Consider the following 112,041-nt stretch of genomic DNA (forward strand, 5'->3'; position numbering starts at 1 on the left):
CGCACCCCTTCCCGCCCTCCCCCTACGTCCACGCCTACAACGCGGACGGCAAGGAGATCTACAACCAGAAGACCCAGCCCAACGTCAAGGGCACCGCCCAACGGTAGGCGTTGCTCCAGGCGCTCGGGGCCGGGCGGTCGCCCTACCGGACGGCTCGCCGGCCCCGGGTGGCCACGACCTCGCTCAGGGCACCCCGGTTCGATCTCCCCCCTGACCGGCTCCCCGGCGGCCCGGTTGCCCGAACGTGGGCGACCGGGCCCGTCACGGCCGGAGTTGATGGTCCGTCAGATCCGACCGGGGTTCACCCTCAGAGGAGGCAGAGGTTCTGGTGGGTACAGGTGCTCCCGCTCACGGTGGACAGGATCGACCAGCCGACCGGGACGGGGCAGCCGATGACGCGTCCGCCCGGCGTCACGCAGGCCGCGTCGGCGACGGCCCCGGCGGGGCGGCCCCGGCGCGCCCGGCTACTCGGCCGGGGCCAGTTCCGCCGCCAGCTGCCGCAGCTCGTCCCCGAACTCCGGGTTGGCGAGCGCCGCCGCGAACTGAGCGCGCAGGTAGGCGGCGGGGTTGCCGGTGTCGTACCAGGTGCCGGCGATGACCTGCCCGTAGACGGCGCGGCGGGCCGCGTAGGCGTTGATGGCGTCGGTCAGGTAGACCTCGTCCTCGGGCTTCTCGTGCCAGCGGCGGGTGAGTTCACGCAGCTCGTCGACGATGCCGGGGGTGATCACGTACCCTCCGATGGCGGCGTAGCCGGAGGGGGCGTCGACCGGCTTGGGCTTCTCGACCAGGCCGGTGATCCGCAGCGACCCGCCGCCGAGGTCCTCCTTCACCACCGGTACGCCGTAGCGGTAGGAGTCCTCGGGGGCCATCGGCATCAGCGCGAGCACCGGCGCGTTGGTCTGCTCGAACGCCCGGATCAGCTGCTGCGCGCGGGGCACCTCGGCGACGAACACGTCGTCCGGCCAGAGCACCAGGCAGGGCTCGTCCCCGAAGTGCCGGGCGGCGTTGAGCACCGGGGTGCCGTTGCCGTACGGCCCGTGCTGGTACAGGTAGCTGATGTGCCCCTTGCGGGACAGCTCCCCGACCTCCTCGACGGCGTCCGCGAACGCCGCCTTGCCGTCCCGGCGCAGCTGGTCGACCAGCACCGGGTTGGGGCGGAAGTGCTCCTGGATCAGGCTCTTGTCGCCGTTGACGACGATGGTGATGTCGGTGATGCCGCTCTCGATCAGCTCGCGCACGGTGTGCTCGATCACCGGCTTGTCGCCGACCGGAAGCATCTCCTTCGGGGTGGCCTTGGTCAGCGGCAGCAGGCGGGAGCCGAGTCCGGCGGCGGGGATGACGGCTCGACGGATGGTCCTGGGGGCCATGTGATGCTCTCTCATGTCGACGGTGCTGCGCCGCAGTTGAGCGGCACCGCCATCGACGCTACCAAGGATGGCTTCATGATCATTACCAGCCGGCGGGGGGCGGTGGTCGCCGCCCCCGCCCCCCGCACCGGCCGTTCACTCAGGCCGTGTAACCGCCGTCCACCGCGAGGGCGGTGCCGGTGACGTAGCGTCCGCCGGGGCCCGCCAGGAAGGCGACGGCGGCGGCGATGTCCTCGGCCTCGCCGAAGCGGTCCAGGGCGGTGAGCGAGCGCTGGAAGTCGGCGGAGTCGCCGTCGGCCGGGTTCATGTCGGTGTCGATCGGGCCCGGGTCGACGACGGTGACGGTGATCCCGCGCGGACCGAGCTCCCGGGCCAGGCCCCTGGTCAGCCCGGTGAGCGCGGTCTTGGCCGTCGCCTGGAGGACGAAGTTCGCCCCCGGGACCCGCCCGTTGAAGCAGGAGCCGATGCTGATGATCCGCCCGCCCCCGCCCATGTGCCGGGCGGCGGCCTGGGCGGCCAGGAACACCGACCGGACGTCGACGGCGAGCACCCGGTCGACCTCCTCGACCGTCACCTCGTCGAGCGGGCCGTAGGTGAGGAAGCCCGCGTTGTTCACCAGGACGTCGAGCCCGCCCAACTGCCGGACCGTCTCCTCCACCGCGTGCGCGGCGGCGTCCGCCTGGACCAGGTCGGCGCGGATCGCCACCGCCCGGCCGCCCGCCTCCTCGATCTCCTTGACGACCGTCCGGGCCTGCTCCTCCGCCCGGACGTAGGTCAGCGCCACCGCCGCCCCCTCGGCCGCCAGCCGCTTGGCCACCGCCGCGCCGATGCCCCGGCTGCCGCCGGTCACCAGGGCCACCTTGCCGGTCAGGTCGCTGCTCATCGTCGTTCCCCCTGTCAGTCGTCGCCTCGTTCGTGGCACCCCGACGGTAGAGCCTCACACTGGTGTCAGATTCAAGCCCCTTCGTACGTCCCGTGCGCGGACGCCTCCTCCACCTCCGGCGCCGCAGCCTCCCCACCGGCTACAGCCCTAGCGTCCCAGCTCCGCCCGGTACCAGCCCGCCGCCCCGGCGAGCCGGGCCAGCGGCCCCGGGCCGGGCGGGCAGGCGGCCAGGCGCCAGATGTCGTCGCTGCGGTACCAGTGGTCGCGGGCGATCATGACGAACTGCCGCTCGGAGACCCGTCCAGGCGTGGCGGCGAGCAGCCGGAGGCACTCCTCCCAGGACAGCGCCGGGCCGTCCGGGGCGGGCAGCAGGCCGAGCCGGGCGAGGGCGTCCAGCAGTTCGGCGCTGCGGACCGGCTCCGGGTGGGCGGCGTGGTGGACGCCCCGCACCGGGGCCGGGGCGTCCAGCGCCAGCGCGGTGATCAGCCGGGCCAGGTCGGTCCGGTCCACCAGGGAGAGCCGGGAGTCGCCGCCCGCCCAGCGGCCCGGGACCCTGCGGGCCAGCTCGGCCAGGGCGGGCACCACCCAGCGGTCGCCGGCTCCGGTGACCAGCGCGGGGCGCAGCACCACGGCGCCGGCCGCCAGGGCGTGGCCCTCGCCCAGCAGCCGGGTGCGGCTGGCCTCGGACTTCGGCGCGGCGGGCACCTCGTCGACGCCGATGCCCGGGTGCGGGCCCTCGCCGTACACCGCCGTGGTCGACAGGTGGACGATCCGCCCGATCCCGGCCCGGGTGGCCGCCGCCATCACCGCGGCCGTGCCCCGGTCGTTGACGGCCGCGCAGTCCTCGGCGCCGCCGTCGACCAGGGAGGCGAGGTGCAGCAGTACCCCGGTGCCCGCGCACAGCCCGTCCAGCGCGGCCCGGTCGGCGAGGTCGCCGGGCACCCAGGTGGTGTGCCCGTCCGCGACGGGCTCCCCGCGCACCAGCGCCCGCACGGGGACGCCGCGGGCCTGGAGCGCCGCCCGTACGGCGGAGCCGATGAAGCCGGTCGCCCCGGTGAGCGCGACCGCCGCGGGCCGCGCCGCGGGCCGCTGTGACGCCGCCATGGCTGCTTCCTCCCTGCTGACCGGCCGGTCAGTCTAATCAGACACGCCCCAGCGCGCCGCCCGCCCGGAGCCACCCCTACGGAGGGGGCGCCGGTACGGCCGGGGTAAGGCCCACCTAGGCTGTATGCCAAGCAAAACGGGCGAACCGGACCCCACCGGGGACCACCAGGACGGAAAGCGGGACCCGCCGATGGGCGACGGAATGTCAGGAATGCACCACCACGGCGGGATGACCCCACTAGGGCCGTTCACCCTCTCCAACGTGTGGACCTGGTCCCCGGACTGGGTGTTCCTGCTCGCCGGCCTGGTCGCGCTGGCGCTCTACCTGACCGGCGTGGTCCGGCTGTACCGGCGCGGGGACCGCTGGCCGGTCGGCCGGGTCGTCGGCTGGGTCGCGGGCGTCGCCAGCATGCTGCTGGTCACCTGCAGCGGGCTGAACGACTACGGCATGGTGCTGTTCAGCGCGCACATGATCCAGCACATGGTGCTGTCCATGCTGACGCCGATCCTGCTGCTGCTCGGCGCCCCGATCACGCTGGCGCTGCGCGCCCTGCGCCCGACGGGCAAGGGCCGGCCGCGCGGTCCGCGCGAACTGCTGGTGGCGCTGCTGCACAGCCGGTACGTCCGGGTGATCTCGCACCCGGCGTTCACCATCCCGATGTTCATCGCGAGCCTGTACGGGGTCTACTTCACCCCGGCGTTCGACTTCCTGATGCAGTACCGCCTCGGGCACATCTTCATGATGGTCCACTTCCTCATGACCGGTCTGACCTTCTTCTGGCCGATCATGGGCGTGGACCCGGGCCCGCACCGCCCCGGCCACGTGATGCGGATCATCGAGCTGTTCATGGGGATGCCCTTCCACGCCTTCTTCGGCGTGGCGGTGATGATGGCCGGCCACCCGCTGGTCACCACCTTCACCGTCCAGGGCTCGCCACCCGGGACGGACCTGCTGGAGGACCAGAAGCTGGCCGGCGGCATCACCTGGGCGTTCGGCGAGATCCCGACCGCGATCGTGCTGATCGCGCTGGTCTACCAGTGGATGGGCTCCGAGCGGCGGCAGGCCCGCCGCCGGGACCGCGCCGAGGAGCGCAGCGGCGACGCCGAGCTGGAGGCGTACAACGCCTACCTGGCCTCGCTGCACAAGAAGGGCCAGCGCCCGGCCGCCGCCCCGGCCGCACCAGCGGCCGACGCCGGCTGAGCCCCGCCCCGCAGCACCCCGGAGCCCACGTCCTCCCCGGCGGACGTGGGCTCCGTCATGTTCCGGAACGGCGCTCCCGCCGGAGGCGTTCGAGGGGGTATGCACGCCCTGTTCCTCCCCGCCGCCCTGCTCGGCGGGTACGTCCTGCTCTGGCTGCTCGGCTTCCTCGGCTGGGCGCTGGTCCAGCGCCACCGGCCGGTGCCCGCCGGGGCCGACTACCTGGTGGTGCTGGGCGCCGCGCTGGACGGCTGCGAGCCCGCTCCCACCCTCGCGGCCCGGCTGGACACCGCGCTGGAACGTTTCGCCGCCGAGGAGGCCGCCGGGCACGCGCCCCTGCTGCTGGTGACCGGCGGCAAGGGCCCGCACGAGGAGTGCACCGAGGCCGGCGCGATGGCCCGCTACCTGCTCGCCCGGGGCGTCCCGGCCGAGCGGATCCGGCGCGAGGAGCAGGCCGTGAACACCGCCGAGAACCTGCGGTTCAGCGCCGCCCTGATGGCCGCCGAGCACCCCGGCTACCGCTGCACCGTCGTCACCAGCGGCTTCCACACCGTCCGCTCCGCCCTGGCCGCCCGCCGGGCCGGCGCCCCGGCCCGGGTGCTCGGCGCGGACGGACCGCTCGCCCACGGCCCGTACCAGCTGCTGCGCGAGGCGGTCGGCACGGCGCTCGCGCTGCCGCGCGCCAACGGCGCCGCCCTGCTGCTGCTCGCCGGTACCGGCGTGGTGCTCGGGCTGGCCTGACCGGCACGCGGAGAGGCCCCCGGGTCCGCGGCTGCGGACCCGGGGGCCTCCCGGTGCTTCGACCCGATCGGCGTCAGCCGAGGTTGGCGATCGCCTCGTTGAAGGACTTCGACGGGCGCATCACGGCCGCGGCCTTGGCCGGGTCCGGCTGGTAGTAGCCACCGAGGTCGACGGCCGAGCCCTGGACGGCGATCAGCTCGTCCACGATGGCCTTCTCCTGCTCGGTCAGCGCCTTGGCCAGCGCGTCGAAGGCCTGGGCCAGCTCGGCGTCGACGGTCTGCTTGGCCAGCTCCTGGGCCCAGTACATGGCCAGGTAGAAGTGGCTGCCGCGGTTGTCGATGCCACCGAGGCGGCGGCTCGGCGACTTGTCCTCGTTGAGGAAGGTGCCGGTGGCGCGGTCCAGGGTGTCGGCCAGCACCTGGGCGCGGGCGTTGCCGGTGCTGGTGGCCAGGTGCTCGAAGCTGGCGGCCAGCGCGAAGAACTCGCCCAGGCTGTCCCAGCGCAGGTAGTTCTCCTTGACCAGCTGCTGGACGTGCTTCGGGGCGGAGCCGCCGGCGCCGGTCTCGAACAGGCCGCCGCCGGCCATCAGCGGGACGACCGAGAGCATCTTGGCGCTGGTGCCCAGCTCCAGGATCGGGAACAGGTCGGTCAGGTAGTCGCGCAGCACGTTGCCGGTGACCGAGATGGTGTTCTCGCCGCGGCGGATGCGCTCCAGCGAGAACTTGGTGGCCTCGACCGGGGACATGATCTCGATCTGCAGACCGGTGGTGTCGTGCTGCGGGAGGTAGGCCTTGACCTTCTCGATCAGCACGGCGTCGTGGGCGCGCTCGGCGTCCAGCCAGAACACGGCCGGGTCGCCGGTGGCGCGGGCGCGGGTGACGGCCAGCTTGACCCAGTCCTGGATCGGCAGGTCCTTGGTCTGGCAGGCGCGGAAGATGTCGCCCGACTGGACGGCCTGCTCCAGCACCACGTTGCCCTCGGCGTCGACCAGGCGGACGGTGCCGGCGGCCTCGATCTCGAAGGTCTTGTCGTGGGAGCCGTACTCCTCGGCCTTCTGCGCCATCAGGCCGACGTTCGGGACGGAACCGATGGTGGCCGGGTCCAGGGCGCCGTGGGCGCGGCAGTCGTCGATGACGGCCTGGTACACGCCGGCGTAGCTGCTGTCCGGCAGCACGGCGAGGGTGTCGGCCTCCTGGCCGTCCGGGCCCCACATGTGGCCGGAGGTGCGGATCATGGCCGGCATCGAGGCGTCGACGATGACGTCGCTCGGCACGTGCAGGTTGGTGATGCCCTTGTCGGAGTCGACCATGGCCAGGGCCGGGCCCTCCGCCAGCTCGGCCTCGAAGGAGGCCTTGATCTCGGCGCCCAGGTGCGGCACGCCGTCCAGGCCGGCCAGGATGCCGCCGAGGCCGTTGTTCGGGTTGAGACCGGCGGCGACCAGCGCCTGGCCGTACTTCGCGAAGGTCTTCGGGAAGAAGGTGCGGACCACGTGGCCGAAGATGATCGGGTCGGAGACCTTCATCATGGTGGCCTTGAGGTGCACCGAGAACAGCACGCCCTCGGCCTTGGCCCGGGCGACCTGGGCGGCCAGGAAGTCGTTCAGGGCGGCGGCGCGCATCACCGAGGCGTCGACGACCTCGCCGGCCAGCACCGGGACCTTCTCGCGCAGGACGGTGGTGGTGCCGTCCTGGCCGACCAGCTCGATGCACAGGGTGCCGTCGGCGGCGATCACGGCGGACTTCTCGGTCGAGCGGAAGTCGTTCTCGCCCATGGTGGCGACGTTGGTCTTGGACTCGGCGGTCCAGGCGCCCATGCGGTGCGGGTGGTTCTTGGCGTAGTTCTTGACCGACTGCGGGGCGCGGCGGTCCGAGTTGCCCTCGCGCAGGACCGGGTTGACGGCGCTGCCCTTGACCTTGTCGTAGCGGGCGCGGACGTCCTTGTCCTCGTCGGTCTGCGGGTCGTCCGGGTAGTCCGGCAGGGCGTAGCCCTGGGCCTGCAGCTCGGCGACGGCGGCCTTCAGCTGCGGCACGGAGGCCGAGATGTTCGGCAGCTTGATGATGTTGGCGCTCGGGTCCTTGGCTAGCTCGCCGAGCTCGGCCAGGGCGTCGCCGATCCGCTGGGCCTCGGTCAGACGCTCCGGGAAGCTGGCGATGATCCGCCCGGCCAGGGAGATGTCACGGGTCTCCACCCGTACACCCGCCGTCGAGGCGTACGCCTGGACCACCGGCAGGAACGAGTAGGTCGCCAGGGCCGGAGCCTCGTCGGTGTGCGTATAGATGATGGTCGAGTCAGTCATCGGTACTCCGCTTCACGTCTCCAACGTCTTGACGTCAAGATATCTCGTCCGGGGCCCCTCGCTCCACCGCCCCCCGCCCCGGAGCGTGCGCCGGTCGGATCCGGAGGCCCGCGCGGGGCGCACCGGCGACCGGATCCACCGTGGTCCCGGGCGCGCCGGACGGCAAGCGGAGCGCTCCCGGGCCGTACCGGACGGGCGGGGTTGGGGCGGTCGTACGGCCCCGTTCCGGCGGAGTTCGGGCCGGCGCGGGACTGGTGTAGTCCAATCGGGTGAGCCGGGCGTCAGGAGTGCGTCAACGCACCACCCCATTCGGTCAACGCTGCGTCAGGACCGGCGACGTGCGGCACGGCCCGGCCTAGCGTCGAGCCAAGCAGTTCCGGCAGCAACCACCACCCCACTCGGGAGCATCCGCATGGCCTGCGTCGTCTGGCACGTTCCGGTCACCACCACCGGCACCGGAAGCACCGCCGCCCTCCGCCTCTTCCGCATGCGCGACGGCCGCCGCTGCGCGGTCGGATTCTCCAGCCCCGAGGCCCTCGCCGCCCTCCTGGGGCCCGCACAGGCCTACACCGAACTCGGCGAGGCCGCCCTGCGCAACCTCACCGGGCCGCTCGGCGTCGACACCCTGGTCCTCGACCCGGGCCTGGTCGCCCCGCCCGTCGCCACCGCCGTCGCACCCGGTGCCAGCCCGGGCGCGGCCCCCGCCCCGGCCCCGACGGTCCACCTCCAGCACCGGTGACGGCCCCGCTCCATCTCGTCCCGGGCGGGTTCGACCCCGCTCCGGGACGCCCCGAGCAGGCCCGGGAGCTGCACGCGATCGCCCGGATCAGCCACGGGCCGGTCCCGCTGGACTTCGACCGGCTGGCGGCGGAGTTCCCGGCCGTGCGGAGCGGCCTCGCGCTGGCCGGGGACGCCGACCTGGAGCTGCGGCTCGTCTGCACCGGCCCGGAGGAACTGCGGGCGGTCGCCGCCGCGCTGCAGCGGGCGGGCGCCGCCAAGGTCCGGATCGACCTGGTGCTGCGGACGCTGACCCCGGCACCGGTGACGCTGCGGCCGGTGCCGTGAGCCGCCCGGATCACTCGAACCCGGGGCGCGGGTCCGGATTGACCGCCTGGCCGTCGATCTCCGCGCCCCAGGCGTCCTCACCGCTCGCGTCCACGCAGTAGCCGCTGCCCTCGACGTGCCCGCCCGCGGCCCGGCAGGTGGCGGCGGTGACGTCGCGCCGGGTGGCCCCCGCCGCCGACGCGGGGGCCGCGGCACCGGCGGCGAGGAGGACGGCGGTCGCGGTCGTGACGGCCACCCGGGCCGCGCGTGAGGTCTTCATGCAGGCCACGACAGCACGGCGGCGTGCACCCGGCGACCACGGCTGGCCCGCCCGGGTGCACGCCGCTGTTCTACGCCCGGGCCAGGGCCGCGATCGCGGCCAGCAGCAGCGCCGAACCGGCCACCAGCCCGGCTGTGAAGGGCTCGCCGAGGAACAGCACGCCGATCACCGCCGCCGTGGCCGGCTCCAGCAGCACCAGCACCGAGGCGGTGGTGCCCGGCACGGCGGTCAGCCCGCTGAAGTACCACCGGTAGGCGAGCAGGGTCGGCACCGTCCCGAGGAACAGCAGTGCTCCCCCGGTCAGCGTCGGCTGCCCGCCGCTGGGCAGCACGCCCTGGAGCACGGCGAAGGGCAGCAGGCAGAGCAGTCCGGTCGCGAAGGCGCCGGTACTGGCCCGGGCCGACCCGCCGCCCCGGGCCCACAGGGTCAGCCCGCTCTGGCCGGCGCCCGCGAGCAGCGCCAGGGCGATGCCCAGGGCCGGACGCGGCCCGGCGGCCGGCGCCGCCACCAGCAGGGCCAGCCCGCCGAGGGCGAGTGCCACGGCGGCCACCGCCCGCCGGGTGAGGCGCTCGTCGAGCAGCAGGTGCCCGCCGAGGCTGGTGAGCACCGGCCCGGCGCCGATGGTGATCAGGGTGCCCAGCCCCAGGCCCGCGTAGTGCACGGAGCCGAAGTAGGCGCACTGGCTGACGGCCAGCCCGAGGCCGGTGAGCACGGCGGCGCCGCGCCTGCCGCCGGAAGCCGCGGCAGCGCCCGAGGGCAGCAGCGCCAGGCAGAGCGCCGCGACGCCGAAGCGCCAGCAGGAGACGGCCACCGGGCCGAGTCCGCTGGTGCGCATCAGCAGTGCGGCCACGGCTCCGCCCACCCCCCAGGCGACGGCGGCGGCGGAAATGGACAACAGGCCGCGCCGGAACGGCACGGCGGCGTGCGAGGTCATGCGTCAGTACTCCACAATGGTTCGCCGGTTCGGGTCCACGGGGGCACGCGGGCGGCAACCATCACCCCGACGGCGGGCATCCCCGCTCGGCCGGGTTCGTCGGAGTCCGCCGCCCGCTACCGGACCGGCGGCGGGAGGATCACGAAACGCACGGGGTCCAGGCTACGCCCGCCCGTCGGCGACCTTTCCGGCCTCCCGGGCCGGCTGCGGTCGGACGGCAGTTCCCGCACCACACCGCACCTGTCGAGCCACCGCCCTCGCCATGCGCACGGCCGGGCACGGGCGCGTCCGCTCGGCACTGAGGTCCGACGGCGCCGTCGCCCGGGCCTGGCGGAGGCCGTGGGACGACCGCCGGATCGCCGTCGAGCACGCCGTCTCCACCGCCCTGGCTGCTCGGGACCAGGTGCACGGCGAGAGCGTCGCCGTGCACCCGTACGGCGCCGGTGCGATCCCGTCGGAACTGGCCCAACCAGTCCGAAAGAACAGTCAACACCCCCTGGTACCAATGGAATTCGCTTCCCGAGGGCTGCTGGGTCGGCGAGCATCGCACCGAGCGCGGACGGGGTGGCCGACAGACCCCCGAGCGCCTGAAGGGCTGCGGCGAGCCTCGCGACCGCAGCGGCAGCCGCACCGCCCGGCGCGTACGCGCGCCCCCGGTCTGCCGGGGGCGCACCCAAGGAGGTCGGCCCCCACTGGCACGGAGCCCGCCAGGCCCGCTGCGACCGCCCGGCCCTCGGGACGTCCGGCCGATCCAGCAATCTGGCCAGCCGTCATTCCGGCCCGACATCCGCCGACGAGGGCCGGGATCGGGCCAAATGAGCGAGGGGGGGTCACACATTACTCGAATGGCCCCATCCACTCCGTCAACTCCGGAGCAAATCAAGTGACTTGAGAAAACCCTGCCAGCTCTCCGACATCGTCTCAGGCAGCGTTTCGGCGACCAACTGACACTCGATTAGACGTATGCCCGTCAGTCGTTTGGCGCGGAAATATGACAGTCATTTAGTCAGTCCGTAAGTTCGTTCATGTCGGCACCGAGCCGATCAAGTCCAGAAACAGGAGAAGGTCCATGAACAAAATGACCACCGCCATTGTCCTCGCGGCGTCGGCGGCCGTGGCCGTGACCGGTATCACCTACGCGTCGGCCGCTTCCGAGCCCGTGACGAAGGCGGCCCCGGTCGTTCAGAAGGCCGCCCCGGCGGCCGCTCCCGCCGTGGCTCCGCTCGACGGCGGCACGAAGGGCATCGAGGTCCACGAGCGCCGGGGCGTCGTCCACGTCAACGAGCGGACGTACTCCGCCGACGACTTCGGCTGCATCACCGTGGTCAGCGGCCTGGGCGCCAAGTCGCTCAACGTCCGCAACGACAGCCACCGGACTGTCGAGGTCTTCAGCGGCGCGGTCTGCGACAGCGGCGCCCCCATCGCCACCGTCGGGCCGCACAGCGCCAGCGACGGCCTGCACCCGCGCCGCCACTTCGACGGCCTCGAGATCGAGGACGGCGTGGTCGGCAGCTTCCGGGTCGTGCACCACGGCCTCGGCTTCGGCGAGTTCGGCGACAAGTAGAACTGATCCGACGGCATAATCTGGAGCCCCGGCCCGCCGCAATCGGGCCGGGGCACCGACACCAGCATCCTTCCACAGGTCCCTGCAGCCTGCCCCGCAACGATGTCCGCCAGGACAGCGCAGCAGCGACCACTCCATGATCCGACTTCGAGCAACGCACACCCGATCACCCACTGGCGAGCCGAGCTCGCCACACCACCCCCAACACATCCATCTCGCCAAGACTGCGCAGAGGTCCCGCGATCCGATCGACCGGATCGCGGGACCTCTGCGCAGTTGTCGGCATGACGCGGCCGCACTCCGTCCGGCAGACCCCGGCGCTCCTGCGCCCACGGCCACCCGCGGCCACCCGGGGCCACCCGGGGCCACCGCACGGCGCTTGCTGGCCCACGACGGCATGACTATGCGGAATCTGTCAATTCTATGAACGGACGAGTGCTCCATATTGTCAGAGATCGAAGCGAGGCTCAATTCACGCTCAAATACTGAACCTACTCGCGAGTCACGTAACACGCCCATGAACAGGCGACCCCCTACCTGCACGGATAATCGGCAAAGAAAGTAAACATTCAGTAATGAAATCTGTGCAGAGGTCTATGAATAGCCCTACTGTGTGGCAACTCTCCGCGCTCCGCCCATCCCGGAGCCCCCACACACAGAGAGATCACCCATGGCTTCCCTCAACCAGATCTCGCCGCCCGGCCAGAGCTCCGGCACCACCGGGACCACCCACCGGTCACTCAAGCGCCACGTCGGACTCGTCGGCCTCATGTGGGCCTCGGTCGGCTCGATCATCGGCTCCGGCTGGCTCTTCGGCGCGAAGAGCGCCGTCACCGCCGCCGGACCGGCGGCCGTCATCTCCTGGGGCATCGGCGCCGTCGCGATCGTGCTGCTCGCGCTCGTGCACGCCGAGCTCGGCGGACTCTTCCCGGTCTCGGGCGGCACCGCGCGCTACCCGCACTACGCCTTCGGCGGCCTGGCCGGTATGTCCTTCGGCTGGTTCTCCTGGCTCCAGGCGGCCACCGTGGCACCGATCGAGGTCGAGGCCATGATCAATTACGCCAAGGACTCGCCCTGGGCCGGCGGACTGCTGAACGCCGACAAGACCCTGACCACCAGCGGGTTCATCGTCGCGACCGTGCTGATGGCGGTATTCGTCGCGGTCAATTTCCTCGGCGTGAAGATCCTCGCCCGGACCAACAGCATCGCCACCTGGCTGAAGATCTTCGTTCCTCTGCTCACGATCTTCCTGCTGGCGATCACCAGTTTCCACGGCTCCAACTTCACCTCGCACGGCTTCGCCCCGTTCGGTGCCAAGGGCGTGCTGGCCGCGATCAGCACCAGCGGCATCATCTTCGCGCTGCTGGGCTTCGAGCAGGCCATCCAGATCGCCGGCGAGAGCCGCAACCCCAAGCGCGACATCCCGCGCGCGGTGCTCGGCTCGGTGGCCATCGGCACCCTGATCTACACCCTGCTGCAGGTCGTCTTCATCGGCGCGCTGCCGGTCAGCGCCTTCGCCAACGGCTGGGCGAAGCTCGACTTCCCCGGCATCGACGGCCCCTTCGCCGGTCTGGCCACCCTGGTCGGCCTCGGCTGGCTGTCCTACGTGCTGAAGGTCGACGCGGTGATCTCCCCCGGCGGCACCGGCCTGATCTACACCACCTCCACCTCGCGGATCTCCTACGGCCTGAGCCGCAACGGCTACGCCCCGCAGAAGTTCGAGCAGCTGGACAAGAACGGCGTGCCGTGGTTCGGCCTGATCATCTCCTTCGTGACCGGCGTGATCTGCTTCCTGCCCTTCCCCAGCTGGCAGGAGCTGGTCGGCTTCATCACCTCCGCCAGCGTGCTGATGTACGCCGGCGCCCCGCTGGCCTTCGGCGCCCTGCGCCGCCGGCTGCCCGACCGGGAGCGCTCCTACCGGCTGCCGCTGGGCGCCGTGATCTCCCCGGCCGCCTTCGTGGTCTCCAGCCTGATCATCTACTGGGCCGGCTGGCAGACCCTGTCCCGCCTGGGCATCGCCATCGTGCTCGGCTACGCCCTGCTCGGCAGCTACGCGGCGTACGCGATCAAGAAGGGCCTGCCGAACGCGCCGCGGCTGAACTGGAAGGCCGCCCAGTGGCTGCCGGTCTACCTGCTGGGCCTCGGCCTGATCTCCTGGCAGGGCGGCTTCGGTGACGGCACCGGCCGGATCCCGATGTGGTACGACATGGCGCTCGTCTCGGTGTTCTCGCTGGTCATCTACTACTGGGCGATCCGGGTCGCCCTGCCCGCCGAGGAGATCGAGCGGGAGGTCGCCGACGTCGAGGTGGTCGACGCGGGCGGCCACTGATCCCTCCGAACACGCGGCAGGGCCCGCCGGACACCCGTCCGGCGGGCCCTGCCGCGTTCCGCTACAGGTCCAACACCGCCCGCAGCGCGGCCTCGACCTCGGCCTCCGGGTCGGCCACCGGGCCCGGCGAGCGCCAGGCCACGAAGCCGTCCGGGCGCACCAGCAGCGCGCCGCCCGGGCCGATGCCGTGCAGGGCGGCGAAGTCCGTACCCGGCTCCGGGGCCAGGTCGTCCTCGGCCCCGTCGCCGATGCGGTAGGCGTCCAGCGGGACGGCCAGCCGGTCGGCCGCCCGCCGGGCGCCCTGCTGCCAGGCCGTGCCCTCCGGGTCGGTGAGCAGCACCATCGCCTGCTCGTAGAGGTCCAGCGTCGACAGCCGCACCCCCGCGCACAGCAGCCACTGGTGCGGCGCCCGGCTGCCCGGTTCGCCCGCCGACTCGAACGCCTCCGGGACGACCGGTCCGTGCCGGTCCGTGCCGAGCACCGCGCCCCGCGGGTAGCGGTAGCCGAGCGCCACCGCGAGCACCCCGGCCTGCCGGCCGACACCCGGGACCACCGCGTAGCCGGGGTGGCTGTGCTCGGCGGAGCGGGCCGAGGCCCGCTCGCCGGTGACCTCGGCGACCGGGCGGCGCTCCTGCCCGTACGTCTCCAGCAGGCCGGGACCGGCCCAGCCGCAGAGCACGGCGGCCAGCTTCCAGGCCAGGTTGTGGGCGTCCTGGATGCCGGTGTTGGAGCCGAACGCGCCGGTCGGGGACATCTCGTGGGCGGAGTCCCCGGCGAGGAAGACCCGCCCGGCGCCGTACCGCTCGGCGACCCGTTCCGCGGCGTGCCAGGGCGCCTTGCCGGTCACCTCGACGTCCAGTTCGGGCAGGCCGACGGCGGTGCGGATGTGCCGCTCGCAGCGCTCGTCGGTGAACGCCTCCAGCGGCTCGCCGTGCTCGGGGTGCCAGGGCGCGTGGAAGACCCACTCGGACTGGTTGTCCACCGGCAGCAGCGCGCCGTCCGCCTCCGGGTCGGTCAGGTAGCAGGCGATGAAGTGCCGGTCGCCCACCACCTCGGCCAGCCGCTTGCTGCGGAAGGTGATGCTGACGTTGTGGAACAGCTCGCCCTTGCCGGTCTGGCCGATGCCGAGCCGGGCCCGGGCCGGGCTGCGCGGGCCGTCCGCGGCGATCAGGTACTCCGAGCGCACCACCCGCTCCTCGCCGGTCTCCCGGCTGCGCAGCAGGGAGGTGACGCCGTCGGCGTCCTGCTCGAAGGAGACCAGTTCGGTGCTGAACCGCAGGTCGCCGCCGAGTTCGCGGGCCGCGCGCAGCAGCACCGGCTCCAGGTCGTTCTGGCTGCACAGGCACCAGGCGCTGGGGCTGAACCGGGCCAGCCGGCCGCCCGGGTCGATCTCCCGGAACAGCCACTCCTGTTCCTCGCCGGTCAGCGAGGGCGCCTGGAGGATGCCGTGGTTCGGGGCCAGCACCGAGGCCGCCTCACGGATCGCCGGCTCGATGCCGGCCACCCGGTACAGCTCCATCGTGCGGACGTTGTTGCCGCGACCGCGCGGGTGATGCGAGGTGTCGGCGTGCTTCTCGACCAGCAGGTGCCGGACACCCAGCCGACCGAGGAACAGCGCGGCCGACAGCCCGACCAGGGAGCCGCCCACGATCAGGACCGGCACCCGCTCGTCAACCTTCGGATTCATCAATTGCTCCACCCTGTACGGGAATTCCGCGGCCCGGCGACTGGGCTCGGCGCCGCCCTCGACGGGCCCGCTCAGCCGGGGGCCCCGCTCTTCCATCCCCCGCCCGAGGGGGGCTGTGCCGCCCCTTCGCCCGGATGGCCCGCAAATCTCGCGCCGCGCCCGGTCGGCCGCTCACGATCGACCTCAGGCCTGGCGCCGAGTGCCCGGGCCGACCGCCACCGCACCTGCCTCCCCCGGCCGGGAGCACCCGCCGGACGCGGCCGTCACGGCCCGCCGCGTGCGTCCAAGAGCAGAAAGTGGATCATGACAACTCTGTCCGAACCGCAGCTGAAGCAGCACAAAGACTCCGACACCCGGCTGAGGGTGGTGCTGATGCTGGAGATCCAGGACGGCGCCCAGCAGCGTTTCCTCGACGTCTACGAGCAGCTGCGCCACCAGGTCGCCTCGGTCCCCGGCCATGTCAGCGACCAGCTGTGCCAATCCATCAACGACCCCCGCCAGTGGCTGATCACCAGCGAGTGGGAGGACCAGGAGACCTTCCTGCAGTGGGTGGACAGCCCCGCCCACCGCGAGATGGTCAAGCCGATGCACGGCTGCGTCAGCGACAACTTCCGTTCGCTGCGCTACGCCGTGCTGCGCGAGACCTCGGCGGCCGGCTCCACCGGCACCCGGGCCCCGATGGAGGTCCCGCCCGGCCTGCCGCGCAGCGAGCCCGCCGGGCACGTCGGCCCGCCGCGGGCCGACCCGGGCCCGGACGGTGTGGTGCGCCACGCGCTGACCTTCACCGTCAAGCCCGGCAGCGAGGCCGAGGTGGCCCGCATCCTGTCCGCCTACACCTCCCCCCGGGCCGAGGTGGACGACCACACCCGGCTGCGCCGCACCTCACTGTTCATGCACGGCAACCGGGTGGTGCGGGCCGTCGAGGTGATCGGCAACCTCGGCGACGCGCTGCGCCACGTGGCGATGCAGCCCGAGGTCCGCGCGGTCGAGGAGGAGCTCAACCCGTACCTGGAGGAGGCCCGTCAGCTGGGCGACCCGCAGTCCGCCCGCGCCTTCTTCGCCAAGGCGGCGCTGCCCGCCCGGCACCAGGCGATCGCCAGCTCCCCCGCCTCCGGGCGGCTGCACCGGCACGCCGTGCTCTACCCCGTGCGCCCGGGCCGGGGGCAGGCCGTCGCCGAGCTGCTCTTCGACCACGACAACCTCGCCACCGCCGACCCGACCGGCCCGGTCGCGGCGGCCACCGTGTTCCAGCGCGAGGACACCGTGGTGCGCCTGGTCGACCTGCGGGTACCGGCCGAGGCCGAACCGGCCGCCGCGCTCGGCGTGGCCGGAGGCCAGGAGGCGGCCGAACTCGCCCGGCTGCTCGACCTCGGCCCGGCCGGCGACCTGCGCACCGTCGCGGGCCTGAGCGCGTTCCTCGCCGCCCGCGCCATGAGCCCGGTCACCGACCGCAGCTCCCAGAACGCCTGACGTCCGGCCACCCGTCCCGAAGGAAAGCCATCATGACCACGCAGTACCCGCGGATCATCAACCTCGACGAGGCCCCGGAGAACCGCCGCCACGGCGCCGAGCTGCGCACCATGCTCACCCCGCCCAGCTGCGGGGCGACCAGCGGCTTCATGGGCCTGGCCATCATCAAGCCCGGGGAGCGGATCAACGAGCACTACCACCCGTACTCCGAGGAGTTCGTGTTCGTCGTCTCCGGCGACCTGGAGGTGGACCTGGACGGGGAGACCCGGCCGCTCAAGCCCGACCAGGGCCTGATGATCCCGATCAACATGCGCCACCGCTTCCGCAACGTCGGCGACACCGAGGCCCGGATGGTCTTCCACTGCGGCCCGCTCGCCCCGCGCCCCGACCTCGGCCACGTGAGCACCGAGGAGTCCGCCGCCTCCGGCCCGCCGGAACACGCCAAGGTGGTCTCGTGACGCGGCGCGTCGCCGTCACGGGGATCGGCGTGGTCGCGCCCGGAGGGATCGGCATCCCGGCGTTCTGGGATCTCCTGACCGCCGGTCGCACCGCCACCCGGGGCATCACGCTCTTCGACCCGGCCGGGTTCCGCTCCCGGATCGCGGCCGAGTGCGACTTCGACCCGGCGGCCCACGGGCTCACCCCCGAGGACGTCCAACGGGCGGACCGCTACGTGCAGTTCGCGATGGTCGCGGCCGACGAGGCGGTCGCCGACGCCGGCCTCGACCTGGCCGCCGAGGACCCGTGGCGGATCGCCGTCTCACTCGGCACCGCCGTCGGCGGCACCACCCGGCTGGAACACGACTACGCCCTGGTCAGCTCCACCGGAGCGCGCTGGGACGTGGACCACCGGCACGCCGAACCCCAGCTGCACCGGGCCTTCGCGCCCAGCACGCTGGCCTCCGCGGTGGCCGAACGGGTCGGCGCCCACGGCCCGGTGCAGACCGTCTCCACCGGCTGCACCTCCGGACTGGACGCGATCGGCTACGGCTTCCAGGCCGTCGAGGAAGGGCGCGCCGACATCTGCGTCGCCGGCGCCTCCGACTCCCCGATCTCGCCGATCACCGTCGCCTGCTTCGACGCCATCAAGGCCACCAGCGAACGCAACGACGACCCGGCGCACGCCTCCCGCCCCTTCGACGCCCACCGGGACGGCTTCGTCCTCGGCGAGGGCGGCGCCGTCCTGGTGCTGGAGGAGCTGGAGCACGCCCGCCGCCGCGGCGCCCGGATCTACGGCGAGATCGGCGGCTTCGCCACCTTCGGCAACGCCTACCACATGACCGGCCTCACCAAGGAGGGGCTGGAGATGTCCCGGGCGATCGACCACGCCCTCGACCACGCCCGGGTGAACCGCGCCGACGTCGACTACGTCAACGCGCACGGCTCGGGCACCAAGCAGAACGACCGGCACGAGACCGCCGCGGTCAAGCGCTCGCTGGGCGGCCACGCCTTCGAGACGCCGATGAGCTCGATCAAGTCGATGGTCGGGCACTCGCTCGGCGCGATCGGCGCGATCGAGGTGGTCGCCTGCACCCTGGCGCTGGCCCACGGCGTGGTGCCGCCCACCGCCAACTACGAGACGCCGGACCCGGAATGCGACCTCGACTACGTGCCGCGCACCGCGCGTGAGCTGCCGCTGAGCCACATCCTCTCGGTCGGCAGCGGATTCGGCGGCTTCCAGTCCGCCGTCGTGCTCAACAGAACGGGGTGAGATCCATGACGTCACGTCAGCAGGGCCGCCGGGCGGTGGTCACCGGCCTCGGCGTGGTGGCTCCGAACGGTGTCGGTGCCGACGCCTTCTGGAAGGCCACCAGGCAGGGCGTGAGCGTCCTCGACCGGATATCCCGCGAGGGCTGCACCGAGCTGCCGCTCAAAGTCGCGGGCGAGGTAAGGGACTTCGATCCCCGGTCGGTGATCGACAGCCGCTACCTCGTACAGACCGACCGGTTCACGCACTACGCGATGGCCGCCGCCGACCTGGCGGTGGCCGACGCCGGGTTCCGGCCCGACCCCGAAGAGCCGTTCGCGGTCGGCGTGGTGACCGCGGCCGGCTCCGGCGGCGGCGAGTTCGGCCAGCGCGAGCTCCAGCAACTCTGGGGCCAGGGGCCGAGGTTCGTCGGGCCGTACCAGTCCATCGCCTGGTTCTACGCGGCCAGCACCGGCCAGATCTCGATCCGGGGCGGCTACAAGGGCCCGTGCGGGGTGGTCGCCAGCGACGAGGCCGGCGGTCTGGACGCCCTCGCGCACGCCGCCCGCTCGGTCGAGCGCGGTACCGACGCCGTGGTGGTCGGCGCCGCCGAGGCCCCGCTGGCGCCGTACTCCATGGTCTGCCAGCTCGGCTACCCCGAGCTGAGCCTGGCCGACCGGCCCGACGCGGCCTACCTGCCGTTCACCGCGCAGGCCTGCGGCTTCGCGCCCGCCGAGGGCGGCGCGATGCTGCTGCTGGAGGACGAGCAGGCGGCCCGGCGGCGCGGCGCCAACGTCCGGGCGCACCTGGCCGGGCACGGCGCCACCTTCACCGGGCCCTCCCGCTGGGAGCGGTCCCGGGAGGGGCTGGCCGCCGCGATCCGGATCGCGCTGGACGAGGCCCGGATCGCGCCCGAGGAGATCGACGTGGTCTTCGCGGACGCGCTCGGCGTCCCCGCCGCCGACCAGGCCGAGGCCCTGGCGCTGGCCGACGCGCTCGGCCCGGCCGCCGAGAGGGTCCCGGTCACCGCGCCCAAGTCCGGTACGGGGCGGGCCTACTGCGGCGCCCCGATGCTGGACGTGACGGCCGCCGTACTGGCCATGGAGGACGGCGTGCTGCCGCCCACCCCCAACGTCACCGAGGTCTGCCACGACCTCGCCCTGGTGACCGGCCGCGCCCGCCCGGCCGAACTGCGCACCGCGCTGGTGCTCAGCCGCGGGCTGATGGGCTCCAACTCCGCGCTGGTGCTCCGGCGCGGAGAACGGTCCTGATCCGCACACCTTCCACCGCTTCGAAGGGAAACCCGTGAGCAACACCCTCAGCTATCCCGAACTGGCCGAGCTGCTCCAGACCCGGGCCGGCGTCACCGTCGACCCCGGCGACCTGGAGCAGCCGGGCGCTCAGTTCGACGACTTCGGCATCGACTCGCTCGGACTGCTCGGCATCGTGGGCGAGTTGGAGAACCTGCACAACCTCAAGGTCACCTCCGGCGCCGAGTCCGCCAAGACCCCGGCCGAGTTCCTGGAGCTGGTCAACAGCTCCCCGTCCGCGAAGGCAGGTGCCTGAGATGCCCGGACACACCGACAACGAGATCGTCATCAACGCCCCGCTCGACCTGGTCTGGGAGATCACCAACGACCTGGAGAACTGGCCGGAGCTGTTCAGCGAGTACGCCTCGGTCGAGGTGCTGGAGCGCGAGGGCGACCGGGTGCGGTTCCGGCTCACCATGCACCCGGACGAGAACGGCATGGTCTGGAGCTGGGTCTCCGAGCGCACCACCGACCGGTCCTCGCTCGCGGTCAAGGCCCGCCGGGTCGAGCCCGGCCCGTTCGAGTTCATGGAGATCCGCTGGGAGTACGCGGAGGTCCCGGCCGGCACCAGGATGCGCTGGATCCAGGACTTCGCGATGAAGCCCACCGCGCCGGTGGACGACGACGGCATGGTCAACCACATCAACAGGAACTCCCGGATCCAGATGCAGCTGATCCGCGAGAAGGTCGAGAAGCGGGCGGCCGAACGGTGACCGGGACCCACCGGGCCCTGATCGTCGCCCGGATGAAGCCCGAGGCCGCCCCGGACATCGCCGAGGTGTTCGCCGACTCCGACCGCGGCGAACTGCCGCACCTGATCGGCGTCACCGGCCGCAGCCTCTTCCAGTTCGGCGACGTCTACCTGCACCTGATCGAGGCCGACCGCCCGCCGGGCCCGGCCGTCGCCAAGGTCCTCGGCCATCCGGAGTTCCGGACCGTCAGCGACCGCCTCACCGCCTACGTCCAGGCCTACGACCCGGCCACCTGGCGCGAGCCGAAGGACGCCATGGCGCGCGAGTTCTACCGCTGGGACCGCTGACCGCTGACCGCTCGCCGCCGACCGCTGTCGGCTGTCCGCTGTCCCTCTGGGCCCGCCCCCGGCCGTATGCCGGGGGCGGGCCCATGCGCGTGCCCATACCACCCGATGGCGGCGCGGAGCGCCGGTACCCCCGGCGCCGCACCGGGTTCACCCGGATCGCCCGGGCACCCGGGTGAACACGCCCCGGACTCCACCCGAAGGGCGCACAGAGCGTACCGGTGCCGCCACGCTCCGGTGGCAGGCGGCCGCAGCGTGGTTGACGGTGGATCAGGCGCTACTTTTCCGCGAGTCCCCTTGACCGGCATCGTGCCGGCGGTCGCGGTCCGCGCGCCGGAAGGATCATTCTCATGCGTTCTGCACGCACGCTGCTCGCCGGAGCCGCTGTCGCCGCCGTCCTCACCGTCGGCACCCCCATGGCCTTCGCCGACGGCTCCTCCTCCGACCAGGGCAAGAACCTCACCTGGCAGGAGAAGCAGTCCGACAACAGGGGCGGCTCCGACAACTCGAAGGGCTACGACGACAGGAAGTCCGGCGGCTCCGACGAGCACAAGGGTTCGGACGAGCACAAGGGCAACGACGAGCACAAGGGCAACGACGACCACAAGGGCAACGACGACCACAAGGGTTCGGGCGAGCACAAGGGCTCGGACGGCCGCGACGAGGAGTACGCCTCCCCGCACGGCGGCGTGCACACCGGCGGCGGCGGCCTGGCGCTGTCCGGCGGCGGCCTCGCCTCCGGCGCGGTGCTGCTGCTCGGCGGCCTCGGGGCCGGCGCGTACGCGCTGCGCCGCGGCCGCCGCTCGGCCGGCGCGGTCGCCTGACCCCTGCCCCGGCTGATGCCTGACGCCTGATGCCGCCTCTGGGCGCCTCCCCCGGCCGGGGTGGGGCGCACGGGGGCGGCGAGCCGTTGCGGCACCCCTGACGAAGGACTTCGAGCGGAGGACAGGAATGACGGGCGGTCCCCGGTCCGGAATGCCCCGGCTGCTGCGCGGCGGCATGGGCGCGGCAGCGGTCGGCCTGCTGCTGATCTACAACTCGGTGGACACCGGGCCGAGCAAGAACACGGCGGCCGGCCAGGCCGCTCCCCCGGCGGCCGTCGCCCCCGCCGTCCCGGGAGCGGTGGCGGCCGCCGCCACCGCGAACGCCTCGCCCGCGGCGCCGGGCTCACCGGTGCTCAAGCGGGCCAAGCCGACCCGGCTGCGGATCCCGCAGATCGCGGTGGACGCGCCGTTCACCGAGCTCACCCTCAACCCGGCCGGACAGCTCAACGCGCCGCCGCCGGACGACAAGAACCTGGTCGGCTGGTACCGCGACGGCGTCACCCCGGGCGAGCGCGGCAGCGCCGTCGTCGCCGGGCACGTGGACACCACCAAGGGACCGGCGGTCTTCCTGCTGCTGAGCCTGCTGCTGCCCGGCAACAAGGTCGAGGTGAGCCGCGCCGACGGCACCGTCGCGGTCTTCACCGTCGACGCGGTGGAGACCTTCGCCAAGAACGCCTTCCCGGACCAGAAGGTGTACGGCAAGACCCCGGACGCCCAGCTCCGGCTGATCACCTGCGGCGGCACCTACGACAAGAAGCAGCGGGACTACCTGGACAACGTGGTGGTCTTCGCCCACCTGGAGTCCTCGCACAAGGCCTGACGCACACGACGGCCGCTGCTCCCCGGTGGGTCGGGGAGCAGCGGCCGTCGCGTACCGGCCCGCGGGTCAGCCGCGGACGGTGGCTTCGAAGGCGTGGAGGTAGGGGTTGACCGGGCGGACGGCGACGACGTCGAGGCCGGCCTCCTGCATCAGGTGGACCATGCTGCCCTCGGAGTGCTTGGCGCCGCCGACGTTGAGCATCAGCATCAGGTCCATGGCGGTGGTGAAGCGCATCGAGGGGCTGTTGTCGACGAGGTTCTCGACCACGACGACGCGGGCGCCGGGGCGGGCCACGGCGACCACGTTGGCGAGGGTGCGGCGGGTGCTGTCGTCGTCCCACTCCAGGATGTTCTTGATGATGTAGAGGTCGGCGCGCACCGGGATCTCCACCCGGCAGTCGCCCGGCACCAGGCGAGCGCGGGCGGAGAAGGTGCCGCCGTCCTGCAGCCGGGGGTCGGCGCCGGCGACGACCTTGGGCAGGTCGAGCAGGGTGCCGTGGAGGGCCGGGTGCTTCTCCAGCAGGCTGGCCAGCACGTGGCCCTGGCCGCCGCCGATGTCCGCGACCGAGTCGATGCCGGTGAGGTCCAGGTAGGCGGCGAAGTCCTTGGCGGACTGCCGGCTGGAGGTGGTCATCGCCTTGTCGAAGACCTTCGCCGAGTCACCGGCGTCGCTGTGCAGGTAGTCGAAGAACTCCTTGCCGAACAGGTCGGGGAAGACGTTGCGCCCGGAGCGGACCGCCTCGTCCAGCTTCGGCCAGGCCTCCCAGGTCCACGGCTCGGTGCACCAGAGGGCGATGTGGCGCAGGGAGTTGGGGGCGTCCTCGCGCAGCAGCCGGGACATCTCGGTGTGCTCGAAGTGGTCGTCGCCGGTCTCGGCGAAGAGCCCGTAGCAGGTGAGGGCGCGCAGCAGCCGGCGCAGTTGGCGGGGTTCGGTGTCGAGCTGTGCGGCGAGTTCGGTGACTCCGGTCGGGGTGTCGCCGAGGACGTCGGCGACACCGAGCCGGGCGGCGGCACGGACGGCGGCGGCACAGGCGGCGCCGAAGACGAGCTCGCGCAGGCGCATCGCCGGCTGGGCGGTGGGGTTGACGGGTGCGGTGGTCATGGGCTGGTCCTTCTCGATCGGGGGCGTCAGCAACGGCCGGACGGCTCGGAGAGCGAGCAGGTGTTGCGGGCGAAGGAGTTGTCGGAGCCGGTGTCGCGGTCGGCGAGGTCGGCCGGGCCGTTGCCGCTCAGGTGGTTGTCGGCGACGGTCGCCCGGGTGTTGGGGATGCCGACGGCGCTCTTGACGAGGACGATGCCGCCGGAGAAGTCCGAGGCGCCGACGTTGTCGTGGACCTCGTTGTCGGTGACCCGGGTGTCCTCGGTGCCGGTGAGGACGATGCCGGCACCCTGGATGGCGCCGAGGCGCGGGTTGGCCGGGCAGAACTTGTTGTTGGCGACCACCCGGTTGTGCCGGACGTCGAGGTCCCCGGCGCGGGGCACGCCCTCGTCGCCGACCACGAAGACGCCGCTGCAGTTGCCGCTGATCCGGTTGCCCTGGACGGTCAGCACGCGCAGTCGGCGCACGGTGACGCCGACCCGGTTGCCGGTGAGCTCGTTGCCCTCGACGACGGTGCCCCCCGTGTCGGGCGCGCCGCCCTCGCGGTAGGCGTAGTTGGCGAGGAAGACGCCGGACTGGCCGTTGTCCACCGAGCGGTTGCCGAGGATGGCGGCCTTGGTGGAGATCTCCTGGCTGATGCCCTGCTGGGCGTTGTCGTGGACGTAGGTGGCGCGGACGGTCAGGCCGGTGGTGCCGCTGGCGTCGATGCCGTTCTTGCGGAAGCCGGTGACGGCCAGGGCCTCGACGGTGACGCCGGGCAGCGGGGCCGCCTCGGTGCCGACCACGCAGACGCCGTGCCCGGCGGTGGCGCAGGCGTTCTCGGTGCCGTCCCCGGGGGTGATCACGCTGGCCGGTCCGGAGCCGCGCAGGGTGAGGTCGGGGGTGGCGATGCGGACGCTGCCGCGGTAGGTGCCGGCGAGGAGCTGGACGGTGTCGCCGGGCCGGGCGGCATCGACGGCCTGCTGGATCGATTCTCCCGGCTGGACGAGGTGCACGGTGCCACCGGCGGCGTGTGCCGCGGGTGCGGCGGCCAGGGTGGCGAGGACGGTGGTCAGGGCGGTGGTCATTGCGGTGGCGGCGGCGGTGGCCGCGGCGAGGTGGTGGACCCGACGCGTGGGCATGAGTGGTGACCTGTCTTTCGGCGCGCTCGGTGAGGCGGTGGGACGGTGCGGGGGTACGGCGGCGCGGGGGTGCGGGGGTGCGGGGGTGCAGGGGTGGGACGGTGCAGGGGTGGGACGGTGCGGCGGTGGGGCGTGGTGCTCGGGGAGGCGCTCCGACCCGCCGTGTGCGGGTGGTGACGTTCGGTGAGTACGGCCGAGTCGACGGTACGGTCGCCTCCCGGGGGCCGCCACCAGGGCTGGGCTGCCGGACTGACGGGGCGTCGGCCACTGGTGGGACGGCCCGGCGTGGCGTGCGTACCCGGCGCGAGCCCGGGCCCGCGCGCCGTCGCCCGCCGGGACCGTGGCATGCTCGGGGCCATGAGCACCGCGCCCGAACCGACCGCCGCCGCCCGCCGTAACCCGATCGGCGCCCACGTCCCGGTGGCCGGCCGCGGCCTGGCCGGGACGGGACTGGCGTACGCGCGCAAGGTCGGCGCCGAGACGGTGCAGGTGTTCGTGGCCAACCCGCGCGGCTGGGCCACTCCCGCGGGCAACCCGGCCCAGGACGAGGAGTTCCGTACGGCCTGCGCCGAGCAGGGCGTCCCGGCCTGGGTGCACGCGCCGTACCTGATCAACTTCGGCTCGGACAACCAGGCCACCCGGGAGCGCTCGGCCGACTCGCTCCGGCACTCGCTGCACCGCGGGCACGCGATCGGCGCGCTCGGCGTCGTGCTGCACACCGGCTCGGCGGTCGGGACGGCGCCCGGCGGCGGCTCGCGCCGGGCCGAGGCGATGGCGCAGGTGCGCGCCGACGTCCGGCCGCTGCTGGACGAACTGGACGCGCTCGGCGACGACGCTCCCTGGCTGCTGCTGGAGCCGACCGCCGGCCAGGGCAGCTCGCTCTGCTCGCGGCTGGAGCAGCTGGCCGAGTACGTGGAGGCCCTGGACGGGCACCCCAAGGTGGGCGTCTGCCTGGACACCTGCCACGCCTTCGCCGCCGGGCACGACCTGGCCGCGCCCGGCGGGGTGACGGCCGCGCTGGACGCCCTGTCCTCGGCGGCCGGCCCGGGCCGGCTGCGGCTGATCCACGCCAACGACTCGGAGGACGTGGTCGGCGCCCGCAAGGACCGGCACGCCAACATCGGTGCCGGGATGATCGGCGCGGAGCCGTTCCGCGAGCTGTTCGAGCACCCGGAGACGGCCGGGGTGCCGCTGCTGGTGGAGACCCCGGATCGCAAGCACGGCGGGGACGGCACCGGGCACGCGATGGACATCGCGGTGCTGCGGGAGCTGCGCGAGCGGGCGGCCGTCCCGGTCTGAGGTCCGCCGAGGCAGCCGGACTGCCGGAGCTGCCGGTCGGGCGGGGCGGTGGGAGGCTGGAACGAGTCACGCCGCCGGGGCGGACAGCCCGGCCGCCAAGGCGACCGTGGACCGGGTGCGCGCCACCGTGCACGCCGTACCGGGCGCGGACGCCAAGGTCGGCGGGAACACCGCCGTGATCCTGGACGCCGGGCGGGCCGCCGGGAACGACAACCGGGCGATCATCCCGCTGGTGCTCGGGGTGGTGCTGGTGATCCTCGCCGTGCTGCTGCGAGCCGTCACCGCGCCACTGGTGCTGATCGCGACGGTGGTGCTGCCGTACGCGGCGGCGCTCGTGATCAGTGCGCTGTTCTGCGCGCACGTCGTCCACTTCCAGGGCGAGGACAACGCGTTCCCGCTGTTCGTCTTCGTCTTCCTGGTCGCGCTGGGGATCGACTACAACATCTTCCTGATGACCCGGATACGGGAGGAGTCCACCCGGCACGGCACCCGGCAGGGCGCGCTGGTCGGGCTGTCCGCGACCGGCGGGGTGATCACCTCGGCCGGGCTGATCCTGGCCGGCACCTTCGCCGTGCTGGGGACACTGCCGCTGGTGGGCCTGGCCGAGATCGGCTTCGCGGTGGCGCTGGGCGTGCTGCTGGACACCCTGGTGGTGCGTTCGGTGCTGGTCACCGCGCCGACCATGGACCTGGACCGGCACATGTGGTGGCCGGGGCGGCTCTCCCGGCGGCCGGACGTGGTGGCGGCGGAGCCGGGCGGCCCCGGGGGCGGCGGACAGGCGTGAGCCCGGGAACCGCTGCGGCGGTCCCCGGGCTCACGTGCGGATCAGCCGGATCAGCAGTCGCCGATACAGGCGTCCTCCATGTCCGAGTGGACGTTCAACCACTGGGCGTGCGGGCCGAACAGGCCGACACCGGCCGAACCCGACTCCAGGCTCGCGCTGGACGAGGAGTCCGACGCGTGCCACGCCGCCATCGCCGGCGCCGGCGCCGCGAGGGCGGCGGCACCCGTCACCACGGTGATCACGGCGAACTTGCGGATGTTCCCACGAAGCGACATCTGATGTCCCTTTGGCTTGTCTCTGGTCCTCAACCCACGTCCACGAACGGCCAGTTCGAGCCGATTCGACGGGCCGGGAGACGCCCCACCGGGAGGCGCCGGGCCAAGGTTGGCACACGAACCCGCACCGGCGGGCGCGCGCCGCAACCGCGCTGGGACATTCGGGTGACACATCTCCCCCTGCCGGACGAACGCGGTCGTACGCCTGCATTCCGGGTCGAACGGCCTCGCGGGGCGCGCCGGACGAGTGCCCGTCCGAAGGGCGTACGGCCGTAAGTCTTGCGGTGATCCGCCGAGCGGAATGAACAAATCCCATCGATTTGGTGCAAGATGCCGCCCGGTCCGAGCATGAACGGTCGCTCCACCGAGCGCGAGCAGGACCACGAAAGGCGCACCACCCTCATGCAGACCAGCCCCGCCGCACCCCGGCAGGCGACCCGACCGAGCAGCCCGGCCGACCCTGATCCGGCCGACCCTGGTCCGGCCGGCCCGGGGCAGGTCACCCCCGCTCCCCCGAAGAACGGCCGCCGCTTCGGGCTGCCGACCGCCACCGCCCTGGTGATGGGCAACATCATCGGCGGCGGCATCTTCATGATCCCGGCCGCGGTGGCGCCGTTCGGGACGGTCAGCCTGCTCGCCTTCGTCGTCCTCACCGTGGGCGCGATCGCGCTGGCGCTGGTCTTCGGGCAGCTGGCCCGGCGCAACCCGCGCACCGGCGGGCCGTACGTCTACGCCCGGGAGGCCTTCGGGGACTTCGCCGGCTTCCTGTCGGCCTGGTCCTACTGGATCACCACCTGGGTCAGCAACGCCGCGCTCGCGGTGGCCGCCGTCGGCTACCTGGACGTACTGGTGCCGCTCCACCACAGCGTCCCGCTGGAGATCACCGCCGCGCTGGCCTTCCAGTGGCTGCCCGCGCTGGCCAACCTGGCCGGCACCCGGTTCGTCGGCGCCGTCCAACTCGTCTCCACCGTACTGAAGTTCATCCCGCTGCTGCTGGTCTCGGTGGGCGGGCTGTTCTTCTTCGACCCGAAGAACATCGGGCCGTTCGACGCCAGCGGCCAGGGCTGGATGGGCGGCATGACGGCCGCCGCGGCGATCCTGCTGTTCAGCTACCTGGGCGTGGAGTCGGCCGCGATGAGCGCCGGGCAGGTCCGCGACCCGGAGCGCAACGTCGGCCGGGCCAGCGTGCTCGGCACCAGCGGCGCCGCCGTGGTCTACCTGCTGGGCACCCTCGCGGTGTTCGGCACCGTCGCGCACCAGCAGCTGGTCAGCTCCAGCGCGCCGTTCTCCGACGCCATGAACGGCATGTTCGGCGGCACCTGGGGCGGCACGGTGATCGCCGTCGCCGCGCTGATCTCGATGACCGGCGCACTCAACGGCTGGACCCTGCTCGCCGCCCAGGCCCCGTACGCGGCCGCCAAGGACGGGCTGTTCCCGGCCGCCTTCGGCAAGGAGAAGCGCGGCGTGCCGACCTTCGGCGTGATCGCCAGCGTCGCCCTCGCCTCGGTGCTGACCATCGCCAACTTCGCCAGCGGCGCCAAGGGCGCGTTCGACATGCTGGTGCTGGTCACCACCTTCACCGCGGTGGTGCCCTACCTGCTCTCCACCGCCGCCCAGCTGTACTGGCTGGTACGCGGCGCCACCGAGAAGGTCAACGGCCCCCACCTGGTGCGCGACGCCGTGCTCGGCCTCGGCGCCTTCGCCTTCTCGCTCTGGCTCCTGGCCGGCGCCGGCTACGCCGCCGTCTACCAGGGCGTGCTGTTCCTGTTCGCCGGGATCCTGGTCTACGTCTGGATGGCCGGGCGTCGGCGGGTCCGGCCCGCCGAGGGCGACGCTGGCTGACGTCCCGTTGGCCCCCGGCCGGCCCGCCGACCTCCCACCGCCCCGCCCGCTGACCCGAACGCCCCGGTCGGCGGGCGGGTCGGCGGGGCGGGGCCTAGGTTGCGGTGCCAGGGGGCCATCGAGCGAAAGGCTGTTACTGGCATGGCTGGCAAGTTCGAGCTGTACACGGACGAGAGCGGGATGCACCGGTTCCGGCTCAAGGCGAGCAACGGGTCCGTCGTGGTCACCGGCGACCCGCACGAGAGCAAGGACGACTGCCTGAGGAGCATCGAGTCGATCCGCAAGCTCGCGCCGTACGCGGAGCTCAAGGAGACGGCCGGCTCGGCCTGAGGCGACACCGGACGGAACACGCGGGTCGGCGGTGCAAATCGCCGACCCGCGTTCGCTTGTACGACAGATCCCTTTGGCCGGGTGCACGCCGGGCGCGGACACAACTCAGGCATGCGCGTCGCCATCGTCACCGAATCCTTTCCTCCAGAGGTCAACGGAGTCGCCCACAGCGTGCTGCGGACGGCCGAGCACCTGCTCCGCCGGGGCCACCGGCCCCTCGTCGTCACCCCCGCGCCGGCGCGGGGCGCCCAGTGTCCGCCGCAGACCTTCGGCACCGGGGCCGAGGCGGAGCGGATCCCCGTGGTGCACATCCCGTCGATGCCGCTGCCCGGGTACCCCCAGGTGCGGATCGCACTGCCCAGCCGGCAGCTGGCGGCCGCGCTCACCGGGCACCGGCCCGACATCGTCCACCTGGCCAGCCCGTTCGTCCTGGGCGCGCGCGGGATGCAGGTCGCGACCCGGCTCGGGGTGCCCGCGGTGGCCGTCTACCAGACCGATCTCGCCGGGTACGCCCACGCCTACCGGGCCGGGCGGGGGGTCGGGGAGGCCGCGGCCTGGCGCCGGATCCGAGCGGTGCACCGGGCCGCCGCCCGCACCCTGGCGCCGTCCACCCCCGCCGCGCAGGACCTGACCGCGCACGGGGTACCCCGGGTCCAGCTGTGGCCGCGCGGGGTGGACTCGGTGCGCTTCCACCCCCGGCACCGGGACGAGGCCCTGCACCGGGCGCTCGCCCCCGGCGGGGAGGTCCTGGTCGGGTACGTCGGGCGGCTGGCGCCGGAGAAGCGGGTCGACCTGCTGGCCGCCGCCTCCGCCCTGCCCGGGGTGCGGGTGGTGGTGGTCGGGGACGGCCCGTCGGCGCCCGGACTCAAGGCCTCGATGCCCGGTGCGGTGTTCCTCGGGCGCCGCACCGGCGAGGAACTGGCGCGATGTTTCGCGACCCTGGACGTGTTCGTCCACACCGGCCCGCTGGAGACCTTCTGCCAGACCATCCAGGAGGCGATGGCCAGCGGCGTCCCCGTGATCGGCCCGGCCGCCGGCGGCCCGCTCGACCTGGTCGCCCACCACCGCACCGGGCTGCTGGTACCGCCCCGGGACGGCGCGGCGGTCGCCCGGGCGGTCGCCGAGCTGGCCGCCGACCCGGCCCGGCGGGCCGCGTACGGGCAGGCCGGGCGGGCCGAGGTGACCGCCCGGACCTGGGAGGCGGTCGGGGACCTGCTGCTGCGGCACTACGCCGAGGTGCTGGCGGAGCACCGGGGGTCGGCGGTGACAGCGGTGTCGACGGTGGCGGGGTCGACGGTGGCGGGGTCGACGGTGACGGGGTCGGCGGTGACGGGGTCGGCGGTGGCGCCGGGCGTCGCCCAGGCAGCTTCCGCCATGCCGGTCCTGCCGGAGGAGCTGCCGGCATGACGCCCCTGCCCCACGACGGGCCGCTGACGATCGTGCGGCTCGCCAACTTCGTCACCCCGGTCTCCGGCGGTCTGCGCACCGCGCTGCGCCATCTGGGCGCCGGGTACCGGGCGGCCGGGCACCGGCCGGTGCTGATCGTGCCCGGTGAGCGGCGCTCCGAGGAGGACACCGAGCAGGGCCTGGTCATCACCCTCCCCGGCCCCGTCCTGCCGGCCAGCGGCGGCTACCGGCTGCTCACCGACCGACGGGCGGTGGCCGCCGAACTGACCCGGCTCAGCCCCGACCGGCTGGAGGTCTCCGACCGTACGACCCTGCGCTGGACCGGCGGTTGGGCCCGCCGGCACGGCGTCCGCTCGGTGGTGGTCTCGCACGAGAGCGCCACCGGGCTGCTGGGCACCTGGGGCATGCCCGGCCCGCTGGCCGTCGCGGCCGCCGACCGGCTCAACGCGGCGACCGCCCGCGCCTACGACTCGGTGCTCTGCACCACCGACTGGGCGGCGGCCGAGTTCCGCCGGATCGGCGTGCCCAACCTGGTCCGGGCACCGCTCGGGGTGGACCTGACGGCGATGCGCCCGCTGCCGACGGACGTACGGGCCGTGCGGCGGGCCCGGTACGCGGCGCCCGGTGACGTCCTGCTGGTGCTCTGCTCCCGGCTCTCGGCCGAGAAGCGGCCCGAACGGGCGATCGAGGCACTGGCCCGGCTGCGGGCGCGGGGGCTGCCCGCCGTCCTGACGGTGGCCGGGACCGGCCCGCTGCGGGAGCGGCTGGCCGCCCGGGCCGCGCGGCTGCGACTGCCGGTGCGCTTCCTCGGCCACCTGAACGGGCGCGCGGAACTGGCCGGACTGCTGGGCAGTGCCGACGTGGTGCTGGCCCCCGGGCCGGTGGAGACCTTCGGGCTGGCCGCGCTCGAGGCGCTGGCCTGCGGCACGCCGGTCGCGGTCAGCCGCTCCTCCGCGCTGCCCGGACTGGTCGGGCTCGCCGGGGTGGCCGCCGTCGACTCCGGGGCCGGATTCGCCGCCGCTGTCAGGGAGTTGCTGGGGCGACCGGAGTCGGTACGGCGGGCGGCCGCCCGGGCGCAGGCCGAACGGTACGGCTGGCCGGCGGCGGTGGCGGCCTTCCTGGCGGCGCACGGGGTGCGGGAGTCCGGCGCGGCGGGCGGGGTGCGGGAGTCCGGCGCGGCGCGGGGGTTCGGCGAGGACGGGCGTCTTGGCGGGGAGGAGCGGAACTCCGGTGCACGGCAGAGGGGTCGGGATGAGCGTGCTGGACGCCGGGCCTGACCGGGCGGCGGAGGACCGGCCGACCGCGGGCGAGCTGCTGCGCTTCGTCGCGCTCGGGGACTCGCTGACCGAGGGGATCGGGGACCAGGTCGGCGAGCGGTGGCGCGGCTGGGCCGCCGTCCTCGCCGAGTCGCTGGCCCCCGAGGGGCGGACCGTCGAGTTCACCAACCTGGCCTACAGCGGCGCCCAGACGGCAGATCTGACGATTCGTCAACTACCGGTGGCGCTGTCCCGGCGCCCCCAGCTGGCAGCCGTACTGGTCGGCGGGAACGACACCCTGCGGGGCGGCTTCGACATCCGGCGCACCACCCTGGAGCTGGACGCCACCCTGGGCGAACTGTCCGGCCACGGCGCCGTGTTGCTCACCGCCTGCCTGCCCGACCCCGGCACCCTGCTCCGCCTCCCGGCACCGCTCGCCCGCCCGCTGGCCCGACGGATGCGCGCGGTCAACACCGTGGTGCACGCCCTCACCGCGCGGCACCGGGCCGTACACCTGCACATCGCCCGACTGCCCTGGTGCGACCAGCGGCGACTGCTGAGCGTGGACCGCCTCCACCCCAGCGCCGAGGGACACCACCTGATCGCCCGCCGGTTCCACGAACTGCTCGGCACGGCCGGGCACCCGCTCGGCCCGCCACCCGCCGTCGAACCCGCCGAACCCCCGCCTGGCCGGACCGCCGACCTCTGGTGGATGGCCACCCGGGGCACCCGCTGGGTCGCCGCCCGCAGCACCGACCTGCTGCCGGGCCTGCTCGCCCTGGCGGCGGTGGAGGGCGCCGCCCGGCTGCGCGGGTCGAGCGGGCGGCACGACGAACAGATGGCCCGGGCGGCGGCCCAGGCGCTGGCCTCGCTGGGGTGAGGACGCGGGCGGGTCCGGTCGGTCCGGTCGGTTCGAGGGTGCGGGGACGAGGCGCGGGGACGAGGCGTGAGGCCGAGGCGAGTGCATCGCGAGCGATCCGCGCAGGAGTTCGGCGGGAACCATGAGCTCCGACGGGGGTGTCGTCCCCGGGGAACGATGTGGCGGAGGGAGCCGGGGTGGAAGCGTCGGGCATGACGGGACGGGGGATCCTGGCCGCGGCCGGGGTGCTGTTCCCGGACGGGCAGGGGCGGGTGCTGGTGGTGCGACTGCCGTACGACCGGAAGCACCCGGTGGCGATCCCCGGCGGCGGGTGGGAGCCGGCCGACCACTCGCCGCGGGAGACGGCGGAGCGGGAGATCGCCGAGGAGCTGGGGTTCACGCCCCGGCTGGGGTCGCTGGCCTGCGTCGACTGGGCGATGTCTCGGACCCGTCCGCCGATCGTGGCGTACCTGTACTGGGCCGAGCCGCTGACGGTGGAACAGGTGGCGGCGATCCGGCCGGACGCCGCAGAGGTCGGCGGTTGGGTGTGGCTGACCGCGGAGGAGGCGGGGCACGCCCTGCCGCCACGGCTGTCCCGGCGGGTGACGGCCTGTCTGCGGGCACCGCGGACGGCCGGGCCGCTGGAACTGGAGGACAGCCGGCCGGCCGGGCACACCCTGCGGTCGCTGCCCGCCGACGGGCCGGCACCCGAGTACACCGGGCTGGCCGCGGCGCCCGGGCTGGCCGCGGGCTCGGAGTCGGGAACAGGAACGGGAACAGGAACAGGGTCGGAGCTGGCGTCGGGGTCGGACCTGGCTCCAGGGTCGGCGGGGGTGGCGGCGGCGGAGCCACCGATGGACCGGGACACCTACTACGCCACCCGGCCACGGATCCGGGCGAAGGCGCGGGCGCTGTTCACCGACGGTGACGGCCGGGTGCTGCTGGTGCGGCTGCGTCCGTGGGACGGGCCGCGCGGGCGGGTGCCGTACTGGACGCTGCCGGGCGGCGGGGTCGAAGCGGACCGGGAGACGCCCCGGATGGCGGCGCGCCGGGAGATCCGCGAGGAACTGGGCTGGGAGGTCGAGCCGGGGCCGCTGCTGGCGCTGGACTGGCAGCCCGGGGTGGCAGCCGACCCGGGGGCCGACCCGGCGACCGGCCGGGACACCGCCGTCCTGGTGTACGTGTACGACGGCGGCCCGGTGACGGCGGAACAGCTCTCCTCGATCACGCTGCAGGAGCAGGAGCTGGTGGAGTGGCGGCTGTGCGGTTCGGACGAGGCGCGGGCGCTGCTGTCCGGGCCGTCCTGGAGCCGGGTCGCCGCCGCGTTGGCGGCCCGGGCGCGGTCGGGCGGGCCGGTCGAGCTGGTGCGCGGGCGGGCCGCCGCTCCGGGGGTTGGGAACCCTCCGGCGGGTGAACACTGGGGGCATGCAGAACGCGATCACTGAGGTGCTGACCGGTCGGCGGGTCGAGGCGGTCAGCGGCGGAGTCCGGCTCGACCTACGGCTCGACGGGCCGGTGACGGTACGGGTGGCGCACGAGTTCCGCTTCGCGGCGCCGTCCTTCGCCGCGCCGGAGGAGGTCGAGCACTTCTTTCCGGCGCTCACCTTCCGGCCGACCCCGCCCCTGCTGGCGCTGGTCGGCCGAACCGTCGACGCCGCCCGGATCACCCTGGCCGGCGGCCTGGAGCTGGGTTTCGCTGAGGGCGGTGCGCTGTCCGTCCCGCCGCACGCGCTGCTCGCACCGTGGAGCGTGCTGACCGCCGCCGGCGCGGTGTGCGCGGGGCTCGCGGGCGGCGAGGTCCGGTGGACGGAGCCCGGCGGGGCGTGAGCCGCCGCCGGGGCCTCCTCCGCGGCTCGGTCCCGTCGTCGGACCGGGCCCCGTACCCGGTCAGACCTCCAGGTCGGCCTCGATCCGGGTGAGCTGGTGGCGGGCCATCGCCAGGTTGGCGCGGCCCTTGTCCAGCGCCAGGTAGAGGAACAGGCCCTTGCCGGTGCGGCCGGAGAGCGGCCGGATCAGGTGGTACTGGCTGCTCAGCGTGATCAGGATGTCCTCGATGCCGTCCTGCAGGCCGAGCATGTCCATGGTGCGCATCTTGGCGCGCACCACGTCGGTGTTCCCGGCCGCGGCCACGTTGAGGTCCGGGCCGCCAGGGCCGTCGAGGGTGGCGAGCGCCATGCCGCTGTTGTAGTCCACCAGGGCCGCGCCGATGGCGCCTTCGATGGTGGTCATGGCCTGCTTGAGCGCGGCGGATGCGTCGGTCATTCTGGTCAACTCCTGTTGGTCGGTGGGCTGGTAGGTCAGGGGGTGGACTGTTGGGTCAGGTGGGCGGCGAGTCCGAAGGGTCTTCGACCGGGGCGGGTCAGCCCGCGTCGCGCGGGTCCTTCGGCACCAGGGCGTCGTTGAGCAGCTCGGCGATGCGCCGGGCGCAGCGGCGGGCCTCCAGGTGGAGCCGGCCGACGTTGACGTCCGGAAGCGCCAGCAGGGTCAGCACGCAGCTGCCGCCGGCCGCGTAGGTGGCGACGTAGCCGTGCTCGCCACGCACCAGCGACTCGCGGAACTCGCCCTGGCCGGTGGTGTCCGCCAGCCGCTGGGCCAGCGAGAGCGAGGCCGCCGTCATCGCGGCCAGCCCGGAGGGTTCGGTCCCGTGGGTGTCGTGCGCGACCAGCAGGCCGTCCACGCTGGCCACCAGGCCGCCCGCGAGGTGCGGGACACGGCGTTTGACGGCGCGGAGTTCGGCGAGCAGCTCGGTCTCCAAGGCGATCAGTTGTCTCCTTCCGACACGCTGCTTGAGCGCCCGCCTCATGGCCGGGACGGCGGGGTCGCGGGCGGAGAGTGGCTCAAAGTCGGGCCTCCAAAAGGTCTCGGACCCGGGTCAGCAGCGCGATGTCCGGGTCGGGGACGGTCAGCGGGTGGGCCGCTGCCGTGGTGGGCGGTCGATCGGAGCGCGTGGGGGCGGGCGCGGGGGCTGCGGGGCCGGGGCCGGGGGCTGCGGCGCCAGGGGGCGGGGTGCTGGTGGCCGGGAGGCTGCGGAGGGTGGCGCCGGGAACCCGGCGGTGCAGGCCGCCGCCGGGGCGGGCGGGTACGGCGGCCGGCCGGCCCCGCACTTCGGCCGGTCGGGCGGAGGCGGCTCCGGGTTGCCCGGGTGCGGGTCCGGACTGTCCGGCGGCAGGCTGTCCGGCGGCGGGGTGCCCGGGTGCGGGGTGCCGGGGTGCGGGGTGCCCGGGTGCGGCGACCGGGGGCTGACCGGTCGGCGCGGCGTGCCGCGGGGCGTCGAGCAGTCCGGCGGCGGCCAGCCGACGGACATCCGCCGTCACCCCGAAGCCGGAGCGGCCGAGCAGCCGGGCCAGGTCCGCCGGGGTTCTTCGGCCGTCGGCGTGGTCGAGCAGTTCGCGTCGGCGTCGGCCGGGTGGGCGGTGCGAGGGGCGCCGGCCGTGCTCGACCGGACGCACCGGCGCGGTATCGAGCTGCGGCCAGGGCCAGATCCGGTCGAGGAGTTGGTGGCGGCGCTCGACTTCGCGGCCGAGCCGCGCCGGGTCGACCAGCGCCACGGGGCCGAGCCAGTGCCGGGCGTCGGGCTCGAACCGCCAGGTGCCGCCCGCCCGGTCGGCGAGGACGAAGTAGGATGCGTCGAACAGCGTGCCCAGGTGGCCGAGTTCGAGTTCGCCGCGGGTGAGCAGCTGCCGTTCGACCAGTACCTCGCCGACCCGCCGCTGCGGACCATGGCGGTGCAGCAGCTCGGCCCAGTCCCCGGGGGTGATCCGGCCGCAGCCGGTGAGCAGGTCGGCCAGCCCGGGTGCGCGCGGGGACTCGGCGGCGGCCACCTGACCGTCGACCAGGTAGACGTTGCCGAGCGGACCACACAGGGCGCCGGTGGCCCGGCGGGCGGCGAGCAGGGCGACGGCCTCGCCCGGGGTCCTGGGCGGGGCGGACCCGGCCCGGTCGGTCGGTTCCGCCAGCGGCGGTGCGGCGGTCACGCGGGCCACCGCCGGGTGGCCACGGTGATCGGGGCGGCCGAGGCGGTCACGGCCGTCGTGGCGGCGTGGTCGGCTGGCCGGAATGCGGCGGTCGGTGCGGGCCTCGCGCTCACCCCAGCACCAGCTCCTCGGCGAGGGCCTGGAGACGGAAGCGGGCGACGGCGAGGTTGCCCGACTCCCGGTCCAGCCAGAGGTGCAGGACGAGCCGGCTGTCGAAGACGGTGTCGATGAAGCGGATCAGGTGGTAGCTGCGGCCCGCGGTGACGATGATGTCCTCCAGCGGGGAACGCCGGTCCTCCGCCACGGTGAAGGTCTGACTCTCAACTGCCGCGCGCACCAGGTCGGTTGCCTCGGCGGCCGCGGTCTCGTGCTCGCCGACCGGGCTGTCCCCGAGGCTGCCGAGGGCGAGTCCGCTGCTCCAGTCGACCAGGCTCGCCGAGCGGGCTCCGGCGATCGCCATCGCTCCGGAGAGGCATTCGTCGATACCCGGCACACCGGCTCCTTCGAGGGGGGTCTGGGTGGCCGGGCGCAGCGCGACTCCGGCCGGGTCGCCACCAGCAGTGGCAGGTTCGACACGGAAGGCTACTGCCGGATTCCATATGACGAACATTCCAATGGCATATTCACACCAGATGCGGCGAGTTCAAGCCAAGGTATGAGGGAGCGTCAGATCTATCCGACGAGCAAACCCGCTGGCCGGTCGGGCGTCGCGGCGTATCGCTCATCGGCCACCTGGTACGGGACCTTGGCCGATACCGGATCGCAGCCGCGGGTTTCGAGGGCCGAAGTGCGATAAGAGGGCCCACTGGTCGGCGACCGGACGTCGGCGACCGGGCATGGGCAGCCAGGCGCACGGACGGGCGGGGAGCCAGGACGGTCAGGACGGCCAGGACGGTCAAGCGCGCATGACGAAGGGGCCCGTTCCGTTGGACGGAACGGGCCCCTTCGGGTGGAGCGCCAGGCCCGGATCGCACGGACTCTTCCTACTGAAAGTAGGACGTGCTCTGGTAGCACCGCTGACGCATGTTCGAGAAGTCTTCGTTTCGGAAGATCATTTCCCCTCGACGAGAAGAACAGTAGCAGGTCATCACGCCTGGTCAGAAATCCGCTCAGGTGGCCGGGGACGGGCCGGCCGCTCGGCCCGGGGCAGAAGGGCGGGCGGCTCAGGCCTGGCCGACGGCCTCGGCGAGCAGCCGGTAGGAGTCCAGCAGCGCGGTGCGGTCGTAGCTGCTGGTCGCGACCAGGAACTCGTCCGCGCCGCTGCGCGCCACCAGGGCGGCAAGCTCGGCGACCGCCTGCTCCGGAGTCCCCGCGATGTGGCCCTTGAGCGACTGCTCGAACGCGGCCCGCTCGCGCTCGCTCATCGCCCGCGCCCGGATCTCGGCGGCCGGGGCCAGCGGCGGGAACTCCCCATGGGTGCGGGAGTACGCGCCGGCCCAGGCCTCCGGGACGAGCAGCTCGCGCGCCCGCTCCTCGGTGTCGGCCACCGCGACCGTGCCCGAGACCACCACATACGGCTCGGCGGCCTGGGCGGAGGGGCGGAAGCGGCTGCGGTAGGCGTCTATCGCGGCGAGCATCCGGTCCTCCCCGCGCGCGGCGGCGATCACCAGCGGCAGCCCGGCCTCGGCGGCCAGGTCTGCGCCCGCGCCGGTGGCCAGGACGAAGGCCGGCACGTGCAGGCCCTCGGCCGGGCGGGCGTGGACGTCCCGGTATACCTGCTGCGAGCCGTCGAAGTAGCCGAGCAGTTCCCTCAGCTGGCCGCCGAAGTCGTCCGCGGCGTCCTTCTCCCGACCGAGCGCCCGCCGGACGCCGTCGGTGAAGCCCACCGAGCGGCCGAGACCCATGTCGATCCGCCCCGGGAACAGTGCCGCCAGCACCCCGAACTGCTCCGCCACCACCATCGGCTGGTGGTTGGGCAGCATCACCCCGCCGGTGCCGACCCGGATCCGGCTGGTGGCCGCCGCGACCGCCGCGGCGAGCACCGTCGGCGCCGATCCGGCCACCCCGGGCACGCCGTGGTGCTCGGAGACCCAGAACCGGTGGTAGCCCAGCCGCTCGACCTCGCGGGCGAAGGCCACCGTGTTCCGCAGCGCCTGCGCCGGCTCCTCGCCCTGTCTGGTCCGGGAGCGGTCGAGGACGGAGAGCCTGGTCGCGGGCGTAGCGCTGGTCACGTGGGTGGACAACAGCCGCCCGCCGGGTGGGCATTCCCCGGGCCTGCGCCCAAGGGTGCCGCCGTCACCGCCCGTCGGACCCCGGCCCGGCCTCGGCCCGCGCCCGCCCGCGGTATTCGGCCCGGGCGTACGACCGCCGTCCTACGACGGCCCCAGGGCTTGTACACCGACAGGATGACGTTGAACAGGTAGAGCGAGAGCGCGACCGACGGGACGATCACCGTGTTGTAGCGGACGAAGCCGAGGTCCGCCACCGGTATCGGGCCGGTCGGGTGGGCGTCCGCGACGCGGGCCGCGTCGTGCAGCCGGTCGGTGAGGGCGAAGACCGAGGCGGCCATCGCTCCGAGCGTCAGCCAGAACTTGGTGCTCACCCAGTAGTACCGGAACAGGCCCCAGGACGTGCCGAGCCCCAGCGCCACCCCGCTCAGCAGGGTGAGCAGGCTCAGCGGCAGGATGAGCGGATCGCCGAGCAGGCCCATCGCCCGGTAGGCAGTTCTCAGCCGGTCGGCGTCGTCGGTGGTCAGCGCCGTCACCGCCAGGGTGAGCAGGCAGAGCATCAGCGCCAGCCAGCTCACCGAGACGACGACGTGCAACACCACCAGTCGCTTGCGCGCCCCCGGCGACAGGCGGCGGCCGGCGGACCGCCGCCCCGCGCCGGGGGACGGGACGGCTCCGGGGGACGGGCGCACGGGCACCTCCTTCGAGTCGGGTCACGAGGACGCGCCCAGACTCCCCCGCCCGCCTCTCATCGGGCATCTGACGGTGGAGGTAACTTCGGCTACTCCCGGCCGAGTACGCGCCCGGGAGCAGCCGTGGCCGACCGACTCCCCCGGGAGTACGCCCAACCCCCCCAACAGGTCCGCCGGTCCGCCGGTCAACCAGTCCACCAGCCCACCAGCCCGTCAGTCCGTCAGTCCGTCAGTCCGTCACCGCGAAACCCTGGGCCGCGCCCAGCCGGTGCAGCGAGTCCGATCCGGGGATGCCGTCCGCGGCCCCCGCCGTGTAGCCGCACCGCCGCTGCCAGCCCGCGTACGCCGTGACCGTGAGGGTGCCGTAGGAGCCGTCCACCCAGCGCTGTTCGAGCAACCCCTCGTCCGCCAGGGCCTGTTCGACGATCGCCACCTCGGCCCCGTACGTCCGGTGCCCCTGATCGGCGCCCGGGTCGCTGTGCGCCGCCGCGACGACGTGGGCGAGCGAGACGGTACGCGGCCCGGGCAGGTAGCCGAGCAGCCGGCGCAGCGAGCCCTCGCCCGGCACGCCGTCCGCGGCCTGCCCGGAGTAGCCGAGGCTCGCCTGGTAGTCGGCGTAGTTCTCGGTGTCGGCGTCCGTCCAGTCCGGTCCGGGCCCGGAGTGGTAGTGGCTGCCGAAGCCGGCCGTGACCAGCGCCCGTCCGACCGCGGTGACCTGGTAGCCGTGGGCGCCGTAGCCGTACGCCAGGCCGTTGATGGTGGCCTGGTAGCGGGCCGGGGTGGGGTCGGCGGGCGGCACCGGGTGCTGCTGGGAGGGCGGGGTCGGCGAGCCGGGGCCGACGGTGAAGGCGGGCCAGGAGCCGGGGTCGACGTGGTCGTTGAAGGGCACGTGGGCGTGGGCGTACCAGCCGCCGACGGTCTCCCAGACCCGCTCGTCGCGGTGCTCGGAGAAGTCGGTCGGCCGCCCCATCGGCCACAGGTCGGGCACGCCCCAGGTGGAGATCCAGGCGTGGATCCGGTCCCAGCCCGCGCAGGGGGTGTCGACCAGCCGCGGGTAGACCGTGCCCTGGTGGCGGCAGTAGGGGAAGAAGACCGCCTCGATCTGGATCACCACCAGCCCGGCCCGGTTGGTGCGGGTGGGGCTCTGGGTGGGGCTGAGCAGGCTCTTGGAGCGGGAGTCGGCGGGGAACAGCTGGGTGGCGCGGCCGGTGAACGGGTCCCAGACCAGGTGCGGGGCGTCGCCGGCGCCGGGGCCGGTGAAGTACCCGACCAGGTCCTCGTAGGAGCACCAGTCCTGCGGTGCGGCGGCGGTGGCGTTGCGGTCCCAGGTGATGTGGGCGATGGCCTTCGGCGGGTACTGGTGGTCGGTCGGTGCGTGGTCGCCGAGGTCGTGGATCTCGGCACCGGGCAGCCACAGCTCGGGCATGATGGCTCCTCCGAACGGCGTAGTGGCGTCGTTGCCGGTATCGGCAGGTCCGCGTCGGGGATTGACCCCGACGGCGGGATTGGCGGCGTTGAACCTCCGACGCCCGCACGGCCGTTCGGATCATCGAGGGGAGTTCGTCCTGGCGTGCGAGCCGGGGGCCCGCGGCGCGCGCCGCCGGCTCCGTACTGCGTCCTGCCCGGAATTGGGCCCGGGGAAGCCCGGGAGGCCCCGGAAGCCGCCGGGAGGGGGCGCATTCCACCTCGCCGCAGCCGCCCTGTCAATCGTTGACTCGGGCAGTGGTCTAGTCCACGGTGGTGAGCTCGTAGCCCTCACATCGCCATTGCCGCAACGATTCTGACGAACCGACGGAGAACCAGCGCCATGCAGAGAGTCTGCCTCGCCCTGCCCACCATGCGTCCCTGCCCCGAGACCATCGCGGAACTCGCCGAGGAGGCGGCCTACGCCGTCGCGAACTTCGGGGTCGAGGTCCACCTCCTCGTCCTCGACACCACCGACGCCGCCGGGTTCGCGGAGAACGCGCGCGCCGTGGCCGCCCTGGCCCCCACTGCCGGCGTGGTCGTCCACCACCTCGGCGAGGACCGGCAGCGGCACTTCCTGCGCCGGGTCACCGAGGGCTCCGGCGCCGCCGACCCCGACCTGCTGCTCGACCTGATGCTCCCCCGGGCCGTCGCGTACGGCTCCTGCGTCAACCGGCTCTTCCTGGGCGCGGCCGCCCTGGGCTGCACCTCGGCGCACCTGCGCAACGACGACGCCGACTTCCAGGTCGTCGACGGCCGGAAGATCTTCCCGATCCACCACGAGCTGCTCTCGATCGGCCGACCGGCCGGCGAGGCGGTGGCCGGCGTGTCCCGCTCCGAACTCGACCCGGCCGACGCGGACAAGCCGGTGATGCTGGTCAGCGGCTCCTTCATCGGCGAACTCAACGTGGACATCGGCGAGATCCACGAGCTGGACCCGGCCGTCTACCGCGACCTGGTGCGCCTGTGGACCCCGCCGGTGTGGTCCGAGGAGGAGCGGGACGCGATGGTGGACGTCTCCTTCAAGGGCGCCGGCTCCGAGCCGTTCAGCACCGACGAGTCCGTCCTCGGCGTGCCCGACATCTGGGACGTCTACATGTGCAACATCGCCCTGGACCACCGGGCCTACGAGGTGCTGCCGCTGCTGCCCTCGATCGAGACCATCGGCAGTGACTACGCCCTGCTGCACGCCTTGGTCCACTCCCGGCTGCCGGGCGTCGTCCACAACCGCCACATCGTCAACTACTACACGCCCGAACGCCGCATCGGCGCCGGCTTCATCAACTACCAGATGCGGTTCGTCAAGTTCCTGCTCTCGATGCTGTACCTGTACCCGGTCTACGGCGGGATGATCGACCTCGGCCGCGGGATGCTGGACGAGCGGCACGCGCTGAAGGCCGAACCGATCCTCGACCTGGTGCGGGGCAGCGTCGACTGGGACCGCGCCGGGAACGTGCACTGCCTGGACGTCCTGGACCGCTCCTACCGCAAGCTGGGCGGCAAGTACGCCGAACTCGCGGACGTGGTCGCCGGGCGGCGCCAGCAGCTCCTGGACGAGGCCCAGCAGGACGCCGAGCGCTGGGCTGTGCTGGTGGAGGCCTGGGGGGCACTGGTGGCCGCCGCCCGCGCACAGGGGCTGGACACCGGCGCCCCGGGCCCGGACGCCGACGCGGAGGTACCGGCCCGGTGAGCGAGGACCTCCGGATCCGACGACTGGCCGACGACGACTGGGACGCCGTGGTCGCGCTGGAACACGACGCCTACGCGGCCGACGGCCTGTCCGAGGGTCGGGAGGCGCTGCAGTCCCGGGCCCGCAGCTCGCCGGGCACCTGCCTCGTGCTGGAGCAGCGCGGCGTCGTCCGCGGCTACCTGCTCAGCCTGCCCTACCCGCCGCTGCGCTGCCCGGACCTCACCCGGTCCGAGGAGACCGCGTACGCCTCCACCAACCTCCACGTGCACGACCTGGTGATCGCCGAGGACTTGCGCGGCCGGGACGTCGCACTGGACATCATGCGGCACTTCCGGGCGCAGGCCGAGGAGTCGGGCTTCGAGCGGATCTCGATGGTCGCGGTACGCGGTGCGGACATCCTGCTGCGGCTGCTCGGCTACCGGGCCCACCGGGAGGTGGCCGTCCCGGACTGCTACGGGCGCCGCGCGGTCTACATGTCGACACCCGTGCGCTGACCCGCTGCCGAGGGGCGAGGACCACCCCCTCGACCGAGGCTGCCGGCCCCGCGTCCCGCACGCGGGGGCCGGGCGGCGAGGACCACCCCCGTACGCCCAGGGAGCCGCGAGGTGCCCGGCGCGTCCGGGGGTGGTTGCAGTTCAGTCTCCGTTCAGTCCGGTAGGGGTGTGTCGTGGCCGATGGTCCGGGAGCCTGGTGGCAACGGCTCATGCGGCGGGGGGAGTTGCCATGGGGGACGGCCAGGAGCTGGTACCGGGCGTGGTGGGGGCGCTGGTCCGGCTGGCTCGGGGCGCGACGGGCGCGACGGGCGGGTCGGGGCAGGCGGTGGCCGAGGTGGTGCGGGCCAGGCTGCGGCTGATGCCGGAGGGGGCGCGGGCCCTGGCGGCGGTCGAGGGCGGCCCGGACGATCCGCGGGCGCGCGCCGCGCTGACCTCGGCCGTCGGCCAACTGCTGGCCACCGACCGGGGGTTCGCCCAGTACCTGGCCACCACCGTGCTCGGCACGCCGACCGATCCGAGCACCGTCCAACTGCGGACGAACCCGGAGGCCGACCCGCGCACCGTCCAGCTGCGGACCGGTCCGGAGGCGGACCCCCGGACCGTCCACCTGCGCACCGACCCGGAAGCCGATCCACGCACCGTCCAGCTGCGGACCGGCCCGGAGTCCGGCCCGAGCACCGTCCAGCTCCGGGTGGATCCGGCGGCCGCCGGCGCCCAGGCCCTGGCCGCCCGACGCGGCAACGTCGCGATCATCGTCGCGCTGGCCCTGGTCCTGATCGCCGCGCTGGTCGCGCTGGGCATCAACCTCGGCTCGCGCCCGCTGCTGCGCCCCACCGGGCCCGACTTCGCGCACGCCGCGCGGACCATCCGCGACCCCGCGCAGGTGCGGGGCGTGCTGCCGGACGTGGCGGCGATGCCGGGCGGCTGGCAGGTGGAGAGCGGGCCGCGCTCCGGGGCCGACAGCGGGCCGGACGCGCCGTGCCTGCTCCCGGACGCCTGCGACCAGCAACTCGCCTACGCCACCGTGACGTTCCGTGCCGTTCCGGTCCAGACCGTGCGGTTCACCGTGGTCACCTTCGCCTCCGCCGAGGCGGCCGGCCGGGCCTTCGGCAGCAGCCTCGACCCGGCGGACGGCGAGGGCGCCGCCGCCACGGTGACCATCCCGTCGATCGGCGACCAGAGCGCCGCCCGCACCCACGGCTCGTCGCAGGCGGAGGCAGTGGTCCGGGTCGGCTCGACCCTGCTGTCCGTACAGGACGACGGGCCCGGCGCGGCCGCCACCACGCCCGCCCTGGTCCTGTTCGCCCGGCTGCTCGCCGAGCGCGCCCGGCAGGCCGAAGACGGCCACGCCCCGGACGCGGTCTTCCACTCCGGCGTCTGAGCCGCCGCGATCCCGCCACGCCCCGCAGGCCCCACCGGCCCGCGGGGCGTTCCCGTTGCCCCGGCACCCCGGCCGCACCTCCCGTCCCCGTCGCCCGAATGCATGTATCGCTCTCTTGACTGGCGTCACGAGCGCGCCATACTGGCTTCACTCCCGCTCGCACGACGAGGTGCCCGCCCATGGAGCTCTCCCCCTCGGCGCACGTGGACACGTTCTGCCGAGACCATCTGCCGCCCTTCGACCAGTGGCCCGAACTCCTCTTCGAACTACCGGAGTTGGCCTACCCCGACCGCCTGAACTGCGCGGCGGCCCTGCTCGACGACACCATCACCCGCCTCGGACCCGACCGCCGCTGCCTGCTCACCCCCACCGAGCGGTGGAGCTACGGCGAACTGCGCGACCACGCCGACCGGATCGCCCGGCTGCTCACCGAGGAGCTGGGCCTGGCCACCGGCAACCGCGTCCTGCTGCGCGGCCCCAACACGCCCTGGCTGGCCGCCTGTTGGCTCGGCGTCCTGAAGGCCGGCGGAGTGGTGGTCACCACCATGCCGCTGCTGCGCGCGGGCGAGCTGACCGGACTGGCCCGGATCGCCCGCCCCACCCTCGCCCTGTGCGACCACCGCTTCCTCGCCGAACTCGACCAGGCCGACACCCCCGGCCTGCGCGTCCTGGCCTTCGGCGGCCCCGGCCCCGAGGACCTCACCGCCCGCTGCGCCGCCCATCGCCCCGGCTTCACCGCCGTACCGACCGCCGCCGACGACGTCGCCCTGATCGCCTTCACCTCCGGCACCACCGGCCGCCCCAAGGCCACCCTGCACTTCCACCGCGACGTGCTGGCCAACGCCGACACCTTCTCCCGCCACCTGCTCCGCCCCACGCCCGAGGACCTCTTCACCGGCACCCCGCCGCTCGGCTTCACCTTCGGCCTCGGTGGGCTGCTGGTCTTCCCGCTGCGGGCCGGCGCCGCCAGCCTGCTGCTGGAGCAGACCACCCCCGAACAGCTCGCCGAGCTGGTCCGACGGCACGGCGTGAGCGTGCTGTTCACCGCGCCGACCGCCTACCGGGCGATCCTCGCCGCCGGGCTGGCCGACCGGCTGGCGGGCGTGCGGCACTGCGTGTCGGCGGGCGAGCCGCTGCCCGCCGCCGTCTGGGCGGCCTTCCACGCCGCCACCGGCCGCCGCCTGATCGACGGCATCGGCGCCACCGAGCTGCTGCACGTGTTCATCTCGGCCGCCGAGGACGACATCCGGCCCGGCTCCACCGGCCGCCCCGTCCCCGGCTACCAAGCGGCGATACTCGACGGGCAGGGCGCCCCGGTACCGGACGGCGAACCCGGGCTGCTCGCCGTCAAGGGCCCGACCGGCTGCCGCTACCTGGACGACGAACGCCAGCGCGACTACGTCCGCAACGGCTGGAACCTCACCGGCGACACCTACCTCCGCGACCAGGACGGCTACTTCTGGTACCAGGCCCGCAACGACGACATGATCGTCTCGGCCGGCTACAACATCTCCGGCCCCGAGGTGGAACAGGCGCTCGCCGCCCACCCGGCGGTGGCCGACTGCGCCGTGGTGGCCGCCCCGGACGAGCGGCGCGGCACGGTGGTCAAGGCGTACGTGGTGCTGGCCGGGGGCGCCTCGGCCGGTGCGGAGACCGTCAAGGAGCTCCAGGAGCACGTCAAGCGCACCATCGCGCCGTACAAGTACCCACGCGCCGTCGAGTTCGTCACCGAGCTGCCGCGCACCGCCACCGGCAAGCTGCTGCGCGCCGAACTCCGAAGGAGGGCCGCCCTGGAACCGCGACCGAACCCCGCCAGTGTCACCATCGAGCGCCGGGTCGAGTGGTCGGACACCGACGCCGCCGGGCACTACCACTTCTCCGCCGTGCAGCGCTGGGCGGAGGCGGCGGAGGCGGCGCTGCTGCGCCGGCTCGGGCTGGCCGAGCTGTTCGGGCGGATCCCCCGGGTGCACTTCGAGGCGGACTACCGCGAGCGGCTCTGGTTCGGGGACGTCGTCCGCACCGAGCTGCGGGTGGTCCGGGTCGGCGGCTCCTCGCTGCACTACGCCTTCGAGGTGCACGGGCCGCAGGGCCTGGCCGCCAGCGGCCGGATGTCGGTGGTGCACGCCGCACCGCGCACCAAGGGCGCCGAGCCCTGGCCCGAGCCGGTCCGCCGGACGCTCAGCGAGGCCGGGCCGCAGCAGGCGGAGGTAGTCGCATGACGGCCGGGCCCCGACACCCGACGGCCGAGCCCCGACGCACGACGGACGGTCCACCGCACACGACCGACGGTGCACGACGCACGAAGGACGGTCCACCGCACACGACGGCCGTCTCACCCCGCACGACGGCCGGTCCACCGCACACGGCCGCGGCGGCCCGCCGGATCGCCGTCATCGGCGCCGGCCCGGGCGGGCTCTACTTCGCCGCCCTGGCTAAGCGGTTGGCCCCCGAGCGCGAGATCACCGTGTTCGAACGCGACGGCCGGGACGACGAGTTCGGCTTCGGCGTGGTCTTCTCGGACGAGACCCTCGACGGCATCGCCCAGGCCGACCCCAAGGTCTTCGCCGCGATCAGCGCCGAGTTCGCCCGCTGGAGCGACATCGACATCCGCTACGCGGGCCAGGTCCGCACCAGCGGCGGGCACGGCTTCGCCGCCCTGGACCGCAACCGGCTGCGCGCCGTCCTCCAACAACGCTGCGCCGAACTGGCGGTGGACGTGCGCTACCGCACGCCCGCCCCGCCGGTCGACCGGCTCGCCGCCGAATACGACCTGGTGGTGGCCGCCGACGGCATCCACTCGGCCACCCGGGCCGCCCACCCCGAGACCTTCCGCACCGAGCTGGACGAGCGGCACTGCCGCTACATCTGGCTCGCCACCGACCGGGTCTTCGAGGCCTTCACCTTCATCGTCGAGGAGTTCGACTTCGGCGCCCTCCAGGTGCACGCCTACCCGTACAGCGCCACCCGCTCGACCTTCATCGTCGAGATCGCCGAGGACGCCTGGCGCCGCGCGGGCTTCGAGGACCTCGCCGCACGGGAGTCGGCGCGCGGCGAGAGCGACACCGCGAGCGTGGCACGCTGCGCGGAGCTGCTCGCCGGGCACCTGGACGGCCACCGGCTGATCCCCAACGCCTCCCGCTGGATCCGCTTCACCACCGTACGGAACGCCAGTTGGCGCCACCGCAACACCGTCCTGCTCGGCGACGCCGCGCACTCCGCGCACTTCTCGATCGGCTCGGGCACCAAGCTGGCCCTGGAGGACGCCCTCGCCCTGGCCGCCTCCCTCTCCGAACAGCCCACCCTGGACGCGGCGTTGGCCGCCTACGAGGCCGAGCGGCGGCCGGTGGTGGAGTCCACCCAGCGTGCCGCGCAGGCCAGCCTGGAGTGGTTCGAGACGGTCGGCCGCCGCACCGGGCAGGACGTCGACCGGTTCGCCTTCAACCTGCTCACCCGCAGCCGCCGGGTCACCTACGGCAATCTGCGCGCCCGGGACCCGGACTTCACCGCCGCCGTGGACACCGCCACCGGCGGCCCGCCCGGGGCGCCGCCGATGTTCCGGCCGCTGAAGCTGGGCACGCTGGAGCTGCGCAACCGGATCGTCGTCCCCCCGCTGGCCACCTTCACCTCCCCCGACGCGCTGCCCAGCGCCTTCGACCGGGCCCAGCTGACCGCCCACGCGCTCGGCGGCGCCGGGCTGGTGATCGCCGGGATGACGGCGGTCAGCTCCGAGGGCCGGACCACCGACCGCTGCCCCGGGCTGTGGACCGACCGCCAGCAGGCCGCCTGGGCCGAACTCCTCTCCTCGGTACGAGCGGTGAGCGACACCCCGGTCGGCGTCCAGCTCACCCATGCCGGGCGCCGGGGCGCCACCACCGCGCCCGGACCGGACGGCATCGGCCGCCCGCTCGCCGAGGGCTGGCCGCTGCTCGCCCCCTCACCGATCCCCTGGGACGCCGACAGTCCGACCCCGCACGAGGCCAACGACATCCAACTGGCGGCCGTCACCGCCGACTTCGCCGCCTCCGCCGAGCGCGCCGCCCGGGCCGGGTTCGACGTGCTGGAGCTGCAGTTCGGCCATGGACACCTGCTCTCCGCCTTCCTCTCCCCGCTCACCAACCGCCGCACCGACCGCTACGGCGGCCCGCTCGCCCACCGGCTGCGGCTGCCGGTCGAGGTGCTGGCCGCCGTGCGCGCCGTCTGGCCGGCCGGGCGGCCGCTGCTGGTGCGGATCTCGGCCGCCGACTGGGCGCCCGGCGGCACCACCGAGGCCGAGGCGGTGGCGATCTGCCGGGCACTGGCCGACGCCGGGGCGGACGCGGTGGACGTGTCCACCGGCGAGGTGGTCGCACACCAGCGGCCGCCGTACGGGCGCGGCTACCAGACGCCCCTCGCCGAGCTGGTGCGCACCGCCACCGGCCTGCCGACCGTCGCGGTGGGCGCGATCTCCGGCCACGACGACGCCAACTCCGTCCTGCTGGCCGGCCGCGCCGACCTGGTCGCGATCGGCCGGGCCCACCTGCACGACCCCTTCTGGACTCTGCACGCCGCCGCCGACCAGGGCTACACCGGCCCCGGCGCGCCCTGGCCGCAGCCCTGGCTGGCCGGACGCCGCAAGCCGCCGGGGCCGGGCGCCGACAAGGTCTCCCCGCGCCTGCACCTGCTGCGCGAGGCCGCCCCGCCCGTCCACCGCCGCTGGCTGCCGAAGCACCCCGAACCGAACGGACAGGCCGAACCGAACGGACAGGCCGGACAGGCCGGACTCCCCGGACGCGCCGAACAGGCCGGGCACCCCGAACCGGCCGGACACGCCGGACACCCCGGACACACCGACCCGACTCCGGCCGAGGAGTGAGAGGACGCATGGACCTGCCCCGCTTCACCGCCGCCGCCGTCCAGGCCGCCCCGGTCTACCTGGACCCGGCCGCCACCGTGGACAAGGCCGTCGCCCTGATCCAGGAGGCGGCCGGGCACGGCGCCGAACTGGTGGTCTTCCCCGAGGTGTTCGTGCCCGGCTACCCGTACTGGAACTGGACGATGACGCCCGTCCAGGGCTCGCCCTGGTACGAACGGCTGTACCGCGCCGCCGTGGACGTCCCCGGGCCGTACGTCGACACCCTGCGCGCCGCCGCCCGACAGGCCGGGGTGGTGCTGGTGATCGGCGTCAACGAGCGCGGCCGGCACAGCCTCGGGGTGTTGTACAACACCCTGCTGATCATCGACTCGGACGGAGAACTCCTCGGCGTGCACCGCAAGTTGGTGCCGACCTGGGCCGAGAAGCTGACCTGGACCCAGGGCGACGGCAGCTCGCTGAAGGTGCACCGCACGGCCGTCGGCCCGCTCGGCGCGCTGGCCTGCGGCGAGAACACCAACACCCTGGCCCGCTTCACCCTGCTGGCCCAGGGCGAACTCGTCCACGCCGCCGGCTACATCGCCCTGCCGGTGGCCCCCGAGGACTACGACATGGCGGAGGCGATCGCGCTGCGCGCCGCCGCCCACTGCTTCGAGGGCAAGCTGTTCACCGTGGTCTCCTGCTCGACCATCTCCCCCGAGATGGTGGACCTGATCGCCGGCGAGGACCAGCAGGTGCGCAAGCAACTCGCCCGCCCCCGCAACGCGCTGTCCGGGATCTTCGGCCCGGACGGGCGGGCGGTCACCGAACCGCTGGTGGACGAGGAGGGCATCGTCTACGCCGAGATCGACCTCGGCCGCTGCATCCAGCCCAAACAGATGCACGACATCGTCGGCCACTACAACCGCTTCGACGTCTTCCGGCTGCACGTGGACGACCGCCCGCTGCGGCCCCTGGTACACCCCCACGACGAGACCTGACCAAGGAGGAGGCATGACCGACCAAGGCAGCTACGACGACGACCGGATCGGCCGGGCCCGCGTTCAGGACAGCCCCGAACTGCGCGCCTACTACGATGAGTTGGCCAAGCACGAGGCCGGCGCCCTGTGGACGGTGGCGAACGAGATCGAACCCTGGTACCCCCAGCCGCAGTCCGTCCCGGTGCTCTGGCGCTACGCCGACCTGCGCCCGCTGGTCCGCAAGGCCCTGCCGCTGGTGCAGGCCGACGACGCGGGCCGCCGGGTGGTGATGCTGGTCAACCCCGGCCGGCGCGAACTCAGCGCCGCCGTCGGCCTGTTGTACACCGGCCTGCAGATCATGGGCCCCGGCGAGGCGATGACCGCCCACCGCCACCAGGCCTCCGCCCTGCGCTTCGTCCACGAGGGCACCGGTGCCTGGACGATCGTCGACGGGCAGAAGCTCAGGGTCGGCCCGCGCGACTTCGCGATCACCCCCAACAGCACCTGGCACGAGCACGGCAACGAGGCCGAGGACCACCCGGTGATCTGGCAGGACGGCCTGGACATCCCGCTGGTCAACACCCTCGACGCCAACTTCTACGAAGTCCACCCCGACCTCTACCAGCGACCCGGCCCGGTGGCGAACTCCTCGCTGCTCAGCTACGGCGGCAACCTGCTCCCGTACGGCGTCGAGAAGTGGACCCGCCCGTACTCGCCGCTGCTCGGCTGGCCCTGGGAACCCAGCTACCACGCGCTGTGCCGGCTGGCCCGCGCCACCGAAGGATCGCCCTACGACAGCGTGATCATGGAGTACACCAACCCGGTCACCGGCGGCTCGGTGATGCCCACCATGGCCGCCCACCTACAGCTGCTCCGCCCCGGCCAGGCCACCCGCGCCCACCGGCACACCGGCTCGGTGGTCTACACCGCCGCCAAGGGGCGTGGCGTCTCGGTGATCGCCGGGCAGCGCTTCGAGTGGCAGCAGGGCGACATCTTCGTCGTCCCGTCCTGGGCCTGGCACGAGCACGCGAACCTCGACCAGAGTGAGGACGCCTGCCTGTTCTCCTTCAACGACTTCCCGGTGATGCACTCGCTCGGCCTCTACCGCGAGGAGGCCCACCCGGACCACGACGGGCACCAGCCCACCACCCCGTAACAGGAGTTCACCACCATGCAGCTGCTGACCTACCGCGCCGACGGCGACGACACCCCGCGCCTGGGCGCCCGGATCGGCACCGACCGGATCGCCGACCTGACCGCCCTGGCCGCCGCAGCCGGGGCCGAACTCCCCAGCAACCTGCTGGAGTTGATCCGGGCCGGGGCACCCGCCCTGGCCACCGCCCGCGAACTGCTCGGCACCGCGCAGGACACCCGGCCGCTCGCCGAGGTCTCGCTGTGCGCCCCGCTGCGCCCCGGCAAGATCGTCGGCGTCGGCCTCAACTACGTGGAGCACGTGGCCGAGTCGCACCGCAGCCTGGAGACCGAACGCGAACTCCCGGACCGTCCGGTGCTGTTCGGCAAACCCGCCACCGCCGTCACCGGCCCCGGGCAGCCGATCCTGCACAACGCCGACCTCACCAAGCAGCTCGACTGGGAGTGCGAACTCGCCGTGGTGATCGGCGAACCCGCCCGCCGGGTGAGCGAACAGGACGCCTGGCGCCACGTGTTCGGCTACAGCATCGTCAACGACATCAGCGCCCGCGATCAGCGCCGCTCCGGCCAGTGGTTCTTCTCCAAGGGCCAGGACAGCTACGCGCCGTTCGGTCCGGTGGTGGTCACCGCCGACGAGATCCCCGACCCCCAGCGCCTCGACCTCTCGCTGCGGGTCAACGGCGAACTGCGGCAGGACTCCAACACCCGCCACATGCTCTTCGGCATCGCCCGGCTGATCGCCGACATCTCGGCCGGCATGACCCTGGAGCCCGGGGACGTGATCGCCACCGGCTCCCCCTCGGGGGTGGGCGCCGGGATGGTCCCGCCGCAGTTCCTGCAACCCGGAGACCTGGTCGAGGCCACCATCGAACGGATCGGCACCCTCGCCAACCCCGTGATCGACGCCCGCTGAAGGGAGCACCGAACCCATGCCGACGTACCGGATCGGCCAGATCGTCCCCAGCTCCAACGTCACCATGGAGACCGAAGTCCCCGCCCTGCTGCGGGCCCGCGAGGCGATCGCCCCCGAACGGTTCACCTTCCACTCCAGCCGGATGCGGATGACCAGGGTCACCCCCGAGCAACTGCGCGCCATGGACGGCGAGTCCGACCGCTGCGCCACCGAGCTCTCGGACGCCCGGGTCGACGTGATCGGCTACGCGTGCCTGGTCGCGGTGATGGCCACCGGCCCCGGCTACCACCGCGAGGCCGAGCAGCGGCTGCACCGCCGCACCGTCGAGAACGGCGCGCCCGCGCCCGTGGTCACCAGCGCCGGCGCCCTGGTCGCCGGGCTGCACACGCTCGGCGCGAAGAAGGTCGCGATGGTCACCCCGTATCCGCGCCCGCTGGCCCGGACGGTGGTCGACTACCTCGCCCAGGAGGGCATCGAGGTGCTCGACCACGCCGCCCTGGAGATCACCGACAACCTGGAGGTGGCCGCCCACGACCCGGCCCGGCTGCCCGCGATCGCCAAGGGCCTCGCGCACGCCGGGGCGGACGCCGTGGTGCTCTCCGCCTGTGTGCAGATGCCCTCGCTGTCCGCCGTCGAGGAGGCCGAGCAGCAGCTCGGCAAGCCGGTGGTCTCGGCCGCGATCTGCACGGCCCACCAACTGCTGCGGGCGCTCGGCCTGCCCGCCGTCGCCCCCGGCGCCGGGCACCTGCTCTCCGGGGCGTACCGCTGAGGGCACCCGCCGCTGAGGGCACCCGCCGCCGTCGGCGCCCACCACGGAGGATGCCCACCACGGAGGACGCCCAGCACCGAGGCCGTTATGATCACCACCAGCCGTCGGGGAGGAGGGCCCAGGCATGCCGGAGAGCACGCAGAGCAGCACCCGGCCCAGCTCCCTGATCAACACCGTCTACGGCGAGTTCGTCCGCCGCCTCGGCGGCTGGATATCGATCGCCGACCTGATCGCGCTGATGGCCGAGCTGGACGTCGACGGCCCGGCCGTCCGCTCGGCGATCTCCCGGCTGAAGAAGGCCGGCACCCTCCTCCAGGAGCGCCGCGCGGCCACCGGTTACCGGCTGGCGCCCGCGATGGGCCCGGTGTTCGACGAGGGCGACCGCCGGATCTTCCACAGCCTGGAGCCCGCCGAACTCGCCGACGGCTGGGTGGTGGCGGTCTTCTCGGTTCCCGAGTCCGAACGCGCCCACCGCCACCAGCTGCGCTCCCGGCTCAGCTGGCTCGGCTTCGGCAACGCCGCCCCTGGCGTCTGGCTGGCCCCCGCCCGGCTGCTGCCGGACGCCCGCCGGCTGCTGGAGCGCCTGGGCCTGAGCGCCTACGTCCACCTCTTCCTCTCCGCCGAGTACGCGGGCTTCGCCGAACTCCGTACGGCGGTGGCGAGTTGGTGGGACCTCCCGGCGGTCGAGGCGCAGTACGCGGCCTTCACCGACGCCTGGCGGCCGGTCGCCGAGGAGTCGCGCGGGCGGGCCGGAAGCGATCCGGCCGAGGCCTTCCGGGTGTACGTGCCGATGCTCACCCAGTGGCGCAGGCTGCCGTACCTCGACCCCGGGCTGCCCGAGCCGCTGCTGCCCGCCGACTGGAACGCCCGCCCGGCCCGCGCCGTGTTCACCGAGCTGCACGGGCGGCTCGCCGAACCGAGCCTGCGGTACGTCGAGAAGGTGACCGGACTGTCCCACCCCGCCGGAGCGCCCCACCCCCAGGAGCTGCCATGACCACCCCCGCCGACCTGCTGATCCGCGCCGGCGCCGTGCACACCCTCGTCCCGGGCGAGCCGCCGCAGCGGGCGGTCGCCGTCACCGGCGGCCGGATCACCGCCCTGTCCGCCGCACCGGACGGCCTGGACGCCCTGGTCGGGCCGGGCACCGAGGTGGTGGACGACCCGGCGGCGACGGTGCTGCCCGCCTTCGACGACACCCACACCCATCTGATCCTGGCCGGGCACAGCGTCCACGGCGTCCCGGTGCACCGGGCCCGGGACCTCGCCGGGTTCCTGGAGCTGATCCGCGAGCGCGCCGCCCGCACCCCGGCCGGGGAGTGGATCCTCACCACGGTCAACTGGCAGGAGGTGCTGCTCAGCGAGCAGCGGATGCCGACCACCGCGGAGCTGGACGGCGCCACCGCCGACCACCCGGTGCTGGTGCGCCGTGGCGCGTACAACATGGTGCTCAACTCGGCGGCGCTGCGGCTGGCCGGGATCGACGAGTCCACCGAGTCGCCGGACGGCGGGGTGATCGAGCGCGACGAGCGCGGGCGGCTGACCGGCCGGCTGATCAACCGGGCGACCGAGCTGGTCGAGCGGGTGCTGCCGCGCCCGACCCTCGCCGAGCGGATCGACGGGCTGCGCGCGGCCTCCGCCGACTACGCCGCCACCGGGATCGGCACCGTCCGGGACTGCCTCGTCCCGGTCGAGGACCTCGACGTGCTGGACGCGGCCCGGGCCGAGGGCGCGCTCGCCGTCCGGGTCCGGGCGCTGGTGTCCGGCTTCGCGGCCCGTACCCCCGAGCAGGTGGACGCCCTGCTGGACCGGATGGACGGCTGGCGCGCGGACGGCCGGGACGATGCGCGACTGCGCCTGTGGGGCGTCAAGTTCGGCATCGACGGCGGCTTCGAGGCGGGCGCCCTGGAACAGCCCTACCAGGGGCAGCCCTGCTACCACGGGCGGTTGCTCTGGGAGCCGGAGGAGCTGCTCGCCGCGGTGGAGCGGGTGGTCGGGCGGGGCTGGCGGGCCGGCGTGCACGCCTGGGGCGACCGCGGGCTGCGGGTGCTGCTGGACGTCTTCGAGCAGGTGCTGAAGCGCCGTCCGGGCCTGCCGCCGGGAACGCTGGTGGTCGAGCACGGCGGACTGGCCCGGCCCGACCAGCGGGCCCGGGCGATCGCGCTCGGCATCCCGGTGACGGTGCAGCACCCGCTGCTGCACGACGGTGCGCTCACCCAGCAGCGCGCCTGGGGCGAGGAGCGCACCGCCGCGCTGTTCCCGCTGCGCGAGTGGCTGGACGAGGGAGCACAGCTCTCGGCCGGCTCGGACTTCCCGGTCGGCCCGTACGGCGCGATGGTGTCGGTGTGGGGCATGACGACCCGCGGCACCACGGCCGGGGTGGTCGGCCCGGAGCACGCGATCGGACGGGCCGAGGCGATCGCGCTGCACACCGTGAACGCCGCCCGGCTGACCGGCGAGAGCGCCGAGCGCGGCAGCCTGCGGCCGGGGGCGCTCGGCGACCTCACGCTCTGGCCGGCCGACCCGCTGAGCTGCCCGACGGCGGCGCTGCGCGGGCTGCTGCCGACGCGTACGGTCGTCAACGGAGTGACCACCCACGCGAGTTGACGGTACGTCAGGCCGGGAGGAGTTCCCGCAGGTCGATGCTGCCGCGATGCAGGGCGCGCAGGTCCTCGTGCAGGTCGGACGGCGGGACGACGAGCACGTCGCCGCGGGCGTGGTCGAGGCAGTGCCGGGCGACCGAGCCGCGCAGCAGTCGGCGCAGCCGGTCGCGCAGCGAGCCGTGCCGTCCGGCGCTGATCACCAGGAGGTCGCCGGGCCGGTCGGCCATGGCGGTCAGCACCGGCCCGGCCTCGCCGCGCATCACCAGCGGCTGCACGGGCAGGCCGATCGGCAGCCCGCCGAAGGCCTGTCCGAGCGCGCTCTCCAGCCGGGCCTCGGCGGCGTCCTGCCAGGCGCGCAGCAGCGGCGGGCAGGGCCGGGCGCGGTAGTTGCGCTCACCGCCGACCGGGGTCCAGGCGAGCACCGGGACGAGGACGGCCCGCCGGGCCCGAGCCTCCTCCGCCGCCCGGTGCAGGGCGGTAAGGCTGTGCAGTGAGCCGCTGACTCCGACGATGACGCGCGCGTCGCCCGACATGATCCTTCGCTTTCCGATGTGAAGCCCATCCAGTGTCTGTGATTATGCTGCCACATCGGCAGCGTGGCCTACAAATCCAAGGCATTAACTGAATATCGCCTTGTATCACCATTCCTCAGCCCATCCCGTCGGCCCGGACCTCCTGGAGCAGCCCCCAGGTGAAGTCGGCCACCCAGGAGCGCACCCGCCCGTCCGCACCCGGCGCCGCGAAGTCCAGCCGGAAGCGGGTCGGCGCACTCCCCTCGCGCGGCACGGCCCCCGGGAAGGCCGCCCCCACATCGCCCACCACGCAGCCCCACGGCGCCAGCTCGTCGACGGTGCGCAGCACCGGCACCGGGGAGCCGGCCGCCCGGACCAGCCACTCGTTCAGCACCGGCGCGCCGATCTCGGCCGGCCCGAGCAGCACCTCGAAGCGCAGCTCGGGCCAGAGCGGCAGCGCCCACTGCCGGGCCGTGCACGCGAGGTCCCCGATCCGGCGCGGCAGGCTCGCCTCCGCCGGTCCCAGCACGGCGGCGTACCGGGCGGCACCACGCGGGAACCGGGGCGCCCGGACCATCGCCTGCCAGCGCTTGTTCGCCTCCCGCATCGCGGCCCGGGTGGCGCCGAGCCGCCGCAGCGCGTTCTCGACCAGCTCGGGGTGGTAGTCGGCCATCCGGCGCAGCAGGAAGAGCTGGAACTCGGTGACCCCGAAGCCGTTGATCGCCATACCGGCAGGCTAGGCCCCGCCCGGCCGGTCGGCGGCTTCTGGGGGTCTCGCCGGACAGGGCCTGGCGGCCACTCTTGTGTTCGTGCAGATGTTCGATTAGCGGCGTAGGCTGAGAGCCATGCACGCGACCGTCCACCTCCAGCCCTCGCTGTTCGAGGAAGCCGCCGACATCCGGCTCGGCCCCCTCGACGACCTGCAACGCCTGCCGCTCGGTGACGGCGCCTGGCTGGACGTGCTGCCCGGCTGGCTGCACGGGGCGGACCAGCTGTTCGAACAACTGGCGGCCGCCGTACCCTGGCGGGCCGAACGGCGCGAGATGTACGAGCGCACCGTCGACGTCCCCCGGCTGCTCGCCTCCTACGCCGCCGACGCCGAGCCCCCGCACCCGGCCCTCGGCGAGGCCCGCACGGCGCTGAGCCGGCACTACGCGCCGGAGCTGGGCGAGCCCTTCCGCACCCTCGGGCTCTGCTACTACCGGGACGGCCGGGACAGCGTGGCCTGGCACGGCGACCGGATCGGCCGCGGCGCCCGCGAGGACACCATGGTGGCGATCCTCTCCGTGGGCGAGCCGCGCGTCCTCGCGCTGCGGCCGCGCTCCGGCGGCGGGGCGGTAGTCCGCCGGCCGCTCGGCCACGGCGACCTCGTGGTGATGGGCGGCTCCTGCCAGCGCACCTGGGAGCACGCGATCCCGAAGACCGCCCGCCCGGTCGGCCCGCGGATCAGCGTCCAGTTCCGTCCGCGCGGGGTCGCCTGAGCCCCCCGTTTGCCACGCACCGACCGGGCGCGCAGCCTGACGGGTGAGGAGGCTGCCGGGTGAGGAGGCTGCCGCATGGACCGGCGGGGCGGCTGAGGCGGCGTGGCGGGTGCGGCTGCCGGGGGCCAGGAGCGCAGCGACCAGGAGGCCGGGATGCCGAAGGCGGGCAGGTACCACGAGGGCGTCCCCTGCTGGACCGTCCTGACCACCCCGGACCTCCCCCGGGCGCAGCGCTTCTACGGCACGCTGTTCGGCTGGGAGTTCGTCCCGACCGGCCCCGCCGAGGCGGTCGCCACCCGGCACGGCGCGCAGGTCGCCGCGATCGGCGCCGCCCCGGAGCCGGCCGGCTGGACCACCCACCTCGCCTGCCGCGACCTGCGCCGCACCGTGGCCGCCGTCCGGGCCGCCGGCGGCCGGATCGCCCGCGAGCCGTACCGGGTGCCCGACCAGGGCCGGGCCGCACTCGCCGTCGACCCCCTCGGCGCGGTGTTCGGACTCTGGCAGGGCGACCCCGTCGAGGGCGCCGGGCTGGTCGACGAACCCGGCACCCTCACCTGGAACGAGCACCTCTCCCCCGACCCGGACGCCGCCCGCGCCTTCTACCGCCGCGTCTTCGGCTACGGCTACGACCGCCCGAGATCGGGCCACACCCTCGCCCGGGTCGCCGGCCTGCCCGCCTGCAGCATCGGCCCCGCCGCCCCGCCCGCGGGCGCCCCCGGCTGGCTCACCCATTTCGGGACGGCGGACACCGACCGCGCCACGGACACCCTGTGCGCCCTCGGCGGCACCGTCCGCACCGGGCCCGCACCGACGCCCTTCGGCCGCTCGGCCCTCGTCCGGGACGACGCCGGAGCGGAGTTCGCCCTGGTCGCCGTCCCCTCCGACTCGATCGAGGCCGCCTGAGCCGACTGTCCGTCACGGTCGCTACGGTGACCTCATGAGTTCCTTCCTGACCACCTACCTGACCCGTATCGCCGACAAGCACACCCTGGCCGGCTGCGCCGACGAGGCCGTACTCCAGGACGCCCTCCGGTACTTCGACGCCGACCTGGACTACGCCGACCAGGAGTTCGCCGACCAGATCGAGGACGGCGCCCCCACCGCCCGCGAGGCGATGCGCGCGGTGGTGTACGGCGGCCCGTACGAGGAGGAACACGCCTTCCAGTACCGCTACGCCTACCGCCGCCTGTGCGGAACGGACGCGACGGTCCTGGACAACCGCTCCTTCGGCCCCTTCCGCGGCCTCTGGCTGGACGAGGTCGACGACGGCCTGCGCGCGTACGGCGTCACCGCCGTCTCGCTCTCGGACTTCCACTACGGCAGCGCCTTCCCCGCCGGTCTGCCCTACGGCCCCGAACTGTCCTGCGGTGAGTGGTCGTCCGAGCGGTGCCGGGAGGCCCTGCGCCAGTTCGAGCGGGCCGAACGCGAGGTCCTCGCCCCGGAGTTGGACCGCGAGGTGGCCGCGGCCGTCCAGGAGGTCGCCGGATGGCTGCGCACGGCAGGGGAGTTCGAGGAGTACGGGGTCATCGGCTTCGTCTCCTGATCCCCCGGGCCGCCCCGGCCCGGCCGCCGGGCGTCAGTCCTTGACCGCGCCCGCCAGCCCGGACACCAGCCTCCGCTGCACCGCGATGAAGAACACCAGCACCGGCACCGTCATCAGGGTGGACGCCGCCATGATCCCGCCCCAGTCGTTCTCGTCCGGCTTGAAGAACACCAGGAGAGCCGAGGGCAGCGTCTGGTTCTGGGTGGCACTGATGATGAAGGTCTTGGCGAAGACGAAGTCGTTCCACGCCGCGATGAAGGAGAACACGCTGGTCGCGGCCAGGCCCGGGGCCACCAGCGGCAGCAGGATCCGCCACAGGATGCGGGTCCGGCTCGCCCCGTCGATCTGCGCGGCCTCCTCGATCGAGACCGGGACGGCCGCGACGAAGCCGCGCATCATCCAGATCCCGAACGGCAGCGAGAACGCCAACTGCACCAGCACCAGCGAGGCCAGAGTGTTCAGCCCGATGCCCGGAGCGAACCGGCCGGCGTCGCGGAACATGAAGAACAGCGGGATGGTCAGCGCCTCGACCGGGATCATCTGGGCGATCAGGAACATCACCATGATCGTGGTGCGGAAGCGGAACCTGAACCTGGTCACCGCCACGGCCGCCAGGAACACCACCACCGCCGAGAGCACCACCACCGACAGCGCGACCACCAGGCTGTTCACGAAGTACCGGCCGAAGCCGTCCACGCTGAGCACCTGCCGGAAGCTCTCCAGCGTGGGGTGGGCGGTCCAGGGCCTCGGATCCAGCGACTGCACCTCGCCCTTGGGCTTGAAGGCCGACAGCACCATCCAGAAGATCGGGAAGGCGGTGACCGCCGCCAGCACGATCGCGCCGGTGTTGGCGGCGAGCCGCCACCGGGCCCGGAGGTTGCCGGGCCGGCGCCGAACGGTCGTCACCGTGCTCACAGTTCGTTCCCCGTCCGTCGCAGGGTGCGGATGTACAGGACCGTCGGGACCACCAGGATCAGCAGCATGATCACACCGATCGCCGCGCCCAGCCCGTACTGCGAGGAGGCGAACGCCTTCTGGTACGCGTACACGTTGAGCACCAGGTTCTGGCCGGCGATGCCGCCGCCCTCGGTCATGACGTAGATCTGGGTGAAGACCTTGAAGTCCCAGATCACCGACTGGATCACCACGATGGTCAGGATCGGCCGCAGCATCGGCGCGGTGATCCGGCGGAAGGTGGTCCAGGTGCCGGCTCCGTCCAGCGCGGCGGCCTCCATGATCTCCTCCGGGATGGCGCGGATGCCCGCGTAGAGGGTGACCATCACGAACGGGTAGGAGTGCCAGACCACCACGGCGCCGACGATCAGGAACGCCGTCCACGTGTCGTAGAACCAGTTGAACTCGTGGAAGCCGCTCAGCCCGAGCTTCACCAGGGTGTGGTTGACCAGCCCGAGGTTGGTGTCGAACAGGAAGCTCCACACCGTCGAACCGGTCATCGCGGGCGCCGCCCAGGCGGCCATCGCCGCCGTGGTCAGCACCAGCCGCGGCCAGCGGCCGACCCTGGTCAGCAGCACCGCGAGGGTCGCGCCGACGGCCAGGGTGGCGACCACGCAGAACCCGGCGAAGCCGACGGTCTGCAGCAGCACCGTCCAGAACTGGCCGTCCTCCAGGATCTTCGCGTAGTTGCCGAAGCCGACGAAGGAGGTCGGGACGCCGCCGGAGGCCTGGGCCTGCCCGAAGTCCAGCACGGACAGCAGCCCGAGCTGGTAGACCGGGTAGGCGACCAGCGGGATCAGGATGACCGCGGCCGGCAGGAGCAGCAACAGCGGGGGCCTGCGGCGCCGGCCGCCCGGGGGTGCGGCCGGCGCCCTGCCCCCACGGCGCCGCGGGGAAGGCGGCGCCGGCGGGGCGGTCGTGGTGAATGCGGACACGTGCGGGACCTGCTCTCTGATCGGCGGGTCGGTGCGCGGCGGTCGGTGCGCGGGTCTCCGCACACAACGGTCAGGGCGCGGGTGTCAGCGCACGGCTGCCCGCGCACGGCTGTCAGGGCGCGGTTCAGCGCGCGGTTCAGCGCGCGGCGAAGGCCGAGTTGATCTGCGCCGCGGCGTCGGCCGAGGCCTTGGCCACGTCCGCCTTGCCGGTGACGACCTGCTGCAGCATGGTCGGGATCACCGACTGGGCGTCGATCTGCGCCCACGCCTGGTCGAGCGGCACGAAGCGGGTGCCGGCCGCGATGGTGTCGGTGAACGGCTTCAGGAAGGCGTCCTTCGCCCCGACCTTGCCGCTGACGGACGTGAGCGTCGGCAGGTTGCCCATCGCGTCGTACATCTGCTCCTGGTACGCCGGACTCGCCAGCAGTTCGGCGAACTCGACGGCCAGGGTCCGGTGCTTGGCCGCCTTCATCACCCCGAGGTTGTTCCCGCCCGCGAACGCAGGGGCGATCGAACCGGCCTTCTCCCCCGGCAGCGGCACCACCCCGTACTTGCCCTTGACCGCGCCCGCGTCCACCTTGCCGCGGTTGGAGTTGACCAGGATCGCCATCGCCGACTTCCCGGCCGCGAACAGGTCGACGGTCTTGCCGCCGGTCAGGTCCGCGCACTGCTGGGCAGGGCAGCCGTCCGGGCCGAACAGGTCGGTGTAGCGCTTGATCCCGGCCTGGGAGGCGGGCGAGTCGATGGCGGCCTTGAAGGCCGAGCCGCTCTTCGCGGCGATGTCGCCGCCCCCGTCCCAGACGAAGGGCAGCGCACCGAAGGTGTACTTGCCGCCGACCGCGATGCCGAAGGTGTCCGGGTGCGCGGCGTGGATCCGCCGGCCGGCGGCGACCAGTTCGGCGTACGAGGCCGGCGGGTTGAGCCCGGCCTCGGTGAACAGGTCGGTGCGGTAGTAGAGGGCGCGCACCCCGACCCACCACGGCAGGCCGTAGGTCCTGCCGTCGACCACCGCGGTCCTCGCGATCGCCGGGTCGAGGTCGCCCTTGTCCTGCCACCTGTCCAGCTCGGCGCCGATGTCGGCGAGGCCGCCGGCGGCGACGTAGCCGGGCAGGTCGGTGTTGCCGAACTCGACCAGGTCGGGGGCGCTGTCGGGGTCGTTGAAGGCCCCCTTCATCTTGGCGGCGCGGGCCGAGGCGTCGGTGTCGATGTAGCTGACCTTGACGGTGACGCCCTGGTGGGAGGCCTGGAACTCGTTGACGGCCTTGGTGACCACGGCCTCCTTGGCCGCGTTGCCCGCCTCGTTGTACAGCCACACCTGCACGGTGCCGCTCCGGTCGTCGGCGGCCTTGTCGCCGGCCGGTGCGGCGGTGCCCGGGGCGCAGGCCGTGGCGGCGAGGCAGCCGGCGGCGAGCACGGCCGCGGCGGCGGCCCGACTGGTGAGTCGCATGGGTGGAGACCTCCCCTCCCGACAGCTGCCGCCGAGACGCGGGCCGCTGCGGACGGGCGCGTCGAAGCAGGCCCTGACCGGGGCCGATGGTGGGTGGGTGATGGGGGTGACGGCAGGGCGCAGCGCCTCGGGTGGGCGACGCCGCCTGCTCGATGGCAGGGACGTTAGGCGGGGGCGATCGGCCCCAACAAGAGGCGGTTCACGAAGTTTTGCACTGCACAACGTTGTATCGAGGATGCGATGATCCGGGCCCGAAGGGGTACGTTCTGACAACCGCCGCCGACCAGCGGGGGAACACCCGCAGAACCCGGACCAGGGAACGGACCCATGACGGAGACGTCGCCCAAGAAGCCCGCGCAGGCACCCGACTCGGCCGCGTCCGCGGCGAAGCCCACGACCGAACGCAACCAGTCCTCCTCGCTGCGCCGCGCCCTCGCCGTCCTCGGCCACGTCCGGGAGCACGGCGACGGACGCGGCGTCCCGCTCGCCCAACTCGCCGACGCCCTGGGCCTCAACAAGAGCACGGTGCTCCGGCTGGCCGGCCCCCTGCTCGACGAGCACCTGCTCGAACGGGACCGCGAGACCGGCTGGTTCCGCCTCGGCCACGGCGCGCTCCGGCTCGGCCAGGCCTACCTGACCACCCTCGACCTGCGCAGCGTCGCCGCCGAACACCTGCGCCGGCTCCAGCGCGAGGCCGGCGAGACCGTCCACCTGACCGTCTGGCAGTCGCCCGGCATCGTCTACCTGGACAAGGTCGAGGACGAGACCAACGTCCGGATGGCCTCCCGGGTCGGCAGCCGGGCACCCGCCTACTGCACCGCCACCGGCAAGGCGATCCTCTCCTGGCTGCCCGAGGAGGCCGTCACCGAGGTGGTCGCGGCCGGACTGCGCCCGGTCACCGCCTGGACCATCGCGGACGAGACCAGGCTGCGCGCCGAACTCGCCCGGATCCGTGCCCGCGGCTACTCGATCGACGACCGGGAGAACGAACCCGAAGTGCGGTGCGTGGCCGCGCCGATCTTCGACCACACCGGCGAGGTGACGGCCGCGCTGTCCGTCTCCGGCCTCACCTCCCGGATGACCGCGGCCCGGGTCCGCGCCCTCGGCCCGGTCGTCGCCCAGGTCGGCCTGCGGATCTCCCGCGAACTGGGCTCCGATCGCCAGCCGTCCTGAACTTCCCGGCCCCGCCCGGGAAACGCGGACGGCGCGGCCCGGGAAACGCGAACGGGGCCCGACACCCGTGAAGGTGCCGGACCCCGTCCGACCTTGGAGCGCCAGGCCCGGATCGCACGGACTCTTCCTACTGAAAGTAGGACGTGCTCTGGTAGCACCACTGACGCCTGACGAGAGATCGTCTCCCTCGCGACAGGAAGAACACTAGCAGCTCAACGCCCATGCACCTAACGACGAACCATCCCCCGGCCCACCCTCGCCACGACCCTGGAAACGCGGACGGGTCCGGGAGATACGGACGGGGCCGGGAAACGCGGACGGCGCGGCCCGGGAAACGCGAACGGGGCCCGACACCCGTGAAGGTGCCGGACCCCGTCCGACCTTGGAGCGCCAGGCCCGGATCGCACGGACTCTTCCTACTGAAAGTAGGACGTGCTCTGGTAGCACCACTGACGCCTGACGAGAGATCGTCTCCCTCGCGACAGGAAGTACAGTACCAGCTCCGTGATCATGCATCGAACCGGAGGCGAACCCGGCATGACGAACACCCGACCGGAGACCGTTCCGTACACGGACGGACGGCTGTTGGACGTCCACCGCCCGACCTCCGCCGCCACCGCCGGGCCCGCCCCGGTCGTCCTGCTGTGGCACGGCTCCGGGCCCGACGAGCGCGACGTGCTGCACACCGTCGCCCAGGAGGCCGCCGGGCTGGGCCTGTTGGTGCTCGTCCCGGACTGGCGCTCCGACCGGGAGGACGGCGGCCGCGCCGAACTGCTCGCCTCGCTCGCCTTCGCCCGCCGCAACGCCGCCGCGTACGGCGGGGATCCGGAGCGCTTCGTGCTGGCCGGCTGGTCGCTCGGCGGCCGGGAGGCCGTCGCGGTGGCCACCCACCCGGACACCCCGGCCGAGCTGCGCCCCACCGCCGCCGTCGGCATCGCCTCCGCCTACGGCCGTCCGGCCGCGACCACCGGCGACAGCCCGCTCGACCTGCTGGCCGCCGGCCCCTCCCCGGTGCCGATCCGGCTGGTGCTGGGCACGGCGGACGACGTGGTGCCCGCCGAGCTCACCCATCAGCTGTACGCCGTCCTGCCGACCGCCGAGCTGCTCGAACTCCCCACCGACCACGCCGGCGTGGTGATGACCACCTACAGCCCGGAGGCCGGCCGCTGCCTGCCCGCGACCGACCCCGCCACCGTGGCGGCCGGCCGGCAGACCGCCGCCGTCCTCGCCCGGGCGGCCGGCCTCACGTAGCCGCCCGTCCAACCGGCCTGCCCGGCAGCTCAGTTCCCCGTGACCAGGTCGCCCAGCCCGTGCCCGCGCTCCAGCGCGTCCAGGTCCCGCTGCAGTGGCGGGCGCGGCACGGTGAGCACCGGGCAGGTCGCGTGCCGGACGCAGTAGGCGGCGATCGACGGCCGGATCAGCCGGGAGAGACAGCCGCGTTCGCGGCCGGCGCCGAGCACCAGGACGTCGCCCGGCCGGTCCGCGCAGCGCAGCAGGGTGTGGGCGGTCTCCCCGCGCATGGCCTGGCAGCGCAGCCGAACTCCCGCGTAGCCCCCGGCGAAGGCCTCGTCGAGCGCCTGCCGCAACCGGGCGACGGCGGCGTCGCGGCCGGCGTCGACCACGGGCGGGCAGACCGTGCGGCGGTACCCGAGTTCCTCGCCCGGCGGAGTCCAGCACAGCACCGCGAGCACCTCGACGTCCGTCCGCCGGGCTTCGGCCACCGCGTGGTGCAGGGCGGCGAGGCTGCCGAGCGAGCCGCTGATGCCGACCACGATCCGGCCTTCGTCCGTACCCGGGTCCGACATGGCCCTCCCTGCCTCTCCGTTCGCGCCGCCCTACCGTGGCGGGTCACCTCAGCAAAGCGGTCCGCCGCCGTCCGCTCCGGCCCGTTGACACGGCTCTGACGCGCCGCCCGGTGTTCCGTACGCGTCCCTGATGCCGGCCGCGCCCAGGGCGGATCGGGCCTCGGACGGATCGGGCCTCGGGCGGGTCAGGCCTCGGGCGGCTCCGGCGCCTGCGCCTCCCACAGGTCTGCGAACATCCGGTCCAGGTGCTCCTCGCCGACCGGCGGGACAGGCAGCGGGTGGGTGGCCTGGGCGCGGAAGCCGTCCAGCAGCAGGGCGAGGTAGCGGCGCCACAGGTCGGGGCGCAGTTCGGTGGTGGCGGGCAGGGCGCGGCAGAGCGGGCCGAGCAGGAACAGCAGGTCCATGGTGACCACGTCGCGCCGCATGGTGCCCTGGTCCTGGGCGCGGGCAATGAGGGAGCCGACGGTGGCGGCGTGGCCGCGGCTGATCTCGATCATGCCGGGGATGCTCGGGATGGCCTGGGTGACCAGGTCGTTGATGCCCCGGTCGGCGGCGACGAGTTCGAAGATCCGCTCGAAGTAGCGTTCCAGGCCGGTCCAGGCGTCCTCGGCGGCGAGCGCCTCCTGTCCGGCGGTGGCCAGTCCGGCCCCGGCGTCCGCGAACACCTCGGCGATCAGGGCCTCGCGGGTCGGGAAGTGCCGGTAGAGGGTGGCGTTGCCGACGCCGGCCTCCTTGGCGATCTGGTCCAGCGGGACGTCGAGGCCGTGCCGGGAGAACATCTCGCGGGCGGCGGCGAGCAGGAGGTCCCGGTTGCGCTGCGCGTCGCGCCGGAGCCGTCCCGGGGGGTTCGCGCTGCTCGGTGCCATGCGCAGACCCTAGCAACCGCACGGCCGCCGGGTGTTCACCGGTGCGACGGCCGGGACGATCCCGGGCGGGCCGGCAACTGTCCTACGGGGACACGGAGAAGAGCGGCCCACGGTGGCCGCGCAGGCACGGGGGCGGCATGGCCGCGGTGACGGAGTTGCGGTGCTTCCCGGTGCAGGGCTGGTCCGGGTGCCGCCGGAACACGACCGGGAGCACGTTCTCGGTACTGCGGCCGGGCACGCTGCGGGTGGGGGACGAGCCGACGGTCAGCGACTGGGGCGCGTCCGAGCCACAGGACCAGGACGTGGCGCCTGCGACCCGTGGCACCGTACACATGCGGCGCCGTACGACCCGTGGCGCCGTACGACCCGTGGCCCCGGCGGGCTTCCCCGCCGGGGCCACGGTCACGCCGACGGGCGTCAGCAGGTCTGGTCGACCAGGGAGAACGTGGCGTAGTGGTCGCCGGTGTAGTAGTCCTCCTGGGAGGCCTCGCCGGTGATGATCCGGCGGGTACCACGGGTCGGGGCGCCCGGGGTGATGACGGTGTACTCGTGGTAGTACCCGTACGACTGGCTGGGCAGGACGCCCTCTCTGTTCTGGAAGACCACGCCGTCCTGCGAGTACGGGAACGGCCCGTCCGAGGCGATCAGGTTGAGGGTGTCCGTGGCCTCCGGCGGAAGCGTGGACAGGCACACCGTGCCGCTCACGTCGGCGTGCGCCTCGGTGGCGACGGCGACGGGAGCGAGGGTCATCAGGGCGACGGCGGTGATGGCGGCGGCGCGGGTCTTCCACGCGCGTAGAGTGCGAGTCATGTCCACCAGTGTGGCGAGCCACCGACAACTCCGGAAGGCCTCCGGCGAACTGTTAACCGTCGGGTAACTCACCTTTCCCACCTGCGACTTGACCCGTACGTCGCCCCTCGGTGACCCTTCGTCGCGGCCGTCCACGAACCGCCCGCACCCCCCTTGGGTCGACCGCCATCGAACAACCGCACGCCCCGCTGTCGGGCCGCTCACACCTTCACAGCACTCCCACAACGCCCCGTCCGCGCCGCATAGAGTGACGGATCATGTCGGACCGGAACGATCTCTGACGGGGTGGACATGAACACGGGCACTGGCACGGGCACTGACACGGGTGCGGGCACAGCGACGGCTGCGGACACTGGCACGGCGGGCACCGGCACGGCGGGCAACCCGCCCGTCGGCAAGGGCGCGGCCCTGACCGCCCACCAGCTGGTCGGACTGCTGGTCGACCCGGGCGGCTTCCACAGCTGGGACGAACCCCCGTCCGCGCCGCCCGCCGACCCCGGCTACCGCGCCTCGCTCGACCGGGCCCGCGAGCGCACCGGCCTGGACGAGGCCGTGCTCACCGGCCTCGGCCGGATCGACGGGAGGCCGGTCGCCCTGGTCGCCTCCGAGTTCGGCTTCCTCGGCGGCTCGATCGGCGTCGCCACCGCGGAACGGATCACCCGGGCCGTCGAACGCGCCACCGCCGAGCGCCTCCCGCTGCTCGCCCTGCCGGTCTCCGGCGGCACCAGGATGCAGGAGGGCTCGGCGGCCTTCCTCTGCATGCTCCGCATCACCGCCGCCGTCCAGGCCCACCGCGCGGCCGGCCTCCCCTACCTCACCTATCTGCGCAACCCGACCATGGGCGGGGTCTTCGCCTCCTGGGGCACCCTCGGCCAGCTGGTCCTCGCCGAGCCGGGCGCCCGGCTCGGCTTCCTCGGCCCCCGGGTGTACGAGGAACTGCGCGGCGTGGAGCTGCCGGCGGACGTCCAGCGGGCGGAGACGCTGGCCGGGCACGGCCTCGTGGACGCCGTGGTACCGCCGCAGGAGCTGCGCGAGCTGCTCCGCCGCACCCTCACCGTTCTCGGCACCGCTCCTCCTACTTATAGGGGCACCCCGGACACCCCTCTCCCCGAGCGGTCCACCACGCCGCCCGAGGCCCAGGACTCCGACACCCGGCACCCCGACCCCCAGGACACCGGCACCCAGGACACCGACGCCCAGGACGCCTGGGACTCCGTCCGCCGTACCCGACGCCCCGACCGCCCCGGCACCCGCGAGCTGCTGCGCCGCACCACCGAGGAACTGGTGCTGCTCGACGCGCCCGGCGGCCGCGACGGCGCGCTGGTCCGCGCACTCGCCGTGCTCGGCGGCCACCCCGTCCTGGTCGTCGGCCAGCAGCGGCAGGACTCGGCACACGAACGCCCCTTCACCGCCGCCGACCTGCGGGCCGTCCGGCGCAGCGCCCGCCTCGCCGAGCAGCTGGGCCTGCCACTGGTGACCGTGGTGGACACCGCCGGGGCCGACTTGTCCGCCCAGGCCGAGCTGGACGGGATCGCGATCGAGATCGCGCACTGCCTGACCACCCTGCTCGCCCTGCGCACCCCCGTCCTCGCCGTCCTGCTCGGCCAGGGCTCCGGCGGCGGCGCCCTGGCCCTGCTCCCGGCCGACCGGGTGCTCGCCGCCGGGCACGCCTGGCTGGCGCCGCTGCCGCCGGAGGGCGCCTCGGCAATCGTCCACCGGGACGGCGCCCACGCCGCCGAGCTGGCCCGGGCCCAGGGCATCGGCGCCCGGCAGCTGGCGGAGGTCGGGCTGGTGGACAAGGTGGTCCCCGAGCTGCCGGACGCTTCCGAGGAGCCGGCGGCCTTCTGTGCCCGCCTGGGCGCGGCGGTCGTCACGGCGCTCGGCGAGCTGTCCGCGACCGGCGAGACGGCCCGGCTCGCCGCCCGGGCACTCCGCCACCGGCGCCTGGGCGACCTCCGATGAACTTCGGCGGCCTCCGGTAACCCTCGGCGAGCGGACGGCCGCCGACCGCGACCGGATCGTGTGGCGCCGGGCACAGATCGTCAGTACCCAAAGTGCTGTGACCGGACCGTCGGGTGACAGTCGCCGCTCCCAAACGGTGAGTGCGCTCACAGGCGAATCACGCCTACGACGGACGGTAGTGGTGGCGCGGAGCCCTCGCCGCCCCCTCCCGCCGACCGTCGCCCGACCACCGACCGCCGGGTGTCCGCCCGGTTCCGAGCCCGTCCGCCGGGCCCGCCCCGGCGCCCCTTCGAATCCACGGCCACCTCCGCGCGTACGACGGTGCGTCGTAACGAGGGGGTCTTGGCGACGGCCGATCCCGTCTGGCAACAATGGCTCTCGTCGTCAGCCGCACCGGCTCCTGTCCCGCCGGTCGACGGCCTACCGCCGAGTCGCGCCCCACAACCGCAACGGCCCCTGTCCGGCCCGTGGTCCTGGGTGGGGCGCGACTCGGCCCAACCTGATTGAGGTCCTGACCTACATGCCCGCTTTCAAGCTCCGTATGCGCACTTCCGCCGCGATTCTCGCCGGCGCCGCTGGTCTGACCGTCCTGGGCGCGGGTGTGCTGCCCGCCACCGCGAACGCTGCCACCGCCTCCCCGCAGGCCATCGCCGCGCAGATCGTCCCGGCGAACCAGCTGGCCTCCTTCAGCCAGATCATCTCCCACGAGTCCGGCTGGAACGTGACGGCGACCAACCCGAGCTCGGGCTCGTACGGTCTGGGCCAGGCGCTGCCGGCCTCCAAGATGGCCTCCGCCGGCTCGGACTGGAAGACCAACCCGGCCACCCAGATCAAGTGGGCGCTGGACTACATGAACTCCCGCTACGGCAGCCCGAACGCCGCCTGGAACTTCTGGCAGAACCACCACTGGTACTAAGCCGACCGACCACCGGCTTACCTGCCTCCCACCCGTCTCCTGACCACCTCCCCCTCACCCCGGGGGTCGGACAGGGACCACCGGGGTGACCCGAGAGGGCCCGGGCCCGCGCGATCCGCGTGGCCCGGGCCCTCTCGTGCTTCCCTTCGGCCGCTCTGCCCGGCTGCCGCGCAGCTCGGCGCGCCCCGGCTACTGCACGGTTCAGAGCTCCCCGGTCAGCGCTCCCCAGTTCAGAGTTCCCCGGCTCAGCGCTCCCCGGCTCAGAGCCCGCCGTTCAGCGCTCCCCGGTTCAGAGCTCCCCGGTGAGCCCCAGCAGCTCCCGCATCCGCGCGTACTTGGCGGCCAGCCGCTCGGCGGTCGCCCGGTCCAGCGTGGCCAGGCGGGCCGGATCGGAGTTGTGCGCCAGGTCGGCGCGCTTGACCAGCAGCGCGCCGGGCGTGGCCAGGATCCGCGCCGTGTACGCCTCGACCGGTTCGTCAGGGCGGCGGGTGAGCGCGTCCACGATCGCCTTGGTCTCGTCCGGCAGCGCGGCGCCCGCCAGCCACTCCCGGCTCAGCCGGTCGTCCTCGACGGTGTCGTGCAGCCAGCCCGCCGCGATCTGCGCCTCGCTGCCACCGCGTGCCGCCGTCCCGCCGGCGACCGCCGCGATGTGCTCGGCGTACGGGTGCCCGTTCTTGTCCACCTGCCCCTGGTGGGCGCGCCGCGCGACGGCTTCCACCTCGGACAGGCTCAGGTACTGGTCCTCCATCGGCTCATCGTAGGGCCCGGTCCGGTCCGCCGTTCGCGGGGCCGCCTCCCGGACCTCCTCCGCAGGCCGGGCTCCCCGCCCCCGTTCCGGGGTCCGTTGATCAACACCCCCACGGCCACTGGTTTACTCCCGTCGGGGGGTTCTCGGCGTTACCGGTGCTCCAAGGGCCCTCGGGCGGGCGATCCCCGCCGCCACCCGGCAGACCCTTCCGAGCGATCCGAGGAACCATGCCCGCGCTCCACCCGCTGCTGTCCGCCTTCGCCCCGATCTGGGCCCTCACCGCGGTCGGCTACCTCGTCGCCCGTGCCGGGCTGCTCGGGCCGCAGGCCGAGATGGTGCTGACCCGCTTCGTCTTCCACGTAGCGATGCCGGCCGCGCTCTTCCTGATGATCGCCCGCACCCCGCTCGGGCACTTCGCCAACGCGTCGATGCTCGCCTTCGTGGCCGGCGCCGCCGTCGCGACCGGCCTCGGGCTGCTCGCGGGGCGCCTGCTGTTCCGCCGCAAGCGCGGCGAACTGGCGATCGGCGCGATGGCCGCCGGCTACGTGAACTCCGCGAACCTCGGCATCCCGGTGACCATGCAGGTCGTCGGCGACGCCTCCTTCGTCGGACCGGTGATCCTCTTCCAGATCCTGCTGGTCACCCCGGCCGTGCTGGCCGTCCTGGACAGCGGCGCGGCCGGCCGCCGGGCCCTGCTCACCCTGCCGCTGCGCAACCCGGTCCTGCTCGCCACCGCGCTCGGCGCCGTCGCCTCCGCGACCGGGCTGCACCTGCCCGCCGAGCTCAACCACTCCGCCGAACTGCTCGGCGGCGCCGGGGTGCCGACCGCCCTGGTCGCCCTCGGCATGTCGCTGCACAACCGCCCGCCCGCCGACGGACCCTCGCGCCGCGTCGAGGTCGGAGTGACGGTCGCGATCAAGACCCTGGTCCAGCCGCTCGCCGCCCTGGCCGTGGCCGGCCCGGTGCTCCACCTCCCCACCCACCAGCTGCTCACCGTGGTGCTCTTCTCCGCCCTGCCTGCGGCGCAGAACATCTACACCTACGCCCGCGAGTACGGGCAGGGCACCGAACTCGCCCGGGACACCGTGCTCTGGTCGACGCTGGTGTCGATGGCGACCCTGTCCCTGATCGCCTGGAGCCTGGGGCCCGCGTAGCGGTGGGTGGGTCCCGCCGGTCTCGCCCCCACCGGTCTGTGCCCCTTGCCGGTCCACCCCTCCCGGTCCACCCCTCCCGGTCCACCCCTGCCGGCCCACCCCTTCCCGCCCGCCCCTTCCGGCCCGCCTCTGCCGGTCTCACCCCTGCCGGGCGGCGGCCACCACCGAGGTCATCGCCTCCAGGAAGCGCCGGGCCGTCGCCAGCTCCGCCGGGTCGAACCGGCCCATGGCCGCGACCAGGTCCCCGATCAGCCCGCCGAAGAAGCCCTGCCCCAGTTCCATCGCCCGCTCCTCCACCACCAGCCGCACCTTCCGCCGGTCCTGCGGATCGCGCTCGCGACGGATCAGCCCGAGCCGCTCCAGCCGGTCCACCAGACCGGTGGTGCCGGCCGAGTTCAGCCGGAGCGCCTCCCCGAGGCGGCCCGGGGTGACCACCTCCCCGGCCCGGGCGGCGTCCAGCAGGTGGATCAACGCCCGCAGATCGGTCGGATGCAGACCACTGCGGGCCGCGAACTCGGCCCCGAACAGATCCAGTTCGACCGTCAGACCGCGCAACAGGTGGACCAGCCGCATCGGCTCCTCGACCTCGGACACCCTCTCGTCCTTCCTCGGGCACTCGTGTGCCATTATTCTCTCGCTCAGCGAGATACTTGTTCAACGAGTGATCCAGCGGTGATCCCGCGCCCGACCCGGACGCGATCACACCACACCCCGCGGAGGCCCATCATGTCCGCCCGCACCACCCCCGACCTCGCACCGCGCCTCGCCCCCTTCCTCGCCGCCTACGACGGAATGCTCGCCCGCTGGCCCGTCCCGGTCGAACCACTCACCGTCCGCACCGCCCACGGCACCACCCGGATCAACGCCTGCGGCCCCGCCGACGGCCGCCCCCTCGTCCTCCTCCACGGCGGCGGCGCGACCTCCACCATGTGGTTCGCCAACGCCGGCGCCTGGGCCGAGGCCGGCCACCGCGTCCTCGCCGTCGACCTCATCGGCGACCCCGGCCGCAGCGTCCACGACGGCGCCGCCCTCGGCGACGTCCCCGGCCTGCTCGGCTGGCTGGACGCCGTACTCGACGGACTCGGCGTCCCCGAGGCCGACTTCTGCGCCCACTCCTACGGCGCCTGGATCGCCCTCGAGTACGCGTTGCACGCCCCCGCCCGGGTCGGCCGCCTCGCCCTGCTCGACCCCACCCAGTGCTTCGCCGGCTTCCGCCCCGGCTACCTCCTGCGCGCCCTCCCCCTCTTCCTCCCCCGCCGCACCCCGGCCCGCGCCCGTTCCTACCTCGACTGGGAGTCCGCGCCCGGCCCCGCGCTCGACCCCGACTGGTGCGAGCTGTACGCCCTCGGCTACGCCGACTTCCCCGCCTCCCCCGTCATCACCGGCCCCCGCCCCACCCCCGCCCGGCTCCAGACCCTCACCACCCCCCTGCTCGCCCTCTACGCCGCCCACTCCCGCGCCCACGACCCCCACCGCACCGCCGAAGCCACCCGCCACACCCTCCCCCACGCCACCGTCACCACCCTCCCGGGCACCACCCACCACACCCTCCCCATGGCCGCCGCACCGCAGGTCAACCACCACGTCCGCACCTTCCTCACCCCACCCCGCCCCTGACCTCCCCGCCCCACCGGCCACCGCCGGACGAAGCCTCGGCGGCGTCCCCGGGTGCGTGCCGGACGGCCTGGTCCGGCACACCCGGGGCGGTCACCCGCCCGCCTGGGTCCGCGGATCGGAGACCGCCTAGGCTTGCGGATCATGTGGACACAGGTGGCCGCCGATTCGTTCCCGGGCAGCGGGTTCAGGGATCCCGCCCGGGAGTCGGTCCTGGCCGAGGCGGAGAGCAGGCTCGGGGACGAGCTGCCTGCCGAGCTCACGGAACTGCTGCTGGAGAGCAACGGGATCGTGGGCCGGACCGGCGTGGACACGGTCTGGACGGTCGAGCGGATCGTCGAGCGGAACCTCCATCTCCGGGCGGACGCTTCCATCGCCCAGCTGTACATGCCGTTCGATGCCCTGCTGTTCTTCGGGGACAACGGCGGAGGTGACCAGTTCGCCTTCGTACGGACGCCGCGCAGGCCGGACATCTTCGCCTGGGACCACGAGAGTGACAGCCGCAGCTGGGTCGCCCGCGATCTGCGGGACTACCTGGGGCGCTCGCTCGCCGCGGGCGGAGACGACTGGTACCGGTAGCCCGAGGGGGCCGGACCGGGCACCCCGCCTCAGCTGCGCTCGGCAGCCTGCCGCAGCAGATCCGTCGGCGAGGCCAGGACGGCGAACCAGGTGTTCGCGGTCTCGTCCGCGACCGGAGCCCAGGCGGCCACCACCGGGAGTTCGCAGTGCTCGCCGGCCTCCAGCGGGGGCAGCGTCCAGGTCATGCCGTGCCGGTGGCCGGAGTCCACACCCCATGTGCTGTGCGAGCGGTCGTAGACCTCGTCGATCAGCTCGGCCCACCGAGCGGGGACCTCAGCGCCGGCCGCCCCGCAGATCGCCTCCTCGTCCATGCCGCCGACGGTGAGCTTGGTGCTGTCGTCGTCGACCGTGATCGCGGCCAGCGACTGCCCACTGTCCCACCCGGCGTCGGCATTGTCCGCCAACCGTTCCGGCAGGCTCGCCGAGAACCGCACCCGCCCGAGCGGCGCGCGGGCGTCGATCCGCCAGACCGCCGCCCGGCAGCCGGTCAGCGGCCCCCAGGTCTCGGGGTCCAGCCCGGGATCGTACGGGGTCAGCAACAGCTCGACGCGGGCTTCAGGCCGGACCCAGCGGGCCACCGTACGGCCGCCCGGCAGCTCGAACCGTCCATCGGGCACGGGCGGAAGAGCCGTGTTCTCCACGACCGTGGTGAAGACCAGCGGGCCGAACGGCGTCTCGATGGCAGGCCGTTCGGCGGGACGCAGGCGGGTACGGGGGACGGCGGGGAGCAGCACCGCGTCAGCGTAGCGGAGCCCTGTTCCCTGACCCCCGGCGGATCGGACCGCGCCCCCGGTGGGCAGCGCGACCGACATCCTGGGTCGCCGGCTCCCCGCTGATCGTCACCGACATCCCGACCGCCGAACTGAGCGGGGCCACGACCATCGGATCGGCGCCAAGGGCGTGCGCCCCGGCCTCGGGCACCCCGAAACCTGATCATGCGGCTGTCCAGCCGAACGGGTGAAATGGGCGACGGCCACGCCCAACGTGACCTCCTCGCACACAGGAGTGTCCACGACCACCTCAGCCCCGGCCGGACGGCCGCGTTCGAACAGGCTCTCGCCGCCTGCGCACTGGGCTCCGCCACCCTCCCGAGCCTGTGCGCGACCGGTTGGAGGACGTCCTGGACCGCGACCCGATGGTGCTCGAAAAGTCCCCGTTCGACCCGGGCTCGCCCGGAGGCAATCCACTTGAACGCCGAACTCGAACAGCACCATCATCGGACGCCATCCGCCCGCAACGGAACCGTCAACTCAGCCTGGGAAAGGGCTACTTGAGCCATCTCACCAGACCCCGGGCGGTACTTCCCCACGTCCGCGAACCCTCTCCGCCCCTGGAGGATCTGTGGCCCGTCCCCCCGCCCCGGAGATCCACGTCCCACCCGCCCCGGGAGCCCCCGCGGCCCGTACGTCACGCAAGGAGGCGAACGCGTGAGCACCGCTACCCCCCCGACCGAGGCCGCCGACGAGGAACTTCAGTGGCTCGCCGACGGACGCCGCATCGAGGCCATCGAGGCGATCAGCGTCAGCGCGATGGCCCGGCGCCTGCCCGCGCTCGTCGTCCGCGCGTTCCGCCTCGGCTGGCGCATCGACCGCGCCTCCGTCGCGCTGCTGCTGACCTGCCAGGCCGTGTCCGCAGTGCTCGGCGCGGCGGGCCTGCTCGCGACCACCGGCACGATCTCGGCGCTGTTCGGCCCGGGCCGGGTCGGCGACAAACTCACCCACGCGGCGCCGTCGATCCTCGTGATCGCGGCGGCGGCCGGCGCCCGCTCCCTCCTGGGCATCACCATCCGCACCATCACCATCCACCTGTCGCCGCGCATCTCCCGGGCAGCGGAGGCCGCGGTGTTGCGCGCGACCGTGGCCGCCGAACTGACCGCCTACGACCACGCCGGCTACAACGACGAACTGGAAGCCGCCGACCGCGGCGCCGAGGTCTGTGTGGACATCGTCGGGGAGGCGCAGAACCTGCTCGCCTCCCTCGCCTCGCTCCTCGGCGCGGCCGGCGTGCTGACCGTGCTCCACCCCGCGCTCCTGCCGTTGCTGGTGCTGGCGGCACTGCCCCAGGGAGTCGCGTCGGTGCACGCCGCCCGGGTGCAGTTCCTGGCGAACCGCGCGGCGGTCGGCGACCGGCGGATCATGGCGAACCTGCGCTGGTACATCCACCTCAAGCGCAACGCCGACCAGGTCCGCTCCGACACCATGGGCGAGTTCCTGCTCACCAAGTACGACCAGGTCGGCCGGCGCCTGGACGCCACTTCCCGGCAGGCGGCGCAGCGGAGCGCCCGGGTGTCGGTGATCGGGGCAGCCGCGTCCGGCCTGGGCACCGCGGTGGTGTGGGCGGCGATGCTGTGGCTGGTCAGCACCGGCCGGATGAGCCTGCCGCGCGGCGGCGCGGCCGTGTTCGCCCTCACCGCGGTCAGCACCAGCCTGCGCGGCATCGTCGGCTACGGCGCCGACCTCTTCCGCACCGGCATGTACCTGGACGACTGGTCCCACTTCCTCGACACCGCCGGCGGCCACCGTCCCGAGCGCGGCACCGAAGTCCCCGGAGCACCGCGCCGGATCACGGTGGAGAACCTCGGCTACGCCTACCCCGCCTCCGACCGCAAGGCCCTGGACGGGGTGAGCCTGCACGTCGAACGCGGCGAGATCCTCGCCCTCGTCGGGGAGAACGGCTCCGGCAAGACCACCCTCTCCAAACTCCTCGCAGGGCTCTACCTGCCCGACACCGGATCGGTGCGCTGGGACGGACGCGACACCCGCGACCTCGACCCCCACGCCCTGTGGCGCCAAGTCGCCGTCGTCCCCCAGGACTACGCGCGCTGGCCGCTCACCTGCCGCGAGAACATCACCCTCGGCCAGCCCACCGCCGACGGCGACACCGCGGTACTGCGCGCCGCGGACGCCTCCGGGGCCGCCGACGTCGTCGCCAAGCTCCGCCGCGGCCTGTCCACCCTCCTGGCCGTGGAGTGGATGGGCGGCGAGGAACTCTCCGGCGGCCAGTGGCAACGCCTCGCCATCGCCCGCGCGTTCCACCGCGAAGCCGGCCTCCTCGTCCTGGACGAGCCCACCGCCGCCCTCGACCCACGCGCCGAACACCGGATCTTCCAGAACCTGCGGGCGGTCGCGCAGGAGCGGGCGGTCGTCCTGGTCACCCACCGCCTCACCAACGTCGCGGTCGCCGACCGGATCCTCGTCCTCGAAAACGGAAAAGTCCTCCAGGAGGGCACCTTCGCCGAACTGGTCGCCGACCAGGGCGGACGGTTCAAGGAACTGTGGGACCTCCAGAACGAGCGCACCGGCCTCCCCTCCCAACGGACCCTGCCCGCCCCCGACGACCAGCAGACCAGCCGGTGACCGGCCTCGCTGCGCCGCGCGGCCCGCCCCACGAGGAGGCACGCAACGCCGTGCCGCACCAATGCGAGGAACTGCGCCGATGGCCGCTCGACCGACTGCCGACCGACACCATGCCCTACACCGCCCACGCCTTCCCCGGCCGGGCCGTGTGCCGTCAGGCCGAGGACCGCCCCTCCGACTCGGCGTCATGCGGAACCTCGGGGACGTGCGTGCCTCCATCGCATGCTCCTCGGATGGGCTCGCCGCGTCCGGGCTAGGTGGGCATCACCCCGTGGATGCGGGAGAGGGTGAACACCCGCTCGTCGTCGCGCAGGTGGCACCAGGCGTGGAGGTAGGGAGCGTCCAGGCCCAGCCGGCTGAGGGTGCGGACGGTGGTGTTGCCGGAGGTGGCGACGTACTCGATCGTGATGGCCTGCTTCTCGTCGACGGCGTGGGCCAGTTGGCGGACGTCCGTGAAGGAGAGGTTGCGCGCGTGCCCGGCGATGATCTCCTCCGTGTCGCTGGCATAGGGACGGCCGTCGTACGGGTCGGGCTCCGGGACCTCCTGCGGGGCGTCGCGGAGCCGGGCGGCGAGGGCTCGCAGGTCGACGGGCGTTCCCGGCTTCGTGGTGCGGGTGTCCGTCCGCCGTGTGCGGGGCCTGCCGCCGGGCGGGCGCGGGGACGGGACCCATGACGGGCTCGCCGCGCGGTGGTGCTGGGCCCGTTCGATGCGTACGGTCCCGTCGGTCTCCTCGGCGACGGGGGCGTAGCCCGCGGCCCGCAGTGCCGCGAGTGTCTCGCCCGGTGGGGTCCGGCTGATCAGCACCGTCGGTGCCAGTTGCCGCAGGCCGAGTGGGGCGAGCTTGCGGTGGGCGGCGAGTTCGGCCAGGAGGGCGGGCTCCTGGCCGTGGATCACACAGGCCGCGGAGACGACGCGCACCCGGCCGTGGCTGCGCGCGGTGTCGTGGATCAGGTAGGAGAGCGGTTGGGGCAGCGGATCGACGGCGACGGCGGCCAGGTCGGCCGTGAGGGCGTCGGGGCCGAGGCCCGCGTCGAGGGCGCGGCGGACGCTGCCCGGGCTGAACCGCCAGACGGACGCCGCGCCGGCGCTCTCCCGGTCGGCGGCGGAGTCCAGCAGTGCGTGGAGGTGCGCCGACGGTGTGCCGGCGACCACCGCCGTGAGGTCGCTGCCGAAGCGGGCGGTCCCGCTCGCGGCGGGCAGCAGCCGTCGGCAGGCGTCGCCCAGTGCTTCGGCGTCGTCGGCGTCGTTGCCGCTGTCGGCGTTGCCGGCGACGCCGTCGGTGAGCAGGGCAGCCCCGATCGGGGACACGGCCCCGAGCGCGAGTGCGCCGAGCAGTTCCGCCTCCCGGATCAGGGTGGCGAACGGCGTGGCGTCCTGGTGGAGTTCGTCGGCGAGCGGACGGAGCCACCCGACCAGTTCCCCCAAGTCCGCAGGATTCGCCGCGCCTTCGCCGGCCGGGAGCTGCGCCGCGGCGGTGAGCAGCCCGTGCCGGGCCTGGACGCAGCCTCCGCACGGCGCCGCCCCGGCGAGTGCCGGCAGGGCCTTTCCGTCCTCGTCGCGGCTTCCGCCGGGGGTCAGCGGGAGCGCCCACCAGGCCCGGAGCAGCGCGGTGAGCCGGTCGGCCGGTTCCCGCTCGGCCCAGGTGTCGTAGGCGGCGGTCGCCGCGACCCGGTCGCCGTCCCGGGCCAGCAGCCCGGCCGCGTTCGCCGTCTCCAGTACGAGGCGGACCACGAGCTCGTCGCACTGCGCGGCTTTGCCGATCCGGGACAGCTCGCGGGCGCCGACACCCCCGGCCTTGAGCCGGGCCGGTGGGGCGGCGGCGCACACGCCGAGGACGGAGGCGGCGTGGGCGGCGAACGCCATCGAGGCGGCCGCGGCCTCCCGTTCGACCTCCGACGCGGTGACGGGCACCGACCGCACGCCGGGCGGGACGGGTGTGAACGGGGCGTGCCAGTCGGCGCCGCGCAGTGCGAGTGCCACCTCGGCGGGCATCCGGGCCGGCCCGTGCCGGTACCGGTCCCGAATCAGCAGTCCCCGTTCCACCGCCCACCATTCGGCGGGCGTGGAGTCGACCTTCGGACTCCCGAACATGATGAGGCCCGGTTGATCCGAGGCCTCCCGGGCCCGCCGCTCGAGGAGTTCCCGGGTGGCCGCGGGTGCCTTGGACACCAGCGCGCCGACCCGGGCGGGGTCGCTGTGATGGTCGACCAGCGCCGCCAGCCGCTGCTCCTTCCGGTGGGCGGCGGGTTTGACGTCGAGTTTCGCCAGCATCCGGGCCAGCTCGTCGGAGTTGGAGCCCGCGAGCAGTTGCACGAGCGGTGCGTCGAGCCCCAGCGGCGCGCCCCACGCGCTCCGCAGCGGCGCCGCCATGCGCAGCAGGCCGTTGCCGTCCGGCCACACCAGCGCGCGATCGGCCAACGTCTCCAGGACGGCGGCCAGTCCGTGGGCACGTTCCCCGTGCGCCGCGTCCAGGAGGCCTGCCAGCTCGTCCGGCGACGCGGCCGTCAACGCGGCGAGGGCCTCCGCCACTTGAAGGCACGGCAGCGTGAGCCGGGGCAGGACCAGCGCTACCGACGCCGGGCGCTGGAGACGGTCCGCCAGTTCACCGACCGAACGCGGCTCCGGAACCGACGCGACATCCGGGCGCGCCGCCAGGACCCGCTCCAACTCGGGTGCGTCGAGGCCGCGCAGCCATGTGGCCAGTGCCGATCCGCTCTTCTTACCGATGGGGACACCTCGCCACGTAGGAGGACAGCCGTAACCGGCCAGGGCCGGCCGGGAACACCAGGATGGCCCATCGACGCCATTGCGTGCGACCTCCCCCGGAACTCACCTGGCGGGCCCGGGTCTTCGAGACGATGGAGGATTTGAGGTCACGGATCGCGAGGGGCTGCCCTCCGATACGCGCTCCATCCGCCGACCGCCCGAGTGGCGTCAGTGGGTGGCCTCGACGGCGATCCCGACGAGTTGGAGGATGGCATGTCCCCAGGACGTGGCGGCGATCAGGACACCGAACACGACCGCAGTGAAGACGGTGAACGTCTCGTCGCTCCGACTGCGGGCCTCGGTACGGCGGCGGAGACGGATGACGATGAAGATGGCGAGGAACGCGGTCGCGCTGATCGTGTACTGCACTGCCCACCCTTGACGCTGAGTGAGGCCTCGGTTACCCGATGCCTGCTGCCATTCGGGCGAGCATGCCAGAGCGATCGGCGGTCCGGGGCCGGATTGCGGAAATCAGGCGGACGCGAACGGTCTCGCCGGGAGTTGGCCTGTCGCGCGGCCGGCAGGTCCAGCCGAGCCGATCGTACGAACAGCGACCGTGTTGCCCGGAGCGCTCCGAGAGCGAGCCATGACCCGGCGCGGACAGACCGGCGGACGGATCGCGGAAGGAGTCCAGTGCAGTGCTGCCTGCCTGCTTACCTGCCTGCCTGCCGAGCCGAGCCGCAGTGGGCGCCGGCGCCGACGGGTGGGGCGGGATCGACGGCCCTGCGCGCGGTGGCGGCGTCGGCAGGCGTCGGGGTGTCGCGGGGTGGGTGTGCGCGGGGTGACCGTAGCGTTGGCGGGTGGCTGAGACGGCGTCGACGAGCGCATCGCAGGTGAGTGCGGCTCATGTGATGGCGCCGGCGGTGGTGTTCGCGATTCCGGTGCTGAAGTTGGCGTGGACGCTGGGTGGCGGGGACGCCGCGCGGGATGCGTTGTCGGCGATGGGGCCGACCAACTGGGTCGATGTCGTCATCGGGATGTTCCTGGCCGAGCCGGTGCTGGCGACCGTGCTGGCGGCGGTCACCGCGCAGGTCACGTACGCGATTTCGGCCGCCCGGGGCGGGGCGGCGCGGCACCGGGGGCGGGCGCTGGCCGAGACGGCGGCGCGGGCGGCGATCCTGCCGGGAGCGCTGGGGGTCGTCGTGGGGGCGTTCAACGGGGTGTGGTGGGGTGCGGTGGCCGGGGTGCTGGGCTATGTGCTGCGGCTCGGGGTGGTGGCCGAGTACCGTACGGGCGGGCGGTCCGCCGACACCGGACACCGGACCGGCCGGCCCGCCGTGACCTTCGGGACCAGGGCCGCGGAGGCGGTGCGGATCGCCTCGCTGCTGCTCGCCCTGGTCGTGCTGCCGCTCCTCTCCGTCACCGCCGCGCTGGACGGCCGGGCCTGGACGAGCGTGCTGCGGTGCGACGTGAACACCGGCTCGGGGCCCGAGCGGGCCCGGCTGGTCGAGCTGGACCGGCAGGCGCCGGGGGTGGTCGGCTGGGACGTCCCGGCCCGTGAGGTGGTCAGCGGCACCAACTGCGCCACCGACCCGGACGACGTGATCCGGGCCCCCTGGTGGCGCAGCTGAGGACCTTCGGCGGAATGCCGGGATGGACCAGCTGCGCACCTTGAGCCGGCAGTACGTCGCGGGACCGGTCCAGCCCGCGGACCTGCCGACGTCTGCCGACGACCTGCTCGTCACCGGCCTGGATTCCCCCGCGCTGCGCGACCTGGCCGGGCGGGCCCGGAGGGACCGGACCGACCAGGTCTTCCGCGAGGCGCTGGAGGAACTCGGCGCGGCCCGGCCCGACGGCGGGCTGGCCGAGTTCCACGACGGTGCGGGTTGGTCGCTCTGGGCCACCGGCAGCCTCCGGCAGGGCACCCGGTTGCTGGACAGCCATCGACGACCAGCCGGCCAACCCCTGGAGCCGACCGGCCGCACCCGCGCCGGGACAGTCGCGCCCACACCGCCGTCCCCGGGCCCGCCGGACTGGCCGGACTGGCCGGACTGGCCGGATGACCAGACGCGCTGACGCCGTCAGTAGATCAGGTAGCCCGGGCGGTGCCCCTCGTCCTCGATCTCGCCGGTGGCCTGGGCCCGCAGCTTGCGGGACAGTTCCTCCAGGGCCCGGGAGGCGGCGACCTCCTCGCCGATCCTGGCGAGCGGGCGGTCCTCCGCGCTCTTCTCGGCCTCGCCGTGCGCGCTCAGGCCCGGCGCCCTCGCGCCCGTCAACCTGGCGTCGCACACCGTGTGCACGCCGTCTTCGTCGAAGCTGAGCTCCACGTCCCACTGGTTGTGCATGCCACACCTCCTGGCGGCGGCCCCCATCACGCCGGTCCCGGCCGACCCGGGCGCTGGGCCCGTGGCGGCCACTCACACCAGCGTGCGCCCGCGCGACCCGTGGCGGCAAGCGCGGCGGTGACGGCGGCGACCAGTGCGGATCCGCCGCGTCCGATCGGCCCGGCCGCCGCCCCGGCGGTACGCTGACGGAAGCGTGCCGCGACCGCCGAACCCTCCCCCGGAACCGCCGGCGCGGCACGGGGCAGCGACAACCTGGTGGTCCCTCCGTGGCGGTCTTCCTCCTCGCTCTGAGCGCGGCCTGCTGTCTGGGACTCGGCTTCGTCCTCCAGCAGCATGCGGCGCAACGGGCCCCTCGTGCCGACCTGCTGCGCTGGCGTCTGCTGCTGGACCTGATGCGGATGCCCGAGTGGCTGCTCGGCACCGGGTTCATGGTCAGCGGTCTGCTCCTCTCCGCGCTCGCGCTCAACCAGGGCGAGGTGTCCCTGGTCGAGCCGCTGCTGGCGACCAACCTGATCTTCGCCATGGCGCTCTCCCGGGTGCTGACCCGTCAGACCCTCGGCCGCTCCGGCTGGGCCGGGGTGCTGCTGCTGGGCCTCGGGGTGACGGCGTTCATCGTGGCCGGACGGCCCACCGGCGGCGGTCCGCCCGCCGGGGAGCTGCGGCACTGGCTGGTGGTCGGCACGGTGGTCGGGCTGACCCTGCTGCTGGTCTCGCTCGCCCGCCGGCTGCCGCTGTTCGAGGAGGCCACCCTGCTGGCCCTCGCCGCCGGACTCCTCTACGGCCTGCAGGACGCGCTCACCCGCACCACCACCCAGCGCCTCGACCACGACGGGCTGATGGCGGTGCTGCGGACCTGGCAGCCGTACGCGGTGGTGGTGGCGGGCGTGGTCGGACTGCTGCTGGTGCAGAGCGCCTTCGAGGCCGCGCCGCTGCGGATGTCACTGCCGGCGCTGACCGCCGCCCAGCCGCTGTCCGGGATCGCCTGCGCGGTCGGCTTCCTCGGCGACCGACTGCGGGTCACCCCGGCTGCGCTGGCCTGGCAGGCGGCCGGGTTGGTGGCGATCGTGATCGGGGTGATCGTGATCGGCCGACATCCGGCGATGCCCGGCAGCAGCGTCCGCGACACCCTGGAGAGCATCGGGGTGCCACCGAGCGACCAGCCCGGCAACGGTGACGGCGGCCGGGAGCCGCGTCGTGGCGATGCCGGTGTCGGCCCTGACGGCGCCGGTGTCGGTAACAACGGCGGTAACGGTAACAACGGCGACGGCGGTGGCAGCCCTCACCGAGACGCTGGCGACGGCGGTGGCGGTGGCGATGACACCGACATGAACGGTGAGCACGGGTAGGCGGACCGATGTGCTGGAGCGCCCAGGCGGACGCCGTGGCCGGCGCGGCGGTCGCGGGCATCGGCGTGGCGTGCCTGGTCCGCGCCCGGCGCTCCGGGAGACCGCAGCGACTACCGCTCGCCGCGCTCCCGCTGGTGCTGGGCGTGCACCAGCTCGTCGAGGCGCTGGTCTGGCTCGGCACGGACGGTGAGTTGCCGTCGGCCCTCGCCGGGGCGACCCGCACCGCCTGGGCGGTGATCGCCCTGCCGCTGCTGCCCGTCCTGGTCCCCGTCGGTGTCTGGTGCGCTGCCCACGAACCCGGGCACCCCGCTGGCCCCGGCCGACGCCGCGTACTCGCCCTGCTGGCGCTGCTGGGCGCAGCGGTGGCGGTGCCGCTCGCGGTCGCCGTCGCCGCTCACCCGGTGACGGCCACCCGGCACGGCCACACCCTCGGCTACGCCATCGGCATCCCGTACCCGGCCCTTCTGCTCACCGGCTACCTCCTCACCACGGTCGGCTCCCTCCTGATCAGCGGCGACCGCCTGCTCCGCCGTCTCGGTCTGCTCACCGGAGTGGGCGCGGTCCTCTGCGCCCTGCTCTGGCGGCTCGCGTTCGTCTCCACCTGGTGTGCCCTCGCTGCCCTGGCCAGGCTCCTGCTGCTCCACTGGGCGGGACACCCGCCCACCGACCGTCGGTGAACGCCGGCGTCCGGCCCGCCCGACGGGCCCGGCCCTTACGACCGCGCCGCCTCCACCGCGCCCCCTGCTGCCCGGGCCTGCCCATCGACCGTGGCTCCCGCGGGCCCCGGCCGGACTCCCGGGCCCAGACCGGGAGCAGGACGGTCGTGAACCGGGCGCCGAGCAGGTGGGTGACGCCGGCCAGGACCGTCACCGTGAGCAGCAGCGGGACCAGCCCGGTCAGAGTGGCGCTGCCGGGGGTGGCCAGGACGAACCAGGGCAGGGCGATGGCCGAGATCCACGTCCCGGTCCGGGGGATCGCCGTGGCGGCGAGCACCCCGGCCAGCGGCCTCAGGCTGCGCACCGGCGGATGGGCGGTGCCGATGGTCATTCTGCTCTCCCCTCCCCCGGTTCGGGCTGTCGCTGCGGTTCGGGCTGCCCCTGCGGATCAGGCAGCACGTGGACCGCGACGGAGACCTGCTCGCTGCCCTCCGGCACCGGCCCCTCGGCGCCGACCCGGCGGTAGCGCCGGAGCACCACGGACAGTTCGGCCGTCAACTGCACGGCCTCGGCCGGCGTGAGCTGGAGCAGCATGTCGCTGAAGTCGACCGCCTTGCGCCACTCCCCGGGCATCGTCTCGAAGGCGTCGAGCGCACGCTGGGCGGTCAGGGTGTGCCCGGCCAGCACGGAGCGCAGGAAGCCGACGCCCGCCCCGGGCTCCTCGTCCGCCATGTCCTCCCCCGTCCAGACCGTCAGCCGGTGCGCCGAGCGCCACCACCGCTCCCGGGCGTTGCCGCGCTCGGTGTCCTCCTCGACGAAGCCCGCGGCGGCGAGCTGGCGCAGGTGGTAGCTGGTGGCTCCGGAGTTGAGCCCCAGCTGCTCGGCGAGCCTGGTCGCGGTGGACGGGCCGTGCTTGCGCAGCAGCTCGACCAGTTGCATCCGCACGGGATGGGCCATGGCCCTCATGCCCTTGGCAGTGAGGACGACGTGCGGGTCGTCGCTGTGCTTCCAGCCGCGGTCTTCGCTCATGACCAGGAGCGTAGAATCGCAAAGAACTGTTTGCAAAGGGTTTTTTGCGAAGACTTCTCTGCGGTCACCGGACCGGGCCTCGCCCCGCCGGTCGGAGGACCCGCCCACCCGCCGCTCGGCGGGGGCCGCGCCCCGCTTCGCGTCCCGGAGCCGGATTGTCACCCGGGCGGCGGAGGCGCAGGCTGGCACCAGGGCCCGGGAAGCGGCCCGCCCCGGTCGGCCGCGGAATCGATGACGGCCGCCGGTCAGGCACGAGGGGCAGGGCGATGGCACGCGGGAAGCTCTGGGGCTACGTCGCTTCGGGGGCCCGGGCGCTCGGTGCGCTCGGTGGCACGGGTGGCGCGGGTGGCGCGGGTGGCGCCGAACGCAAGGGCGACGGGGGCGCTCCGGACGGCCTCGGGCCGTTCCCGCCGACGGCGATGGCCGGCCCCAGACCACTTTCCCGGACGGAGCTCGACCGGCTGAGCTGGACCGACCGGCAGGCCGGGTGCGAGCCGCAGGCACGGCACGTCCAGGTCACCGAGGTGGTGCGCCGGGTGGTGCGCGGTGGCGGCCGGGCCGCAGCCGTCACGATCAGGCTCGCGCCCGGGCTACCGGTGGTGGCCGGCGACGCCCGCCGGCTGGAGGCCGCGATAGCCGGGCTGCTCGACCACGCGATCCGGCGCAGCCCGCTGGGCGGCCGGGTACTGGTCCGGGCTGACGTCACCCGCCCCGGCCCGGCGGCGCCCTGGACCGCGACCGGACGGGACACGACCGGGTCGGATACGACCGGACACGGCGCAATCTGGCCGGACACGCCCGGACTGGGCGCCACCGGACAGGGCGCCACCGGTCGCGGCCGGGAGCGGGTCGAGATACGAATATCCGACCGCGGGACGTACGAGCCGCCCGAGGCCCGCGAATGGCTGCCGGCGGGCGTCCGGGCCACCGGACCGGTGGGCCCCGCGCTGCACAGCCTGGTGGTGGCGGCGGGCGGACGCCTCGCGGTCGAGCCGACCCCCGGCGGCGGCCTGACCGTCGTCCTGCTGCTCGCGGTCGCCTACGACTAGACCCAGCGCGAACCCCGCACAGCCCCCGCGCCCGCACGGCACCCCGCCCGGCGGAGTGCGCACCGCCCGGCGGAGTGCGCACCGCTCGGCGAACGGCGGGCTCCGAACCTAGACTTGCCCCATGCCCCGGCTCAACGACCAGGTCAGGGAACTGCTCCAGGAGTACGCCGACCTGATCAACATCACCGGCGGGGACGCCTTCCGGGCCCGCGCCTACGAGAAGGCCGCCCGAGCCGTCGGCGGCCACCCCGAGGACGTGGCCGGTCTGGACGTCAAGGGACTGCAGCAGATCCCCGGTGTCGGCAAGTCCACGGCCGAGAAGATCGCCGAGTACCTCGCCACCGGAGAGATCCCGGCGCTGGAGGCCCTGCGCGCCGAGATCCCGTCCGGTGTACGGGAGATGATGGCCGTCCCCAGCGTCGGCCCCAAGCGCGCCCTCGCCCTCTACCGCGACCTCGGCATCGCCTCGGTGGACGAACTCGCCGGTGCGATCCGCGCCGACAAGCTGTCCGGTGTGGCCGGATTCGGCGAGCGCAGCGGGGAGAAGATCCTGCACGGCATCGAGCTGATGCGGCAGTCCGGCGGCCGGACCCTCCTCGACGCCGCCACCGAGCTGGCCGAGCAACTGGTCGCGGCGCTCTCCGCCGTCCCCGGCTGCACCCGCTGCGCGTACGCGGGTTCGCTGCGCCGGATGCGCGAGACAGTGGGCGACATCGACGTGCTGGCGACCGCCGCCGACTCCGCTCCGCTGATGGCCGCGCTCACGGAACTCCCGTACGTGGCCGAGGTGATCGGCAGCGGGCCGACCAAGACCTCGGTCCGCACCACCCAGGGCATCCAGGTGGACCTGCGGGTCGTCCCCGAGGAGGACTGGGGCGCCGCGCTGGTCTACTTCACCGGGTCGAAGGCGCACAACATCAAGCTGCGCACGATGGCGGTCCGGGCCGGGCTCAAGCTCTCCGAGTACGGGCTGTTCGAGGTCGGCGGCGACACCGGGAAGGGCGGCGCGAAAGGCTCGAAGGACGCGGGGGGTGGAAAGGGCAAGGCGGCGGAGGGCGCCAAGGTGGTGTCCGCCACCGAGGAGGAGGTGTACGCGGCGCTCGGCCTGCCCTGGATCCCGCCGACGCTGCGCGAGGACCGGGGGGAGATCGAGGCCGCGCTGGGCGGTGAACTCCCGGACCTGATCCAGGAGTCGGACCTGCGCGGCGACCTCCACACCCACACCGACCTGACCGACGGCCTGGCCACCCTCACCGAGATGGTCGACACGGCGGCGGCCCGCGGCTACTCCTACTACGCCGTCACCGACCACGCGCCGGACCTGGTGATGCAGCGGATGACCGACGAGAAGATGCTCGCCCAGCGCGAGGAGCTGCGCCGGCTCGCCGACCGCCACAGGAAGTTGCGCCTGCTGCACGGCACCGAGCTGAACATCGGCCCGGACGGCGGCGTGGACTGGCCGCCCGGGTTCCTGGCCGGCTTCGACGTCTGCGTGGCCTCCGTGCACTCGCACTTCACCCTCGACCGCGCCGCCCAGACCCGCCGGTTGATCCGCGCCTGCGAGAACCCGTACGTCCATGTCATCGGCCACCTCACCACCCGCCGGATCGGTCGGCGCGGACCGATCGACGTCGACCTGGACGCGGTGTTCGCCGCCGCCGCGCGCACCGGCACCGCGATCGAGATCAACAGTTCCCCGCAGCGGCTCGACCTGCGCGACGAGGACGTCCTGCGGGCCAAGCGGCACGGGGTGCGCTTCGCGATCGACAGCGACGCCCACGCCACCGGCCACCTCGCCTACCCGCGCTTCGGCATCGGTACGGCGCAGCGCGGCTGGCTCACCGCCGAGGACGTGATCAACGCGTGGACGTGGCAGCGGCTGAAGCACTTCCTCCGCAAGGACGCACTGCGGAAGTAGTCCGCCGTCGCTACGGCCGTGGTTGCTGCAGCCGTGGTTGCTACGGCCGTGGTTGCTGCAGCTGCCCTACCCCTCCCCCAGCGAAGCCCCCGGCGTGGCCAGCACCCGGGCCGCGCTGCGGTGCCCGAGCCCGGCCGCCAGGCGGAGGTCCCCGGAGTCCAGGAAGCCGGCCAGGAAGCCCGCCGCGAAGGCGTCGCCGGCCCCGGTGAGGTCGCGCACCTCCGCGACCGGCGGCACCGGCACGGTGAACAGCCCCTCGCCCGGCACGTCGACGGTGGTCGCCTCGGCCCCCGACTTGGTGACCACCGTGGTGGCCGCCAGCCGGGCGCGCTCCGGCCCCGGCAGGCCGTCCACCAGCAGCCCGAGGAAGGCGGACTCGGAGCGGTTGGCGAACACGAAGGTCGGTGCCAGCTCGGCCAGCAGGCCGAGGAAGCGCTCCCGCCCGAACTGTTCCAGCATCCCGGTGGAGGAGGCGTCCACCGAGGTGGTGCCGCCCGCTCGCCGGACCCGGGCGAGTGCGTCGAGCGCCGTCCGGCCGACCGGCTCGCCGTCGAAGGAGTAGGCGGGCACGTGCAGGTGGGTCAGGCCGGTCAGCCAGTCGTCCGGGACGCGTTCCAGCAGCTTGGCAGCGCCGCGGTCGGGCAGCATGGTCCGCTCGCCGTCCCGGTCGATCAGCACGACGATGCTGCCGGTCCGGCCGTGCCGCTGCACCCGTACGTCCACGCCGTGGCCGCCGAGTTCGGCGACCACGCCGTCCCCGACCGGATCCGCTCCGACGCAGCCGAGGAAGCGGGCCGGGTACTGCCCGGCGGCGAAGCAGGCGACGTTGGCCGCGCTGCCGCCGCGCCGGCGGAAGACCTGGGCGCCGGAGTCGGTGCCGTGGCGCAGCGGGCCGTCGACCCAGACCACGATGTCCTCGACGAGGTCGCCGAGCACCCCGAGCACGGGTCAGGCCCCGGTGGAGGCGGCGGACCCACCGGCCCGGGCGGCCAGGGCGGTGGCGATCTCGCCGCCGAGGCGCACGTTGCCGCGGTAGACCTCGACGTTGACCTCCAGGCTGCGGCCGTCGGTGTCGCGCTGGATGTGGTCGAGCAGGAAGGGGGTGGAGGCGTTGCCGGTGATGCCCCGGCGTTCGGCCTCGGCCCAGGCGCGGGCCAGGATGCCGTCCAGTTCCTCCGGCGGCAGCTGCTTGGCCGGGTCGACCGGGTTGGCGATCAGGACGGCCTGCGGCAGGTCGAGCCGGTCGCGGGCGTCGATGATCCCGGCGGCCTCCTCGGGCGACTGCACGGCGAAGTTGATCTCGTGGCCGGAGTCGGTGACGTAGAAGCCGGGATACTTGGTGGTGCGGTAGCCGATGACCGGGATGTTGAGGGTCTCGAAGCGCTCCAGGGTGGCCCGGATGTCGAGGATGGACTTCACCCCGGCGCTGATCACGGTGACCGGGGTGGCGGCCAGGGTGGTCAGGTCGGCGGACTCGTCGAAGCTCTCGGAGGCGCCGAAGTGGACGCCGCCGAGGCCGCCGGTGGAGAACACCCGCACGCCCGCGCGGTGGGCGAGGAAGGCGGTGGCGGCGACGGTGGTGCCGCCGTGCCGGCCGAGCGCGGCGACCACCGGCAGGTCGCGCAGGCTGACCTTGTCCAGGCCGTCGGCGGCGGCGAGTTCGGTGATCTGCTCGGTGCTCAGACCGACCGTGGGGACGCCCGCGTGCACGCCGATGGTCGCCGGGACGATGCCGGCCCCGCGCAGCCGCTCCTCGGCTTCCAGCGCGACGGTGAGGTTGCGCGGTCGCGGCAGGCCGTGGGTGAAGATCGTCGATTCCAGGGCGACCACGGGACGGCCGTCGGCGACGGCCTGCGCGACCTCCTCGGAGATCCGGATGGCGGGGGTGCCGGCAGGGGTGCCGACGGGGGTGCTGACGGGCAGTCCGGTCATGGTGGGAGCTTCCTGTGAGATGCCACTGCGACGGGGCAACGCGACGATCAGCGTAGGGACGGTTCGGATCGGAAACCAGAATGAGTCCTGGGGTTTCTGATAGCTGATCACCTATCAGTTCGCACTAGGATGATCCGCATGGGCTTCACCTTGCGACAGCTGGAGGTCTTCCTGACCGTCGCCGAGACGCTGCACTTCGGCCGGGCCGCCGAGCGCCTGCACATCTCGCAGCCGACGGTCAGCCAGGAGGTCGCCCGATTGGAGCGGACCGTCGGCGTCGAGCTGTTCGACCGCAGCCGCCGCTCGGTCGCGCTGACCGAGGCGGGCGAGGTGATGGCGGCCGAGAGCGCGCGGCTGCTCGAACAGGCGGGGGCCATGCTGACGCGGGTCCGGCTGCACGAGGAGTCCCGGCTCGGGACGGCCCGGATCGTCGCCTCGCCGAGCGTGGTCAACCGGCTGCTGCCCGCCGTGGTCAGCCGGGCCGAGCAGGAGCTGCCCGCGCTCGACACCGCCGAACTCGCCGTCGACACCGGGCAGGTCTCCACCACCCTGGCCGGCGAACTCGCCGACATCGGCCTCGGCCGCTTCCTGGAGGACGTCCCCGGCTACCGGCTGGAGCGGATCGCCGACGAGCCGGTCCGGGTCGCCCTCGGCCGGGACCACCCGCTGACCGGCCGGGCGAGCCTGCGACTGGCCGAACTGCGCGACCTGCCACTGCTGTTGTGGCCGCGCGAGCAGCACCCCCGGTACTACGACCACGTGCTCGGCCTGTGCGCGGAGCACGGCGTCGACCCGCCGGTACTGGTCAGCCCGCCGCGGATCGTCGGCTCCCGGCTCTACCTGCTCGCCCGCAACCGCGCCTTCTCCCTGGTGCCCGGTTCGATGACCGGCCACCTCACCGAGGACGTGGCCACCGTACGGCTGGAGGGGCGGGCCACCCTGCCGCTGGAGATGCAGTGGCGCACGGACGACCGGCGGCCCCCGCTGGCGACGCTGCGCAACCTGATCCGGCAGGAGGCCGCGGAGTTGGAGGAGTGGTAGCGCCACCACGTGCGGCGGAAGCCGCGGGAACCGGAAGGCCCGCGGCAGCGCCCGACGGCCACTCTTGACGCTCACATGCCAGCGCCGGAAGGATGCCCGGATCACCCACCCGGCCCGGCGCGCGCCGACGGGCCGCCCGACCCGGGGATCCACCTTGGCCCTGTTCCCCCCGCGCCCCCGTCGCCGCCTGCTGCGCCGCCTCGCCGGACTGCTCGGTGCCACCGCCCTCACCCTCGCCGGCACCCTCACCGCCGCCGCGCCCGCCCACGCCGACTTCGGCGACGGCTACCACGACCCCGTCACCGCGACCAAGCCGCTCACCCGCCCCGACACCCGCTCCTGCAGCGTCGAAGTGATGCACGACCGCGAGTTCCGCAACGGCTACGGCAACCCGCCCGACACCCCGTACACCGCCACCCTCACCCCGCCCGCCGACTGCGCCGGGCCGTGGTCCGCGGTGGTCCTGGACCTCCACGGGCAGGTCGCCGGGCGGCAGTTCGACCGCATCTTCAGCGTCCGCATCGGCGGCGTCCAGGTGCTGCTGTCCTCCACCCCCGAGCCGTCCAAGGACGGCATCCAGTGGAACGTCGAACGCGATCTCACCCGCTACGCCCCGCTGTTCGAGGCCGGGCCGCAGCCGTTCTCGCTCGACCTCGCCAACGTCACCGACGCCACCTACACCGGCGTCTACAAGCTCTCGGCGAGCCTGACCTTCTACACCGCGGACGACCGCTGGCCGGCCGCCCACGGCGCCGACCAGGTCCTCACCACCGGCCCGTTCTCGCTCACCCAGGCCGCTCCGGGCACTGCCAAGGACGTCACCTTCCCGCGGAACCTGCAACGCCTGACCGCCGAGGTCTACGCCCGCGGCGGCGGCGCCTGCGAGGAGTTCGCGTACGCCTCCGCGCCGGACGCCTTCGTCGCCGCCAACCCGTCGATCGGCGCCTGCGGCAAGGGCCCGTTCCGCGAGCTGCGGCTCACCGTGGACGGCCGGGTGGCCGGAGCGGTCTGGCCGTACCCGGTGATCTACACCGGCGGTTGGGACCCGCTGCTGTGGCGGCCCGTCCCGGGCGTCTTCGCCTTCGACCTGCCCGCCTACCGGCTCGACCTCACCCCGTACGTCGGCCTGCTGCTCGACGGGCGCCCGCACAGCGTCGGCATCACGGTCAACGCGGCCGAGGCGCAGAGCAACGACGTCTGGACCGGCCAGGTCAACCTGTTCGCCGAGGTCGACCACGGCACCGACCGCACCTCCGGGCAGCTCACCGACTACCGGGTCGCCCCCGAGGCCGCCGTCGCCACCCAGCTCGCCGACCACGGCGGCGGCAGCGGCGACTGGACCGTCACCGCCGCCCGGCACGACCTCGCCCGCGGCTGGGTGCAGACCTCGCACGGCCGGATCACCACCGAGGTCCGCGACGACCTGGCGTTCAGCTCCGCCCAGCAACTGCGCGACAGCGGCAACGACGTGACCCTGCACAACAGCGCCGACCTCACCCGCACCACCAGCACCTGGGGCGGCGGACCGCACCGCACCACCACCGTGCACGAGGGCGAACCGCTGGACGTCACGTACAAGGTGACCCACGACGCGGCCGGGAACACCGACCAGAACACCGCGATGGACCTCGGCTACCACCGCGAGGCCACCGCCGCGACCGGCGGCCACGTCACCGAGCGCTCCACCGTGGACCACACCCTGCGACCCACCGCACGGCGCCACGACGGCGACCGCACCGTCCGCACCGGCGGCAGCACCGAGGACTACCGCAGCACCGGGCCGGACGGGCCGTACCACCGGACACTGAGCTTCGTCGACGGGTGGCCGAAACCGTAAGGCCCGTCGGCTCCGACGTGCGAGATTTGCCCGAATTCGGACCGTTCACCCCTGGTGCACACGCCGTGGGAGGCGCATGATGGGAGGTGGACCTGCGAGGCAGCTGAAGGAAGTTCGACCGCAGGAGGCAGTGGCGACAGGTCGAGACGGATCAGGGTCTGCCGCTGGTACTACCTCGGTCGACGATCGAACTACCGGCCGGAGGACGTGACGTCCGGAGGCCACCCCCGCCTCGCAGGTTCCGCGCGTCCACGGAGCATCCCCTCGACTCCGTGGACGCGCTCGTTCCCCGCCGGACCGGGCCGTCGCGGCCCTCCGGATGTCCACCGGTGCGACGTCCGGCCGCAGTTCGGCCGCCAGCTCCACCCTGACCCGCCCGCGGGGCCTGCGCGGCGGCGGCCGGGGGCACTGACCACGCCCACCACCCCGCGCGGGCTCGGCCAGCGGTGCGCCCGACCGGTTGGCGAACGCGGCCTCGACCGCAACGCGTTCAAACCAGCGCTCCGCCCGTCCCGCTGGACGCCCGGGGGTACGGGTCGTCGCTACCGCCCGGTCGGGGCGGGGCAGGCCGGGGCAGGGCAGGTCGGGCAGGGGGTCGGTGCGCAGGGAGTCGGTGCGCAGGGAGTCGGTGCGCAGGGAGTCGGTGCGCACACCGCCGAGCCTACGGGCCGCTCTCCCGGGGGAGGCGGTACTCCTCCCCCGGGAGGAGGCAACTCCCCTCCCCAGCGGGAGGTTTGCCCCGCCCGGGCGGGCCAGACTCGATGCTGTCGGAACAACCGCTCACCAGGACAACCACCCGCCGGGACAACCGACCGCCGGAAACCCCAGCCCAGGAGGCCGAACCGCCATGACCCGCCGTCTCGCCACCGCCGCTGCCGCGCTCTGCCTCCTGGCGGCGACGGTCGCCACCGCCGCCCCGGCGACCGCCGCGGCACCGGCCTCCGCCGACGGCTTCGGTCCGGTGGTCCTGCGCGGGAACGCCGGGACGGTCCTCACCGCCGCCTTCGACGGCTTCACGGGAGACCCGGTCCAGCTCACGGTCGACGCCCGCGCCGACCACACCACCGACCCGGGCACCACCCGCGGCCACTTCCACGTCCGCCATGTGCACACCGACGGTCGGCTGGTCGCCGACTTCGAGGGGGACATCACCTGCCTGGCCGTCGGCGGCCGGGAGGCGATCGCCACCGGGGTCGTCACCAAGGGCGAGGTGCCGTGGTTCCCGGGCCGGCCGGTGGTCGGCCAGAAGGTCGCGCTCTCGGTCGAGGACGACGGCCGGCACGGGGACCGGGTCGGCTGGGTCTGGGGCTTCTTCGGCGCCCCGGTCTCGGACTGCCAGGGCACGGTACCGTTCATCCGCACGACCAGTGGCGACTTCACCGTGCGCGGCTGACCACCGCCCGACCAGGGCCTTCCGGGCTCCCGACCGGGCCGGGGTGTCACCGCCCGCCCGTTCCCCCGAACCCCCCGGAGGCCCCGATGCGCCCCGCCCACCCGGCCATAGGCCCGCTCTGTGGGATCGCGCCGGACGCAGGGCCCGAAAGAGCGGCCCTGGCCCACCCGACCGCACTCCGGTCGACCGAAGCCGGCGCGGGGTTCAACGACCTTACCGGGGAGGGCCGTTGAACCCCGCGTCCGATCAGACCGAGCAGCCCCGGCCCGACTACGGCCGACTCGCCGCCGTGGGCCCGTACTTCGCCCTCGACAGCGACGCCACCGGCACCCCGCCGCCCGGCTTCCGTCCACTGCCGGAGCTGTACGGTACCGGGCCGGACGCGCCGCTCGCGCCCCGGGTGCAGGTGGTGGCGCGGCGGCTGGGCACGGCCGAGCTCCGGGTCGCCGCCTCGATCCTGCACCTCGGGCTGGCCGCCCGGTTCTGGTCGGTGGGCATCGGCTCGGCCGTCCTGCTGGGGACGGTCCCGACCCTGGAGCACGCCTGGGTGCGGATCCCTGACCAGGGACCGATCGACCTCTGGACGCCGCCGGAGCCGGCCCGCCCCGATCCCGGCGAGCTCGTCGACCAGCTCCACGAGGCCGTCATGATCGGCTGGTTGGAGCCCTTGGCAGCAGCAGTGCGCGCCGCCGTGCCGCTCTCGGCGCGCCTGCTGCGCGGCAACGAGGCCTCCGCGCTGGCCGGGACGCTGCGGGTGCTGGACGCCCAAGTGCCGGGCCGGGCAACGGAGTTGGTCGCCCGGTTGCTGGCGCGTCCGCCGCTGGCGGGTTCGGGCACCCTGCTCGACGGCCCGCGCGGAGCCACGCTCCGGCGGACCAGTTGCTGCCTCTACTACCGAACCGGACCGGGCGCGGGGCTCTGCGGCGACTGCTGCTTCACCCGGCCGCCCGCTCGCCGGGAGCGGGGCTGACCGGCGGACAAGGGCCCGCGCCCGGCTTGTCCAAGGCCGGGCGCGGGCCGCCGATCCCCACCCGGTTCCGATGCCCTCGCACCGGGTGAAGTCCTTTCGGGCGTACGGTCCTCAGACCGCGACCGCCTCCTCCATCTCCTCCTCGGCCTCGGCCGGCCTCTCCACCGCTCGGCGCCCGCGGCCCTCGTACAGCGCCGCGGCTACCAGGGCCGCCCCGCCCAGCAGCAGCCAGACCACCAGGGTCAGCACGTGCCCGCCGAGGCCGGCGCCGCCGTCGAAGTACATGATGCTGCGCGCGCCCTCCAGGTAGCCGGCGCCGGTCCAGAAGCCGTGCAGGGCCCCGAAGAAGCCGTTCTGCAGCTCGGGCCGGTAAATACCGCCGGAGGAGGTGAAGTTGAGCATCACGAACAGCACCATCAGGGCGAGCGTGGTCCACTTCTTCAGGAAGCTGTGCAGCCCGATGCCGATCAGGACGATGCCCGCGGAGTAGAGCCAGCCGAGCGCCCAGATCGCGGCGTAGTCGTGGTCGACGACGTGGAAGAGCGGTCCGGCGGTGGCGATCCCGATCACGCTGACCACCAGCGAGACGGCCACGCCCACCAGGGCCCGGATCCGCATGCTCAGCCCGGCGCCGGCGGCGCCGATCACCGCGACGCTGGCGTAGGAGCCGATGCTCAGCGCGACCAGCAGGAAGAACAGGCCCTGGCCGGTCGGGTCGCCCTTGGCGGGGGTGGTGAGGTCGGTGACGTGCAGCGGGACGCCCTGCCGGTCGGTGACGTTGGTGAACACCGCCGTGGCGGCGACCACCGAGGTGTCCGAGTTGCCCTTGGCCACGATCAGTTCGGGGTTCCTGGCGTCCGGGACGAAGGCGCCGACCAGGTCGCGGTCGCGCAGCAGTCGCTCGGCGGCGGGGCGGTCGGCGACGGTCCGGACGTCCAGCGCGTCGCCGGCCTTGCCCTGGATGGTCTGCGCCAGGCCCTGGACCTGGGGGCCGGACCCGACGACGGCGACCTTGAGGTGGTGGGGCTCCGGCTGGTGGAAGGCGCCCTGGTAGGCGAGCGCCATGCCGAGGCACATCAGCAGCGGGGTGAGCAGGTGGACGGCGAGGTGCTTGAGCGAGTGCCCCAGGGTGGGCGCTGCGGCGGGGGTCTGGGGTGTGCTCATGGCGTTCGTACCGTCCTCCGATGTTCTTCCCTATCAGGTGGCAGATACAACCAATGCAGGTGGTAAATGCAACCATCTATGGATGTAGCTTACAACCATCTGACAGGGTTCGGAAGCCGGGCCGCCCCTAGCCCGCCCCAGCCGCCGACACCCCGCCGGCCCCGGGGCACGGACCCCGGGCTCAGCCCAGCTCGAACACGCCGTACGAGAAGCCGTCCGCCCGCAGCTCGCCGTCCACCACCCGCACGCCCTGCACCTCCAGCGGCCGCACGGCACCCCCGCCGGCACCCCCGCCCGCACCCCCGCCCGCACCCCCGCCCGCACCGCCGCCTGCACCGCCGAAGCCTTCCGGCAGCCGGACGACCCCCGGCTCCCGGCGCGGGTTCACCGCCACCAGGTACCGCCCGGACCGGGTGTACACCAGCGGGTACCCGGCGTTCCGCACCTCCACCCCGCCCGACGCACCCAGCCCGGGGTGGGCGCGCCGCAGCGCGATCAGCCGCCGGACGGTGTGCAGCAGCGAGGTCGGATCGGCCCGCTGGGAGAGCACGTCCGGGCGCCGCGGGTCCGGGTCCAGCGGCAGGTAGTACCGCTCGGGCGCGGCGGTGGAGAACCCGGCCGAAGGGCCCGGCGTCCACTGCATCGGGGTCCGCGAACCCGCCCGGTTGAAGCGCGGCCCCAGCACACTGCCCTCGACGTCCGGCAGCCCGGGCAGGTAGCGCAGGCCGATCTCGTCGCCGTAGTACACCGCGGGCAGGGTCGGCCAGGTGAGCAGGAAGGCGAAGGCGGGGGCGAGTTGCGCGCCGGAGCGCGGCCCGGTGGCGAGCCGGGAGAAGTCGTGGTTGGCGGTGGGCAGCACGATGTGCCCGTTGCCCTCGGTGAGTTCGGCGGCGGAGCGCCAGGCGTCCAGGAAGGTCTGCGGGGTGCCGCGCCCCTCGGCCTCGAAGTAGCACGGGCCCTGCCGCCAGAACTCCTCCACCGTCCCACCGTCGTTGTTCCACAGCGAGCGCAGCGCGAGGCCGTGGTCGTCCCCGCCGAAGTGCAGGAAGAAGTCCGCGTGGAATCCGGCCGCGACGGCGGCGGCCGGGTCGCCCCACTCGGCGAACAGCGCGGCCTCGGGGTGGGTGCGGTCCAGCCAGTCGCGCAGCTCGGTCCAGAGCTTGGCAGTCTCGACCCGGCCCGGGTCGTCCTTGACCAGCGAGTACGCCATGTCCACCCGGAAGCCGGCCACGCCGAGGCCCAGCCAGTGCGCCATGATGTCGCGCAGCGCCGCCCGGTTGGCGCGCGGGCCTTCGGCGTCCACCGGCTGACGCCACGGCTCCGCCGAACTGCCTTGTGCGTAGCCGAAGTTCAGGGCGGGCTGGCAGTCGAAGAAGTTCGGCCGGTACCAGCCCGGGCGGCTTCCGGGCGAGGCGACGAAGCCGTCCACCGGGCGGTCCGACCAGATGTAGCGCTGGTCGGCCGGGTCATCGGCGGAGGCCAGGAACCAGGGGTGGCGGTCGGAGGTGTGCCCGGCGACCAGGTCCAGCAGGATCCGGATGCCCTTGCGGCGGGCGGCCTCGACCAGCGCGACCAGGTCCTCGGTGCGGCCGTAGCGCGGGGCGGGGGTGAGGTAGTCGGTGATGTCGTACCCGGCGTCGCGGAACGGCGAGGCGAAGCAGGGGTTGAGCCAGACGGTGTCCACGCCCAGCCAGGAGAGGTGGTCGAGGTGCTCGGTGATGCCGGCGAAGTCGCCGATGCCGTCGCCGTCGGAGTCCGCGAAGGACTGCGGGTAGATCTGGTACAGGACGGCGTCGGCCAGCCAGTCGGGGCCGGGGCGGGTCGAGGTCATGGGGTGGGTCCTCCTGCCGGGTCCGGGGGCCGCGCGGGCCGAGAGCCGAGGGGCCGGGGTGAGCCGGGTGCCACCGATTCTCGTCCAATCCCGGCCGTCCCGACAGCCCGCCTCACACCTTCACGGAACCACCGCCGGACCCGCGCGCCGCACCACCGACCACGCCCCCGTCGCTCCTTCACGGAACCACCGCCGGACCCGCGCCACCCGAACCCGCCGAGCCACCCGAACCCGCCGAACCCCCGTTACGACACCCCCGCCGCACAGGCCCGGGTGAACACCCGCGCCCGCCGGGTGATCTCCGCCCAGTCCCCCGCCTCCACCGCCGCCGGCGGCACCACGTCCGTCCCCGCGCACACCGCGAGCGCCCCCTGCGCCAGGAACTCGGCCGCGTTGCCCGCGTTCACCCCGCCCGAGGCCACCAACGGCACGTCCGGGTACGGGCCGCGCAGGTCCTTGAAGTAGCCGGGGCCGAACGACCGGGCCGGGAAGATCTTGACGGCGGCCGCGCCCAGGTCGACCGCCCGGGCCACCTCGGTCGGGGTGAGGGCCCCCAGCACCACCGGCACCCCGCGGGCCCGCCCGGCCTCCGCGACCTCGGGCCGGCAGCCCGGGGTGACCAGGAAGGACGCCCCGGCGTCGATCCCGCGCTCGGCCTGCTCGGCGGTCAGTACCGTCCCGACCCCGACCCGCCAGCCGGCCGCCGAGGCCCGTACCAGATGGGCCGTCACATCCGGTGTGGTGTAGGTGAATTCGGTGAAGCCGATGCCGCCCTCCGCGAGGGCTGCGCACAGCGCGGCGGCGTCCGGGATCCGGGGTGCGCGGACCACCGCGATCACCGGGTCGTTCCACAGCTCGGAAAGATCGCTCATGGGGCCAGAGTTCCTCGGTCGGTGCGGCGCAGGGCACGCCCGGGGCGGGCGCCGGTGGTGCGTCCCTGCCGGACGACGGCGGTGCCGTTGACGTACACGTACTCGATCCCCTCGGCGGGCAGCCGGGGCTGCTCGAAGGTGGCGGCGTCCCGGATCCGCCCGGGGTCGAGGAGCACCAGGTCGGCGTGGTACCCGGGGGCGATCCGGCCGCGCCGGTCCAGTCCCAGCCGGGCGGCGGGCCGACCGGTCATCCGGGCGATGGCCTCCTCCAGCGTGAGTACGCCCAACTCCCGGCTGTAGTGGCCGAGGTAGCGCGGGAAGGTGCCCCAGGCGCGCGGGTGCGGACGGGCCCCGACCAGCAGTCCGTCGCTGCCGACGGTGTGGGCGCGGTGGCGCATCACCGCCCGGACGTTCTCCTCGTGGCCGACGTGCTGGAGGATGGTGGTGCCCAACTCGTCCCGGCGCAGCAGGTCGAGGAAGACCTCCGCCCCGCCGGCCCCCCGCTCGGCGGCGAGTTCGGCGACCGTCCGGCCGACCGCCCGCGCCAGCTCCGCCGAGCGGACGCCGGAGATCTGGATGGTCGCCCAGTCGGCGACCACGCCGTGGCAGCCGTCGCTGCCCTGCTCCTCCATCGCGTACCGGATCCGCTCCCGGGCGCCCGGGTCGGCGAGCCGGGCCAGCGTCGCGGCCGGCCCGCCCTCGGTGGCCCAACTCGGCAGCAGGGCGGCCAGGGTGGTGGAGCCGGGCAGGTAGGGGTAGCTGTCCAGGGTGAGGTCCACGCCGTCCGCGAGCGCCTGGTCGACCAGCTCCAGGAACTCGCCGACCCGGCCGCGGTTGACGCCGAAGTTCATCGTGGCGTGGGTGAGGTGCAGCGCGCAGCCGGACCGCCGGGCGATCTCCACCATCTCCGCGTAGCCCTCCAACGCACCCTGCCCGTAGGACCGTTGGTGTGGCGCGTGGAATCCGCCGTAGGCCGCCACCACGGTGCACAGCTCGACCAGTTCGGCGGTGTCCGCGTACATCCCGGGGGTGTAGCTGAGGCCGCTGGACATCCCGACCGCCCCCTGCAGCAGGCTCCGCGCCAACACCTGCCGCATCCGGTCGAGTTCGGCCGGGGTGGGCGGGCGGTCGTACCAGCCCATGGCGAGCATCCGCAGCGAGCCGTGCGGCACCAGGTAGCAGGCGTTGACGGCGACCCGGGTGCGGTCGATCCGGTCCAGGTAGCCGGCGACGTCGCGCCAGTCCCAGTCGAGGTCCGCCGGATCGCCGTTCCAGCCCGCCAGTTGGCGGCGCAGCGCGGGCAGGGTGGTGTCGTCCACCGGGGCGTAGGAGAGGCCGTCCTGGCCGAGGACCTCGCAGGTGACACCCTGGGTGACCTTGGCCGGGTGTTCGGGTTCGAGCAGCAGGGCGAGGTCGGAGTGGGCGTGCATGTCGATGAAGCCGGGGGCGAGCACCAGTCCGTCGGCGTCCACCTCCGAGGCCCCGCCGAGGCCCGCACCGATCTCGGTGATCAGGCCGTCGGCGATCCGCACGTCCGCCCGGTAGCGGCCGGCGCCGGTCCCGTCGACGACAGTCGCCCCCTTGAGGACGGTTGCGCCCTTCACGACGGCTGCCCCCTTGACGACAACTGCCCGGCCGGCCGCTCTCGCCGCGTCCGTCATCAGAAGAACGTCCTGACCAGCCCGGTCACCTTCGGCTCGGCCGCGTCCGCCGAGTCCAGCACGGGAAGCGCCGTCCACTTGTCGAAGGCCGTGCACGGGTGGGAGACGCCGAGCCGCAGCACCGCGCCGAGCGGTGCGAGGTCGCCCGCGTCACGGAGGAAGGCATGCTGGTCGTTGAGCGCGGTGATCCGGGCCGACGTGCCCGTCAACGCCGCTCCCCCGCGCACCAGTTGCGGCTCGGGCAGGCCCTCGTCGAAGGGCAGGTCGCGCTTGCCCGCGTCCAGCAGGGCCAGTTGGGGCTCCGGCCGGGAGGCCACCCGGGCCCAGCCGTGCAGCGCGCCGCGGAAGGGGGCCTGCCCGGCGCCCCTGACGAGCGGCGAGATGCCCCGGTAGAACCCGTCGTCGTGGGCGATGTACGCACCCGAACGCAGCACCACCAGCGCCTCCGGCAGCGCGGCCAACTCCTCGACCACCAGGTCGAAGTAGGCGCTGCCGCCGGCCGACACCACCGGTGGCGCACTGTCCGGGTAGGCCGTGGCGAGCCGTCCGTGCAGCTCGCCGAGGGCCTTCAGGTAGCCGCGTACGGTGGCCAGCCCCTCGGCGGTGGCGTCGTGCGCGAGGGCGCCCTCGTACCCGCCGACGCCGGCGAGCCGCAGGGTGGGGGCGCGCAGTACGGCGGCGGCGACCTCGACGGCCGCGTCCACGCCCCGCGCGCCGGTCCGCCCGCCCGGGCCGCCGAGTTCGATCAGCACCTCGACCGGCCGCTCGGCTCCGGCGGCGCGCAGCGCCTCGTCCATCTGCCGTACGCCCTCGGTGGAGTCGGTCCAGCAGAGGAAGGCGAAGTCAGGGTCGGCGGCCAGTTCGGCGGCGAGCCAGGCCAGTCCGGCCGGGTCGAGCAGGGTGTTGGCGAGCAGGATCCGCTGGACGCCGAAGGCTCGGGCGACCCGTACCTGCGGCAGATTGGCGAGGGTGATGCCGTGGCTGCCGGCGGCGAGCTGGGCCTGCCAGAGTTCGGGCGCCATGGTGGTCTTGCCGTGCGGGGTGAGCGCGACGCCCGCCTCGGCGCACCAGCGGGCCATGGTGCGGACGTTGTGGTCGAGCGCCGCGGCGTCGAGGGTGAGCAGCGGGGTGCCGAGGTCGGAGAGGGTGGGCCCGGTGGCGAGCCAGTCGCGGACGGTGTGCCCCCAGCTCTCCGGTGGGGCGGCCTTGAACCGCCAGTCGAGGGTCTCGTCGGCCAGGGCGGCCACCGCTCCTTCGTTGATCCCCGGCCCGGTCACGCCGCTCGCGAAGGTCACGCTGCTCGCGCGGGCACCGCCACGAGCGAAGGCACCGCTCCCGAGGTCGCCACCGTCTGCGAAGGTCTGCTCCACCGTCTTCCTCCATCCACCATATTGCAACATGTGCAACGAGGGTTGCACATGTTGGCACCACGGTTCTAGCATCGGCGCCGGATCACGGTCAACGGAACCGACTGGCGGTCGGACCCGGCCGGCCCGCACGCCACCGGACCGCCGCAGACGAGGAGCCCAGCAGATGCCGCCACAGGACACCCCGGGGCCGGCCCGCCCCGGTCCTCCCCCGACGGCCGTGTGCGTGGGCGAGTCGATGGCCGTCCTGCTGCCCGACCGCCCGGGGCCACTGGAGGCCGTGGACACCTTTCGGCTGTCCGTCGGCGGCGCGGAGTCCAACGTGGCCGGGGCACTGGCCGGCCTCGGCGTGCCGACGGCCTGGATCAGCCGGGTCGGCGACGACGGCTTCGGCCGCCGCCTGCTCGCCGAGGTCGCCGCCCGCGGCGTGGACGTCTCCGGCGTGACCGTTGACCCGCACCGCCCGACCGGTCTCTACCTGAAGGAGGTCGGCGGCGCCACCGGCCACCGGCACGACCTCGGCCCCGGCCGCAGCCGCCTGCACTACCACCGGCGCGGCTCCGCGGCCGCCGCACTCTCCCCCGCCCTGCTCACCGACCCGGCCGCCGCCCGGCTGCTGGCGGGCGCCCGGCTGCTCCACCTGTCCGGCATCACCGCCGCGCTCTCGGACGAGTGCCTGGCCCTGCTGCGTGCGCTGCTCGCCGACCGACGCCCCGGGCGGCTGGTCAGCTTCGACCTCAACTGGCGCCCCGGGCTCTGGCGGGACCGCGACCCGGCCGTGCTGCCGCCTCTGCTGGACTCCGCCGACCTGCTGCTGCTCGGCACCGACGAGGCCCAGGCCGCCTTCGGCACCGACGAGCCGGCCGCGCTGCGCCGCCGCTTCCCGTCCCCCGCCACCGTGGTGGTCAAGGACGCCGCCCGGCTGGTCACCGCACTGGAGCGGGACGGCACGGCGGTCGCCGAACCGGCTCTGGCCGTCGAGGTGGTCGAGGCCACCGGTGCGGGCGACGCCTTCGCGGCCGGCTACCTGGCCGGCACCCTCCACGGCCTGGACCAGCGTCGCCGGCTGCGGCTCGGCCACCTGGCCGCGGCCTGCGCCCTGACCGCCCACGGCGACCAGGCCGACCTGCCGCCCGCCCCGGTGGTGACCGCCCTGCTCGACGCCTCGCCCGCTGACTGGGCCGCCACCCGGGTCACCGCCGCCGCCATCACCTCCCCGGCCCTGCCCACTTCGCCGACCCTGCCCGCCGCCCCCGCCCTGCCCACTTCCCCCGCCCTGCCCGCCGCCCCGGCCCGGGCCGAATGAGCGCCAACCCCAGCCACCCGACCGGAGCCCGAGCCCGATGAGCCAGACCGTCACCCGCGCCCTGCGCATCCTCGCCCAGCTCGGCGAGGGCGAGCGCTCCCTCGACCAGCTGGCCGAGGTCCTCGGCGTGCACAAGACCACCGTGCTGCGGCTGCTCCAGAGTCTGGAGGAGGAACGGTTCGTCTACCGCGACGCGGCCTACCGCTACCACCTCGGCGCGGGCCTGTTCGCCCTCTCCGGCCTCGCCCTGGAGCAGCGCGGCATCCGCCGGATCGCCGCCCCGCACCTCGCCGAGCTGAACTCCGCCACCGGCCAGACCGTGCACCTGGCGGCGTACGAGGGCGGCGAGGTGGTCTACATCGACAAGTTCGACTCCCGTCACCCGGTCAGGATGTACTCCCGGATCGGGCTGCGCGCGGCCCTGCACAGCGCTGCCGTCTCCAAGGTGCTGCTGGCCGACCTCCCGCTGCCGGAACGCCGCCGGGTGGTGGCCGGGATCGACTTCACCCCGCACACCGAACGCACCCTCACCACCCCCGAGGCGCTGCTCGCCGAGCTGGAGAAGGTCGCCGCCCAGGGCTGGGCGCAGGACCACGCCGAGCACGAGGCCTTCATCAACTGCGTGGCCGCCCCGATCCGGGACGCCAGCGGCCGGGTCGTCGCCGCCGCGTCGATCTCCGTCCCGGACGTCCTCCTCCCGTACGAGCAGGTGCTGGACCTCCTGCCGCAGCTGCTCGCCACCGCCCGCGCCGTTTCGGCCGACTGCGGCCGCCCCGAACAATCCTGACGGACCGTCACCAACCGCACGTAAGGAACCCCATGGACTCCGACAAGTTCGAGATCCGCACCGACGGCGCCCCGGCCCCCGCCTGGATGTTCTCCCAGGGCGTCCGCAAGGGCCCGATCCTGCAGGTCTCCGGCCAGGGCCCGCAGGACCCGGCCACCGGCGAGTACCTCCACCACGGCGATGTGAAGGCCCAGACCCGCCGCACGCTGGAGAACGTCAAGGCCATCGTCGAGGCCGGCGGCGCCACCATCGAGGACGTGGTGATGTTCCGCGTCTACCTCACCAAGCGCGCCGACTTCCCGCTGATGAACGAGGTCTACGCCGAGTTCATCGACGAGAACATCGAGCCGGGCGGCGTGAAGCCCTGCCGGACCACCGTCTTCGTCGAACTGCCGCAGGAGCCGATGCTGGTGGAGATCGACGCCCAGGCCGTCGTCTCCTGACCCACCGCCAACGCCCCCGAGGCCCGGACGCCACCGCGCGTCCGGGCCCTCGCCGCACTTGCCACACCCCCACCCGGACATTAGGTTAGGCTCACCTAACTAACAGGAGGTCCGTCCATGAGCCTGCCCACCGGCGACGCCCAGGTGCCCGAGCCCACCACCGCCGACCGGGTCCACAGCCTGCTCAGCGCGACCTCCTCACTCACCGTGCGCGCCCTCGGCGAGCACCACGAGCTGGACACCCCGGTCTCCGTCCACGGCTCCCGACTGCGCCTGCGCGTCCCGCTCGACGCCCCGCTCACCGCGGCCGCCGCCGGCGCCACCGACGGCCTGGCCGTCGTGCTCGACGTCACCGATGTCTCCCCCGTCGCCGTCCGCGACCGGATCCGCGCCCGGCTCACCCTGGCCGGCCGGCTGCACCTGGCCCACCTCACCGACGACGGCCTCGGCGTCCACCTGCGCGTCGACGTCGCCCACGCCGTCCTCGCCACCCCGTACGGCACCAACGCGCTCACCGCCGCCGAGCTCGCCCTCGCCACCCCCGACCCGCTGGCCCGGCACGAGGCCGCCCTGCTCACCCACCTGGCCGACGACCACGCCGACGCCCTCGACCTGCTCACCCGCCTGCTCGACCCGGCCCTGCTCACCCACCGGCCGGCCGTCCGCCCGCTCGCCCTGGACCGCCACGGCCTGGTGCTGCGCCTGGACTACTCGCACGGCCACCGCGACGTCCGCCTGGTCTTCCCCCAACCCGCCGACGACACCGAGGACTTCGGCCACCGGATGCACGAGCTGCTCACCGCCGCCGAGCACGACCTGCCCGCCCGCCGGCGCTGACCGCTCACCGCTCCGCCGCGTCCTCCAGCACGATCCGCCCCATCCGCGCGTACAGCTCCGGCCGCCGGCGCCGCAGCACCAGCGCCGTCCCGATCCCGCCCAGGAACACCCCGATCACCAGGTACGGGGTCAGCCGGAACAGCAGGGTGCCCGCCGCCGCTCCGGCCGCCGCACCCCGGTTGACCACCAGCAGCGCCACCACCGCGCCCATCGCCACCCCGCCGGCCAGCGGCGCGAGCAGCGTCCGGCACCAGTGCGCGGTCTCCGGGTGCCGGCCCTGCACGTGGAAGTACCCCACCACCGCGAAGGAGCACAGCGTCTGCACCACCAGGATCGCCATCGTCCCCAACAGCGCCAGCAGCGTGTACAGATGGACGTACGGGTCCATCCCCGCCGCCAGGAACGCCAACACCAGCCCGGCCGCGATCACCGACTGCGCGACCGAGGCGACGTACGGCGAACCGTGCCGCGGATGGGTCCGGCCGAGCGCCGGGTGCAGCAGCCCCTCCCGCCCGATCGCGTACAAGTACCGTGCGGCGCACTGGTGGAAGGCCATCGCACAGGCGAACGAGCCGGTGACGACCAGCCATTGGAACACCGTGACCGCCCAGCTGCCCAGGTGTGCGCCGAGCGGATCGAGGAACAGGCTGTTCCCGTCCTTGCCCGGCACCGCCCCGCTCGCCACCGCGATCGCGTGCTCGACTCCGTTGCCGGACAGGATCATCCAGGACACGAAGACGTAGAACAGCCCGATCCCGATCACCGACACCATGGTGGCCCGCGGCACCACCCGCTTCGGGTCCCGCGACTCCTCGCCGTACATCGCCGTCGACTCGAAGCCGACCCAGGAGCAGAACGCGAAGAACAGTCCCAACCCGGCCGCCGCCGGTCCCGAACTCCCCGCTCCCCTGAGCCCGTTCAACGGGTTCACGGCCTCGCCGACGATCCCGTCCGGCCCGCCACCGGAGACCAGCACGGCCAGCGAGACCGCGCCCAGCACCACCAGCTCCAGCACCAGCGCCACCCCGAGCACCTTCGCCGTCAGATGCAGGTCGAACCAGGCCATCACCCCGATCGCCGTCATCCCGAGCACCGCGTACCAGCCCCAGCCGAGGTCCACGCCCAGCTGCGACCGGACCAGCCCGCGCAGCGAGTACGCGAAGAAGCCGATGACCGAGGCCTCGAAGATCATGTAGGCCAGCAGCGCGAGCATCCCCGAGGCCATCCCGACCACCCGGCCGAGCCCGTGCGAGACGTAGCCGTAGAACGCCCCGGCCGCCGTGATGTGCCGGGCCATCGCCACGTACCCGACCGAGAACACCGTGAGCACCGCGGTCGCCAGGACGTACGCGGCCGGCGCGCCGACCCCGTTGCCCTGCCCGATGACGATCGGCAGGTTCCCGGTCATCGCGGTGATCGGGGCCGCGGTGGCGACCGCCATGAACACCACGCCCGCCAGGCCGACCGAGTCCGCCTTCAGCCGGTCGACCCCGCCCGGCCCGGCCCGCTCACCGGCGGAACCGACCGCGTCCCCGCTCCGGACGGTCATCCGGCCTCCTCGTCCACCCGGACACTGCCGCCCGCCGAACCGGCCGGGCACTGACTGACCGACAGGATCGCGCGCCGACGGCCGCCCCGGAGTACGGCTGATGATCCGACGAAGCCGACGGGTTGACGGCGCGTTCGAGGCCCCGAACACCGCCACGGACCGGAAACGGCGGTGGCCGGCCCGGCCGTACGAGAGCTTGTCCCGTGCGGCCGGGCCGGCCGTGGGCGTGTCCCGCGCCCAGGTCCACTGCTGCGGCGATCACCCGGTCGAGCGGTCACCCGACATGACCATCCCGGGCGGTCGATTCGCCCCGCATCAGCGGTGGTTCACACGGTCCCGTGGAAGGGACCAGGGATCAGAGCGCGACGCCGTGCGCCCGCAGGTAGGCGACCGGGTCGATGTCCGAGCCGTACTCCGGACCGGTGCGGATCTCGAAGTGCAGGTGCGGGCCGGTCACGTTGCCGGTCGCACCGGAGAGGCCCAGCTGCTGGCCGGTGGTGACGCTCTGGCCGACCTTCACGCCGATCGAGGACAGGTGCGCGTACTGCGCGTACTTGCCGTCGGCGAGCTTGATCTCGACCTCGTTGCCGTAGGCGCCGTCGTTGGCGGCCTTCACCACGACACCCTTGGCGACGGCGCGCAGCGGGGTGCCGGTGGAGGCGATGAAGTCCTGGCCGGTGTGGTGGCCGGAGGCCCACATCGAGCCGGCCACGCCGTAGGCCTCGCCCAGCACCGGGTTGGCGAGCGGGGCGACGAAACCGGTGGTGACGGCGACCGGGGCGGCGGTGACGGCCTGGGCCGGGGCGGCGGTCTGCACCTGGGTCTGCAGCTGGGCGCCCGGCTTGGCGGCCTCGGTCTGGACCTGCACCTGGGTGTCCGCGGCGGCGGAGGCGTCCTGGGTGGCCGGAGCAGCGGCCGGCTTCGCCGGGGCGGCGGGCGCGGCGGGCGCGGCGGGCTTCGCGGCGTCAGCCGCGTGGCCCACGAGGGCCAGCTGCTGGCCCGGGAAGATCAGGTTCGGGTTGGCCCCGACCACCGAGCGGTTCTGCTCGTACAGCGCGTGCCAGCCGCCCTGGACGTCCTTGATGTCGGCGATCTTCGAGAGGGTGTCGCCACTGATGACGCGGTAGCTCTGGTGCCCGGCGGCCGGAGCGGCGTCCTGCGAAGCGACCGAGGCGACCGAAGCGGTCGAGGCGGCCGGAGCAGCCGGGGAGGTGTCCGCCTGGGCGCCCATCGCGGTCACGAGCGGCAGGACGAACGAGGCGCCGGTGACGGCGGTGGCGATGCCGATCCGGGCGGCACGGGGCAGGGCGATACGACGAGCCTGTGCAGGCATGGAATTTTCCTCTCCGACGCCTGCGAGGTGAGCTGTCGGGTTCGGGCTGGAGTTGCCCGGCCGCATGCGCGGCTTCACCCCAAGCCGGTCCTGGTCGTCCACGCCCTGAAGAGGCGCGAACTCCGGTCCGGCGACTTACCTGTGGGTCCCCCGCTCCTGCCGTACAGAGTTCGGTGCGAGCCACCGGGCAGCGGCAGGACTCGGCGTTCCACCCGGTGGATCCGTCCGGGCTGGCCGGGCGGTCGCTGAACTAAAACTCATCCGTTCAGGTGAAGCAATGTCGATCTCTTGAATCGGCAACCAATCCCGGCGCAGTGGTCACCCTCCGAATGATCCGCTGCACCGTACGTGCACAATCCATTCACCCCGTGCCACTGATCCAGCACCCTGCGCCGACCAGGCCACCCCTGCGCGATCGTCCGGTCACGAACCGCCACGGGCCGACACACCACCCGGTGACCCTTGTCACGTACACCCCGGCGGGCGCAGGATCAGCCGGTGGCCACCTCTCAAGCAGGAACTCTGCGCCTGGGCACCGCGCAGGGTCGCTGGGTTCTCCTGGCAACGGTGCTCGGCTCCAGCATGGCGATGCTCGACGGCACCGTGGTGAACGTCGCCCTCCCCCGGATCGGCGCCGACCTCGGCGCCTCCCTCGCCTCCCTGCAATGGACCCTGAACGCCTATCTGCTCACCCTGGCGGGCCTGATCCTGCTCGGCGGCGCCCTCGGCGACCGCTACGGGCGGCGCCGGGTCTTCCTCATCGGCGTGGTCTGGTTCGCCGCCGCGTCCGCGGCCTGCGCCGCCGCCCCGACCATCCACGTGCTGATCGCCGCCCGCGCCGTCCAGGGCATCGGCGGGGCGCTGCTCACCCCGGGCTCGCTCGCCATGCTCCAGGCCGTCTTCCACCCGGACGACCGCTCGGCGGCGGTGGGCCTGTGGTCCGGCCTGGGCGGGGTGTCGGCAGCCGTCGGCCCCTTCCTCGGCGGCTGGCTGGTGGACGGCCCCGGCTGGCGCTGGATCTTCCTGCTGAACCTGCCGCTGGCCGCCGCCGTCATCGCGGTGACCTCCCGTTACGTCCCGGAGAGCCGGGACGAGTCCGCGACCGGCCGCTTCGACGTGCCCGGCGCGCTGCTCGCCGCGCTCGCCCTCGGCGCGATCACCTACGCGCTCACCGCCGCCGGGGAGGGCCTGTCCCCCGCCGTCTGGGTCACCGGCGCGATCGGCCTGCTGCTGGGCGCCGCCTTCGTGACTGTCGAGCGGCGCTCGCCCTATCCGATGCTGCCGCTCGGACTGTTCTCCTCCCGGCTGTTCACCGCCGTGAACCTGGTCACCCTCTGCGTCTACGCGGCGTTCAGCGGGGTGTTCTTCCTGCTGGTGGTGCAGCTTCAGATCGTCTCCGGGTTCTCCCCGCTGGTCTCCGGCTTCGCCCTGGTGCCCATCACGGTGCTGATGCTGACCCTGTCCGCGCGCGCCGGTCGCCTCGGCAAGCGGATCGGCCCGCGCCTCCCGCTCACCGTCGGCCCGCTGCTGTGCGCCGCCGGGGTGCTGCTGATGCTGCGCATCGGCCCCGGCTCCTCCTACTGGGTGGACGTGCTGCCCGCCGTCGCGGTGATGGGCTCGGGGATGACCCTGCTGGTCGCACCGCTGACCGCGACCGTGCTGGCCGCCGTCGAGGTGCGGCACGCGGGCATCGCCAGCGGCGTCAACAACGCCGCCGCCCGCGCGGCCGGCCTGCTCGCGGTGGCCGCGCTGCCGGCCCTGGCCGGGCTGAGCGGCGACGCCTACCGGGTGCCGTCCTCGGTGGACTCCGCCTTCCACACCGCGATGCTGATCTGCGCGGGCCTGCTGGCCACCGGCGGGCTGATCGCCTTCACCACCATCCGGGGCAACGTGCTCGCGCCGGAGGAGGAGCACCCGGTGGCCGAGCCGAACTGCGACTGGCCCTGCGCCACCACCACCCCGCCGTTCGACCCGGGCCGCCCCCGGACGCCCGAGGGCCCCACCACCGGAACGGCGGCGGGGCCCTCGGCCGAGAGCTGACGCGGCGTCAATTCAGCGGCGTGTCAGAGGATGTCGCCGGGCGCGTACTTGGCCGCCTCCGGGTAGGCCGCCGCGACGGCCGCCACCTGGCGGACGACCTCGGCGACCTGCGCCCCGGCCGCGCCGGTGAAGGACAGCCGGTCGCCCAGCAGCGCGTCCAGCGCGGCCCGGTCCAGCGGGATCCGCTCGTCGGCGGCGAGCCGGTCCAGCAGCTCGTTCTCCCGGGCGCCCGCGCGCATCGCCAGCGCGGAGGCGACGGCGTGCTCCTTGATGACCTCGTGGGCGGTCTCCCGGCCGACGCCCGCGCGCACCGAGCCCATCAGCACCTTGGTGGTGGCCAGGAACGGCAGGTAGCGGTCCAGCTCGGCCTCGATCACGGCGGGGAAGGCGCCGAACTCGTCCAGGACGGTGAGGAAGGTCTCCAGCAGGCCGTCGAAGGCGAAGAAGGCGTCCGGCAGCGCGACCCGGCGCACCACCGAGCAGGAGACGTCACCCTCGTTCCACTGGTCGCCGGCCAGCTCGCCGGTCATCGAGGCGTAGCCGCGCAGGATCACGGCCAGGCCGTTGACGCGCTCGCAGGAGCGGGTGTTCATCTTGTGCGGCATCGCGGAGGAGCCGACCTGGCCCTCCTTGAAGCCCTCCGTCACCAGCTCGTGGCCGGCCATCAGACGGATGGTCTTGGCCAGGCTGGACGGCGCGGCGGCCAGCTGGACGAGGGCAGTGAGCACCTCGAAGTCCAGCGAGCGCGGGTAGACCTGGCCGACGCTGGTGAGCACGTGGTCGAAGCCGAGGTGGCCGGCGACCCGGCGCTCCAGCTCGGCCA

General features: G+C 73.9%; 101 protein-coding genes, 4 pseudogenes and 1 riboswitch (1 of these 106 only partly in view). Of the genes and pseudogenes, 62 read left to right on the plus strand and 43 right to left on the minus strand.

The genetic code is table 11. From position 1 onward, the window contains the following. Positions 1-464 precede the first annotated feature (464 nt). The 3 genes from ACZ3YL_RS28455 to ACZ3YL_RS28465 form a co-directional block, all read right to left on the minus strand. Entirely contained in the window at positions 465-1,367 is a 903-nt protein-coding gene (locus ACZ3YL_RS28455; RefSeq protein ID WP_188306146.1) for a UTP--glucose-1-phosphate uridylyltransferase, read from the minus strand. 139 nt (positions 1,368-1,506) lie between these two features. Beyond that, entirely contained in the window at positions 1,507-2,250 is a 744-nt protein-coding gene (locus ACZ3YL_RS28460) for an SDR family oxidoreductase (protein ID WP_188306137.1), read from the minus strand. A gap of 147 nt (positions 2,251-2,397) precedes the next feature. After that, entirely contained in the window at positions 2,398-3,354 is a 957-nt protein-coding gene (locus ACZ3YL_RS28465) for an NAD-dependent epimerase/dehydratase family protein (RefSeq protein ID WP_188306138.1), read from the minus strand. 211 nt (positions 3,355-3,565) lie between these two features. Between ACZ3YL_RS28465 and ACZ3YL_RS28470 the strand changes: the two genes are divergently transcribed. Together ACZ3YL_RS28470 and ACZ3YL_RS28475 are read left to right on the plus strand one after the other, a co-directional pair. Beyond that, the gene (locus ACZ3YL_RS28470) at positions 3,566-4,555 is read left to right on the plus strand and encodes a cytochrome c oxidase assembly protein (RefSeq protein ID WP_465660370.1); all 990 of its coding nucleotides are present in this window, start codon (positions 3,566-3,568) and stop codon (positions 4,553-4,555) included. Positions 4,556-4,654: 99 nt separating this feature from the next. Continuing rightward, a complete protein-coding gene (locus ACZ3YL_RS28475) occupies positions 4,655-5,293 on the plus strand; it encodes a YdcF family protein (protein WP_188306140.1) in 639 nt (212 codons plus the stop codon). A 73-nt stretch (positions 5,294-5,366) separates the two neighbouring features. Here ACZ3YL_RS28475 and ACZ3YL_RS28480 read toward each other — a convergent pair whose 3' ends face one another. Continuing rightward, positions 5,367-7,589 carry an NADP-dependent isocitrate dehydrogenase gene (locus ACZ3YL_RS28480; RefSeq protein WP_465660303.1) on the minus strand — a complete coding sequence of 741 codons (2,223 nt, stop codon included), beginning with the start codon at positions 7,587-7,589 and terminating at the stop codon, positions 5,367-5,369. 412 nt (positions 7,590-8,001) lie between these two features. Here ACZ3YL_RS28480 and ACZ3YL_RS28485 point away from each other — a divergent pair, with 412 nt between their 5' ends. Together ACZ3YL_RS28485 and ACZ3YL_RS28490 are read left to right on the plus strand one after the other, a co-directional pair. Continuing rightward, on the plus strand, positions 8,002-8,328 hold the full coding sequence (locus ACZ3YL_RS28485) for an SAV_915 family protein (protein WP_465660304.1): 327 nt from the start codon (positions 8,002-8,004) through the stop codon (positions 8,326-8,328). Further along, positions 8,325-8,654 (plus strand): hypothetical protein, encoded by a 330-nt coding sequence (locus tag ACZ3YL_RS28490; protein ID WP_188306143.1) that lies wholly within the window; start codon positions 8,325-8,327, stop codon positions 8,652-8,654. Before ACZ3YL_RS28485 ends, ACZ3YL_RS28490 begins: the two co-directional genes overlap by 4 nt. A 10-nt stretch (positions 8,655-8,664) precedes the next feature. Here the strand turns inward: ACZ3YL_RS28490 and ACZ3YL_RS28495 are convergent, their stop codons facing one another. Continuing rightward, the gene (locus ACZ3YL_RS28495) at positions 8,665-8,913 is read right to left on the minus strand and encodes a hypothetical protein (protein ID WP_188306144.1); all 249 of its coding nucleotides are present in this window, start codon (positions 8,911-8,913) and stop codon (positions 8,665-8,667) included. Positions 8,914-8,983: 70 nt separating this feature from the next. Continuing rightward, positions 8,984-9,847, minus strand: a complete 864-nt coding sequence (locus ACZ3YL_RS28500; protein WP_465660305.1) for an EamA family transporter — start codon at positions 9,845-9,847, stop codon at positions 8,984-8,986. A 1,069-nt stretch (positions 9,848-10,916) separates the two neighbouring features. Between ACZ3YL_RS28500 and ACZ3YL_RS28505 the strand changes: the two genes are divergently transcribed. Then, positions 10,917-11,411, plus strand: coding sequence for a hypothetical protein (locus tag ACZ3YL_RS28505; RefSeq protein ID WP_465660306.1), 495 nt, complete (start codon positions 10,917-10,919; stop codon positions 11,409-11,411). Positions 11,412-12,081: 670 nt separating this feature from the next. Further along, on the plus strand, positions 12,082-13,740 hold the full coding sequence (locus ACZ3YL_RS28510) for an APC family permease (RefSeq protein WP_380457154.1): 1,659 nt from the start codon (positions 12,082-12,084) through the stop codon (positions 13,738-13,740). Between the two features lie 61 nt (positions 13,741-13,801). Here the strand turns inward: ACZ3YL_RS28510 and ACZ3YL_RS28515 are convergent, their stop codons facing one another. Continuing rightward, complete coding sequence (locus ACZ3YL_RS28515; protein WP_465660307.1) at positions 13,802-15,427, minus strand: FAD-dependent oxidoreductase; 1,626 nt, start codon at positions 15,425-15,427, stop codon at positions 13,802-13,804. A 303-nt stretch (positions 15,428-15,730) separates the two neighbouring features. Here ACZ3YL_RS28515 and ACZ3YL_RS28520 point away from each other — a divergent pair, with 303 nt between their 5' ends. The 9 genes from ACZ3YL_RS28520 to ACZ3YL_RS28560 all read left to right on the plus strand — a co-directional run bounded on the left by ACZ3YL_RS28520 (position 15,731) and on the right by ACZ3YL_RS28560 (position 22,574). Then, the gene (locus ACZ3YL_RS28520) at positions 15,731-16,897 is read left to right on the plus strand and encodes a SchA/CurD-like domain-containing protein (protein WP_188305909.1); all 1,167 of its coding nucleotides are present in this window, start codon (positions 15,731-15,733) and stop codon (positions 16,895-16,897) included. Positions 16,898-16,929: 32 nt separating this feature from the next. Then, a complete protein-coding gene (locus tag ACZ3YL_RS28525) occupies positions 16,930-17,355 on the plus strand; it encodes a cupin domain-containing protein (RefSeq protein WP_188305910.1) in 426 nt (141 codons plus the stop codon). After that, a complete protein-coding gene (locus tag ACZ3YL_RS28530; RefSeq protein WP_188305911.1) occupies positions 17,352-18,608 on the plus strand; it encodes a beta-ketoacyl-[acyl-carrier-protein] synthase family protein in 1,257 nt (418 codons plus the stop codon). The genes ACZ3YL_RS28525 and ACZ3YL_RS28530 overlap by 4 nt, the downstream gene beginning before the upstream one ends. A 5-nt stretch (positions 18,609-18,613) precedes the next feature. Next, positions 18,614-19,855 carry a beta-ketoacyl synthase N-terminal-like domain-containing protein gene (locus ACZ3YL_RS28535; RefSeq protein WP_465660308.1) on the plus strand — a complete coding sequence of 414 codons (1,242 nt, stop codon included), beginning with the start codon at positions 18,614-18,616 and terminating at the stop codon, positions 19,853-19,855. Between the two features lie 34 nt (positions 19,856-19,889). Beyond that, entirely contained in the window at positions 19,890-20,150 is a 261-nt protein-coding gene (locus ACZ3YL_RS28540; protein ID WP_188305913.1) for an acyl carrier protein, read from the plus strand. 1 nt (position 20,151) lies between these two features. Beyond that, complete coding sequence (locus ACZ3YL_RS28545; protein WP_465660309.1) at positions 20,152-20,607, plus strand: SRPBCC family protein; 456 nt, start codon at positions 20,152-20,154, stop codon at positions 20,605-20,607. A gap of 32 nt (positions 20,608-20,639) precedes the next feature. Further along, entirely contained in the window at positions 20,640-20,933 is a 294-nt protein-coding gene (locus ACZ3YL_RS28550; protein ID WP_188305916.1) for a TcmI family type II polyketide cyclase, read from the plus strand. Positions 20,934-21,280: 347 nt separating this feature from the next. Continuing rightward, positions 21,281-21,754 (plus strand): hypothetical protein, encoded by a 474-nt coding sequence (locus ACZ3YL_RS28555; protein WP_465660310.1) that lies wholly within the window; start codon positions 21,281-21,283, stop codon positions 21,752-21,754. Between the two features lie 127 nt (positions 21,755-21,881). Then, positions 21,882-22,574 carry a class F sortase gene (locus ACZ3YL_RS28560; protein WP_188305233.1) on the plus strand — a complete coding sequence of 231 codons (693 nt, stop codon included), beginning with the start codon at positions 21,882-21,884 and terminating at the stop codon, positions 22,572-22,574. Positions 22,575-22,640: 66 nt separating this feature from the next. Here ACZ3YL_RS28560 and ACZ3YL_RS28565 read toward each other — a convergent pair whose 3' ends face one another. Together ACZ3YL_RS28565 and ACZ3YL_RS28570 are read right to left on the minus strand one after the other, a co-directional pair. Then, positions 22,641-23,675: a methyltransferase gene (locus ACZ3YL_RS28565; RefSeq protein ID WP_465660311.1), complete on the minus strand. Its 1,035-nt coding sequence runs from the start codon at positions 23,673-23,675 to the stop codon at positions 22,641-22,643. A 26-nt stretch (positions 23,676-23,701) separates the two neighbouring features. Continuing rightward, positions 23,702-24,793: a right-handed parallel beta-helix repeat-containing protein gene (locus tag ACZ3YL_RS28570; protein WP_188305235.1), complete on the minus strand. Its 1,092-nt coding sequence runs from the start codon at positions 24,791-24,793 to the stop codon at positions 23,702-23,704. A gap of 357 nt (positions 24,794-25,150) precedes the next feature. Between ACZ3YL_RS28570 and ACZ3YL_RS28575 the strand changes: the two genes are divergently transcribed. After that, positions 25,151-26,092 carry a deoxyribonuclease IV gene (locus tag ACZ3YL_RS28575; protein ID WP_465660312.1) on the plus strand — a complete coding sequence of 314 codons (942 nt, stop codon included), beginning with the start codon at positions 25,151-25,153 and terminating at the stop codon, positions 26,090-26,092. Further along, the gene (locus ACZ3YL_RS28580) at positions 26,004-26,876 is read left to right on the plus strand and encodes an MMPL family transporter (protein WP_465660371.1); all 873 of its coding nucleotides are present in this window, start codon (positions 26,004-26,006) and stop codon (positions 26,874-26,876) included. The genes ACZ3YL_RS28575 and ACZ3YL_RS28580 overlap by 89 nt, the downstream gene beginning before the upstream one ends. A gap of 50 nt (positions 26,877-26,926) precedes the next feature. Here the strand turns inward: ACZ3YL_RS28580 and ACZ3YL_RS28585 are convergent, their stop codons facing one another. Then, positions 26,927-27,151: a hypothetical protein gene (locus ACZ3YL_RS28585; RefSeq protein ID WP_188305238.1), complete on the minus strand. Its 225-nt coding sequence runs from the start codon at positions 27,149-27,151 to the stop codon at positions 26,927-26,929. Positions 27,152-27,553: 402 nt separating this feature from the next. Between ACZ3YL_RS28585 and ACZ3YL_RS28590 the strand changes: the two genes are divergently transcribed. The 7 genes from ACZ3YL_RS28590 (at position 27,554) to ACZ3YL_RS28620 (ending at position 34,672) form a co-directional block, all read left to right on the plus strand. Beyond that, entirely contained in the window at positions 27,554-28,993 is a 1,440-nt protein-coding gene (locus ACZ3YL_RS28590; protein ID WP_188305247.1) for an amino acid permease, read from the plus strand. A gap of 141 nt (positions 28,994-29,134) precedes the next feature. Then, positions 29,135-29,323: a YegP family protein gene (locus ACZ3YL_RS28595; protein ID WP_188305239.1), complete on the plus strand. Its 189-nt coding sequence runs from the start codon at positions 29,135-29,137 to the stop codon at positions 29,321-29,323. 111 nt (positions 29,324-29,434) lie between these two features. Beyond that, the gene (locus tag ACZ3YL_RS28600; RefSeq protein WP_465660313.1) at positions 29,435-30,730 is read left to right on the plus strand and encodes a glycosyltransferase family 4 protein; all 1,296 of its coding nucleotides are present in this window, start codon (positions 29,435-29,437) and stop codon (positions 30,728-30,730) included. Further along, the gene (locus tag ACZ3YL_RS28605) at positions 30,727-32,007 is read left to right on the plus strand and encodes a glycosyltransferase (protein WP_465660314.1); all 1,281 of its coding nucleotides are present in this window, start codon (positions 30,727-30,729) and stop codon (positions 32,005-32,007) included. Before ACZ3YL_RS28600 ends, ACZ3YL_RS28605 begins: the two co-directional genes overlap by 4 nt. Next, complete coding sequence (locus tag ACZ3YL_RS28610; protein ID WP_465660315.1) at positions 31,982-32,866, plus strand: SGNH/GDSL hydrolase family protein; 885 nt, start codon at positions 31,982-31,984, stop codon at positions 32,864-32,866. Before ACZ3YL_RS28605 ends, ACZ3YL_RS28610 begins: the two co-directional genes overlap by 26 nt. 191 nt (positions 32,867-33,057) lie before the next feature. Further along, positions 33,058-34,290, plus strand: coding sequence for an NUDIX hydrolase (locus ACZ3YL_RS28615; RefSeq protein WP_465660316.1), 1,233 nt, complete (start codon positions 33,058-33,060; stop codon positions 34,288-34,290). After that, entirely contained in the window at positions 34,271-34,672 is a 402-nt protein-coding gene (locus ACZ3YL_RS28620; protein WP_188305244.1) for a DUF6188 family protein, read from the plus strand. Before ACZ3YL_RS28615 ends, ACZ3YL_RS28620 begins: the two co-directional genes overlap by 20 nt. A gap of 60 nt (positions 34,673-34,732) precedes the next feature. Here ACZ3YL_RS28620 and ACZ3YL_RS28625 read toward each other — a convergent pair whose 3' ends face one another. The 7 genes from ACZ3YL_RS28625 to ACZ3YL_RS28655 all read right to left on the minus strand — a co-directional run bounded on the left by ACZ3YL_RS28625 (position 34,733) and on the right by ACZ3YL_RS28655 (position 41,105). Beyond that, complete coding sequence (locus tag ACZ3YL_RS28625; protein WP_188305245.1) at positions 34,733-35,107, minus strand: hypothetical protein; 375 nt, start codon at positions 35,105-35,107, stop codon at positions 34,733-34,735. Positions 35,108-35,204: 97 nt separating this feature from the next. Further along, the gene (locus tag ACZ3YL_RS28630; RefSeq protein WP_317621100.1) at positions 35,205-35,600 is read right to left on the minus strand and encodes a roadblock/LC7 domain-containing protein; all 396 of its coding nucleotides are present in this window, start codon (positions 35,598-35,600) and stop codon (positions 35,205-35,207) included. 82 nt (positions 35,601-35,682) lie between these two features. Then, positions 35,683-36,819, minus strand: a complete 1,137-nt coding sequence (locus ACZ3YL_RS28635) for a hypothetical protein (RefSeq protein WP_465660317.1) — start codon at positions 36,817-36,819, stop codon at positions 35,683-35,685. 109 nt (positions 36,820-36,928) lie between these two features. Beyond that, positions 36,929-37,312 carry a hypothetical protein gene (locus tag ACZ3YL_RS28640; protein ID WP_188302932.1) on the minus strand — a complete coding sequence of 128 codons (384 nt, stop codon included), beginning with the start codon at positions 37,310-37,312 and terminating at the stop codon, positions 36,929-36,931. A gap of 670 nt (positions 37,313-37,982) precedes the next feature. Continuing rightward, the gene (locus ACZ3YL_RS28645; protein WP_465660318.1) at positions 37,983-38,990 is read right to left on the minus strand and encodes an LLM class flavin-dependent oxidoreductase; all 1,008 of its coding nucleotides are present in this window, start codon (positions 38,988-38,990) and stop codon (positions 37,983-37,985) included. Beyond that, on the minus strand, positions 38,987-39,679 hold the full coding sequence (locus tag ACZ3YL_RS28650; protein ID WP_465660319.1) for a DUF2269 domain-containing protein: 693 nt from the start codon (positions 39,677-39,679) through the stop codon (positions 38,987-38,989). The genes ACZ3YL_RS28645 and ACZ3YL_RS28650 overlap by 4 nt, the downstream gene beginning before the upstream one ends. Positions 39,680-39,908: 229 nt before the next feature. Next, positions 39,909-41,105, minus strand: a complete 1,197-nt coding sequence (locus ACZ3YL_RS28655; protein WP_188302929.1) for a peptidoglycan-binding protein — start codon at positions 41,103-41,105, stop codon at positions 39,909-39,911. 381 nt (positions 41,106-41,486) lie between these two features. Between ACZ3YL_RS28655 and ACZ3YL_RS28660 the strand changes: the two genes are divergently transcribed. From ACZ3YL_RS28660 to ACZ3YL_RS28715, 12 genes and pseudogenes are all read left to right on the plus strand, one after another. Next, positions 41,487-42,833 carry a DUF6271 family protein gene (locus ACZ3YL_RS28660; protein ID WP_465660320.1) on the plus strand — a complete coding sequence of 449 codons (1,347 nt, stop codon included), beginning with the start codon at positions 41,487-41,489 and terminating at the stop codon, positions 42,831-42,833. Then, on the plus strand, positions 42,830-43,327 hold the full coding sequence (locus tag ACZ3YL_RS28665; RefSeq protein ID WP_465660321.1) for a GNAT family N-acetyltransferase: 498 nt from the start codon (positions 42,830-42,832) through the stop codon (positions 43,325-43,327). The genes ACZ3YL_RS28660 and ACZ3YL_RS28665 overlap by 4 nt, the downstream gene beginning before the upstream one ends. Before the next feature lie 229 nt (positions 43,328-43,556). Beyond that, positions 43,557-44,708 carry a hypothetical protein gene (locus ACZ3YL_RS28670; protein WP_465660322.1) on the plus strand — a complete coding sequence of 384 codons (1,152 nt, stop codon included), beginning with the start codon at positions 43,557-43,559 and terminating at the stop codon, positions 44,706-44,708. A gap of 179 nt (positions 44,709-44,887) precedes the next feature. After that, positions 44,888-46,498: pseudogene (locus ACZ3YL_RS28675) on the plus strand (AMP-binding protein); the annotation flags it as partial. 105 nt (positions 46,499-46,603) lie between these two features. Further along, a pseudogene (locus ACZ3YL_RS28680) lies at positions 46,604-46,927 on the plus strand (acyl-CoA thioesterase); the annotation flags it as partial. After that, on the plus strand, positions 46,924-49,560 hold the full coding sequence (locus ACZ3YL_RS28685) for an oxidoreductase (RefSeq protein WP_465660323.1): 2,637 nt from the start codon (positions 46,924-46,926) through the stop codon (positions 49,558-49,560). The pseudogene ACZ3YL_RS28680 and the gene ACZ3YL_RS28685, both read left to right, overlap by 4 nt. Positions 49,561-49,568: 8 nt before the next feature. Next, positions 49,569-50,537 (plus strand): carbon-nitrogen hydrolase family protein, encoded by a 969-nt coding sequence (locus ACZ3YL_RS28690; RefSeq protein WP_465660324.1) that lies wholly within the window; start codon positions 49,569-49,571, stop codon positions 50,535-50,537. A 13-nt stretch (positions 50,538-50,550) separates the two neighbouring features. Beyond that, complete coding sequence (locus ACZ3YL_RS28695) at positions 50,551-51,672, plus strand: cupin domain-containing protein (RefSeq protein ID WP_465660325.1); 1,122 nt, start codon at positions 50,551-50,553, stop codon at positions 51,670-51,672. 15 nt (positions 51,673-51,687) lie between these two features. Further along, a complete protein-coding gene (locus ACZ3YL_RS28700) occupies positions 51,688-52,581 on the plus strand; it encodes a fumarylacetoacetate hydrolase family protein (protein WP_465660326.1) in 894 nt (297 codons plus the stop codon). Between the two features lie 16 nt (positions 52,582-52,597). Then, entirely contained in the window at positions 52,598-53,350 is a 753-nt protein-coding gene (locus tag ACZ3YL_RS28705; RefSeq protein ID WP_465660327.1) for a maleate cis-trans isomerase family protein, read from the plus strand. A 124-nt stretch (positions 53,351-53,474) separates the two neighbouring features. Then, positions 53,475-54,344: a PaaX family transcriptional regulator gene (locus ACZ3YL_RS28710; protein WP_465660328.1), complete on the plus strand. Its 870-nt coding sequence runs from the start codon at positions 53,475-53,477 to the stop codon at positions 54,342-54,344. Next, a complete protein-coding gene (locus ACZ3YL_RS28715; protein WP_465660329.1) occupies positions 54,341-55,954 on the plus strand; it encodes an amidohydrolase in 1,614 nt (537 codons plus the stop codon). The genes ACZ3YL_RS28710 and ACZ3YL_RS28715 overlap by 4 nt, the downstream gene beginning before the upstream one ends. Positions 55,955-55,961: 7 nt before the next feature. Here the strand turns inward: ACZ3YL_RS28715 and ACZ3YL_RS28720 are convergent, their stop codons facing one another. Both ACZ3YL_RS28720 and ACZ3YL_RS28725 read right to left on the minus strand, forming a co-directional pair. After that, positions 55,962-56,483, minus strand: a complete 522-nt coding sequence (locus ACZ3YL_RS28720) for a universal stress protein (RefSeq protein ID WP_465660330.1) — start codon at positions 56,481-56,483, stop codon at positions 55,962-55,964. Positions 56,484-56,598: 115 nt separating this feature from the next. Next, on the minus strand, positions 56,599-57,189 hold the full coding sequence (locus ACZ3YL_RS28725) for a hypothetical protein (protein WP_465660331.1): 591 nt from the start codon (positions 57,187-57,189) through the stop codon (positions 56,599-56,601). 118 nt (positions 57,190-57,307) lie between these two features. On the opposite strand from ACZ3YL_RS28725, the gene ACZ3YL_RS28730 reads away from it, so the two are divergent. The 3 genes from ACZ3YL_RS28730 (at position 57,308) to ACZ3YL_RS28740 (ending at position 59,486) form a co-directional block, all read left to right on the plus strand. After that, positions 57,308-57,943 carry an alpha-ketoglutarate-dependent dioxygenase AlkB gene (locus tag ACZ3YL_RS28730; protein ID WP_465660332.1) on the plus strand — a complete coding sequence of 212 codons (636 nt, stop codon included), beginning with the start codon at positions 57,308-57,310 and terminating at the stop codon, positions 57,941-57,943. A gap of 102 nt (positions 57,944-58,045) precedes the next feature. Beyond that, the gene (locus ACZ3YL_RS28735; protein WP_465660333.1) at positions 58,046-58,846 is read left to right on the plus strand and encodes a VOC family protein; all 801 of its coding nucleotides are present in this window, start codon (positions 58,046-58,048) and stop codon (positions 58,844-58,846) included. Between the two features lie 34 nt (positions 58,847-58,880). Further along, positions 58,881-59,486: a DUF7691 family protein gene (locus tag ACZ3YL_RS28740; protein ID WP_465660334.1), complete on the plus strand. Its 606-nt coding sequence runs from the start codon at positions 58,881-58,883 to the stop codon at positions 59,484-59,486. A 33-nt stretch (positions 59,487-59,519) separates the two neighbouring features. On the opposite strand, the gene ACZ3YL_RS28745 is transcribed toward ACZ3YL_RS28740, so the two are convergent. From ACZ3YL_RS28745 to ACZ3YL_RS28755, 3 genes are all read right to left on the minus strand, one after another. Beyond that, a complete protein-coding gene (locus tag ACZ3YL_RS28745) occupies positions 59,520-60,401 on the minus strand; it encodes a carbohydrate ABC transporter permease (RefSeq protein WP_317620906.1) in 882 nt (293 codons plus the stop codon). Continuing rightward, complete coding sequence (locus ACZ3YL_RS28750; RefSeq protein ID WP_465660335.1) at positions 60,398-61,375, minus strand: carbohydrate ABC transporter permease; 978 nt, start codon at positions 61,373-61,375, stop codon at positions 60,398-60,400. Before ACZ3YL_RS28750 ends, ACZ3YL_RS28745 begins: the two co-directional genes overlap by 4 nt. Before the next feature lie 136 nt (positions 61,376-61,511). Beyond that, positions 61,512-62,822, minus strand: a complete 1,311-nt coding sequence (locus ACZ3YL_RS28755; RefSeq protein ID WP_188302912.1) for an extracellular solute-binding protein — start codon at positions 62,820-62,822, stop codon at positions 61,512-61,514. Between the two features lie 327 nt (positions 62,823-63,149). Here ACZ3YL_RS28755 and ACZ3YL_RS28760 point away from each other — a divergent pair, with 327 nt between their 5' ends. Together ACZ3YL_RS28760 and ACZ3YL_RS28765 are read left to right on the plus strand one after the other, a co-directional pair. Continuing rightward, positions 63,150-63,995: an IclR family transcriptional regulator gene (locus tag ACZ3YL_RS28760; RefSeq protein WP_188302911.1), complete on the plus strand. Its 846-nt coding sequence runs from the start codon at positions 63,150-63,152 to the stop codon at positions 63,993-63,995. Positions 63,996-64,532: 537 nt separating this feature from the next. After that, positions 64,533-65,246: an alpha/beta hydrolase family protein gene (locus ACZ3YL_RS28765; RefSeq protein ID WP_465660336.1), complete on the plus strand. Its 714-nt coding sequence runs from the start codon at positions 64,533-64,535 to the stop codon at positions 65,244-65,246. 29 nt (positions 65,247-65,275) lie between these two features. Here ACZ3YL_RS28765 and ACZ3YL_RS28770 read toward each other — a convergent pair whose 3' ends face one another. From ACZ3YL_RS28770 to ACZ3YL_RS28780, 3 genes are all read right to left on the minus strand, one after another. Continuing rightward, positions 65,276-65,800 (minus strand): universal stress protein, encoded by a 525-nt coding sequence (locus ACZ3YL_RS28770; RefSeq protein WP_188302909.1) that lies wholly within the window; start codon positions 65,798-65,800, stop codon positions 65,276-65,278. A gap of 185 nt (positions 65,801-65,985) precedes the next feature. Next, positions 65,986-66,666 (minus strand): TetR/AcrR family transcriptional regulator, encoded by a 681-nt coding sequence (locus ACZ3YL_RS28775; RefSeq protein WP_465660337.1) that lies wholly within the window; start codon positions 66,664-66,666, stop codon positions 65,986-65,988. 417 nt (positions 66,667-67,083) lie between these two features. Beyond that, positions 67,084-67,476: a ribonuclease gene (locus ACZ3YL_RS28780; RefSeq protein ID WP_188302907.1), complete on the minus strand. Its 393-nt coding sequence runs from the start codon at positions 67,474-67,476 to the stop codon at positions 67,084-67,086. 291 nt (positions 67,477-67,767) lie between these two features. On the opposite strand from ACZ3YL_RS28780, the gene ACZ3YL_RS28785 reads away from it, so the two are divergent. Continuing rightward, positions 67,768-69,438 (plus strand): carboxyl transferase domain-containing protein, encoded by a 1,671-nt coding sequence (locus ACZ3YL_RS28785; protein ID WP_465660338.1) that lies wholly within the window; start codon positions 67,768-67,770, stop codon positions 69,436-69,438. A 541-nt stretch (positions 69,439-69,979) separates the two neighbouring features. Next, entirely contained in the window at positions 69,980-70,354 is a 375-nt protein-coding gene (locus ACZ3YL_RS28790; protein ID WP_223241757.1) for an aggregation-promoting factor C-terminal-like domain-containing protein, read from the plus strand. 289 nt (positions 70,355-70,643) lie between these two features. Here ACZ3YL_RS28790 and ACZ3YL_RS28795 read toward each other — a convergent pair whose 3' ends face one another. Then, complete coding sequence (locus tag ACZ3YL_RS28795; protein WP_465660339.1) at positions 70,644-71,102, minus strand: HD domain-containing protein; 459 nt, start codon at positions 71,100-71,102, stop codon at positions 70,644-70,646. Between the two features lie 227 nt (positions 71,103-71,329). Here ACZ3YL_RS28795 and ACZ3YL_RS28800 point away from each other — a divergent pair, with 227 nt between their 5' ends. Then, a complete protein-coding gene (locus tag ACZ3YL_RS28800) occupies positions 71,330-72,256 on the plus strand; it encodes an AEC family transporter (protein ID WP_188302903.1) in 927 nt (308 codons plus the stop codon). Between the two features lie 138 nt (positions 72,257-72,394). On the opposite strand, the gene ACZ3YL_RS28805 is transcribed toward ACZ3YL_RS28800, so the two are convergent. After that, complete coding sequence (locus ACZ3YL_RS28805; RefSeq protein ID WP_465660372.1) at positions 72,395-72,829, minus strand: MarR family winged helix-turn-helix transcriptional regulator; 435 nt, start codon at positions 72,827-72,829, stop codon at positions 72,395-72,397. Positions 72,830-72,982: 153 nt separating this feature from the next. On the opposite strand from ACZ3YL_RS28805, the gene ACZ3YL_RS28810 reads away from it, so the two are divergent. Both ACZ3YL_RS28810 and ACZ3YL_RS28815 read left to right on the plus strand, forming a co-directional pair. Beyond that, on the plus strand, positions 72,983-73,873 hold the full coding sequence (locus ACZ3YL_RS28810) for an alpha/beta fold hydrolase (RefSeq protein WP_465660340.1): 891 nt from the start codon (positions 72,983-72,985) through the stop codon (positions 73,871-73,873). Between the two features lie 141 nt (positions 73,874-74,014). Continuing rightward, on the plus strand, positions 74,015-74,449 hold the full coding sequence (locus ACZ3YL_RS28815) for an SMI1/KNR4 family protein (protein WP_188302901.1): 435 nt from the start codon (positions 74,015-74,017) through the stop codon (positions 74,447-74,449). A 29-nt stretch (positions 74,450-74,478) separates the two neighbouring features. Here ACZ3YL_RS28815 and ACZ3YL_RS28820 read toward each other — a convergent pair whose 3' ends face one another. Further along, positions 74,479-75,183, minus strand: coding sequence for a hypothetical protein (locus ACZ3YL_RS28820; RefSeq protein WP_465660341.1), 705 nt, complete (start codon positions 75,181-75,183; stop codon positions 74,479-74,481). Between the two features lie 693 nt (positions 75,184-75,876). Here ACZ3YL_RS28820 and ACZ3YL_RS28825 point away from each other — a divergent pair. Next, on the plus strand, positions 75,877-77,805 hold the full coding sequence (locus tag ACZ3YL_RS28825; protein ID WP_465660342.1) for an ABC transporter ATP-binding protein: 1,929 nt from the start codon (positions 75,877-75,879) through the stop codon (positions 77,803-77,805). Between the two features lie 253 nt (positions 77,806-78,058). Here ACZ3YL_RS28825 and ACZ3YL_RS28830 read toward each other — a convergent pair whose 3' ends face one another. Together ACZ3YL_RS28830 and ACZ3YL_RS28835 are read right to left on the minus strand one after the other, a co-directional pair. Further along, on the minus strand, positions 78,059-80,335 hold the full coding sequence (locus tag ACZ3YL_RS28830) for a helicase C-terminal domain-containing protein (protein WP_465660343.1): 2,277 nt from the start codon (positions 80,333-80,335) through the stop codon (positions 78,059-78,061). Positions 80,336-80,740: 405 nt separating this feature from the next. Further along, complete coding sequence (locus ACZ3YL_RS28835) at positions 80,741-80,941, minus strand: hypothetical protein (RefSeq protein WP_317620904.1); 201 nt, start codon at positions 80,939-80,941, stop codon at positions 80,741-80,743. 464 nt (positions 80,942-81,405) lie between these two features. On the opposite strand from ACZ3YL_RS28835, the gene ACZ3YL_RS28840 reads away from it, so the two are divergent. Together ACZ3YL_RS28840 and ACZ3YL_RS28845 are read left to right on the plus strand one after the other, a co-directional pair. Beyond that, the gene (locus ACZ3YL_RS28840) at positions 81,406-82,143 is read left to right on the plus strand and encodes a hypothetical protein (protein ID WP_188302899.1); all 738 of its coding nucleotides are present in this window, start codon (positions 81,406-81,408) and stop codon (positions 82,141-82,143) included. A gap of 22 nt (positions 82,144-82,165) precedes the next feature. Beyond that, the gene (locus ACZ3YL_RS28845; protein WP_465660344.1) at positions 82,166-82,588 is read left to right on the plus strand and encodes a hypothetical protein; all 423 of its coding nucleotides are present in this window, start codon (positions 82,166-82,168) and stop codon (positions 82,586-82,588) included. Positions 82,589-82,593: 5 nt separating this feature from the next. Here ACZ3YL_RS28845 and ACZ3YL_RS28850 read toward each other — a convergent pair whose 3' ends face one another. After that, complete coding sequence (locus ACZ3YL_RS28850) at positions 82,594-82,857, minus strand: dsRBD fold-containing protein (RefSeq protein WP_188302898.1); 264 nt, start codon at positions 82,855-82,857, stop codon at positions 82,594-82,596. Positions 82,858-83,123: 266 nt separating this feature from the next. Between ACZ3YL_RS28850 and ACZ3YL_RS28855 the strand changes: the two are divergent. Together ACZ3YL_RS28855 and ACZ3YL_RS28860 are read left to right on the plus strand one after the other, a co-directional pair. Next, positions 83,124-83,963 (plus strand): annotated as a pseudogene (locus tag ACZ3YL_RS28855) (DMT family transporter); the annotation flags it as partial. A gap of 248 nt (positions 83,964-84,211) precedes the next feature. Further along, positions 84,212-84,880 (plus strand): DUF6629 family protein, encoded by a 669-nt coding sequence (locus tag ACZ3YL_RS28860; RefSeq protein WP_465660345.1) that lies wholly within the window; start codon positions 84,212-84,214, stop codon positions 84,878-84,880. Between the two features lie 208 nt (positions 84,881-85,088). On the opposite strand, the pseudogene ACZ3YL_RS28865 reads toward ACZ3YL_RS28860, so the two are convergent. After that, a pseudogene (locus tag ACZ3YL_RS28865) lies at positions 85,089-85,250 on the minus strand (MFS transporter); the annotation flags it as partial. After that, the gene (locus ACZ3YL_RS28870; RefSeq protein WP_465660346.1) at positions 85,247-85,888 is read right to left on the minus strand and encodes an ArsR/SmtB family transcription factor; all 642 of its coding nucleotides are present in this window, start codon (positions 85,886-85,888) and stop codon (positions 85,247-85,249) included. The gene ACZ3YL_RS28870 and the pseudogene ACZ3YL_RS28865, both read right to left, overlap by 4 nt. Positions 85,889-86,154: 266 nt before the next feature. On the opposite strand from ACZ3YL_RS28870, the gene ACZ3YL_RS28875 reads away from it, so the two are divergent. Both ACZ3YL_RS28875 and polX read left to right on the plus strand, forming a co-directional pair. After that, positions 86,155-86,937, plus strand: a complete 783-nt coding sequence (locus ACZ3YL_RS28875; RefSeq protein ID WP_465660347.1) for a histidine kinase — start codon at positions 86,155-86,157, stop codon at positions 86,935-86,937. A gap of 121 nt (positions 86,938-87,058) precedes the next feature. Next, positions 87,059-88,855 (plus strand): DNA polymerase/3'-5' exonuclease PolX, encoded by a 1,797-nt coding sequence (gene polX, locus ACZ3YL_RS28880; RefSeq protein ID WP_465660348.1) that lies wholly within the window; start codon positions 87,059-87,061, stop codon positions 88,853-88,855. A gap of 66 nt (positions 88,856-88,921) precedes the next feature. Here polX and ACZ3YL_RS28885 read toward each other — a convergent pair whose 3' ends face one another. Then, positions 88,922-89,800 carry a carbohydrate kinase family protein gene (locus tag ACZ3YL_RS28885; RefSeq protein ID WP_465660349.1) on the minus strand — a complete coding sequence of 293 codons (879 nt, stop codon included), beginning with the start codon at positions 89,798-89,800 and terminating at the stop codon, positions 88,922-88,924. Positions 89,801-89,803: 3 nt separating this feature from the next. Next, on the minus strand, positions 89,804-90,787 hold the full coding sequence (locus tag ACZ3YL_RS28890; protein ID WP_465660350.1) for a pseudouridine-5'-phosphate glycosidase: 984 nt from the start codon (positions 90,785-90,787) through the stop codon (positions 89,804-89,806). Between the two features lie 138 nt (positions 90,788-90,925). Between ACZ3YL_RS28890 and ACZ3YL_RS28895 the strand changes: the two genes are divergently transcribed. From ACZ3YL_RS28895 to ACZ3YL_RS28910, 4 genes are all read left to right on the plus strand, one after another. Continuing rightward, entirely contained in the window at positions 90,926-91,828 is a 903-nt protein-coding gene (locus ACZ3YL_RS28895) for a LysR family transcriptional regulator (protein WP_188302890.1), read from the plus strand. A 154-nt stretch (positions 91,829-91,982) separates the two neighbouring features. Next, the gene (locus tag ACZ3YL_RS28900; RefSeq protein ID WP_465660351.1) at positions 91,983-93,665 is read left to right on the plus strand and encodes a peptide-N4-asparagine amidase; all 1,683 of its coding nucleotides are present in this window, start codon (positions 91,983-91,985) and stop codon (positions 93,663-93,665) included. 847 nt (positions 93,666-94,512) lie between these two features. Beyond that, positions 94,513-95,058 carry a hypothetical protein gene (locus ACZ3YL_RS28905; RefSeq protein ID WP_465660352.1) on the plus strand — a complete coding sequence of 182 codons (546 nt, stop codon included), beginning with the start codon at positions 94,513-94,515 and terminating at the stop codon, positions 95,056-95,058. 229 nt (positions 95,059-95,287) lie between these two features. Beyond that, on the plus strand, positions 95,288-96,028 hold the full coding sequence (locus tag ACZ3YL_RS28910; protein WP_465660353.1) for a (2Fe-2S)-binding protein: 741 nt from the start codon (positions 95,288-95,290) through the stop codon (positions 96,026-96,028). Positions 96,029-96,139: 111 nt separating this feature from the next. Here ACZ3YL_RS28910 and ACZ3YL_RS28915 read toward each other — a convergent pair whose 3' ends face one another. The 5 genes from ACZ3YL_RS28915 to ACZ3YL_RS28935 all read right to left on the minus strand — a co-directional run bounded on the left by ACZ3YL_RS28915 (position 96,140) and on the right by ACZ3YL_RS28935 (position 102,926). After that, positions 96,140-97,192: a hypothetical protein gene (locus ACZ3YL_RS28915; RefSeq protein WP_188302886.1), complete on the minus strand. Its 1,053-nt coding sequence runs from the start codon at positions 97,190-97,192 to the stop codon at positions 96,140-96,142. 181 nt (positions 97,193-97,373) lie between these two features. After that, positions 97,374-99,023, minus strand: coding sequence for an alpha-amylase family glycosyl hydrolase (locus tag ACZ3YL_RS28920; RefSeq protein ID WP_465660354.1), 1,650 nt, complete (start codon positions 99,021-99,023; stop codon positions 97,374-97,376). A gap of 245 nt (positions 99,024-99,268) precedes the next feature. Next, positions 99,269-99,895 carry a bifunctional 4-hydroxy-2-oxoglutarate aldolase/2-dehydro-3-deoxy-phosphogluconate aldolase gene (locus ACZ3YL_RS28925; protein WP_465660355.1) on the minus strand — a complete coding sequence of 209 codons (627 nt, stop codon included), beginning with the start codon at positions 99,893-99,895 and terminating at the stop codon, positions 99,269-99,271. Beyond that, entirely contained in the window at positions 99,892-101,499 is a 1,608-nt protein-coding gene (locus tag ACZ3YL_RS28930; RefSeq protein WP_465660356.1) for an N-acyl-D-amino-acid deacylase family protein, read from the minus strand. The genes ACZ3YL_RS28925 and ACZ3YL_RS28930 overlap by 4 nt, the downstream gene beginning before the upstream one ends. Positions 101,500-101,555: 56 nt before the next feature. Further along, a complete protein-coding gene (locus ACZ3YL_RS28935) occupies positions 101,556-102,926 on the minus strand; it encodes an alanine racemase (protein ID WP_465660357.1) in 1,371 nt (456 codons plus the stop codon). Positions 102,927-103,089: 163 nt separating this feature from the next. On the opposite strand from ACZ3YL_RS28935, the gene ACZ3YL_RS28940 reads away from it, so the two are divergent. From ACZ3YL_RS28940 to ACZ3YL_RS28955, 4 genes are all read left to right on the plus strand, one after another. Continuing rightward, positions 103,090-104,229 carry a sugar kinase gene (locus ACZ3YL_RS28940; RefSeq protein ID WP_465660358.1) on the plus strand — a complete coding sequence of 380 codons (1,140 nt, stop codon included), beginning with the start codon at positions 103,090-103,092 and terminating at the stop codon, positions 104,227-104,229. A gap of 37 nt (positions 104,230-104,266) precedes the next feature. After that, on the plus strand, positions 104,267-105,016 hold the full coding sequence (locus ACZ3YL_RS28945) for an IclR family transcriptional regulator (RefSeq protein WP_188302880.1): 750 nt from the start codon (positions 104,267-104,269) through the stop codon (positions 105,014-105,016). Positions 105,017-105,048: 32 nt separating this feature from the next. Beyond that, positions 105,049-105,459, plus strand: coding sequence for a RidA family protein (locus ACZ3YL_RS28950; RefSeq protein ID WP_465660359.1), 411 nt, complete (start codon positions 105,049-105,051; stop codon positions 105,457-105,459). 117 nt (positions 105,460-105,576) lie between these two features. Beyond that, positions 105,577-106,296 (plus strand): DUF2470 domain-containing protein, encoded by a 720-nt coding sequence (locus ACZ3YL_RS28955; RefSeq protein WP_465660360.1) that lies wholly within the window; start codon positions 105,577-105,579, stop codon positions 106,294-106,296. Positions 106,297-106,300: 4 nt separating this feature from the next. On the opposite strand, the gene ACZ3YL_RS28960 is transcribed toward ACZ3YL_RS28955, so the two are convergent. Then, positions 106,301-107,845, minus strand: coding sequence for an APC family permease (locus ACZ3YL_RS28960; protein WP_465660361.1), 1,545 nt, complete (start codon positions 107,843-107,845; stop codon positions 106,301-106,303). Between the two features lie 355 nt (positions 107,846-108,200). Beyond that, positions 108,201-109,178, minus strand: coding sequence for a M23 family metallopeptidase (locus tag ACZ3YL_RS28965; RefSeq protein ID WP_465660362.1), 978 nt, complete (start codon positions 109,176-109,178; stop codon positions 108,201-108,203). 2 nt (positions 109,179-109,180) lie between these two features. Next, a riboswitch (cyclic di-AMP (ydaO/yuaA leader) is annotated at positions 109,181-109,364 on the minus strand. A 396-nt stretch (positions 109,365-109,760) separates the two neighbouring features. Here ACZ3YL_RS28965 and ACZ3YL_RS28970 point away from each other — a divergent pair. Continuing rightward, a complete protein-coding gene (locus ACZ3YL_RS28970) occupies positions 109,761-111,218 on the plus strand; it encodes an MFS transporter (protein WP_465660373.1) in 1,458 nt (485 codons plus the stop codon). A gap of 23 nt (positions 111,219-111,241) precedes the next feature. Here the strand turns inward: ACZ3YL_RS28970 and purB are convergent, their stop codons facing one another. Beyond that, positions 111,242-112,041, minus strand: the 3' portion of a protein-coding gene (purB, locus tag ACZ3YL_RS28975) for an adenylosuccinate lyase (RefSeq protein ID WP_188302875.1). Its footprint extends 640 nt past the window's final position; 800 of the gene's 1,440 nt are visible here — the last part of the coding sequence; its start codon lies off the right edge, out of view; the stop codon is at positions 111,242-111,244.

The sequence above is a fragment of the Kitasatospora sp. NPDC023176 genome (assembly GCF_055560495.1).

Bases quoted from the DNA above. Each gene is read 5' to 3' on its own strand.
- ACZ3YL_RS28505 (WP_465660306.1), top strand. From the start codon at position 10,917: ATGAACAAAATGACCACCGCCATTGTCCTCGCGGCGTCGGCGGCCGTG.
- ACZ3YL_RS28510 (WP_380457154.1), top strand. From the start codon at position 12,082: ATGGCTTCCCTCAACCAGATCTCGCCGCCCGGCCAGAGCTCCGGCACC.
- ACZ3YL_RS28775 (WP_465660337.1), bottom strand. From the start codon at position 66,666: ATGGCACCGAGCAGCGCGAACCCCCCGGGACGGCTCCGGCGCGACGCG.
- ACZ3YL_RS28550 (WP_188305916.1), top strand. From the start codon at position 20,640: ATGAAGCCCGAGGCCGCCCCGGACATCGCCGAGGTGTTCGCCGACTCC.
- ACZ3YL_RS28965 (WP_465660362.1), bottom strand. From the start codon at position 109,178: ATGCCTGCACAGGCTCGTCGTATCGCCCTGCCCCGTGCCGCCCGGATC.
- ACZ3YL_RS28780 (WP_188302907.1), bottom strand. From the start codon at position 67,476: ATGACTCGCACTCTACGCGCGTGGAAGACCCGCGCCGCCGCCATCACC.
- ACZ3YL_RS28905 (WP_465660352.1), top strand. From the start codon at position 94,513: ATGACCCGCCGTCTCGCCACCGCCGCTGCCGCGCTCTGCCTCCTGGCG.
- ACZ3YL_RS28925 (WP_465660355.1), bottom strand. From the start codon at position 99,895: ATGAGCGATCTTTCCGAGCTGTGGAACGACCCGGTGATCGCGGTGGTC.
- ACZ3YL_RS28560 (WP_188305233.1), top strand. From the start codon at position 21,882: ATGACGGGCGGTCCCCGGTCCGGAATGCCCCGGCTGCTGCGCGGCGGC.
- ACZ3YL_RS28710 (WP_465660328.1), top strand. From the start codon at position 53,475: ATGCCGGAGAGCACGCAGAGCAGCACCCGGCCCAGCTCCCTGATCAAC.
- ACZ3YL_RS28475 (WP_188306140.1), top strand. From the start codon at position 4,655: ATGCACGCCCTGTTCCTCCCCGCCGCCCTGCTCGGCGGGTACGTCCTG.
- ACZ3YL_RS28575 (WP_465660312.1), top strand. From the start codon at position 25,151: ATGAGCACCGCGCCCGAACCGACCGCCGCCGCCCGCCGTAACCCGATC.
- ACZ3YL_RS28460 (WP_188306137.1), bottom strand. From the start codon at position 2,250: ATGAGCAGCGACCTGACCGGCAAGGTGGCCCTGGTGACCGGCGGCAGC.
- ACZ3YL_RS28970 (WP_465660373.1), top strand. From the start codon at position 109,761: ATGGCGATGCTCGACGGCACCGTGGTGAACGTCGCCCTCCCCCGGATC.
- ACZ3YL_RS28585 (WP_188305238.1), bottom strand. From the start codon at position 27,151: ATGTCGCTTCGTGGGAACATCCGCAAGTTCGCCGTGATCACCGTGGTG.
- ACZ3YL_RS28755 (WP_188302912.1), bottom strand. From the start codon at position 62,822: ATGCGACTCACCAGTCGGGCCGCCGCCGCGGCCGTGCTCGCCGCCGGC.
- ACZ3YL_RS28860 (WP_465660345.1), top strand. From the start codon at position 84,212: ATGTGCTGGAGCGCCCAGGCGGACGCCGTGGCCGGCGCGGCGGTCGCG.
- ACZ3YL_RS28590 (WP_188305247.1), top strand. From the start codon at position 27,554: ATGCAGACCAGCCCCGCCGCACCCCGGCAGGCGACCCGACCGAGCAGC.
- ACZ3YL_RS28765 (WP_465660336.1), top strand. From the start codon at position 64,533: ATGACGAACACCCGACCGGAGACCGTTCCGTACACGGACGGACGGCTG.
- ACZ3YL_RS28870 (WP_465660346.1), bottom strand. From the start codon at position 85,888: ATGAGCGAAGACCGCGGCTGGAAGCACAGCGACGACCCGCACGTCGTC.
- ACZ3YL_RS28605 (WP_465660314.1), top strand. From the start codon at position 30,727: ATGACGCCCCTGCCCCACGACGGGCCGCTGACGATCGTGCGGCTCGCC.
- ACZ3YL_RS28760 (WP_188302911.1), top strand. From the start codon at position 63,150: ATGACGGAGACGTCGCCCAAGAAGCCCGCGCAGGCACCCGACTCGGCC.
- ACZ3YL_RS28480 (WP_465660303.1), bottom strand. From the start codon at position 7,589: ATGACTGACTCGACCATCATCTATACGCACACCGACGAGGCTCCGGCC.
- ACZ3YL_RS28545 (WP_465660309.1), top strand. From the start codon at position 20,152: ATGCCCGGACACACCGACAACGAGATCGTCATCAACGCCCCGCTCGAC.
- ACZ3YL_RS28850 (WP_188302898.1), bottom strand. From the start codon at position 82,857: ATGCACAACCAGTGGGACGTGGAGCTCAGCTTCGACGAAGACGGCGTG.
- ACZ3YL_RS28950 (WP_465660359.1), top strand. From the start codon at position 105,049: ATGGACTCCGACAAGTTCGAGATCCGCACCGACGGCGCCCCGGCCCCC.
- ACZ3YL_RS28595 (WP_188305239.1), top strand. From the start codon at position 29,135: ATGGCTGGCAAGTTCGAGCTGTACACGGACGAGAGCGGGATGCACCGG.
- ACZ3YL_RS28470 (WP_465660370.1), top strand. From the start codon at position 3,566: ATGCACCACCACGGCGGGATGACCCCACTAGGGCCGTTCACCCTCTCC.
- ACZ3YL_RS28815 (WP_188302901.1), top strand. From the start codon at position 74,015: ATGTGGACACAGGTGGCCGCCGATTCGTTCCCGGGCAGCGGGTTCAGG.
- ACZ3YL_RS28615 (WP_465660316.1), top strand. From the start codon at position 33,058: ATGACGGGACGGGGGATCCTGGCCGCGGCCGGGGTGCTGTTCCCGGAC.
- ACZ3YL_RS28625 (WP_188305245.1), bottom strand. From the start codon at position 35,107: ATGACCGACGCATCCGCCGCGCTCAAGCAGGCCATGACCACCATCGAA.
- ACZ3YL_RS28845 (WP_465660344.1), top strand. From the start codon at position 82,166: ATGGACCAGCTGCGCACCTTGAGCCGGCAGTACGTCGCGGGACCGGTC.
- ACZ3YL_RS28655 (WP_188302929.1), bottom strand. From the start codon at position 41,105: ATGCCCGAGCTGTGGCTGCCCGGTGCCGAGATCCACGACCTCGGCGAC.
- ACZ3YL_RS28795 (WP_465660339.1), bottom strand. From the start codon at position 71,102: ATGGAGGACCAGTACCTGAGCCTGTCCGAGGTGGAAGCCGTCGCGCGG.
- ACZ3YL_RS28810 (WP_465660340.1), top strand. From the start codon at position 72,983: ATGTCCGCCCGCACCACCCCCGACCTCGCACCGCGCCTCGCCCCCTTC.
- ACZ3YL_RS28715 (WP_465660329.1), top strand. From the start codon at position 54,341: ATGACCACCCCCGCCGACCTGCTGATCCGCGCCGGCGCCGTGCACACC.
- ACZ3YL_RS28720 (WP_465660330.1), bottom strand. From the start codon at position 56,483: ATGTCGGGCGACGCGCGCGTCATCGTCGGAGTCAGCGGCTCACTGCAC.
- polX (WP_465660348.1), top strand. From the start codon at position 87,059: ATGCCCCGGCTCAACGACCAGGTCAGGGAACTGCTCCAGGAGTACGCC.
- ACZ3YL_RS28725 (WP_465660331.1), bottom strand. From the start codon at position 57,189: ATGGCGATCAACGGCTTCGGGGTCACCGAGTTCCAGCTCTTCCTGCTG.
- ACZ3YL_RS28485 (WP_465660304.1), top strand. From the start codon at position 8,002: ATGGCCTGCGTCGTCTGGCACGTTCCGGTCACCACCACCGGCACCGGA.
- ACZ3YL_RS28455 (WP_188306146.1), bottom strand. From the start codon at position 1,367: ATGGCCCCCAGGACCATCCGTCGAGCCGTCATCCCCGCCGCCGGACTC.
- ACZ3YL_RS28670 (WP_465660322.1), top strand. From the start codon at position 43,557: ATGGGGGACGGCCAGGAGCTGGTACCGGGCGTGGTGGGGGCGCTGGTC.
- ACZ3YL_RS28520 (WP_188305909.1), top strand. From the start codon at position 15,731: ATGACAACTCTGTCCGAACCGCAGCTGAAGCAGCACAAAGACTCCGAC.
- ACZ3YL_RS28610 (WP_465660315.1), top strand. From the start codon at position 31,982: ATGAGCGTGCTGGACGCCGGGCCTGACCGGGCGGCGGAGGACCGGCCG.
- ACZ3YL_RS28495 (WP_188306144.1), bottom strand. From the start codon at position 8,913: ATGAAGACCTCACGCGCGGCCCGGGTGGCCGTCACGACCGCGACCGCC.
- ACZ3YL_RS28770 (WP_188302909.1), bottom strand. From the start codon at position 65,800: ATGTCGGACCCGGGTACGGACGAAGGCCGGATCGTGGTCGGCATCAGC.
- ACZ3YL_RS28785 (WP_465660338.1), top strand. From the start codon at position 67,768: ATGAACACGGGCACTGGCACGGGCACTGACACGGGTGCGGGCACAGCG.
- ACZ3YL_RS28685 (WP_465660323.1), top strand. From the start codon at position 46,924: ATGACGGCCGGGCCCCGACACCCGACGGCCGAGCCCCGACGCACGACG.
- ACZ3YL_RS28525 (WP_188305910.1), top strand. From the start codon at position 16,930: ATGACCACGCAGTACCCGCGGATCATCAACCTCGACGAGGCCCCGGAG.
- ACZ3YL_RS28535 (WP_465660308.1), top strand. From the start codon at position 18,614: ATGACGTCACGTCAGCAGGGCCGCCGGGCGGTGGTCACCGGCCTCGGC.
- ACZ3YL_RS28565 (WP_465660311.1), bottom strand. From the start codon at position 23,675: ATGACCACCGCACCCGTCAACCCCACCGCCCAGCCGGCGATGCGCCTG.
- ACZ3YL_RS28695 (WP_465660325.1), top strand. From the start codon at position 50,551: ATGACCGACCAAGGCAGCTACGACGACGACCGGATCGGCCGGGCCCGC.
- ACZ3YL_RS28740 (WP_465660334.1), top strand. From the start codon at position 58,881: ATGAGTTCCTTCCTGACCACCTACCTGACCCGTATCGCCGACAAGCAC.
- ACZ3YL_RS28890 (WP_465660350.1), bottom strand. From the start codon at position 90,787: ATGACCGGACTGCCCGTCAGCACCCCCGTCGGCACCCCTGCCGGCACC.
- ACZ3YL_RS28515 (WP_465660307.1), bottom strand. From the start codon at position 15,427: ATGAATCCGAAGGTTGACGAGCGGGTGCCGGTCCTGATCGTGGGCGGC.
- ACZ3YL_RS28960 (WP_465660361.1), bottom strand. From the start codon at position 107,845: ATGACCGTCCGGAGCGGGGACGCGGTCGGTTCCGCCGGTGAGCGGGCC.
- ACZ3YL_RS28700 (WP_465660326.1), top strand. From the start codon at position 51,688: ATGCAGCTGCTGACCTACCGCGCCGACGGCGACGACACCCCGCGCCTG.
- ACZ3YL_RS28945 (WP_188302880.1), top strand. From the start codon at position 104,267: ATGAGCCAGACCGTCACCCGCGCCCTGCGCATCCTCGCCCAGCTCGGC.
- ACZ3YL_RS28895 (WP_188302890.1), top strand. From the start codon at position 90,926: ATGGGCTTCACCTTGCGACAGCTGGAGGTCTTCCTGACCGTCGCCGAG.
- ACZ3YL_RS28465 (WP_188306138.1), bottom strand. From the start codon at position 3,354: ATGGCGGCGTCACAGCGGCCCGCGGCGCGGCCCGCGGCGGTCGCGCTC.
- ACZ3YL_RS28800 (WP_188302903.1), top strand. From the start codon at position 71,330: ATGCCCGCGCTCCACCCGCTGCTGTCCGCCTTCGCCCCGATCTGGGCC.
- ACZ3YL_RS28690 (WP_465660324.1), top strand. From the start codon at position 49,569: ATGGACCTGCCCCGCTTCACCGCCGCCGCCGTCCAGGCCGCCCCGGTC.
- ACZ3YL_RS28875 (WP_465660347.1), top strand. From the start codon at position 86,155: ATGGCACGCGGGAAGCTCTGGGGCTACGTCGCTTCGGGGGCCCGGGCG.
- ACZ3YL_RS28570 (WP_188305235.1), bottom strand. From the start codon at position 24,793: ATGCCCACGCGTCGGGTCCACCACCTCGCCGCGGCCACCGCCGCCGCC.
- ACZ3YL_RS28790 (WP_223241757.1), top strand. From the start codon at position 69,980: ATGCGCACTTCCGCCGCGATTCTCGCCGGCGCCGCTGGTCTGACCGTC.
- ACZ3YL_RS28500 (WP_465660305.1), bottom strand. From the start codon at position 9,847: ATGACCTCGCACGCCGCCGTGCCGTTCCGGCGCGGCCTGTTGTCCATT.
- ACZ3YL_RS28940 (WP_465660358.1), top strand. From the start codon at position 103,090: ATGCCGCCACAGGACACCCCGGGGCCGGCCCGCCCCGGTCCTCCCCCG.
- ACZ3YL_RS28920 (WP_465660354.1), bottom strand. From the start codon at position 99,023: ATGACCTCGACCCGCCCCGGCCCCGACTGGCTGGCCGACGCCGTCCTG.
- ACZ3YL_RS28660 (WP_465660320.1), top strand. From the start codon at position 41,487: ATGCAGAGAGTCTGCCTCGCCCTGCCCACCATGCGTCCCTGCCCCGAG.
- ACZ3YL_RS28600 (WP_465660313.1), top strand. From the start codon at position 29,435: ATGCGCGTCGCCATCGTCACCGAATCCTTTCCTCCAGAGGTCAACGGA.
- ACZ3YL_RS28805 (WP_465660372.1), bottom strand. From the start codon at position 72,829: ATGCGGCTGGTCCACCTGTTGCGCGGTCTGACGGTCGAACTGGATCTG.
- ACZ3YL_RS28620 (WP_188305244.1), top strand. From the start codon at position 34,271: ATGCAGAACGCGATCACTGAGGTGCTGACCGGTCGGCGGGTCGAGGCG.
- ACZ3YL_RS28705 (WP_465660327.1), top strand. From the start codon at position 52,598: ATGCCGACGTACCGGATCGGCCAGATCGTCCCCAGCTCCAACGTCACC.
- ACZ3YL_RS28955 (WP_465660360.1), top strand. From the start codon at position 105,577: ATGAGCCTGCCCACCGGCGACGCCCAGGTGCCCGAGCCCACCACCGCC.
- ACZ3YL_RS28915 (WP_188302886.1), bottom strand. From the start codon at position 97,192: ATGAGCACACCCCAGACCCCCGCCGCAGCGCCCACCCTGGGGCACTCG.
- ACZ3YL_RS28555 (WP_465660310.1), top strand. From the start codon at position 21,281: ATGCGTTCTGCACGCACGCTGCTCGCCGGAGCCGCTGTCGCCGCCGTC.
- ACZ3YL_RS28730 (WP_465660332.1), top strand. From the start codon at position 57,308: ATGCACGCGACCGTCCACCTCCAGCCCTCGCTGTTCGAGGAAGCCGCC.